Origin of the sequence: Frankia sp. CcI49, assembly GCF_001983215.1 — a bacterium.
GTDB classification, from domain to species: Bacteria; Actinomycetota; Actinomycetes; order Frankiales; family Frankiaceae; genus Parafrankia; species Parafrankia irregularis.
The window spans coordinates 173014-288356 of record NZ_MOWP01000015.1; the positions used below are offsets into that span (position 1 = coordinate 173014).

87 protein-coding genes (1 of these 87 running past the window's edge) are annotated in these 115343 nt (G+C 71.4%); 41 read left to right on the forward strand and 46 right to left on the reverse strand.

Annotated features, from left to right (window positions below):
* Both CcI49_RS14115 and CcI49_RS14120 read right to left on the reverse strand, forming a co-directional pair.
* Window positions 1-429 carry the 5' portion of a HAMP domain-containing sensor histidine kinase gene (locus CcI49_RS14115; RefSeq protein WP_241840055.1) on the reverse strand. Its footprint begins 651 nt before the window's first position, so the window shows 429 of its 1080 coding nt (coding positions 1-429); the start codon lies at window positions 427-429; its stop codon lies off the left edge, out of view.
* A 62-nt stretch (window positions 430-491) separates the two neighbouring features.
* Window positions 492-1154 (reverse strand): response regulator transcription factor, encoded by a 663-nt coding sequence (locus CcI49_RS14120; protein WP_076827352.1) that lies wholly within the window; start codon window positions 1152-1154, stop codon window positions 492-494.
* Window positions 1155-1240: 86 nt separating this feature from the next.
* Here CcI49_RS14120 and CcI49_RS14125 point away from each other — a divergent pair, with 86 nt between their 5' ends.
* The 3 genes from CcI49_RS14125 to CcI49_RS14135 are packed head-to-tail and all read left to right on the forward strand — an operon-like array spanning window position 1241 to window position 4505.
* Entirely contained in the window at window positions 1241-2176 is a 936-nt protein-coding gene (locus CcI49_RS14125; protein WP_054569438.1) for an ATP-binding cassette domain-containing protein, read from the forward strand.
* Entirely contained in the window at window positions 2173-3792 is a 1620-nt protein-coding gene (locus tag CcI49_RS14130) for a hypothetical protein (protein WP_076827048.1), read from the forward strand. Before CcI49_RS14125 ends, CcI49_RS14130 begins: the two co-directional genes overlap by 4 nt.
* The gene (locus CcI49_RS14135) at window positions 3789-4505 is read left to right on the forward strand and encodes an ABC transporter permease (protein WP_076827354.1); all 717 of its coding nucleotides are present in this window, start codon (window positions 3789-3791) and stop codon (window positions 4503-4505) included. Before CcI49_RS14130 ends, CcI49_RS14135 begins: the two co-directional genes overlap by 4 nt.
* Window positions 4506-4556: 51 nt before the next feature.
* Here CcI49_RS14135 and CcI49_RS14140 read toward each other — a convergent pair whose 3' ends face one another.
* From CcI49_RS14140 to CcI49_RS14150, 3 genes are read right to left on the reverse strand one after another with little or no spacing between them, the layout of a single operon-like run.
* Entirely contained in the window at window positions 4557-5384 is an 828-nt protein-coding gene (locus CcI49_RS14140) for a hypothetical protein (protein WP_131831093.1), read from the reverse strand.
* Window positions 5381-6028: a response regulator transcription factor gene (locus CcI49_RS14145; protein ID WP_076827052.1), complete on the reverse strand. Its 648-nt coding sequence runs from the start codon at window positions 6026-6028 to the stop codon at window positions 5381-5383. The genes CcI49_RS14140 and CcI49_RS14145 overlap by 4 nt, the downstream gene beginning before the upstream one ends.
* Complete coding sequence (locus CcI49_RS14150) at window positions 6016-7296, reverse strand: sensor histidine kinase (protein WP_076827054.1); 1281 nt, start codon at window positions 7294-7296, stop codon at window positions 6016-6018. Before CcI49_RS14150 ends, CcI49_RS14145 begins: the two co-directional genes overlap by 13 nt.
* Before the next feature lie 151 nt (window positions 7297-7447).
* Here CcI49_RS14150 and CcI49_RS14155 point away from each other — a divergent pair, with 151 nt between their 5' ends.
* Window positions 7448-8125 (forward strand): uracil-DNA glycosylase, encoded by a 678-nt coding sequence (locus CcI49_RS14155; protein ID WP_054569433.1) that lies wholly within the window; start codon window positions 7448-7450, stop codon window positions 8123-8125.
* Window positions 8126-8212: 87 nt separating this feature from the next.
* On the opposite strand, the gene CcI49_RS14160 is transcribed toward CcI49_RS14155, so the two are convergent.
* Window positions 8213-9541, reverse strand: coding sequence for a GDSL-type esterase/lipase family protein (locus CcI49_RS14160; protein ID WP_235498258.1), 1329 nt, complete (start codon window positions 9539-9541; stop codon window positions 8213-8215).
* A gap of 496 nt (window positions 9542-10037) precedes the next feature.
* Between CcI49_RS14160 and CcI49_RS14165 the strand changes: the two genes are divergently transcribed.
* Together CcI49_RS14165 and CcI49_RS14170 are read left to right on the forward strand one after the other, a co-directional pair.
* Complete coding sequence (locus CcI49_RS14165) at window positions 10038-10472, forward strand: ATP-binding protein (RefSeq protein WP_347280119.1); 435 nt, start codon at window positions 10038-10040, stop codon at window positions 10470-10472.
* Entirely contained in the window at window positions 10469-10804 is a 336-nt protein-coding gene (locus tag CcI49_RS14170) for an STAS domain-containing protein (RefSeq protein ID WP_116437398.1), read from the forward strand. The genes CcI49_RS14165 and CcI49_RS14170 overlap by 4 nt, the downstream gene beginning before the upstream one ends.
* Window positions 10805-10972: 168 nt before the next feature.
* Here CcI49_RS14170 and CcI49_RS14175 read toward each other — a convergent pair whose 3' ends face one another.
* The 9 genes from CcI49_RS14175 to CcI49_RS14215 form a co-directional block, all read right to left on the reverse strand.
* The gene (locus CcI49_RS14175) at window positions 10973-13435 is read right to left on the reverse strand and encodes a polyprenyl synthetase family protein (protein WP_054569431.1); all 2463 of its coding nucleotides are present in this window, start codon (window positions 13433-13435) and stop codon (window positions 10973-10975) included.
* Between the two features lie 96 nt (window positions 13436-13531).
* Complete coding sequence (locus CcI49_RS14180) at window positions 13532-15298, reverse strand: serine/threonine-protein kinase (protein ID WP_054569430.1); 1767 nt, start codon at window positions 15296-15298, stop codon at window positions 13532-13534.
* A 101-nt stretch (window positions 15299-15399) separates the two neighbouring features.
* Window positions 15400-16317: an alcohol dehydrogenase catalytic domain-containing protein gene (locus CcI49_RS14185; protein ID WP_076827056.1), complete on the reverse strand. Its 918-nt coding sequence runs from the start codon at window positions 16315-16317 to the stop codon at window positions 15400-15402.
* A gap of 170 nt (window positions 16318-16487) precedes the next feature.
* Window positions 16488-17792: an amidohydrolase family protein gene (locus CcI49_RS14190; protein WP_054569428.1), complete on the reverse strand. Its 1305-nt coding sequence runs from the start codon at window positions 17790-17792 to the stop codon at window positions 16488-16490.
* Window positions 17789-18118, reverse strand: a complete 330-nt coding sequence (locus tag CcI49_RS14195; protein WP_347280120.1) for a hypothetical protein — start codon at window positions 18116-18118, stop codon at window positions 17789-17791. The genes CcI49_RS14190 and CcI49_RS14195 overlap by 4 nt, the downstream gene beginning before the upstream one ends.
* A gap of 89 nt (window positions 18119-18207) precedes the next feature.
* Window positions 18208-18969 carry an SDR family oxidoreductase gene (locus CcI49_RS14200; protein WP_054569427.1) on the reverse strand — a complete coding sequence of 254 codons (762 nt, stop codon included), beginning with the start codon at window positions 18967-18969 and terminating at the stop codon, window positions 18208-18210.
* Between the two features lie 127 nt (window positions 18970-19096).
* Window positions 19097-20371 carry a cytochrome P450 gene (locus CcI49_RS14205; RefSeq protein WP_083473647.1) on the reverse strand — a complete coding sequence of 425 codons (1275 nt, stop codon included), beginning with the start codon at window positions 20369-20371 and terminating at the stop codon, window positions 19097-19099.
* Window positions 20372-20591: 220 nt separating this feature from the next.
* A complete protein-coding gene (locus CcI49_RS14210; protein WP_076827058.1) occupies window positions 20592-21833 on the reverse strand; it encodes an MFS transporter in 1242 nt (413 codons plus the stop codon).
* Between the two features lie 22 nt (window positions 21834-21855).
* Window positions 21856-22692, reverse strand: a complete 837-nt coding sequence (locus tag CcI49_RS14215) for an alpha/beta hydrolase (RefSeq protein WP_076827060.1) — start codon at window positions 22690-22692, stop codon at window positions 21856-21858.
* A gap of 188 nt (window positions 22693-22880) precedes the next feature.
* On the opposite strand from CcI49_RS14215, the gene CcI49_RS14220 reads away from it, so the two are divergent.
* Entirely contained in the window at window positions 22881-23093 is a 213-nt protein-coding gene (locus CcI49_RS14220; RefSeq protein WP_076827062.1) for a 2TM domain-containing protein, read from the forward strand.
* A 93-nt stretch (window positions 23094-23186) separates the two neighbouring features.
* Here CcI49_RS14220 and CcI49_RS14225 read toward each other — a convergent pair whose 3' ends face one another.
* Window positions 23187-26843 carry a BTAD domain-containing putative transcriptional regulator gene (locus CcI49_RS14225; RefSeq protein WP_076827064.1) on the reverse strand — a complete coding sequence of 1219 codons (3657 nt, stop codon included), beginning with the start codon at window positions 26841-26843 and terminating at the stop codon, window positions 23187-23189.
* A gap of 85 nt (window positions 26844-26928) precedes the next feature.
* The gene (locus CcI49_RS14230) at window positions 26929-29172 is read right to left on the reverse strand and encodes an MMPL family transporter (RefSeq protein WP_076827356.1); all 2244 of its coding nucleotides are present in this window, start codon (window positions 29170-29172) and stop codon (window positions 26929-26931) included.
* Between the two features lie 541 nt (window positions 29173-29713).
* On the opposite strand from CcI49_RS14230, the gene CcI49_RS14235 reads away from it, so the two are divergent.
* Window positions 29714-30412 carry an alpha/beta hydrolase gene (locus CcI49_RS14235; RefSeq protein ID WP_076827066.1) on the forward strand — a complete coding sequence of 233 codons (699 nt, stop codon included), beginning with the start codon at window positions 29714-29716 and terminating at the stop codon, window positions 30410-30412.
* 151 nt (window positions 30413-30563) lie between these two features.
* Here the strand turns inward: CcI49_RS14235 and CcI49_RS14240 are convergent, their stop codons facing one another.
* The gene (locus CcI49_RS14240; RefSeq protein ID WP_198955531.1) at window positions 30564-30875 is read right to left on the reverse strand and encodes an antibiotic biosynthesis monooxygenase; all 312 of its coding nucleotides are present in this window, start codon (window positions 30873-30875) and stop codon (window positions 30564-30566) included.
* A gap of 313 nt (window positions 30876-31188) precedes the next feature.
* On the opposite strand from CcI49_RS14240, the gene CcI49_RS14245 reads away from it, so the two are divergent.
* From CcI49_RS14245 to CcI49_RS14255, 3 genes are read left to right on the forward strand one after another with little or no spacing between them, the layout of a single operon-like run.
* Window positions 31189-32664, forward strand: a complete 1476-nt coding sequence (locus tag CcI49_RS14245; RefSeq protein ID WP_076827068.1) for a serine/threonine protein kinase — start codon at window positions 31189-31191, stop codon at window positions 32662-32664.
* The gene (locus CcI49_RS14250; protein WP_083749506.1) at window positions 32664-35654 is read left to right on the forward strand and encodes an AAA domain-containing protein; all 2991 of its coding nucleotides are present in this window, start codon (window positions 32664-32666) and stop codon (window positions 35652-35654) included. The genes CcI49_RS14245 and CcI49_RS14250 overlap by 1 nt, the downstream gene beginning before the upstream one ends.
* Complete coding sequence (locus tag CcI49_RS14255) at window positions 35651-36931, forward strand: hypothetical protein (protein ID WP_083749507.1); 1281 nt, start codon at window positions 35651-35653, stop codon at window positions 36929-36931. The genes CcI49_RS14250 and CcI49_RS14255 overlap by 4 nt, the downstream gene beginning before the upstream one ends.
* Window positions 36932-36962: 31 nt before the next feature.
* Here CcI49_RS14255 and CcI49_RS14260 read toward each other — a convergent pair whose 3' ends face one another.
* The gene (locus tag CcI49_RS14260; RefSeq protein ID WP_076827070.1) at window positions 36963-37679 is read right to left on the reverse strand and encodes a response regulator transcription factor; all 717 of its coding nucleotides are present in this window, start codon (window positions 37677-37679) and stop codon (window positions 36963-36965) included.
* Window positions 37667-39472, reverse strand: coding sequence for an ATP-binding protein (locus CcI49_RS14265; protein WP_076827072.1), 1806 nt, complete (start codon window positions 39470-39472; stop codon window positions 37667-37669). Before CcI49_RS14265 ends, CcI49_RS14260 begins: the two co-directional genes overlap by 13 nt.
* Before the next feature lie 176 nt (window positions 39473-39648).
* Between CcI49_RS14265 and CcI49_RS14270 the strand changes: the two genes are divergently transcribed.
* Window positions 39649-40188 (forward strand): hypothetical protein, encoded by a 540-nt coding sequence (locus CcI49_RS14270; protein ID WP_054569420.1) that lies wholly within the window; start codon window positions 39649-39651, stop codon window positions 40186-40188.
* Window positions 40189-40315: 127 nt separating this feature from the next.
* Here CcI49_RS14270 and CcI49_RS14275 read toward each other — a convergent pair whose 3' ends face one another.
* From CcI49_RS14275 to CcI49_RS14295, 5 genes are all read right to left on the reverse strand, one after another.
* Window positions 40316-41215, reverse strand: coding sequence for a TetR family transcriptional regulator (locus CcI49_RS14275; protein ID WP_241840056.1), 900 nt, complete (start codon window positions 41213-41215; stop codon window positions 40316-40318).
* Between the two features lie 2 nt (window positions 41216-41217).
* Window positions 41218-41994: an ABC transporter ATP-binding protein gene (locus CcI49_RS14280; RefSeq protein WP_241840081.1), complete on the reverse strand. Its 777-nt coding sequence runs from the start codon at window positions 41992-41994 to the stop codon at window positions 41218-41220.
* A 98-nt stretch (window positions 41995-42092) separates the two neighbouring features.
* A complete protein-coding gene (locus CcI49_RS14285) occupies window positions 42093-43085 on the reverse strand; it encodes an ABC transporter permease (protein WP_076827076.1) in 993 nt (330 codons plus the stop codon).
* Window positions 43082-43948 (reverse strand): TauD/TfdA family dioxygenase, encoded by an 867-nt coding sequence (locus CcI49_RS14290; protein ID WP_054569625.1) that lies wholly within the window; start codon window positions 43946-43948, stop codon window positions 43082-43084. The genes CcI49_RS14285 and CcI49_RS14290 overlap by 4 nt, the downstream gene beginning before the upstream one ends.
* 65 nt (window positions 43949-44013) lie before the next feature.
* Complete coding sequence (locus CcI49_RS14295) at window positions 44014-45018, reverse strand: aliphatic sulfonate ABC transporter substrate-binding protein (protein WP_241840057.1); 1005 nt, start codon at window positions 45016-45018, stop codon at window positions 44014-44016.
* A 484-nt stretch (window positions 45019-45502) separates the two neighbouring features.
* Between CcI49_RS14295 and CcI49_RS14305 the strand changes: the two genes are divergently transcribed.
* Window positions 45503-46249, forward strand: a complete 747-nt coding sequence (locus CcI49_RS14305) for an SDR family oxidoreductase (protein ID WP_076827084.1) — start codon at window positions 45503-45505, stop codon at window positions 46247-46249.
* A gap of 28 nt (window positions 46250-46277) precedes the next feature.
* On the opposite strand, the gene CcI49_RS14310 is transcribed toward CcI49_RS14305, so the two are convergent.
* Together CcI49_RS14310 and CcI49_RS14315 are read right to left on the reverse strand one after the other, a co-directional pair.
* Window positions 46278-47477, reverse strand: a complete 1200-nt coding sequence (locus CcI49_RS14310) for a cytochrome P450 (protein WP_054569414.1) — start codon at window positions 47475-47477, stop codon at window positions 46278-46280.
* A gap of 8 nt (window positions 47478-47485) precedes the next feature.
* A complete protein-coding gene (locus CcI49_RS14315) occupies window positions 47486-48088 on the reverse strand; it encodes a TetR/AcrR family transcriptional regulator (RefSeq protein ID WP_054569413.1) in 603 nt (200 codons plus the stop codon).
* Between the two features lie 50 nt (window positions 48089-48138).
* On the opposite strand from CcI49_RS14315, the gene CcI49_RS14320 reads away from it, so the two are divergent.
* The 7 genes from CcI49_RS14320 (at window position 48139) to CcI49_RS14350 (ending at window position 58497) form a co-directional block, all read left to right on the forward strand.
* Window positions 48139-48888, forward strand: a complete 750-nt coding sequence (locus tag CcI49_RS14320; protein WP_076827086.1) for an SDR family NAD(P)-dependent oxidoreductase — start codon at window positions 48139-48141, stop codon at window positions 48886-48888.
* Window positions 48889-49541: 653 nt separating this feature from the next.
* Entirely contained in the window at window positions 49542-52619 is a 3078-nt protein-coding gene (locus CcI49_RS14325; RefSeq protein WP_158230768.1) for an ATP-binding protein, read from the forward strand.
* A complete protein-coding gene (locus tag CcI49_RS14330; protein WP_076827090.1) occupies window positions 52616-54244 on the forward strand; it encodes a ribonuclease domain-containing protein in 1629 nt (542 codons plus the stop codon). The genes CcI49_RS14325 and CcI49_RS14330 overlap by 4 nt, the downstream gene beginning before the upstream one ends.
* Window positions 54241-54729, forward strand: a complete 489-nt coding sequence (locus CcI49_RS14335) for a barstar family protein (RefSeq protein WP_198955533.1) — start codon at window positions 54241-54243, stop codon at window positions 54727-54729. Before CcI49_RS14330 ends, CcI49_RS14335 begins: the two co-directional genes overlap by 4 nt.
* 161 nt (window positions 54730-54890) lie before the next feature.
* Window positions 54891-55511 carry an NADAR family protein gene (locus CcI49_RS14340; protein ID WP_083749524.1) on the forward strand — a complete coding sequence of 207 codons (621 nt, stop codon included), beginning with the start codon at window positions 54891-54893 and terminating at the stop codon, window positions 55509-55511.
* Window positions 55512-55525: 14 nt separating this feature from the next.
* Window positions 55526-56221, forward strand: coding sequence for an endonuclease V (locus tag CcI49_RS14345; protein ID WP_076827097.1), 696 nt, complete (start codon window positions 55526-55528; stop codon window positions 56219-56221).
* A 332-nt stretch (window positions 56222-56553) separates the two neighbouring features.
* Window positions 56554-58497 carry a hypothetical protein gene (locus CcI49_RS14350; RefSeq protein ID WP_054569408.1) on the forward strand — a complete coding sequence of 648 codons (1944 nt, stop codon included), beginning with the start codon at window positions 56554-56556 and terminating at the stop codon, window positions 58495-58497.
* A gap of 29 nt (window positions 58498-58526) precedes the next feature.
* Here the strand turns inward: CcI49_RS14350 and CcI49_RS40545 are convergent, their stop codons facing one another.
* From CcI49_RS40545 to CcI49_RS44135, 3 genes are all read right to left on the reverse strand, one after another.
* Window positions 58527-58733: a hypothetical protein gene (locus CcI49_RS40545; protein WP_116437400.1), complete on the reverse strand. Its 207-nt coding sequence runs from the start codon at window positions 58731-58733 to the stop codon at window positions 58527-58529.
* A complete protein-coding gene (locus tag CcI49_RS14355; protein WP_076827099.1) occupies window positions 58730-61684 on the reverse strand; it encodes a hypothetical protein in 2955 nt (984 codons plus the stop codon). Before CcI49_RS14355 ends, CcI49_RS40545 begins: the two co-directional genes overlap by 4 nt.
* Before the next feature lie 78 nt (window positions 61685-61762).
* Complete coding sequence (locus CcI49_RS44135) at window positions 61763-63829, reverse strand: tetratricopeptide repeat protein (RefSeq protein ID WP_054569406.1); 2067 nt, start codon at window positions 63827-63829, stop codon at window positions 61763-61765.
* Window positions 63830-64709: 880 nt separating this feature from the next.
* Between CcI49_RS44135 and fxsT (CcI49_RS14365) the strand changes: the two genes are divergently transcribed.
* On the forward strand, window positions 64710-67271 hold the full coding sequence (fxsT, locus tag CcI49_RS14365) for an FxSxx-COOH system tetratricopeptide repeat protein (protein WP_054569405.1): 2562 nt from the start codon (window positions 64710-64712) through the stop codon (window positions 67269-67271).
* 29 nt (window positions 67272-67300) lie between these two features.
* Here fxsT (CcI49_RS14365) and CcI49_RS14370 read toward each other — a convergent pair whose 3' ends face one another.
* From CcI49_RS14370 to fxsA, 3 genes are read right to left on the reverse strand one after another with little or no spacing between them, the layout of a single operon-like run.
* On the reverse strand, window positions 67301-69121 hold the full coding sequence (locus CcI49_RS14370) for an HEXXH motif domain-containing protein (protein WP_076827101.1): 1821 nt from the start codon (window positions 69119-69121) through the stop codon (window positions 67301-67303).
* Entirely contained in the window at window positions 69118-70356 is a 1239-nt protein-coding gene (locus tag CcI49_RS14375) for an FxsB family cyclophane-forming radical SAM/SPASM peptide maturase (RefSeq protein ID WP_076827104.1), read from the reverse strand. Before CcI49_RS14375 ends, CcI49_RS14370 begins: the two co-directional genes overlap by 4 nt.
* A 29-nt stretch (window positions 70357-70385) precedes the next feature.
* Window positions 70386-70556, reverse strand: a complete 171-nt coding sequence (gene fxsA, locus CcI49_RS14380; RefSeq protein WP_063793230.1) for an FxSxx-COOH cyclophane-containing RiPP peptide — start codon at window positions 70554-70556, stop codon at window positions 70386-70388.
* A gap of 471 nt (window positions 70557-71027) precedes the next feature.
* Here fxsA and CcI49_RS14385 point away from each other — a divergent pair, with 471 nt between their 5' ends.
* Window positions 71028-72434: a TIR-like protein FxsC gene (locus CcI49_RS14385; protein ID WP_241840059.1), complete on the forward strand. Its 1407-nt coding sequence runs from the start codon at window positions 71028-71030 to the stop codon at window positions 72432-72434.
* Window positions 72435-72439: 5 nt separating this feature from the next.
* Window positions 72440-76393 carry an FxSxx-COOH system tetratricopeptide repeat protein gene (gene fxsT / locus CcI49_RS14390; protein WP_241840060.1) on the forward strand — a complete coding sequence of 1318 codons (3954 nt, stop codon included), beginning with the start codon at window positions 72440-72442 and terminating at the stop codon, window positions 76391-76393.
* Between the two features lie 77 nt (window positions 76394-76470).
* On the opposite strand, the gene CcI49_RS14395 is transcribed toward fxsT (CcI49_RS14390), so the two are convergent.
* Complete coding sequence (locus CcI49_RS14395) at window positions 76471-76656, reverse strand: hypothetical protein (protein WP_054569401.1); 186 nt, start codon at window positions 76654-76656, stop codon at window positions 76471-76473.
* Window positions 76657-77090: 434 nt separating this feature from the next.
* Here CcI49_RS14395 and CcI49_RS14400 point away from each other — a divergent pair, with 434 nt between their 5' ends.
* Window positions 77091-78593, forward strand: coding sequence for a catalase (locus CcI49_RS14400; RefSeq protein WP_076827368.1), 1503 nt, complete (start codon window positions 77091-77093; stop codon window positions 78591-78593).
* A gap of 123 nt (window positions 78594-78716) precedes the next feature.
* On the opposite strand, the gene CcI49_RS14405 is transcribed toward CcI49_RS14400, so the two are convergent.
* Window positions 78717-79454, reverse strand: a complete 738-nt coding sequence (locus CcI49_RS14405) for an SDR family oxidoreductase (protein ID WP_054569400.1) — start codon at window positions 79452-79454, stop codon at window positions 78717-78719.
* 95 nt (window positions 79455-79549) lie between these two features.
* On the opposite strand from CcI49_RS14405, the gene CcI49_RS14410 reads away from it, so the two are divergent.
* Both CcI49_RS14410 and CcI49_RS14415 read left to right on the forward strand, forming a co-directional pair.
* Complete coding sequence (locus CcI49_RS14410) at window positions 79550-80023, forward strand: MarR family transcriptional regulator (RefSeq protein ID WP_083473637.1); 474 nt, start codon at window positions 79550-79552, stop codon at window positions 80021-80023.
* A gap of 209 nt (window positions 80024-80232) precedes the next feature.
* Window positions 80233-81333 (forward strand): LLM class flavin-dependent oxidoreductase, encoded by a 1101-nt coding sequence (locus CcI49_RS14415; RefSeq protein WP_076827108.1) that lies wholly within the window; start codon window positions 80233-80235, stop codon window positions 81331-81333.
* Here CcI49_RS14415 and CcI49_RS14420 read toward each other — a convergent pair.
* Together CcI49_RS14420 and CcI49_RS14425 are read right to left on the reverse strand one after the other, a co-directional pair.
* Window positions 81330-82244, reverse strand: a complete 915-nt coding sequence (locus CcI49_RS14420) for a glutathione S-transferase C-terminal domain-containing protein (protein ID WP_076827110.1) — start codon at window positions 82242-82244, stop codon at window positions 81330-81332. The two genes, CcI49_RS14415 and CcI49_RS14420, sit on opposite strands and share 4 nt — an antisense overlap.
* A 70-nt stretch (window positions 82245-82314) precedes the next feature.
* Window positions 82315-83088 carry an SDR family oxidoreductase gene (locus CcI49_RS14425; RefSeq protein WP_076827112.1) on the reverse strand — a complete coding sequence of 258 codons (774 nt, stop codon included), beginning with the start codon at window positions 83086-83088 and terminating at the stop codon, window positions 82315-82317.
* 828 nt (window positions 83089-83916) lie between these two features.
* On the opposite strand from CcI49_RS14425, the gene CcI49_RS14430 reads away from it, so the two are divergent.
* The 6 genes from CcI49_RS14430 to CcI49_RS14455 all read left to right on the forward strand — a co-directional run bounded on the left by CcI49_RS14430 (window position 83917) and on the right by CcI49_RS14455 (window position 91591).
* On the forward strand, window positions 83917-85101 hold the full coding sequence (locus CcI49_RS14430) for an LLM class flavin-dependent oxidoreductase (RefSeq protein ID WP_076827114.1): 1185 nt from the start codon (window positions 83917-83919) through the stop codon (window positions 85099-85101).
* On the forward strand, window positions 85098-86471 hold the full coding sequence (locus tag CcI49_RS14435) for an LLM class flavin-dependent oxidoreductase (RefSeq protein ID WP_076827117.1): 1374 nt from the start codon (window positions 85098-85100) through the stop codon (window positions 86469-86471). Before CcI49_RS14430 ends, CcI49_RS14435 begins: the two co-directional genes overlap by 4 nt.
* The gene (locus CcI49_RS14440) at window positions 86468-87841 is read left to right on the forward strand and encodes an LLM class flavin-dependent oxidoreductase (protein ID WP_076827119.1); all 1374 of its coding nucleotides are present in this window, start codon (window positions 86468-86470) and stop codon (window positions 87839-87841) included. Before CcI49_RS14435 ends, CcI49_RS14440 begins: the two co-directional genes overlap by 4 nt.
* A 233-nt stretch (window positions 87842-88074) precedes the next feature.
* Complete coding sequence (locus CcI49_RS14445) at window positions 88075-89211, forward strand: GDSL-type esterase/lipase family protein (RefSeq protein WP_054569392.1); 1137 nt, start codon at window positions 88075-88077, stop codon at window positions 89209-89211.
* Window positions 89212-89442: 231 nt separating this feature from the next.
* A complete protein-coding gene (locus CcI49_RS14450; RefSeq protein ID WP_054569391.1) occupies window positions 89443-90699 on the forward strand; it encodes a hypothetical protein in 1257 nt (418 codons plus the stop codon).
* Window positions 90686-91591, forward strand: coding sequence for a metal-dependent hydrolase (locus tag CcI49_RS14455; RefSeq protein ID WP_054569390.1), 906 nt, complete (start codon window positions 90686-90688; stop codon window positions 91589-91591). Before CcI49_RS14450 ends, CcI49_RS14455 begins: the two co-directional genes overlap by 14 nt.
* Here CcI49_RS14455 and CcI49_RS14460 read toward each other — a convergent pair.
* Window positions 91564-92286, reverse strand: a complete 723-nt coding sequence (locus CcI49_RS14460; protein WP_054569389.1) for a TetR/AcrR family transcriptional regulator — start codon at window positions 92284-92286, stop codon at window positions 91564-91566. The genes CcI49_RS14455 and CcI49_RS14460 overlap by 28 nt on opposite strands.
* Window positions 92287-92550: 264 nt before the next feature.
* On the opposite strand from CcI49_RS14460, the gene CcI49_RS14465 reads away from it, so the two are divergent.
* Complete coding sequence (locus CcI49_RS14465; RefSeq protein WP_076827121.1) at window positions 92551-93699, forward strand: acetyl-CoA C-acyltransferase; 1149 nt, start codon at window positions 92551-92553, stop codon at window positions 93697-93699.
* Window positions 93700-93837: 138 nt separating this feature from the next.
* Window positions 93838-94599 carry a 3-hydroxyacyl-CoA dehydrogenase gene (locus CcI49_RS14470; RefSeq protein ID WP_054569387.1) on the forward strand — a complete coding sequence of 254 codons (762 nt, stop codon included), beginning with the start codon at window positions 93838-93840 and terminating at the stop codon, window positions 94597-94599.
* Between the two features lie 86 nt (window positions 94600-94685).
* Here the strand turns inward: CcI49_RS14470 and CcI49_RS14475 are convergent, their stop codons facing one another.
* Both CcI49_RS14475 and CcI49_RS14480 read right to left on the reverse strand, forming a co-directional pair.
* Entirely contained in the window at window positions 94686-95351 is a 666-nt protein-coding gene (locus tag CcI49_RS14475) for a response regulator transcription factor (RefSeq protein WP_054569386.1), read from the reverse strand.
* Window positions 95348-96808 carry a histidine kinase gene (locus CcI49_RS14480; protein WP_131831094.1) on the reverse strand — a complete coding sequence of 487 codons (1461 nt, stop codon included), beginning with the start codon at window positions 96806-96808 and terminating at the stop codon, window positions 95348-95350. The genes CcI49_RS14475 and CcI49_RS14480 overlap by 4 nt, the downstream gene beginning before the upstream one ends.
* A 165-nt stretch (window positions 96809-96973) precedes the next feature.
* Between CcI49_RS14480 and CcI49_RS14485 the strand changes: the two genes are divergently transcribed.
* From CcI49_RS14485 to CcI49_RS14500, 4 genes are all read left to right on the forward strand, one after another.
* Window positions 96974-99271, forward strand: coding sequence for an MMPL family transporter (locus CcI49_RS14485; protein WP_083749511.1), 2298 nt, complete (start codon window positions 96974-96976; stop codon window positions 99269-99271).
* Between the two features lie 439 nt (window positions 99272-99710).
* The gene (locus tag CcI49_RS14490) at window positions 99711-104117 is read left to right on the forward strand and encodes an alpha-(1->3)-arabinofuranosyltransferase family protein (protein WP_241840061.1); all 4407 of its coding nucleotides are present in this window, start codon (window positions 99711-99713) and stop codon (window positions 104115-104117) included.
* Window positions 104114-105673: a hypothetical protein gene (locus CcI49_RS40550; protein WP_131831095.1), complete on the forward strand. Its 1560-nt coding sequence runs from the start codon at window positions 104114-104116 to the stop codon at window positions 105671-105673. The genes CcI49_RS14490 and CcI49_RS40550 overlap by 4 nt, the downstream gene beginning before the upstream one ends.
* Window positions 105666-107117: an oligosaccharide flippase family protein gene (locus CcI49_RS14500; protein WP_235498250.1), complete on the forward strand. Its 1452-nt coding sequence runs from the start codon at window positions 105666-105668 to the stop codon at window positions 107115-107117. The genes CcI49_RS40550 and CcI49_RS14500 overlap by 8 nt, the downstream gene beginning before the upstream one ends.
* A gap of 46 nt (window positions 107118-107163) precedes the next feature.
* Here CcI49_RS14500 and CcI49_RS14505 read toward each other — a convergent pair whose 3' ends face one another.
* The 6 genes from CcI49_RS14505 to CcI49_RS14530 all read right to left on the reverse strand — a co-directional run bounded on the left by CcI49_RS14505 (window position 107164) and on the right by CcI49_RS14530 (window position 112598).
* Window positions 107164-108279, reverse strand: coding sequence for a VWA domain-containing protein (locus CcI49_RS14505; RefSeq protein ID WP_054569382.1), 1116 nt, complete (start codon window positions 108277-108279; stop codon window positions 107164-107166).
* Entirely contained in the window at window positions 108279-109313 is a 1035-nt protein-coding gene (locus CcI49_RS14510; protein WP_076827371.1) for a VWA domain-containing protein, read from the reverse strand. The genes CcI49_RS14505 and CcI49_RS14510 overlap by 1 nt, the downstream gene beginning before the upstream one ends.
* Window positions 109310-110197, reverse strand: a complete 888-nt coding sequence (locus CcI49_RS14515; protein ID WP_054569380.1) for a DUF58 domain-containing protein — start codon at window positions 110195-110197, stop codon at window positions 109310-109312. The genes CcI49_RS14510 and CcI49_RS14515 overlap by 4 nt, the downstream gene beginning before the upstream one ends.
* Window positions 110197-111213, reverse strand: a complete 1017-nt coding sequence (locus CcI49_RS14520; RefSeq protein ID WP_054569621.1) for a MoxR family ATPase — start codon at window positions 111211-111213, stop codon at window positions 110197-110199. Before CcI49_RS14520 ends, CcI49_RS14515 begins: the two co-directional genes overlap by 1 nt.
* A gap of 104 nt (window positions 111214-111317) precedes the next feature.
* Complete coding sequence (locus CcI49_RS14525) at window positions 111318-112142, reverse strand: trypsin-like peptidase domain-containing protein (RefSeq protein ID WP_054569379.1); 825 nt, start codon at window positions 112140-112142, stop codon at window positions 111318-111320.
* Window positions 112143-112343: 201 nt separating this feature from the next.
* Window positions 112344-112598, reverse strand: a complete 255-nt coding sequence (locus tag CcI49_RS14530; RefSeq protein WP_076827130.1) for a hypothetical protein — start codon at window positions 112596-112598, stop codon at window positions 112344-112346.
* 103 nt (window positions 112599-112701) lie between these two features.
* Between CcI49_RS14530 and CcI49_RS14535 the strand changes: the two genes are divergently transcribed.
* The 3 genes from CcI49_RS14535 to CcI49_RS14545 all read left to right on the forward strand — a co-directional run bounded on the left by CcI49_RS14535 (window position 112702) and on the right by CcI49_RS14545 (window position 114983).
* A complete protein-coding gene (locus CcI49_RS14535; RefSeq protein WP_076827132.1) occupies window positions 112702-112890 on the forward strand; it encodes a hypothetical protein in 189 nt (62 codons plus the stop codon).
* Complete coding sequence (locus CcI49_RS14540; protein WP_054569377.1) at window positions 112880-113545, forward strand: GPP34 family phosphoprotein; 666 nt, start codon at window positions 112880-112882, stop codon at window positions 113543-113545. Before CcI49_RS14535 ends, CcI49_RS14540 begins: the two co-directional genes overlap by 11 nt.
* A gap of 184 nt (window positions 113546-113729) precedes the next feature.
* On the forward strand, window positions 113730-114983 hold the full coding sequence (locus tag CcI49_RS14545; RefSeq protein WP_076827134.1) for a DUF4143 domain-containing protein: 1254 nt from the start codon (window positions 113730-113732) through the stop codon (window positions 114981-114983).
* The last annotated feature ends 360 nt before the right edge of the window (window positions 114984-115343 follow it).

The following is a 115343-nucleotide window of genomic DNA, read 5'->3' on the forward strand; positions in this document are numbered from 1 at the left end:
CGTGCGCAACTCGTGCGACGCGTGGGCGACGAAGCGCCGCTGTGACGCGAACGAGGCCTCCAGGCGTGCGAAGAGGTCGTCGAGGGTCGCGGCGAGCTCCGCGAACTCGTCGGTGCGGCCGGTGGGCCCCAGCCGGCGATGCAGGTTGCTCGCCGAGATGTCCCGTGCGGCCGTGGTGATCGCGCGCAGGGGCCGCAGGAACCGGGCCGACACCAGCCAGCCCACCCCGATGGAGGCCACCGCCAGCACGATCATGATCACCAGCCAGATGAGGAACGGGAACTGCGTCGTCGTGTCCGGCCGGGCCGCGGGCCCGGCCCCGGCCGGCTCACCCGCCGCGGGCGCGGGCACCGACACCCTCGTCCCGACCAGCGCCGCGGTCAGCAACGTCGCCCCGGACACGAAGAAGGGGACGGCGTAGAGCAGCATCAGCTGTGTCCGTAGCCGCTGTGTCCGTATGAACGGTGTCCGCAGCCGCCGGCGCCGGGGCATCAGGGCTCGCCGATCCGGTAGCCGCCCTCGCGCACCGTGTGGACCACCGGCGGATCACCGAGTTTCGCCCGCAGCCGGCGGACCGTCGTCTTCACCGCCGTCGTGAACGGGTCCGCCGCCTCGTCCCACACCCGTTCCAGCAGCTCCTCGGCAGGCACCGGACGTCCCGCCGCGGCGAGCAGGCACTCCAGCAGCGCGAGCTCCTTGGGGCTGAGGTCGAGGCGCCGCCCTGCCCGCGACGCGACCCGCCGGCCCGGGTCGAGGGTCAGATCCCCGTGTTCCAGCACCGGCGGAACCAGGGCGGTCGGCCGGCGGGCCAGCGCGCGGACCCGGGCGACCAGCTCCGCGAAGTCGAACGGCTTCGTCAGGTAGTCGTCCGCACCCAGACCGAGCCCGTCGACCCGGTCCCGGACCGTGCTCGACGCGGTCAGCATGAGGACCCGGCTGGCCGGGCACGTGACGACGATCCGCCGACACACGTCATCGCCGTGCGTACCGGGAAGGTCGCGGTCGAGCACCACCACGTCGTACCGAGTGGACGCGAGGCGCGCCAGCGCGTCGTCGCCGTCGGGCGCGACGTCGACCGCCATCCCCTCACGCCGCAGCCCGCTCTGGACCGCACGGGCCAGGATCTCGAAGTCCTCCACCACCAGGACGCGCATCGCACCACCATCCCAGGCGGGCGGTGTCAGCCCGGTGTCGTCCGACGGCACCGGCCTGACACCGCGGGGTGGTTAGAACTCCCTCTATGATCAACGTGAACGGCCTACGGAAACGGTTCGGTGCCCTCACCGCGCTCGACGGGATGACCTTCACCGTCCCGGCGGGGCAGGTCACCGGCTTCGTCGGGCCCAACGGCGCAGGCAAATCGACCACGATGCGGGTCATCCTCGGCCTCGACACCGCCGACTCCGGCGAGGCCCTCATCGGCGGGCGCCCGTACCGCGAGCTGCGCAACCCGCTGCGGCACGTCGGCGCGCTCCTCGACGCCTCCGCCGTCGGCCCCAGCCGCACCGCTCGCAACCACCTGCTGTGGCTCGCCCACTCCCAGGGGCTCGGCGCGCGCCGCGTCGACGAGGTTCTCCAGGAGGCGGGGCTGACATCCGTCGCCCGTCGCCGGGTCGGCGGATTCTCCCTCGGTATGCGGCAGCGGCTGGGCATCGCCGCCGCGCTGATCGGCGACCCGCCCGCGCTCATGCTCGACGAGCCGTTCAACGGCATGGACCCCGAAGGAATCATCTGGATGCGCCGCTTCACCCGGTCACTCGCCGACGCCGGGCGTGCGGTCCTGGTCTCCAGCCATCTGATGAACGAGCTGGAGGACATCGCCGACCGGGTGGTCGTCGTCGGCCGCGGCAGGGTGTTCGCGGACGCCGGCGTCGCGGAGCTGCTGGCCGCGGTGTCGGACGGCCGGGTCACGGTGCGGACGACCGCGGGCGGCCCGGCGGCTGCGGTCCTGGAGGCGGCGGTCCTGGCGGCGGGCGGCGGCTCCGTCACGCCGGCCGGGGCGGACGCCCTCGTGGTGACCGGTCTGTCGGCCGAGGAGATCGCCGGCCTGCTCGGCCGGCACGGCGTGCCGTTCTCCGAGCTCACCGCCCACCGGGCGACGCTGGAGGACGCCTACCTGAACCTCACCCGGGACGCGGTCGAGTACCGGGCCACCGTGGCGGGGGAGGGTCGGTGAACGGCTTCGCGAACACGCTGCGCGCCGAGTGGACGAAGTTCCGGTCCGTCCGTGGCTGGGTGCTCGCCACCGTCGCCGCCGCCGGGCTCATCGTGGCGCTCGGGGTGATGCCCGGGATGGAGGGGACGTGTGGAAAACACGGCCCCGGCTCCGGGTGCGAGCTTCCGCTGGGTCCCGGTGGTGAGGAGGTGACGGACAGCTTCACGTTCCTTCACCAGGCACTCGCCGGGGACGGCAGCATCACCGTCCGGGTGACCGGCATGACCGGCATCCTCCCCGGTGGCGGCCCGAACGGCCGCGATGACACGGGGGACCCGAACAGCGGGAACGGCGCCGGGGACCCGGACAGCCCCAGCGGCCGAGGCGGCGCGGACGGGCCGAGGCACGGGGTCGCGCCGTGGGCCAAGGCCGGCCTGATCGTCAAGGCGGACACCGGCCAGGGATCGACCTACGTCGCGGTCATGATGACCGGTGCCCACGGCGCCCGGATGCAGTACGACTACACCCACGACCTCGCCGGCGGGCCGGATGCCGCCACCTCTGACCATCCGCGCTGGCTGCGGCTGAGCCGGGCCGGGGACACCGTCACGGGTGCCGAGTCGGCCGACGGCGTCCGGTGGGCCACCATCGGCACCGCCCGGCTGCCCGACCTGCCGGCGACCGCCCAGGTGGGGCTGTTCGTCACGTCGCCGCAGTACACCGAGGCGGTGCACGCGGGGCTGGCGTCCGGTGCCATGGGCGGGCCGAGCCAGGCGACGGGAACCTTCGACCACCTCTCGACCGGGGACGGCTGGACCGGCACCGCCTGGCAGCCGGACGTCATCGGTGYCGCCGGCGACCCTGGTGGCCCCGGTGGCCCCGGCGACGGGCCGACGAGCGGCGCCGAGGGCTTCGAACGCGACGGCGACACCCTGCGCCTGAGAGGCTCCGGCGACATCGCCCCCGCCGTCGCGGGTGCGGCAGGGCTCGGCGTGTCGATCAGCCAGACCCTGGTCGGCACGTTCGTCGGGCTGATCGTGGCGGTTGTCGTTGGCTGCGTCTTCGTCACCGCCGAGTACCGCCGCGGGCTGCTGCGGACGACGTTCCTGGCCAGTCCCGGCCGTGGGCGGGTGCTGGCCGCGAAGGCGGCTGTCGTCAGCGGGGCCATGTTCGTCACGGGCCTCGCCGCCGCCGCGGCCGTCGTCACCCTCGGACAGCGGGTGCTGCGGGGCAACGGCGTGTACGTCCACCCGGTGCCGACGCTGACGGAGCTGCGCGTCGTGGCCGGCACCGCCGCGCTGCTCGCCCTCGCCGCGGTCCTGGCGCTCGGCCTCGGCACGCTGCTGCGGCGCGGAGTCACGGCCATCACGGCGGCGGTGGTCCTCGTCGTGCTGCCGTACCTGCTCGCCGTGACGGTCCTGCCCATCGACGCGGCGCGGTGGCTGCTGCGGGTCACCCCGGCCGCGGGGTTCGCGCTGCAGCAGTCGGCACCCGAGTACCCGCAGGTCGCGAACCTCTACACGCCGGCGGACGGGTACTTCCCACTCGCGCCGTGGGCGGGTCTGGCGGTTCTCGCCGGATGGGCGGCGGTGGCACTCGCCGTGGCCGCGGTCGCGCTGCGCCGGCGGGACGCATGAGGTACGCGCTGCGCGCCGAGTGGACCAAGGCGTGCACATCACCCGGCCTGCCCGCGCTGCTCGTCACGATGGTCGTGAGCATGGTCGCGCTCAGCGCGGCGGTGGCCGCGGCCACCGACCCGCTGCCCGGCACGGACCTGCCGAAGCTGGGCCTCACCGGGGTGCTGCTCGGCCAGGCAGTGGTGGCGGTCTTCGGGGTGCTGGTGATGGGCGACGAGTACGCCACCGGCCTGGTCACGGTGACGTTGACGGCTGTTCCCCGGCGCAGCTGTGTGCTGGCCRCCAAGGCGGTGGTCGTCGCCGGCGTGCTGGCAGCCACGGCGACCATCGCGGTGGCCGGTTGCGTCCTGGCGGCCCGGCTGGCACTGCCCGCGGACGCCGTCGCGGTGCGCCCGGCCGTCGGCTCGGTGCTCTACCTGGTCCTCATCGGCCTGCTGAGCCTCGGCATCGTGACCTGCGTCCGCAGCTCCGCCGCCGGGGTGGGCTCCGTCCTCGCGCTCCTGTACGTGCTGCCGATCGTCACCGCCGCGGTGGCCGACCCGGCCTGGCAACGGCACCTGCGCCAGATCGGCCCGGCGAGCGCCGGGCTCGCGGTGCAGGCGACCGGCGGCGACCTCGACATCGGCCCCTGGACGGGCCTCGGCGTCCTGGCCCTGTGGGCCACCGGCGCACTGCTCGCCGGCGCGGCCCTGCTGGAACGCCGGGACGCCTGACCGCCGGCGGCCCGAGGCTTCTTCGGGTCGCCGGCCATCCCGACCGAGGCGTCAGTCGCGCGCGTCGTCCGGGTAGCGCACGGTCACGCCGCCACCGCTCGAACCGACATCGATCCGGCTCGGGCTGGACGGATCATGGCGAACCTGGCTGGTGCGCACCGATCCACCGCTCGACGAGGCGCGGATGTTGTACGGCTCGCCGGTGTCGGGCACCACCACGGTGACCCCGCCGCCCGACGACCGCACCACCGCGTCGCTCGGGGCCGAGGCGAAGGTGAGGCGCACACCGCCGCCGCTCGACGACACGTCGACCATCTCGGAGCGCAGGCGCTGGCCGGTGATCCCGCCGCCACTGGAGCGTAGGCGCAACGGCCCGCCCACGTCGTCGACCCGCACCCCGCCACCGGACGACGACACGTCGATCGCGCTGTCGATCCCCTCGACACGTACCCCACCACCCGAGCCGCGGACGTGGACCGCGACGTCGGCGGGCACCCGGATCGTGTAGTCGACGCCGCACCACTGGCTGAGGAAAGGGTGACACGAGGCCTGGACCACGAGCTTCTCACCGTCGACCCACGACTCGTTCGTCGGCTTCCGCAGGCCGTAGGTGACCTTCGCCTCGACCACGATCTCGTCGGCGTCGGTTGCCACGATGCGCGTGCTTCCCGCGCCGTTGTGCACGTCGAGCGAGCGGACATCCTGAGTGAACACGCCACGCGTGCTCGAGCGGTCGAAGGCCCACAGCTGCATGTACGAGACGGCGCCGTAGACGAGCGTCGTGACGGCGACGACGCTGCCGAACGCGATCCAGGCCGCGCGTGCACCGGAGCGATGCGGAGGCCGCGGCGCCGGCCCTGGTCGTGTTTCTGTGATCACGGGGCCCCCAGCCACTGGAGTACGGCGAGCACACGGCGATGGTCGTGGTCGGTGGGTGCGAGGTCGAGCTTCGCGAAGATGCCGCGAACGTGCTTCTCGACCGCACCGTCGCTGACGACGAGGTGATGAGCGATGGCGCTGTTGGTGCGGCCCTCGGCCATGAGCTGCAGTACCTCGCGCTCGCGGGCGGTGAGCCGGTCGAGCGGATCGCGGCGGCGGCTGCGCGCCAGGAGCTGCGCGACGACCTCGGGGTCGAGGACCGTGTCGCCGTCACCGACCCGCCGCACCGCTTCGACGAAGTCGCCCACATCGGCCACCCGATCCTTCAGGAGGTAGCCGAGCTTCCCGTTGTCGCCCGTGAGCAGGTCGGTGGCGTAGCGCTCCTCGACATACTGCGACAGGACGAGGATGCCCACGCCGGGCCAGCGGCGACGGACCTCGATCGCGGCGCGAACCCCTTCGTCGGCGAACGTCGGCGGCATGCGCACGTCGACGATGGCCAGATCGGGGGCGTGCCACTCGACCGCCTCGACCAGCTGCGCGGCGTCCCCCACCGCCGCGATCACGTCTTCGCCGGAGTCTGCCAGCAGCCGGATGAGACCGGCGCGCAGCAGCACCGAGTCCTCGGCGATCACGATCCGCATGGCAGCTCGACGAGAACCGAGGTCGGCCCGCCTGGCGGGCTCAGCACCTGCATCCATCCGCCGAGCCCGCGCACCCGTTCGTCGAGGCCCTGCAGGCCGGTTCCCCCGGCCAGGGTGGCGCCACCGCGGCCGTTGTCGCTGATGTCGATCACGAGCAGGTCGCCGCGCCGGGCTATGGAAACCTTCGCCGCCGAGGCCTGCGAGTGTTTCGTGACGTTGGTGAGCGCTTCGGCGACGATGAAGTACGCCGCGCTCTCGACGGTGGAAGGTGGTCGGGGGTCGACCGTGATGTCGAGTTGAACGGGGATCGGGCAGCGCGCCACCACCGCGGACAGTGCCGCGTCGAGGCCGCGGTCCTCGAGGATCGCCGGGTGGAAGCCCCGGACGAGATCACGCAGCTCGGCCAGCGCGGCCTTGGCTTCCTGGTGTGCGTTGGTGACGAGCTGGCGGGCGCGTTCGGGGTCCCGGTCGAACTTCTCCCGGACCATGCCGAGGTCCATCGCCAGCGCGACGAGCCGTTGCTGCGCCCCGTCGTGCAGGTCACGCTCGATGCGTCGCCGTTCGGCCTCGGCGCTGTCAACCGCGGCGGACCGCCCGGCCTCGGCCGAGGTGCGGCTGGCCTCGAGCCGCGTGACCTGCTCGCGCAGCTCGGTTTCGGGCGAGGGACCGAGGAGCGCGCGAACGATCAGACCACTGGCCGTCGTGAGGGCGACGGTTGCCCAGGGCGCGGCGACGAGCAGCCCGACGGCCCCGGTGATGCTGCCGGCGAGCGCACCACTGACGCCGGACAGCTCGAACAGGCCGAACTCGGCGCTGTCACCCGGCAGCGCACCGAGGTAGAGCGGCAGGATCAACAGCGCGAAGGATCCGCTCCACACCGTGGTCAGCACCGCGAACCTGATCACTCCGACTGGCATCAGCAACAGGCAGTAGGCGATCTCGCGCCAGCGGCTGCCGGACCTGGACCGCTGACCGAGGCGACTCAACCAGTTACGACTGGTGAACGGCGCATGCGGTGACGGTAGGTGTATGTCGAGCAGGGCGGAGGCCCGCGACCGCTCCAGTGTCCCGATGATGTTGGCGCTGACGAACAGCAACCAGGCGAACGGCAGCGCTACCGGAAAAATGATCAACAGCGAGGCGGAGACCGCCAGAAGCGTGACCACAAGGACGAACGAGACCGTGCCGATGAACAGGTCGAGCACGCCGTGCACGACGCCGTACCACGTACGCACCGTTCGCCACGGCGAGAGCAGCTTCCTGACCATGTGCTCACCGTAGGGAAAACGCTCACCAGGACGCCATCCCGCCTGCCGCCGTCGTGAGAGTAGGGATTTCCCTACTCGCGGATGCCGGTCCGCCGCGGTCCGCCCCGCCCGGTCCCGTGACGGGAGGCGGTGCGACGTAGGCTGATCAGCCATGTCGGCGCAACCACTGCAGGAACTTGTCGAGCCAGGCTGGGCCCAGGCCCTCGAACCGGTGGCCGACCAGATCGCGGCCATGGGTGACTTCCTACGCGCCGAGATCGCCGCGGGCCGCACCTACCTGCCGGCCGGACCACATGTGCTGCGGGCCTTCCAGCAGCCGTTCGACGAGGTGCGGGTGCTGATCGTCGGCCAGGATCCCTACCCGACACCGGGGATGGCCATCGGCTACAGCTTCGCGGTGTCCCCCGAGGTGCGCAGGCTCCCCGGCAGCCTGCAGAACATCTTCCAGGAGCTGAGCGCGGATCTCGATCTGCCCAGGCCCGCGGGCGGCGACCTGACGCCCTGGACGAGTCAGGGCGTCCTGCTGCTGAACAGGGCGCTGACGACCGCGCCGCGCCAGCCCGGCTCGCACCGGGGCAAGGGCTGGGAGCAGGTCACCGAGCAGGCGATCCGGGCGCTGGCCGGGCGGGGCAAGCCGCTGGTCGCGATCCTGTGGGGTCAGGACGCACGTAGCCTGCGGCCGTTCCTGGACGGTGCGGCGGTGATCGAGTCCACGCACCCGTCGCCCCGCTCGGCGGACCGTGGCTTCTTCGGGTCCCGGCCGTTCAGCCGGGCCAACGACCTGCTGCTCCGGCAGGGCGCGCAGCCCGTCGACTGGCGCCTTCCGTAGTCCTGGTAGCCCTGGCCTGCCTCGGTGGATCCGAGGCAGGCCAGGCCAGGGCGTCAGGTCACGTGCCGGGCCAGGGCGCGTGCCAGATCAGCAGGTGGTCGTGGCGAGCAGGTCGAGCGAGACGGCTTCCGCCATCTTCTGGTAGCCGGCCAGGCTCGGGTGCAGGTTGTCCGGCGAGGCGTAGGCGGGCAGCAGCTGGGACGGCTTCGCCGGGTCGCGCACGGCGGCGTCGAAGTCGACCACGCCGTCCGCCAGGGTCTGGGTCCGGACCCAGGTGTTGATCTGCTGCCGGTAGTTCTCGCTGTTCGGCGCGAGGAACGTGCCGTCGACGATGGCGTTGGCCGCGGGCGTGATCGTGCCCAGCCAGATCTTGAGGCCGGCGGCGTGCGCCTTTGTGATCAGCTCGGTGTAGGCGTCCGTGATCTGCTGTGGGGTGACACCGTTGCCGAGCCCGAGGTCGTTGATGCCCTCCAGGACCAGGACTCCGGCGACACCGGGAATGTCCAGCGCGTCCGCCTGGAAACGGGACAGGCCGCTGGGCCCGGCGAAGGAGATCAGGGTGCCGAGGAGCTGGTTGGAGCCGATTCCGGCGTTGACGACGGAGACGGCCAGGCCGGCCGCGTTCACCCGGCGCTGCAGATAGTCGGGGTAACGGCCGTTCTTGTCGGCCACGCTCTTGTCCGCCGGAATGCTCACCGGGCTTCCGCCGACGAAGCCGTCCGTGATGGAGTCACCGAACGCCACGACCGACCGGGCGCTGGCCTGCACGTCGAGCCCACTGACGTAGAACCAGCTCAGCGTCTTCTCGGTGAAACGCGAGTCGCTGGTCTGGGTGGTGAGGTCACCGACGCCGGCCCTCGTGTAGTAGGAGGTCGCGTTCGCGTTCCAGTGCCGGTTCGGCGGGCTGGTGGTGGCCGGCAGGTACATGCTGATCGTCAGCGGCGCGAACGTCTCGACCGCCAACGCGACCGGGTCACTGACGATCTCCTGGCCGGCGGGCACGGTCACGGAGGCCGAGCCACCGAACGTGACCTCCACCGGAGTCCCGATCGCGGCGCCGCTGCGCTGCCGCGCGGCCGTCACGTGGGCGAAGGTCAACGGGCTGGTGCCGAACCGGTTGCTCAGGTGGATCCGCGCCGATGACCCGCTCAGGTGCGGTGTGATCACCGTCCGCAGGGTCTGCCTGGTCAGCCGCTCGGGAATGATCCCGAGGGACGGGTCGACGAACGACGAGGCGTCGGTGGGGCTGGCGGCCCAGCTGGCCACCCACTGCTCGGCCCCGCAGGTGCCGGTGGGGGCAGCGGAGACCGACGTGGCGCCGGCACCGGGGGCTGCGAGTCCGGTACCTGCCAGTCCGGTACCCGCCACGGCTAATCCGAGGGCCGCCACGACGATGGCGGCCTTTCGTGACCTCATGCGCATGCTCACTGTCTCCTTCTCACGCCTGCCGTCTGATGGTCGAAGGCTGTTTGATGGCCGCGAGTCGTGCCCGGAGCGCAATGGCGAGTGGGCCGAACGACCATGCCAACGGCCGGGGATGTCCCGTTTCGTCATCTCCGTGCCCGGCATGGAAGCTATTACCGCCGAAATTTCCTCGTCAATGCCAGCTACCCGTTGGTGCCTGAATTCTTGCGTGCATGGCGGAGCTTGCCCCATGTCTTCTTCGGTGCGAACGGGCGGTGGCGCGTCCCATCGGGAAGAAAAGTGGGACGTGGGCATCCGGAAAGTCTCACAATTAAATCGAGCCTCGGTCATCTCGATTTCGACCGCGGTCAATATGGAGGGACATCGAGCGACATGGTGGGATAGGGTGGTCCCGGACTTCGAGTGATCACGTTGGATGCCGGTCGTCATGCGCGGTGGCGCATCGGTTACTAGTCTCGCGCCCGTGGGATGGCCGGCGGCGGGTGCGGTGCTGGGCGGGGAGCGCGATGCGCTGCGGCTGCCGTCCGTCCTGGCCAGTGCTGACGTCGCCGAACGATGGGTGTGCCGGCTCGCGGTGGAGTCCGGCCTGGCTGCCGACGACTGCGAGTGGCTGGCGCTGGCGGTGCGCGAGGCCGTGGTCAACGCGGTGATCCACGGGAATCGCCTCGATCCGGACCTGCCGGTTCGTCTGCTCCTCGACCGCGCCGAACGCCAGATCACTGTGACTGTCAGCGACCAGGGCCCGGGTTTCACCCCTCGCGTGGCGAGCGATCGCGAGGTGAACCTCACGCCTTCGGGTCGGGGGCTGATCCTCATCGCCCACGGCGTCGATGCCCTGGATGTCATTCGCCGCGCCGATCCACCGGGATGCGACGTCGTCCTGGTGAAACATCTACCGGAAGGGCAGCCCCGATACCCATGAAGATCAACCGTCGCCAGCAGAACGGCGTCACGATCCTCGACCTGTCCGGAACGATCACTGTCGGGGAGGGGGACATCGAGCTTCGTGAGGCCGTCAACGACGAGATGGAAAACGGCACCCGCAATCTCCTGCTCAACTGCGCCAGCGTGACCACGATCGACAGCGCCGGTGTCGGCGGGCTCGTCAGCTCGTACACCACGGCCCAGAAGCGCGGTGGGAACCTCAAACTGCTCAACCTCTCCCAGCGGGCCAATAATCTTCTGGTCATCACAAAGCTGATGAGCGTGTTCGAAATCCACGACGACGAGAAAGAGGCGGTCGCCAGCTTCTGAGCCTGGTGGGTCTGCTGCCTCGGACTTTGGTTGCCGCAGAGCAAGAGTTGAGGATTTCGGTTGTTCCGACAGCCGAAATCCTCCACTCTCGGTGGTTGTCAAACGGCTCGGCGCCCCTTTTGTCTCTCTTGAGCTGTGTTGCCGGTGCGGCGCGACGGTGCCGGACCGTCAGCGGCGGCGGGTGGCGAAGTGGTGGGCCATGGCCTCGAGCAGGCGGGTGTCGAACCGCAGGTCGGCGCAGGCCCCGACGGCCTCGGCGAGGTGGTGGTGCACGAGCCGTTCCGCCTCCGCCCGGCCGAAGGCGCGCACCGCGTTGACCTTGCCGGTGTCGTGGCCGGTGTCCTTGCCGAGCAGGTCGTCGGTGGCGGTGAGGTCGAGCAGGTCGTCGCGGATCTGGAAGACGATGCCGGCGTGACGGGCGTACCGCTCGACCAGGCTGATCTCCCGATCCGGCCGGCCCAGGAGCATCATCAGCGGGACCAGCGCCGCCTCGATCGACGTCGAGCTCTTCAGCCGGTACATCTCCAGGATGTCCGCGCCGGTGACCGGGCCGTCGTCGGCCCGGCGGGCGAGATGCAGATCCAGGTTCTGGCCGCGGCACAGGCGCTCGGGGCCGAGGGTGGAGCCGGCGTAGGCGACGACCTCGACGACCCGCACCGGCGGGAAGTGCTCGTGCAGGCGGGCGAGCTGACCGAACCCCGAGGAGATCATCGACACGGCGGCGAGCTGCACGCTGCCCTCGTCGAAGACCCGGTGCGCGGTGGGCCGTCCGCGCCGGGTCGTCGCGTCGTCCTGGGCGGGCAGATCGTCGAGCAGGAGGCTGGCGGTGTGGAACAGCTCCGACGCCGCCAGGAGAGGCTCGATGGCGCGGGTCGGCACCCGCAGCCCCTCCGCCAGCATGAGGGTGAGCACAGGGCGCAGCCGCTTGGCGTGCCCGCCGAGTGCGTAGGCCCGGATGGCGTCCAGGTCGTGGGCCGGCGCCTCGGCGGGCTGGTTGGCGCTGTGCACGATGTGGTTGATGTGGCCCAGCCGGTCGGCGGTGAAGGTGCGGACATCGACAGCGCCGGGATCCCGCCGGCTCAGGATCTGCTCGCTGCGCAGCCGCAACCGGGTGTCGCTCGTCTCCAGCGCACGCACGGCGCAGGCCCGCAGCCCGGTCGCGGTGCGCAGGAACCGGGCGATCTCGGCGCTGACGTCATAGCGGCGCAGGAGCCGGGCGGCTCGAGCCGGATCGGCGGCGAAATGCTCGGCGAACTTGCCTGCGCCGAAATGCTCGAGCGCGTCGCAGACCGCCGGGTCGTCCTGGAACACCTCGGCGGCGACATAGGCCCGGTAGGCGAACAGGTCGTACAGCGGATCGGTGTCGGTCACCTCCGGCGGCGCGGTGAACGGGGTCAGCCGGCCGGCCGCCGTGTCCTGTTCGACGTCCCGCAGGTCGTCGCTGAACTGGCTGAGGAACTTCAGGAGCAGGGCCCGGGTGTAGAAACCGTCCGGCAGCTCGCGGCGGCCCAGAATGTTCGCCACGATCCGGCTCATGCCAGCCTTGATGAAGATGTCCGGATACAGGACGCGTATCCCCTGGGCCCGGACGTCGTCCGCCGTGCGGGCGGCGTCGCGGTCTTGGGCCAGATACATGGCCTGGGCGGCCCGGTAGAGATTCCGGTGTCGGTCGAAGGGATAGTGCGTACGCATCAGGTCGTAGAGGCCGCACAGTTCCTCAGCGAGCGGATGGTCGGGCAGGGTGGCGCTGTCGACGTCCTCCCCGGTGGCCAGGGCATGGGTCAGCAACTGGTGGTAGCGCTCGCGGTCGGGCGATGGGAGCCGGTCGTGCGGCACGTCGTGGAACGAGTCGTCGACGATCGCGTACGCCGCACCGTAGGCGTAGCCGGCGGCCAGCAGCCGGGTCAGGTGGGCGACGCGGACGGGCTGGTCCGCGTCCAGGGTGTCGTAGGCGCCGATGGCCAGCACCCCGGCGAGCGTCCGCACCACCTTGCCCATCGCCCCGGCCGCGACGACATCCTCGGGCAGCGCGTGGTGCAGCCGGTTCAGCCGTTCGGTGAGCCAGTCGACCTCCGGGACCCGGTCGAGCTCGGGCAGGTGGCGCACGAGTGACCGGGCCACGCCGTGAACTCCATGCCGCTCGTCGATGTCCGCGACGATGCGGCGCGCGCTGGGCAGGCGGACCTGCGTCCCGTTGACGATGCGCGCCATGACCTCGGGGGAGGGCACCTCGGCGAGGTTGTAGACGGCGAAGTAGTTCACCTCGTGGGTCAGCCGCTCCCGTCCGTCGGCGCGCCGGCGCGCGGACGGCCGCGTCGACCACCATTCCGGCACCAGGGCCTGCGGTGCGCGGGCGAGGTGGTGGTGGCGGCGGTGGCGGTCGGCGACGCGTTCCAGCTCACGGGTGCAGGCGTTCACATGTTCGGCGACCCGGTCCGGGTTGCGATCACGCCAGCGGTAGTAGTCGTCCAGAGTCCGGCGGACCCCGGTGTCCAGCCGCGGCGCCACCAGGTCGTCCGGGCCGAACAGGTACGGCGCGACGATCCCCGGCGACGCCCCGCCCGACCGGGCCGCCGCCGGTTCCGGCCTCGGTCGCGGTGCCGGTTCCGCCTGTTTGTCCACACAGCCCATGCTGGGGACCTCGCCGCCTCCGGTCCCCGGTTTACCGAACCTGGCGGCCGTCACCCGCGGCGACCGTCGCGAAGCCCGGGTTCATGCCGGGCCGGGTCAGCCGGTGAGGACGTAGCCCTGCGCGCCCTCGACGGTCTGGCCTTCGCAGGCGGCGTCCGGGGAGACGAAGTGCTCGCCGGCGGACGTCCGGCAGCGGATGATCACCCTCGTGGCCGGGGTCGCCGGCTGGGCGTTGAGGACCCAGCCGAGGACGCCGACGACCTGCTGTCCCTCGCAGTTCGCGCTGCCCGAGGTGAACGAGTCACTGCCGATCAGGCAGGCGTAGAGCGGGTAGGTGCCAGGCACGTCACCGGACTGGTAGATGGATCCGAGCGTGCTCTCGGCCCAGTAGCCGGCTGGGGCGGGCCCGGTCAGCACGGTGTGATCCGCGCCGTTGTAGTAGCGGACGAGGGCGACCGTCGCCGGGGCCGGAGCCGCGGTGGGAGCGGGGTCGGGCGATGGAACCGTGGTGGCGGTCGGTGCCGCGCCGGCCTGGTCCGTCGCGGTGGCCGATCCGGGGGACTCCGCCGGAGCGATCGCGGTCTCGGTACCTGCCGGCGACGCGGCCGCGTCGGACGTCGTCGCTGTCGGTGGGGTGGCCGTCCCGGGCTGTGGCGGGCTGAGGGCGGCACTCTCCGCCTGCTGGTCCGCGCCGTCGCGGTTCGCGGCGATCGTGCCGGCGGCGATCGCGCCGGCGACGAGTACCGCGGCCAGGGCGGCCCCGGCGGTGATGGCGGGCCGGCGGGCTCGGCGCCGGCCGGCCGGCTGACCGGGATCGACCTGGGTCGGGTCCAGCGGTCCGGCGGCTGGGTCAGCGGCCTCCACACCGGTGCGCGCCATCGCCGGGACGCCATCGGCGGACCAGCGCGGCGGCATGGGCGAGGACGTCCGTACGGGCGCGGGCGGCTGCGGTGGTGGGCCGGGCAGCGGCGATGTGCGGAGCAGCGCGGATGTGGCCGGCGACCAGAGCCGGTCCACGGTGTGCTGGGTGAGGTCCTCCGCCGCCGCGAGGCTGGTGATCTCGGCGCCGAGGATCGCGGTGAGTGCCTCGTCCGCGCTGGGCCGGCGGGACGGATCCTTGTCGAGCGCGCGGGTGAGCAGCCCGAGGAGACGAGTCGGCACACCCGTCAGGTCGGGGGAGTCCCGCAGCATCCTGATGGCCGTCGCGGCGGGTGCCTCGGCGGGGAACGGATGCCGGCCGCGTGCCGCGTAGACCAGGCACATGGCCCAGGCGAAGATGTCCGCCGCGGGCCCGGCCCGCTCGCCCAGCAGCTGCTCGGGAGCCATCCAGGCGACGGTGCCGAGAACCGCACCGGTGCCGGTGTGGGCGGTGCCGTCGAGCGCCCGCGCGATGCCGAAATCGATGATCTTGGGTCCGGTCGGGCCAAGCAGGATGTTCGACGGTTTGAGGTCACGATGCACCAGGCCGGCGGAATGGGCCGAGAGCAGGGCGGCCGCCAGGCCGCTGCCGATGGCGACGAGCCGGGCCTCCGCCAGGCTGCCATGGGCGCCGATCTCGGCGGCGAGGCTCACCCCCGGGACGTACTCCATCGCCAGCCACGGGGACGCGGCATCGACGTCGGCATCCAGGAACTCGGCGACGAACGGGCCGCGCAGCCGGCGGACGGCGGTGACCTCGCGCCGGAACCGCTCGCGGAGCTCGGCGTCGCTGACCAGGTCGGGCCGGATCACCTTGACCGCCGCGGTTCGCCCGCCCGCGTCGCGCCCCAGGTAGACGGTCCCCATGCCGCCGGAGCCGAGCCGTGCCTCGAGCCGGTACCGCCCGACGACAGCTGGGTCGGAAGCGACGAGCGCCGCCAGCATCCGGGCTCCTCACGCGACGGACAATCAGGGCGTCCCGCAGCCTAACCGCCTGATTTCGCCGCGCCCGATGGTGGCGGCCCCCGCACCCGCCGGTGCCGGCCTCAGATGAGGGCGACCAGGCGGCCGGTGACTCTGTTGGCAGCCAGGTCGGCGAGCCCCTGGGGGATGTCGTCGAAGGTGATCTCGGTGAGGGTGGGGTCGAGGTCGCCGGAGGCGACGTACGTGTAGAGCTCGGCGATGTCGGCCTTGGTGCCGCCCCGCGAGGCGATCAGCCGCGCCTTGCGGCCGACCATCACGCCCAGCGGGATCAGTGCCTCGCTGACGCCGAGGCCGACCTGGACGACGGTTCCGTCGAAGCGGACCGCCCGCAGCGCGCCGGCCGTCGTCGAGCCGAAGCCGGCATAGTCGACGACGAGATCGAAGTCCTGGTCCTCCCACTGGGCGACATCGGTGACGAGCTGGGTGACCCCGAGCCGCTCGGCAAGCGGCCAGACATCCCGCTTCGGTTCCGCGACATGGACGTCCATGCCGTTCAGGACGGCGATCCGGGCGGCTATCTGGCCGAGGCCCCCCAGGCCGATCACTCCGACCTTCATACCGGCCTTCGCCTCACCGCGACGCATGAGAGCGTGGTACGACGTCATGCCGGCGTCGGTCATCATGGCGCCGTGGGCCCAGCCGACCTCGTCCGGGATCGCGACGAGGTCGTCCGCTGGCGACACCTGCTTCGTGGCGAAGCCGCCGTCGTAGTGGAAGCCCGGGCACCGGCTGGTGTTCGTCGGGCAGACCGAGGCCCGATCGCCGACCTTCCAGTCGCCCACGTCGGAGCCCACAGCGCTGACGACACCGGCCAGCTCGTGACCGATGATCGTCCCGAGCAGCCAGTCGGCGCCGTGGCTTTCGATCTCCATGACGTCGGAGTGGCAGAGCCCGGATCCCCTCACGTCGAGGACGACCTCATCCGGGCCGGGCTCGGGATCCGCCTTCTCGACCAGTGCCAGTGGCTTGCCGAACTCCACGAGCTGCCATCCCCTCCCGGGCGCCGTATCCTCTCTCGCTCCCTCGTCGGGCGTTCACGCGCGGTCTCGCTGGCCGTTGCCGATGGGCCGAAGGCGACCATCGGCAACGGCCCGACCCACCGCATCCCTCGCTGACCGGTCCGGACTGGGCTTACCCGCTCCGACCGGGTCTACCGGCCCGTGGTGGTTCCGGCGACGGCGGCGCGGGCGCGCTGGCGGAACTGCTCGAGCTTGTCCTGCGGCTGGATGATCTGATGGCTGCGCGGCTGGACGCTGATGTCGTGCCCCTCGGCCGCCCGGCGCAGCGCGCCGACGGTCGCGTCCTCCTTCCTGATATGCGCGAACGGGTCGAACGAGTACCAGCGCATCGCGTTCTCGTACGTCATCCTGTTGATCTCTTCGGCCGGGACGTTCCACTTCTGGAAATCGGCCCACAGCCCCTCGGGGGCGGTCGGCCAGGCCGAGTCGCTGTGCGGGTAGTCGCACTCCCAGGCGATGTTGTCGATGCCGATCTCGTGCCGCAGCCCGACCCCCAGCGAGTCGGCGATGAAGCAGGTCAGGAAATGCTCACGGAAGACCTCCGACGGCTTCTTGCCGCCGAAGTCCTGCATGGTCCAGGTGGCGTGGGTCTCGAACGTCCTGTCGGCCCGCTCCAGGAAGTACGGGATCCAGCCGGTGCCGCCCTCGGACAGTGCGATCCGCAGCCCCGGAAAGTCCTTGAGGACCCGGGACCACAGAAGGTCCGCCGCGGCCGAGACGATGTTCATCGGCTGCAGAGTAATCATGACGTCGGGCGGTGAGTCGACCGCCGGCACGGCGATCCGCCCGGACGAGCCGATGTGGATCGACAGCACCGTGTTCGTGTCGCACAGCGCCTCCCACAGCGGGTTCCAGAACTCGTCGTGAAAGCTCGGCATGCCCATGACGGCGGGGTTCTCGCTGAACGTCAGCGAGTGGACGCCGCGCGCGGCGTTGCGGCGGACCTCGGCCGCGCACAGCTGGGCGTCCCAGATCACCGGGATCGTCATCGGGATGAACCGGCCCGGATAGGCGGCGCACCAGTCCTCGACGTGCCAGTCGTTGTAGGCCCGCACCAGCGCCAGCGAGAAGTCGACGTCCTCGGTGACGAACAGCCGGCCGGCGAAGCCCGGGAACGACGGGAAGTTCATCTGGGCCAGCAGGCCGCCAGCGTTCATGTCCTTCACTCGTTCGTGCACGTCGTAGCAGCCGGGGCGGATTTCGTCGAGGCCCTGCGGCTCGAGGCCGTACTCCTCCTTGGGCCGGCCGGCGATCGCGTTGAGCGCGGCGTTCGGGATCACCGTGTCACGGAACTTCCAGACGTCGGTCCCGTCGTCGCGGTGCACCAGCTGGGGCGCGTCGTCCTCATACTTCTTCGGAAGCCGGCCGACGAACATGTCCGGCGGCTCTATGACGTGGTCGTCGACACTGACCAGAATCATGTCGTCGAGATTCATGGCACTGTCCTCCTCGGCTTCTCGTGTTCGAACGAGACCCGCATGAGCCGCATCTTCGGGGTCGGATTCATCTGCAGGGTCTCGGACATCTTCAGCTCACCGGCGGCCGAGGCGGCCTTCACCCGATCGAGGATCACCTCCGGATCGCCCTCGATCACGTACTGCGCGATGTACGGGCCGTCGTCGCCGACCGGCTCAAGCCGCCGGCCCGAGAGATAGCCCTCGAACGCGACCATCTCCGGGACGTGCACCTCGTCGTACCAGCGGTTGAACTCGGCTAATGTCTCCGGATCCCGGTTCACCGGACTCGACTCCACGTGCAGGATCCAGCGGGGGAGTTGCTCGGTCGCCACGATCTCCTCGTTTCTCGGCTCGGCTGCGGACACGGGTGCGGTTGCAGGCGCGGTCGAATGCGTCAGGTGCGGGGGATCCAGCCGCCGTCGATGTTGAGGGTGTGACCGGTCACCCAGTCGCTGCCGGGGCCGACGAGGTAGAGGAGGCCGGGGACCAGCTCCTCGGGGTCGCCGAACGGGAACGGGATCGACTTCTCGATCACCGCCCGCACTGCCGGCGGTGCGACGATCGCGCCGGCCTCGGTGTTGACGTAGCCCGGCGCGATGGCGTTCACCCGGATGCCGAACGGCGCGAGCTCACGGGCCAACGACAGGGTCATGCTGACCACGCCCAGCTTGGAGATGCCGTAGGCGTTCGCCCCCATGAACGCACCGCCCGACGACTGGTTCACGATCTTCCCGTAGCCCCGTTCCTTCATGTGGGGCAGCACCGCGCGGACGCACAGCAGCGGGCCGGTGAGGTTCACCGCCATCGTGCGCTCCCACAGGTCCAGCGGCATCGTGGTGAGCGTTCCCCGGCCGACGACCTCGGCCATCAGCGCCGCGTTGTTCACCAGGATGTCCACGGACCCGAAGCGCTCCGCCGCCGCGGCCGCCATGGCGTTCACGCTCGCCTCGTCGGCGACGTCGGCCCGCACCGCGAACGCCCGATGCCCGGCCGCGGCCAGTTCCTTCGCGGCCGTCTCGGCGCTGTCGAGATTGATGTCGGCCAGGACCACGGCGGCACCGGCCTCGGCCAGCCCCTTCGCGTAGGCCTTGCCGATACCACCAGCCGCGCCGGTGACGATCGCGACCTTTCCCTGCAATGTGGCGCCCTCTGACATGGTGAATCCTCCTCACAGGCCAGTGGCGGGAGAGTTTCGGACGGCGGCACCGTCTTCAGCGAGCCTTTTCCGTCTCACGTTTGTCGAGCGCTGTGGCCACCCGCCCGGAGTAGACGATGGAAAAGGCTCAGTCGTCGCCCTTTCCCAGCAGCATCGGGAAGGAGCCGATGGACCGGACACCCGGCGTGAAATCGAGTCGGGCTCCCGGCCTGATCCGGTAGTGCGGGATACGTGCATGCCATTCACGGAGCACGACGCGCAGCTCCATGCGGGCCAGATGGGAGCCGAGGCAGCGGTGTACCCCGCCACCGAAGGCGATGTGGCGGTTGGTCGTGCGGTCGAACCGGACCTCGCCGGCGTCGGCGAGCTCCTCCTCGTCGAGATTCGCCGAGCCGAGGTACACGTAGACCTCGTCGCCCCGGTGCACCGGGCAGCCGACGAGATCGGTGTCAGCCATGGCGACCCGGGAGACGAGCATGACCGGGGATTCCCAGCGCAGCAGCTCCTCGACGACCTTGTCGATGTTGCCGGGGTCGGCGACGACCTCGGCGCGGCGCTCGGGGTTCTCCGCGAGGTAGGCCATGAACGTGTCGAGCGACGCGGAGACGGTGTCGAGGCCGGCGGTCAGGAACAGGAAGCAGATGTCGAGGAGCTCCTCGCGGGTCAGCGTCTCCCCGTCGATCTCGGTCGAGATCAGATGGCTCAGGAGGTCGTCCCGGGGTTCCCGCTCCCGCTCGTCGAGCACCTCGTCGTAGTAGGCGTAGATCTCCTGCGCGGTCCTCGCCTTGAGCGCGGCGACGTCCGGATGGTTCACCGGCAGGCCGAGCAGCACGGCCGGGCGGACGATGCCGTCCTTGAGCCGGAGGAACGTCGGGAGGTCGTCGAGCGGCAGCCCCAGCAGGGTGAGGAAGATCTGGGACGGCAGCGGAATCGAGAACTGCCGGGAGAAGTCGATCTCCTCGGCGCCGGCGAAACCGTCGATGAGGTCGTGGACGAGTTTCCGGACCGGCTCCTCCCACCGTTCGATCGCCTGCGGGGTGAAGATCGGATTGATGAGCTTGCGGTACTTGCGCTGCTCAGGCGGGTCGTACTCGATCGGGATGAGTGGCCGCACATTGCCGAGGCGGCCGGCATGCGCCGCGGAGGAGTAGACCTCCGGATACCTGAAAATCTCGTCGACCGCCTGCCGCCCGGAGGCGATGACCGCCGAGCCGAACATGCCGACCGTCCGTCGGGCCCGACCGGCGTCCCGCAGAGCCTGGTACGTCGGCTTCGGATCCCTCGCGACGTCGATGGTCATCAGTTCGACGATGCTTCCGCCACAGGCGCCACCCGAGGCCGCCGCGACGCCGACGGTGCCGCCTTCGACGGACCCACCGTCGCGGGCTAAGTCGTCAACCATTCTCCGCTCCTTGTCCGTCAGACCGATCGGCCTGGTGGGCCTGTGGCCCGGTGGGGCCGAAGAATCCCGGCGGCGTGATGCCGGCCGCCGTCGGACGGAAGAATATAGTTGACCCAGTCGTCTGTCTACGCGGTGGCGGGAGCGCGCGGAAGCGCCCCGGCTGCCGACAGCCGGGGCGCAGGGCGCGCAGGGCGCAGGGGTGAGTGGAGCTGGAGCAGGCTCAGGCGGAACGGGGGACCGGTACCGGCTTCGCCCGAGCGACGGTCGCGGCGTACAGGAACAGCCCGGCCGTGGTGAGCACGAAACCGGCCCAGACCGTGGAGAGGGTTCCCCAGCCGGCGTCGAGGGCTACCGCGCCGCCGATCGCGCCGAGCGAGTTGGCCAGGTTGAGGGCGGCCAGGTTGAGCGCACCCATCAGCGTCGGGGCATCCGGCGCGAAGCTGGTCAGCCGGACCTGGATGGTGGGGATCGCGGCCATCATGGTGGCGCCGACGCCGAACAGGCATGGCAGCAGGACGACCAGGTCGTCGCCGGCCACGCCGATCAGGGTCAGGAAGACCAGGACACCGCCGTAGCCCCAGAGCAGGCCGCGGTTCTCGTAACGGTCCGCGATGCGTCCGCCGAGGTTGTTGCCGACGGCCATGCCGAGACCGAAGATCGCCAGTGCGACCGGGATGAGGGAATCGTCGCGTCGCGCCGCGTCGGTGACGAACGGGCCGATGAACGTGTAGACCGCGAAGATGCTGGAGATACCCAGCGCCGCGACGGTGACCATCAGCCAGACGTTGAGGCGGCGCAGGCCGGCCAGCTCGTCCGCGACGGAGCCGCCGCGCAGGTCGTCCGTGCGGGGCAGCCAGGCGACCAGGGCGGTGCCGGCGAGCAGGCCGACGGCGACCACCGCCCAGTACAGGGCCCGCCAGCCGGCGTGCTGGCCGACGAGGGTGCCCAGCGGCGACCCGGCGATGGTGGCGACGGTGAGCCCGCCCATCACGGTCGCGAACGCTTTGCCGCCGCGGCCCGGGCCGTACACGTAGGCGGCGACGACCGCCCCGGCACCGAAGAACGCACCCTGCACGCTGCCGGCGACGAACCGGAAGAGGACGAGCAGCGCGATGTTCGGTGCGACCGCGGAAAGCCCGTTACCGACCAGGAAAAGCGCGATCAGGCCGAGCAGGAGAGTGCGCCGGTTGGCCCGGGCGGCGAGCAGGGTGATCAGCGGCGAACCGATGATCACCCCGACGGCGTAGGCGGTGATCGCATAGGTCGCGGCCGGAATCGACACGTCCAGGTCGGCGGCGAACAACTGGATGACGCCATTGCTGCCGAACTCGCCGGTGCCGATCGCGAAGGTGCCCAGCGCCAGCGCGAACAATGCCAGCCTCGGATTGCCGACGGATGGGCTCTCGGGGGTGCGCCGATTCTCCTCGGCAGTGCACTGAGCTTCGTAGGCGCGTTGATGCATGGGATCGGGCTCGGCGGGCGCGTCAGCGCGCGGCGGCGCGTCTGATGAGGTCGGCCGTCGCGGCGGGCTGCGCGATCATCGCGACGTGCGAGGCACCGACCTCGACGGTGCGCGCACCGGCCCGCTGGGCCATGAACCGCTGCGCCGCGGCGGGCAGCACCCTGTCGTCGCGGGCGACGAGGTACCAGGAGGGAATGCTCCGCCAGGCCGGGGCGCCGGACGGCTCCTGCAGCGTGCGTAGGTCACCGGGCCGCTGGCCGGCCCACATCAGGTCGGTGGTCGCCTTCGGCACGTCGCCGGCGAACACGTCCCGGAAGACCTCCTTCCTGATGTACCCGTCGACGCCGTCACCGTGGGGACGGAAGTCCAGTGCGGACTCGTCGAGCCGGCTCCCGGGGTACTTCGTCTGCAGGCCCAGCAGCGTCTCGCCCTGGTCGGGGGCGAACGCGGCCACGTAGACCAGCGCTTTCACGTTCGCGTTGCCGGTCGCGGCGTTCGTGGCGAGGATCCCGCCGTAGGAGTGCGCGGCGACGACGAGCGGGCCCCCGAGGGTGGCCAGGATGCTGGCCAGGTAGGCGGAGTCGGTGGCCACGCCGCGCAGCGGGTTCGGCGGGGCGATGACCGGGTAGCCGTCGCGGATCAGCCGGGTGGCGACATCGTTCCAGCCGGAGGCGTCGGCGAACGCGCCGTGTACGAGGACCACGGTGGGCTTCTGCCCGCCGTCGCCGCGGGTGTGGGCCTGCGCGGCGGGCGCTGCGAGTGCCGAGCTGGCAGTGAGGACCGAGCCGGCCGCGAATGCGGAGCCGGTCGCGACAGCGGCCGATCCGGCCAGCAGCGTCCGGCGAGTTGCCGTCGTCAATGAAGATCCTTCAATCTGGAACCGTCGATGTATGTCGATCTCGACCGCGTCCGCTTTGCCTGGTCGCGACCGACGGCCAGCCTAGGGCGGGATACTTGACGGGCACTGAACAGGCTCGGGTGTTTTTTGGCGCGGGTATGAGCGGGGCTGTCAACTTCTCATCAAGTGCATTGACCTAGTCTGCTTCAATGAAGGCGAACAAGAGTGCGGCGGCCGTCAAGTGGGGCCTTTGGAGTCATGTCATCTCCTATGTCGTGGTTGTTCTGGCGCAGGTCGTTCTGTGGGCGCTTCTAACCCCCGACATCTTTTTCYGGCCGCTTTGGTCGATCGTGGCCTGGGGAATCGGGCTGGGATTTCACATCTGGGCCGTGCGCTCTCGGTTGCTGCCTGGCAGGACCTGAGGACCGTGGTCGCCGGAACGACCAAAATCCTCAGATCCTCGGATCCTCAGGCTGCCGCCGCTGCCGAGTAGGACCTGGGGTCCGCGGTGTCGATCAGGTTCCGGCTGGCGTCCGCGGCAGGCCGGCGAGCAGTTCGTCGGCGCGGCGGGCGAACAGGTGGGCCTCGCGTTCGATGGCCAGCGCGCGAGCACGCTCGGCGATGGCCCGGACGTCGGCCGCGGGCTCGTCGCATGCCTGCATCAGCTGTGCTCGCACCAGCAGGATCAGGCTCTCGGGGTAGCGCTGGCCGTAGGCGTCGAGAACCTGCTCGGCCCGGTCGAGGGCGGTGGTGGTCTCGGCCAGCAGCCCGGCCGCCAGCCACATCTCGGCGAGCAGCCCGTACCAGGTGGCCAGGCCCGAGCGCGGAGGGTCGAGCAGCGCCGCGTCGATGATCCGCTGAGCCTCGCGTGCCTCGCTCGCCGCGCTGACCGGGTCATGGCCGGTCACGGCCCGCGCCCAGCAGCGAGCCAGCCGCTGGTAGCTGCCGAGGAAGAGGTAGGAGAACTCCGGGTCCACCGCGATTCCCCGCTCCGCCGCGCGCAGTGCCCAGGGCGGGTCGCCGGCAAGTGCCGCCGCGGTGACGGCGAAGGCGGCCCAGACCGTGATCGCGTAGGGGTCGTCGCCCGCGGCGGACTCCAGTCTGTCGAACAGGTGCCGTGCCTGCTCGACGTCCCCGTGCAGCGCGGTGTTCAGCGCGAACATCACCGGCGAGAGCAGCTGCAGGTCGTGCCGGAGCGGATCCTCCTCGCGCTGGGGCGAAGCGGCGCCGTCGGCGGCGGCGCAACCGGCGGCCGCACCGTCGGCGGCCGCACCGTCGGCGGCCGCACCGTCGGCAGCGGCACCGTCAGTAGCGGCGCCGTCGGACCTGGTCGAGCTGGACTGGCCCAGGTACCGCACCGCCTCGCCGATGTTGCCCACGTCCCACTGGTGGATGCCCCACGCGTGCCGACCGTAGGCGCGGATCACGGGGTCGGCGGACATCTCGCCCTCCTCGAGCAGCTGGCGGGCCAGCCGGCCGCCGCGGTCGAGCTGGATGCCCTGCGAGTTCGCGGCCCATCGGGAGAAGAGGAAGTCGGCCGCCTCCCGCTCCCGGCCGAGCAGGCGTGCCAGGTACTCGGCGCGCTCCAGCAGGTCCGCCGCGGAGCCGACGTACCCGGACTGCATCCCCACCGCCGCGGTGAGCTGCGACAGCGCGGACAGTTCCAGCTCCGCCAGACTCGCCGTCCGCGCCACCCGGGCGGCTGACACCAGCTGTCGCGCCGCGGCGTCGAACGCGGACTTGGCCGCGGCGCGTCGGCCGGCGCGTTCCAGCGCGTCGGCGGTACGCGCCGGGTCGGCGAGCGGGCCGGCGGCCCACAGGTGATGGGCGAGCCGTTCGGCGATGGACTCGCTGTCCGCGCCGGAGCATTCCAGCGCGTCGGCGATGCGCAGGTGCAGCCGGGTGGCGCGCGGCGGGGTCGTCGTCCGGACGACCGACTCGCGGACCAGGTCGTGGGCGAAGCGGTACGAGAACGGGTCCGCGGGCTGGTGTTCGAGCAGGCCGAGTGCCTCCAGGGGTTCGAGCCGGTCGATGCAGGTCTGGACGTCGAGGTCGGCCGCGCGGGTGAGCAGGCCGAGGTCGACGTCCCGCCCGATCAGCGCGGCGAGCTGCAGCAGGTCCCGGGTGTCGGTGTCGAGGCCGGCCATCCGGTCACGGACGATGTCGCGGACACTGGACGGCACGGCGGCCCGGGCCGCGGCCTCCTCGGTGAGATCCCCGCCGTCGGCGAGCAGCCGGGACAGTTCCCGGACGAAGAACGGGTTGCCCGCGGTACGGGTGTGGATGCTGTGGGTGACATCGGTGCCCGGGGTCTGGCCGGTCTCGATCCGGACGAGCTCGGCGACCTCGGCCGGATTGAACGGGCCGAGGCGGATGCGGCGGTGCTGGGGGAGTCGGCTGGCCGCGGCCAGCAACCGGGCCAGCTCGGAGCCGGGTACGGGCGCGCGGTCCCGCAGCGCCCCCAGGATCGCGCTGCCGTGCGGCATCCGGGCGGCGAGGTGGCTGAACATCTGAAGCGAGGCGAGGTCGGCCCACTGCAGGTCGTCGACGACGATCACCACCGGCCGCCGCGCCGCGGCCTGGCTGACGAGCGCGACAGCTCGCTCGAACAGCCGGAACTGGGCGCCGCTGTTGGGCAGCACCACGGTGTCCGACATGGTCGGCGCATCAGGTGGGAACGTTGCATCCGGTGCGAACGGTGCATCAGGTGAGTACGGTGCGTCCGGTGGGAGCGGCACCGCGGGGCTGGCACTGCGGCGTTCCACCAGACGGCCCAGCTCGCTCGCCAGCCATTCGTCCCGCGCCGTGGGGGGCAGCTCGCCGAGCAGTGTGCCGACCGCCTGTACCCACGGCCACATGGAGGGCGTCCCGTCGCCTTCGAGGCAGCGGCCCCAGACGACGAGCGCACCACGCCGACTCGCCTCGGAGCTGCCGTGCTCCAGCAGACAGGTCTTGCCCGCGCCCGGCTCACCTTCGACGAGGACGAGCCCCGCGTCCCCGGTGAACGCCGAGTCGACCGCGTGGCGCAGCACCGTGAGTTCCTCGGCGCGACCGATCAGGCTGTCGGAGGACGGCGTCCCGGGTGCTCCGATGACAGCCGGCCGTGGCTGCTCGACGAATGCCGGCACGGTGCGGCCGACCAGTGCGGGCGGCTCGGCCGATGCCGGCGTCGCCGAATCCGTCGCCGCTTGCGGTGCCGTCGGTGCCGTCGGTGCCGCATCCGCTGCCGATGGATGTGCTGCCGCCGCTCGGCCCGCCCCCGGCCCCGCTGCCCCCGCGGGACCGTCGGTGCCTGCGCCGCTTGCGGTGCCTGCGCTGGTGGCGGTGCCTGCGCTGGTGGCGGTGCCTGCGCTGGTGGCGGTGCCTGCGCTGGTGGCGGCGGCGACCGGCAGCGGCTGGCCCAGGACCTCCAGCTGCGCGGCCCGCAAGGCCGGTCCCGGATCGATGCCGAGATCCTCGGCGAGCCGGGACCGGACCGTCTCGAACACGGACAGTGCCGCCGCCTGCTGGCCGGCGGCAGCCAGCGCACGGATGAGACTCGCCTGGACGGGTTCGTGCAGTGGCGCCATCCCCGCCGCCAGCCGCAGCGGCGGCAGGACCCGCGCGGGCTGGTCGCGGGCCACCGCGAGCTCGGCCGCCGCCACGCACGCGTCGAAGAACTCGCCGTCCAGCGCCGCGAACACGGGCATGGCGCCCGAACCGTGCGCCAGCCCGCCACCCGCGGGGCCGTGCCAGAGCGCCAGCGCCTCCAGGTAGCGGTCGAGCGCCACGTCGTGGTGCTGCTGGGCGAGGCCTGCCCGCGCCGTCTCGACGAGCTCCCGGAACGCGGCGGCGTCCAGGATGCCGGGGCCGGCCGCGAACAGGTAGCCGCCACCGTGGCGCAGCAGGTACGACCCGGCTCCGCGGGTGGGCAGCGCGGGTTCCAGCAGGCGCCGCAGCGTACCGACGTACTTCTGGAGGATGTTCACGGCCGAGGCCGGGATGTCGTCGCCCCAGATCAGGTCGATCAGCTCACTGGTGCTGATCGGCCGGCCGGCGCGGACGAGGAGCAGCGCGAGCAGGTACGCCTGCTGCCGGGGGCCGGCGTCCAGCTCGACGCCACCGCGCCAGATCCGCAGCGGGCCGAGGATCTGAAGACACAGCTGCCCACCGGAGGACGGCCGTACTGCCACGCGGAGTTCCCATTCCCGAAGGGATGAACGCCGCGACCGGCGTCCTCCATGAAATCCTAATATTTTGCGGACGAGGTCCGGGCAATTACGCCACGGCGTCGGATTGCGGGCTGGCCGGCGCGGGATGCGGCTCAGGTAGCGGGGGCTGGCTGTCCGACGCTTCATGGAGGCCGTGCCGGGCGTAGAAACGCCGCAGCGGCGCCGGTGCCCACCAGTTCGTGTTGCCGAGCAGGCGCATGGTGGCCGGTACGAGCAGTGCCCGGACGATCGTCGCGTCCACCACGATGGCGATGATCATCGCCACGCCGATCAGCTTGATGAACGTGATGCCGGAGATCGAGAACAGTCCGATCACGACCAGGATGAGGATCGCGGCACTGGTGATGATCCGCCCGCTGCGCTGCAGCCCGATCGCGACCGCGGTCGTGTTGTCACCGGTGCGGTCATATGCCTCGCGGATCCGGGACATCAGGAACACCTCGTAGTCCGTCGACAGCCCGAACACGATGGCCAGCACGAGAATCGGCTGGGTGGCCTCGAGCGTCCCGGTGGAGGTGAAGTCCAGCAGGCCCGACAGATGGCCGTCCTGGAAGATCAGCACCAGCGCGCCGAACGAGGCGCCGAGCGACAGGACGTTCATCACGATCGCCTTGATCGGCAGAACGACCGAGCCGAACGCGAGGAACAGCAGGACGAACGTCGCGCCGACGATGATCAGTGCCATCCACGGCAGCAGGTGCCCGGTCGTGTGCAGCTGGTCGGCCAGCTCCGCCGTGAAACCGCCCACCAGCACCGAGCCACCGGGCGGCACCGGGACGTCCCGGATGCGGCTCACCAGGTCCCGGGCCTGCGCGGAGATCGGGTCACCCGCGTAGTTCACGGTGACCCGGGCGACTTCACCGGACGTCGCGGTGACCGCGGCCGCGGTGACCCCGTCGACGTCGCTGACCGTGGCGACGTAGCGCTCCAGCGCGGCCTGGTCGGGGGACGTCACGATCGCCTCGATCGGCAGCTGGCTGTTCTGGACGAACTCCCGGTCGGACGTCTCGGAGACCACCCGGCTTTCGGTGCCCGCCGGGAGCACCCGCGGGTCGATGCCGCCGAACTCGACCCGCAGGAACGGCGAGCCGGCCAGCAGCAGGACCGCGAGCACGCCGACCGCGTACAGAACCGGCCGGCGCATGATGCTGTGCGCGAGCCGATACCAGAACCCGTGCTCGACCTCGCCCACCGCGGAAGTCGGCCCCGCGGCGTGGGACGGGCCCTCCGGAGACGGGCCCTCCGTGGGAGACGAGCGTGCCGGGCGCCGTCTGCGCAGCACGGCGAGCGCGTCCACCCGGGAGCCGAGGACGCCGAGCAGCGCCGGCAGCACGGTCAGTGCCCCCAGCATCGCGACCACGACGGCGGCCAGGCCGCCGAACCCCATCGAGCGCAGGAACGACATCGGGAAGATCAGCAGCCCGGCCAGCGACACCGCGACGGTGACGCCGGAGACCGCGACAGTGTGGCCGGCGGTGGCCACAGTACGGACGACCGCGTCCTCGACATTCAGCCCACGGGCGATCTCCTCCCGGAACCGGCTGACCATGAAAAGGCCGTAGTCGATCGCCAGACCCAGCCCGAGAATCGTCACCAGGTTCACGGAGAAGACCGAGACCTCGGTCAGATGGCTCAGCCCGCGCAGTGCGGTGAACGCCCCGAGAATGGCCAGGCCGCCGATCACGAGCGGCAGGCCCGCCGCGACGGCACCGCCGAAGACGACCACCATCAGCACGAGGAGCACCGGAATGGAGAGCATCTCGGCCCGGGCGATGTCCGCCGCCACCCGCTCCCCGATGTCGCGGTTGACCGCCGTGATCCCGCCGAGCTGGGTCTGCAGGCCGGGCGCGGCCAGGTCGTCCTCGATCTCCTCCAGCCGGTCGATGCGCTGCTGCTCGTCGCCGGCCAGCGTCAGGACCGCGTAGGTCGCCCGCCGGTCGTGGCTGACCAGAGCCGGGCTGTGCACGCCCCAGTAGGTGATCGTCCTGGTGACGGCGTCACGGGGGAGCGCGTCCAGCTTCTCGGTCACGGCCTGCTGGTACGCCGGGTCGTCGACCGTCATGCTCGTGCTGCGGTAGAGCACGACGAGGTCGTTGCCGGTCCGCCCGAGTGCGGCCTCGGCGCGTTCGACGGCCCGGGAGCTCTCACTGGCCGGGTCGTCGAAGCCGCTCGTGGTCAGCTCGCCGAACACCTGGGTGCCCCAGACACCGCCGAACACGAAGAATGCCCCGGCCAGGCCGAGCACCCACCACCGGCGACGGAACACCGTCCGCCCCAGCCGCTCGAACATCACTGCTCCCTCGGGCATTCCGCATGGCACATAGCCCATGGCCGATGGCCGGCTACCTGTCGTTTGTGGCTCGTGACCGCGATTGCGGAGCGCGAAAACCCTCGCCCGGTCCTCCCTGGTGCGCCGTTCGGCCACTGACTATTGGCCGTCGGCCGACTCCGGCCGCCGCGGAGCCGTTGGCAGGATGGATCCGCGGCAACGAACCACCACCCGGGTGCGCCCGCTTGCTTCGGGCCACATTAGGGACCCGCTCTTGACGGGAAGTGGACGTCCAGTGGATGAGGTCTTTTCCGTCGCCGACGCGGACTCACGGATCCCTGGCCGTGGCCGGTGAGAGGGGAAAAGGCTCACATGCCGCCGGCGACCGATCCGGCGGATTCCGAACCGGGGAGCGTGCGGTGGCCACGGAGAGCGGACCGCGGCGGCGGCGCCTGGCGTGCGGCGCGAGGCCCGGTCGCGGAAACAGTGGTACTACACACATCGTCAACTAACCGGTGGTGTACTCGGCCCTCACACCACCGATCAGGGGAGCCCGAAGAGCATGCCGCAGCCCACTGTCGTCCTCGTCCACGGTGCGTTCGCCGACGCGTCCAGCTTCGCCCGGGTGATTCCCGAGCTGCTCGCCGACGGCCTGCGTGTGGTGGCACCGGCAGTGYCGAACCGCTCGCTGGTCGGTGACGCCGAGTACGTCGGGTCGGTCCTCGCGGCGATCGACGGCCCCGTGGTCCTCGTCGGCCACTCGTACGGCTGCGCGGTGGCCACCGTGGCCGGGGCGGCCCCGAACGTTCAGGCGCTGGTCTATCTCGCTGGTTTCGTTCCCGCGGAGGGTGAGGACCTCGGCGAGCTCCAGGGCCGGTTCCCCGACTCCGACCTGGGCCCGGCACTGATCGCCACACCGTTCCCAGGCGGTGTCGATCTGACGGTCGACGTCGAGCGGTTCCCGGCGGTCTTCGCGCACGACGTCGACCCGGCCGCCGCCGCGGTGCTCGCCGTCACGCAGCGGCCGCTGTCCGCGGCGGCCTTCGGAGAGAAGGCGCCCGCGGCCGGTTGGCAGACCACCCCGGCGTGGGGGCTCGTCGCCACCGCGGACCACACCATCAACCCGGAGGTACAGCGTTTCGGTTACCAGCGGGCGGGAGCCGACACGATCGAGGCCGACTCCTCGCACCTGGTGATGTTCTCGCATCCGGCCGAGGTGGCCGACCTGATCAGGAAGGCCGTGGCGGCGGTGCCCGCCTGATCCGACGGCGGGTCGCCGCGCCCCGCGCGGCGCGGCGACCCGCCGACCGGACGTGCGTTCCCACCCGGCGTGGCCCCGGCCGGCCAGCTGGCGGCGGGCTGGTCGGGCTGGCCGGGCTGGTGGCTGGCCGGGCTGGTGGCGGTCAGAGCGGTCAGGAGCCGCCCGCGACCGAACGATGGACGACCTCGAACTCCAGCAGGGACGCGCCGGAGGCCACGGGACGGGCACGCTCTCCGGCGTGTGCCTCCATGGCCGGGCCCTTGAGCCACGCCTGGAAGGACTCCTCGCTGTCCCAGTGCGTCACGACGAAGTACCGGTTGTCGCCGGCCACCGGGCGCAGCAGCTCGAACGACTCGAAGCCGGGCTGGCCGTCCACGGCGTGCAGCCGGTTGGCGAACCGCTTCTCCAGCTCGGGGCCGGCGCCCTCGGGAATCTCGATGGCATTGATCTTCACGACGCTCACGCCGTTCAGCGTATGACCAACCGGAGGCCGGGCGGAAGGACAGCAGCCATCCGGGCGGGTGACGAGGGCCGCGTGTGGTCGGAGCAGGGCGGGCGGCGGTTTCCGTGTCGCACGTGCCTTTGTGGCCCCAGGCACACGTCAGGCTGAGCCACTGGCATCTCTTTCAGCGCGCCTGGTCGCAAAGGGGAACGCGGGCGCCTCCGGACTGGGCAGCCCGAACGGTGCGCTGGCGCGTGGTTGATTCCCGCCAGGGGGATGATGTGTACGATTTATCGCGGCATCCTGCTCCCTGGCCCGAGGAGGAGCGACCGGCGTGTCGGGACCGCGTGAGAACCTTGTGGTCAACTTTCGTGCGCATGAGCTGAACACCGGCAGCGCGGCGGGCGCCCGGGCTGACTTCGAGCAGATGGTCGCCCAGCTGGTGGACGTCTTTTACCCCGGTGCCCGGCAGGTGAGTGCCAACCCGGGGGACGGCGGCATCGACGTCTTCCACGGCCGGCTCGACGGCCGGATCATCGTCTGGCAGTCCAAATACTTCATGCCGCAGGTGGTGCGGTCGCATCGCGACCAGATCAGGGAATCATTTGCTTCCGCGCAGAAAAATGCTCGCGCGCACGGCTATGTGATCGACGAGTGGATACTGTGCGTCCCCAGCTCCATGGATCATCCGACTACGCTGTGGTGGGATGGATGGCGCCGCGCGCAGGAGGCCGAGACGTCGACCAGGATCGATATCTGGGACGAGACCGGTCTGCGGAGCAGGCTCGCCCAGCCCGCGGCGGGAGCGGTGCTCGCGGCGTACTACCCGGCGCACACCAGGTCACGCACATCGCCTCCGGGCGCGGAGGCAGGAGAAGGCATCCCGGCTTCCGGCCGCGGGGCTTGCGACGCGCCGGAAGCCCCGCTCGCGACGGGCCCCTTCTCGGCCGACCGGCGCCCACGCGCCGGCGAGACAGCTCGGATCGCCGGATGCGACTGCCTTCTCCAGGGCGACCCGCAGGAGTCGCGGGGCGACGGCTGGGTGCTGCGAACAGGCGCGGCGATGGTGATGTCCGCACGGCCCGGCCCGGCCTGGTTCCGTCAGGTGCTGATCCGCCGGCACGATCCGCAGGCGGACGAGCAGGCCGCGGCGATCGAGACCCAGCTGCGCCTGCTCGACCGGATCGGCGGCCGTAACGGCCTGCCGCGGAAGGCCGCGGGCCGGGTGGGTCCAGGCGAGGCCGCGGTCGTCTCGGCTCGGCCGGCTGGCCGGACCTGGCGGGACGTGTTCGGCCCGGTGGCTCCGGCCCGAGCGCGGCCGCTGGACCGGGTGACCGCCGCCGCGCTTCTCGCTGTCGCCGCGGCGGCGGCGGACGTCCTGACCAGGCTGCACGACACGGGGCACAGCCACCGCGCGCTCACTCCGGACGCGGTGGTGCTCCCCGGCCCCGGGGGTGGCGCCGCGCTGCGTGACCTCGGACTGGCCGCCGTCGCGCGCCAGCCGGATGAGGGCCCTGCCGAGTACCGTTCGCCAGAGCAGGAGCGGCTCGGGCTCCACGGAGCCGAGGTCGGTTTCCGCACCGACGCCTGTCGCCTCGCCGCCATGACGTACCACTGCCTGACCGGACGACCTCCGGCTCTCGGGAGTCCGCTGCCGTTGCGCGCCTTCGGTCTCGACCTGCCGGACGACCTGGAGGAGCTCCTGAGCGCGGCGCTGGATCCGGATCCGGGCCGGCGGCCCGCTCTTCCGGGCCCGTTCGTCACGGCGTTGCGGGCCGGTTCCGACCACCTCGGCCGGGTCGGGCGCTGATGGCGACCGGTGCGGTCACCCTGCCCGGAGGGATCGCCATCGTGCCGAGCGCGCGAATGGTCGAGAAGATGGCGAGCGCGCGGGTCCGGGGCGATGACGACCTCGATCCGGAGGGTTTCGTCGACCAGCTCCGAAGAATGTCCTCCGGCGTACCTGCCCGGTTGGACGCGAAAACCGGGCAGGCCGCAGCCACGCTGCGGCTGTACACCGATACCCATATCGCTCTGCTGCGCCCCACGAACCGCAACGACGGTTATTTTCTGAATCATGTCGGCCGGTGGTCGTTCCAGGACCACCGAAGCCTCGCCCAGGGTTTCCTGAGTGTCCGCTGCCCGCGATGGACCGTTCATTCACAGGTCAGGAACATCCCGGCGGGCAGCAGCAGCCATATCGGGGTGCTGGCCGATGCCTGGACGACGCTTCGGGCGTCCGGCCCGCCGGCCGGCCGGATACCCGGGCGGCACCAGGAATACCTCGACACGGTCGAACGCATAGTCCTGCGGACCAGGGATCTCGAACGGGACCGGCTCGCCGTCACGCCGGTTCTCTACCGCGCCCGCCGGGCGACCCGGGAACAGCGCTTCTCCGCCCGCGGGGTCTACGAGTTCCGGCTGGTCGAGAGATGTCAGATCACCGAAGGGACGCAGGTTCAGGTCAACGGTGACCGAGGCCTGCGCGGTGTGGTTCTGCGGAGCGAGAACCTGGACATGACGATCCGGTTCGACGATGTTTCGGACTTCGCCCGCATCCCGGCACAGGGTGCGCTGACGGTGCTGCCGAGCGACGTCGTCTACCGGGCTCAGCTGGGGGCGGTGGCGGCCCTGCGCGACGGCGAGGCGGTCAGCCCCCGTCTGCTGGCGACGCTGGCCGAGCACCGCATCCAGCGCTCCGCCCCGCCGGACCGGTCGGCGGTCCCGGGCCGTGACCTGGAGCGCAGCCAGCTTGACGCGTTCCAGCGTGCACGGGGCGAGCCCGATCTGCTGCTCGTGCTGGGGCCCCCGGGAACCGGGAAGACCTGGACGATCACCGAGATGGCCATCGCCGAGGCGGCGGCCGGCCGGGCGGGCGAGGGCCGGGCCCGCCGTGTCCTGGTCACGTCACAGAGCAACCGGGCCGTGGACAACGTCCTGCGGGGCCTGGCCGGCCAGCTGCGGTGCGTTCGCGTCGGCAACCCGGAGGCGCTGACCGGGCCGGCGCGCGAACTCACCGCCGAGGTCCAGGTGGAGGCGCTCAAGGATGACGTCCTGCGCAACACCGAGCCGATCACGTCGGCCCTGGCACCGTTCGCCGACGTCGGCGCCACCCAGGACGACGCCGGAGCCCGGCTTGGGCTGCTGGGCGCGCACCTCGCCGAGGCGCGGCAGGCAGACCGGGACGTCCGGGCCCGGGACGCCGAGCTGGACGACATCACCCGGCGGCTTCGGGCGCCGCTCGAACCGGAGATCGCCCAGGCCCAGGCCGAGATCGATCGGCTGGACGTGGCGACGGAGCGGCAGCGGGATCGTCACGCCCGGGCCCGGGACCGGTACGAGAAGGCAGCGGCTCGGCGCGTGCCCAGATGGTGGGCGGGGATCCGGCGTCGCGGCCTCGACCGGCGCGACCGGGCGGTGCGGGCTGCCGCCGACCGGGTCGACGCCGCGGAGCAGGAACTCGCCACGGCTCGGGCGTGGCATGGCGGCCTGCTGGAACAGGTCGCACTGCTCGTGACCCAGGACAGCGTCGGCGGGCGGCTCCTGGCGGAACGGGAGCACGCGTGGGGCCGCCGTGAACGGGCGCTCACCCACACCGCGCGGACCGCGGAGCCGCTGTACGCCGAGCTTGAGCTGGCCGGGTGCGGCCTCACCCGTCCGGACGGTGAGACCGACGACGTCGCGGGGTGGGAGCAGCGGGAGCGGAAGCTGCTCGACGCGGTCGGTCTCGCCCGCACCCGTGCGTCCCTGCTGGACGACTGGCGTGGCCGGATCCCCAGCGCGGACGAGGAGCTCAAGCACGAACTGGTCGGCTACGCCGATGTCATCGCCGCGACCTGTATCGGGGTCTCGACGAAGAAGCTGCTCAGTGGGCTGGACTTCGATCTCGCCATCGTCGACGAGGCGGGCCAGATCGCCCTGCCCGACCTGCTGGTGCCGCTCGTCCGGGCCCGCCGCGCGGTGCTCGTCGGCGATCACAAACAGCTGCCGCCCTATCTGGACAACGACGTCGCCCAGTGGTCGCGGGAGCTCGTCCCGGGAACGGAGATCTCCGCCTCGGCCGTGGCCGAGACCCGGGACATCGTCGGGCGCAGCGAGTTCGAGCGGCTCTTCGAGCGGATCGGGGCGGAACACGGGGTGACGTTGACGACGCAGCGCCGAATGCCCGAAACGGTCGCGACGTTCATCTCGAACGCCTTCTACGGCGGGGTGCTCGCCACGGTCCATCCCGGCTCCGGGCCCGACCCGCTGTTCACCAGCCCGCTGGCGTTCGTCGACACCTCCGATCAGCCGCCGGCACGGCGCGCCGAAAGCCGTGCCGGCGCGAACGGGGGAATCAGCAACCGGCTGGAGGCGGACCTCATCGCGGCGCTGCTCGCCAGCTACGGCGGCCACCATCGTGACTGGGCGGTGATCGTCCCCTATCGGGAGCAGGTCCAGCTCCTGCGGCAGACGCTCGTCCGCCGGCTGGGTGGCCCCGTGAGCGTCGAGGACAACATCGGCACGGTGGACGCCTTCCAGGGCAACGAACGCGACCTGATCATCTATGGCTTCACGCGAAGCAACCGCAACGGCACGGTCGGATTCCTCAGCGAGCTACGCCGCCTCAACGTCGCGATGACCCGTACTCGCAGGCAGCTCGTGCTCGTCGGCGATCTCGAAACCCTCGGGAGATCTCAGGACGATGGCTTCCGTGCCCTCATCGGCGAGCTGCGGGTCACCCTGTCGAGGGTGGGCGACCTGCGTGGTTCCCGGGAGATCGAGATGTGGCTGCATGACGCCGCCGGGCGCACGCGGTGAGCCGCCCGTCCACCGGTGCGTCGGCCCGCACACCCGGCGCCCGCACCCCCGGCGCGGGCCGAGCCGGCCTGGGTGGAGCCGGCCTGGGCGGAGCCGGCCTGGGCGGAGCCGGTGAGTGGCTGGTGTTCCCCGACTACCGGGCCCTCGAGCTGGTCATGGCGATGCCGGAGATCCGCCCGCTGCGTGTCTTCTCGGTGCGCTGGCCGCTGTGGCAGGTCGAGGCACAGGCGACCTTCGAGGACAGCCAGCCCTTCGACGTCGTCGACCACTTTCTGCTGCGAGGCATCGTCGACGGCCTGCTGCGCACGACGGACGAGCTTGCCCGTTTCTTCGGGCTGTCCCGGTCGCTCGTGACCCGAGGGGTCGAACATCTCGTTCACATCGGCCATCTCGTGGCGGACGGCCCGGAGCCGGGTGTTCTGCGGCCCACGGAGCTGGGCAGCGCCTCGGTCCGGGACGGGGTGCGCTACGTCCTGAAGGAGAGCCGTCAGCTGCTGATGTTCGACGCCTTCACCCATCGCCCGTTCCCGCGGGTCCACTACGACTCGGCGGTGCGCGTCGTCACGGACGCGGAACCGAAGGCGGGAGACCGGCGTGCCTGGTTCAGGCCGCTGACCTCCGTACGCCCGTTCGAGTTCGACGCGGTGTGGGCGTTGGGGTCACGGCYGGACCGGGAGCGGTTCAACGTGCCGAGCAGGTTGCGGAACCTGCATCCGGTCGGCGCCGCGGCGGCCTGGCTGCCGGCCCACCTCGTCCTCGTGGAAGGTGGCGCGGTGCTGGCCTTCACCCAGGCGGCCCAGGAGCGCGACCGGTTCGTCGAGGAGCTGTGTGGCCAGACGCCCCAGGTCGTGCACACCCTCCTGGGCGAGAGTGGCGTCGACGCACGCCAGACCTGGGTGGAATGGCTACGGGCCCACGGTCTGGGGCAGGGCGTACTGGCCGAACTGCCGAACGGCGTCTGGCGGGCGACGCTCCCAGCCCACATGTTCGGCCGGCCGCCCCTGCAGCCTCTGCACCGGCTCGGCTCCTTCCAGGTGAAGGACACCCGTTTCCTGCAGCTGTGGTGCGACGACGAGCAGACGCGGGCTGACGCGGTGCGCCGCCGTGCCCTGGCGATCGCCCGCCGGTACGGGATCACCCGCACGGAGTTCGACGACTCGGTCGCCGCCGTGGCGAACCTGCTGGAGGTACTGGTTCCCACCTTCGACGAGCTGCTCGAACATGCCGCGGAGTCGGGCGCCACCGCACAGCTGCGGTCATTGGAGGCCCTGCGGTAGACGCGTCGGCGCCCGCCGGGCGGCCGGCAGGTCAGACCGTTGTCGGTGGCGGGACCCGGTGGCCCGGGCCTGGTCGGGCCTCGGTGGTGGCGTTGCGCAGGTAGGTCAGCACGGCGAGAACACGCAGGTTGAGATGACCCGGGTCGTCCGCGCCGCGCAGCTGCAGCTTCGCGGTGATCGCCGAGAGGTGCTTCTCCACGGTGGCGACGCTGCATCCGAGGGCGGCGGCGACGCCACGGTTCGCTCGCCCTTCGGCGACGAGGGACAGGACCCGCTGCTCGTGGGGGGTGAGCCGGTCGAGAGGGTTGTCGCTGCGGCGGCGGTCCAGCAGCCGGCGGACCACCGCGGGATCGATGACGATGCCACCCTGATGTACCTGCTCCAGGGCGTCGACCAGGCCTGAGAGCGTCGCGACCCGGGCTTTCAGGAGATAGCCGATCGCCTGGGTGTCGTCCTGCAGGCCCAGCAGGCGTTCGGCGTAGACCGCCTCGGCGTGTTCGGACAGGACAAGCAGGCCGATGCCCGGATGCGCGGCGCGGATCTGCTCCGCGGCACGGATTCCCTCGTCGGTGAGCGTGGGCGGCAGGTGGATGTCGAGCACCACCACGTCCGGCCGGTGCCGGTCGACGGTCTGGAGAACCTCGGGCAGGCTGCCCGCGAGACCGACGACGTCGACTCCGCGTTGCCGCAGGGCCGTGCTGAGGGTGTCGAGAAGCAGCCCGTTGTCCTCGGCGATCACGACGCGCACGGTTTCTCCAATGGGTACGGCTTTTCCGGGGGGTACGGCTTTTCGAGGGGGAGTCGAACGCGCACCCGGGTGCCTGCTCCGGCCGGGCTGTCCATCTGGACGTCCCCGTCGACGGTCGCCACCCGATCCTGCAGATTGCGCAGACCTGAGCCGCCCCCGGGACGGGCGCCGCCGCGGCCGTCGTCCGCGATGATCAGGCACAGGGATCCGTCCAGGCCGTCCACGGTGACCTGGACCTCCGCGTGCGTGGCCTGCGCGTGCTTCCCAACGTTCGTCAGCGCCTCGGCGATGACGAAGTACGCGTTGACCTCGATGTTGCGGTTCCACCGGTCGGGGGGGATCCGCGCGGTGACGGGCAGCGGTGCCTGGTCGACCAGCGCCTCCACGGCAGCGGCGAGCCCGCGCTCGACGAGGATGCTCGGGTAGATGCCCTGCGCGAGGTCACGTAGCTGGGTGACCGCGGTCGAGGTCTGCCGGTGTGCCCTGGTCACCAGTTCGGTGGCCAGGCTCGTCGCCGGGCAGCGGGTGTCCGCCCTGGACAGCGCGTGGTGGGCGCTGTCGAGCAGGACGAGCCCGGCGAGCAACTGCTGTTGCGCACCGTCATGGAGGTCACGTTGTATTCGGCGGCGTTCGTCGAACGCCGCCTGCGAGAGCCGCCGGCGAGAAGCGCGGATCTGCGTGATCTGTGCCTGCACACTGGCATGCAGGCGGGCGTTGTCCAGCGCCAGGCCGGCGGCGGCCAGGACGGCGTCGAGCAGCGGCCGTTGCCGGGCGAGCGCGGGATCGTGCGTGAGGATGGCCAGGTCCTGGCCGCGCCGGTGCACGACGGTGCGGTGCCGATGCCCGTCGGTGGAGACGCAGGTGGGCGGCGGGAGCGGCCGGCCGGTGATGTCCACCCAGCCGGGTGCGTCCGGGAGCCGGTAGGCGACTTCGAGTGTGGGGTCGCCGAGAACGTCGGCCATGGCGTCCCGCAGCCGGCGCGGGTCCGGATCCCGCTCCAGCTCGACGATGAGGCGGGCGACGCGGCCACGTGCCACCAGCACTCGCCCGAGGCCGACCAGCGCCGCCGCCGGCAGTGTGGCAGCGGCGAGGGCGGCCACGCCGACAAGACCGAGCCGCAGTTCGGGTGAGCCGTCGACCAGGCTGGTGATGCCGCTGCCGACAGCGAAGGCCGTGCCCAGCAGCAGCACGATCCACAGCGCGGCGGTCATCCGGCGCAGCGGCCTGCTGGCGCGGGCCCACCGCACGGCGAGCCGCGCCGCGACCGCCGATGCCAGGACGCAGTAGGTCAGGCTCGACGCCCGTGCGAGCGGTGAGTTGCGCGGTCCGTCCTCCAGCCAGGGCCTGCCGGCGTGGTCGACCAGGTAGCACGCGACCTGGGTGCCCACGCAGGCGGCGTAGGAGAGGCCGACGAGGATCCGGTCGAGGCGGCCATGGAGCTGGCCGGTCGGCAGCGCGAGCGCCAGATGGGCGATCAGCCCCGCGTAGAGGTAGGCGAGACAGGCACCTACCGCCAACACGGCCGGGTTCTCGCTGTAGGTGAGGTCCCCGAGGAACATGCTGAGGCCGCTGGCGACCAGGAGCCGGGCGACTGCCGGCGTGACGGTGGGCCTGCGGGCGAGCAGGCCGGCCAACAGCAGTGAGAGGCCGCCGGCGCGCAGCGGCAGGCTGGTCACCCCGGGGGAGCCGGACAGCGCGAGCATGGTCGCGAGCAGCAGCGCGGCGCCGAGCGGGGCGACAGCCCGGCGCCACCGTGCCCGGACGGGACCCGGCCGTGGCATCAGCTCGCTCATCGGCGGCTCCGCGCCCAGAACTGGGCCGATCCCGGAGCACGCCGTCATCCTGCCACCCCTACGACCGCCTAGAAGGTTCCCCTCCCGAGAGGGCCCGGAGATCCGGGATGTTGCCCAGTGTGATCGATCGCAGACTTGCTGTCGTCGGTTGATCGCAGTCAAGGAGAGGACATCTTATGATCTTGATCAGGGCTTCCCGGCTCCGCCGGTGCGTGCTGGCCGCCGTCGGTGTGCCGCTGCTGGCGGCGGCTCTCACGTTCGCGGGCTCGTCACCCGCGCTCGCCAGGCCGATCGGCGAATGCACACCGCTGCAATCGTTCCAGGCGGACCTCGGCTCGGGTGAGGACGACCTCCGCGGCAACTCCGAGGTGATCATCTCCCTGGTCACGAGGTCCCGTGGCGGTGTCGACCTCGCGCACATCACCGGCGGTGTCCCCAGCTACGAGCACCGCCTGATCACGCTCGACTACGGCAGCCCGACGATCCCCGTCGACTCCTGCGACGTCGCCGGCGTCACCGTGCGCATGATCTCTCACAACGGCGTTTTCGAGACCACCGACAACTGGGATCTCGACCGGTTCACCCTGAAGGGATTCGACGGCCCATCGTTCTGGGGGTTCCCGCTCGGCAGAACAGGCCTGTCGATCTCGGATCAGTCGTTCCCCCTGCTGCACCGGTTCACCGGGCATGATCCCCTCTGGCAGTTCCTCGACTAGGAACCCGACTCAATCCATGCACCCGACCGAGTTCCCAGGCTCGGCCCCGGACCACGGCCGGGCAGGTGGGGGCTCCGCCCCGCTCCCGCAGCCGCCGCGAGGATTCGGTGGCCCGACAACGGAGACGTCACGGGTGGTCGGGTGCGGTCCGGGTGGTGGTGGCGGTGGTGGATGCGGGTGCGATGAGGGCCGCCGCTGCCATGTCGAACAGGTCGGCGACGTAGATCTCGTAGGAGACGTCGGCACCGGTGCCCGGGTACGGATTCTCCGGTCCTTCCGGGATCTCGGCGACCTCCGTGCTCTCCGCGGGGAGCTGGCCGTACTCGGCGAGAGCGGTGAGGCACAGGCGGACGAGGTGGGACAGCCGTAGCGGTCGCAGCGGTTCGGGAACCCCCGACAGCAGCCCCAGAATCGTCAGGGACACCTCGTGCCCGACCGCTCCCGCCGGCCTGCCGCCGGCCCACCACGGGTGGACTCGCGGCGGATGAGCACTGAACCGGCTGAGGAAACCGACGTACCAGCTGTCCGGCCGGCGCGCCTCCTCGGCGAGCGGGCGCATCAGGACGTCGAAAAGCTCCCGGACGATCAGCTCCCCGGCAGCCAGCTCCCCGGCAGTCGGCCCGTCCGCGGTCGGCTCCCCGGCGGCCTGGTTCCGGCCGCGGGACCGGGCCGCGGCCAGCAGCTCGGCTCGGCGCCGGTCGAGCGGCGGCACGCGGTAGGCGACGATCGCGGCGAGCAGGCCCCGCTCACCGCCGAAGTGGTACTGCACGGCGTTGTTGTTGCCGTTGCCGGCGGCCCGGCAGATGTGCCGCAGCGACACCGCCTCCAGTCCCTGCTCCGCGTAGAGCCGCTCCGCCGCCAGCAGGAGCCGCAGCCGTGCGTCCTCGGCCCGCGGCGCGGYGGCGGCCGTCCGGGGCCCGGCCTCCACCGAGGGCGGTGACAGGGGGAGCGAGGTCGGTGGTGAGGGGACCGCCGTCGGCCCTGCCGGCGTGGCCGGGGGCAGAGCCGACGGCGATGTCGGCGGCACGGCTACCGGCCTTCGACCCGCTCGGCGTCGCCCTGCTCAGAGCCGTCCTGCTGCTCCGCGTCGACCTGCTGCTCCGCGTCGCCCTGCTCGGCCTCGTCGTCGGCGACACCGAGCTCGGCCAGCAGGCGGGCCCGCAGGGCGGCGAACTCGGGGTTGGCGCGGGTGCGCACGTCCCCGAGCCGGACCGGTTCGTCCAGCGACAGGCGGCCGTCGGTGAGGACGGCGACCCGGTCGGCGAGCAGGATCGCCTCGTCGACGTCGTGCGTCACCAGGAGCACGGCCGGCCGGTGGCGCCGGCACAGGTCGCGCAACAGGCTGTGCATCCGGATGCGGGTGAGCGCGTCGAGCGCGCCGAACGGCTCGTCGAGCAGCAGCAGGCCGGGGGAGCGGACCAGGGCCCGGGCCAGCGCCGCCCGCTGGGCCTCGCCGCCGGACAGCGTCGCCGGCCAGGCCCGCTCCTTGCCGCCGAGGCCGACCTCGGCCAGCGCCGCGGTGGCCTGGGCGCGTGCGTCACGGGCCCGCAGCCCCAGGACCACGTTGTCCAGCACCCGGGCCCACGGCAACAGCCGCGGGTCCTGGAAGACGACGGCGCCCCGCTCGGGGACGGTCGCCTGCCCGGTGGCGTCCGTGTCGAGACCGGCGAGGATGCGCAGCAGGGTGCTCTTGCCCGAGCCGGACCGGCCGAGCAGCGCGACGAACTCACCCGCCGCGATGTCCAGATCGACGCCGGCCAGCACCTGCCTGCCGGCGAACTCGCGCCGCACCCCGCGGACCCACACCGCGGGCTCGGACGTACCGCCGGCCGCCTGCGACCAGGAGCGCGGCGTGACGTCGGTGAGAGCAGGGCCGGCGTCGGGGGTCGCAACTGCTGTGGTGGTCACGTCGCCTCCAGACCGCGGCGCCAGGCCAGCGCGCGGCGTTCGAGCAGCCGGACAAGGGCGTCGGAGAGCAGGCCGAGGACGCCGTAGACCGCGAGACCGACGACGATGACGTCGGTCTGGCCGAACGTGCGCGCCTGGTCCATGAGGTAGCCGATCCCGCTGGAGGCGTTGATCTGCTCGCTCACCACGAGGATGAGCCAGGAGATCGTGAACGCGAACCGCAGGCCGACGAGGAACCCGGGCAGCGCGCCGGGCAGGACCACCCGGCGGATCAGTCCGAGGCGGCCGAGCCGGACGGTGCGGGCCAGCTCCACGAACCGGCTGTCCACGCCGCGGATCGCCGCGAAGGTGTTGATGTACACCGGGAACGCGGTGCCGAGCGCGACCAGGAACACCTTCACCTGCTCGCCGATGCCGAACCAGACGATCGCCAGCGGCACCAGGCCGAGGATGGGAACCGCCCGCAGGATCTGCACGGGTGCGTCCACCAGGTCCTCGCCGAGCTGGAACAGCCCGGACACCAGGGCGAGCACCACGGCGAAACCCACCCCGAGCGCGAGCCCGAGCGCGACCCGGCGCAGGGAGATCACCAGGTTCTCGCCCAGGGTGCCGTCCGCCGCCAGGTCGTAGCCGGTGTGCAGCACCGTCCACGGCCCGGCGAGGATGTCGGCCTGGATCAGGCCGGTCGACGAGCCGATCTGCCAGAAGGCGACCAGGAGCACCGGCCCGAGCATCCGGCGCAGCCATTTCGGTACCGGCCTGCGGCGGGCGCGGTCCGGGTCGGCGAGCGCGAGCGCGACCCGGCCCGGCCCCGCCGCACCGGGAGCCGGAGCGGCGACGACCACCCCGGACGTCGCCACAGCGTCACCGGCTCCGCCGGCTGTGGCTCCGCCGGCTGTGGCCCGGCCGGTCCCTGTCCCGGCGGCCTCGGTCCCGGTCCCGGCCTCGGCGTTGCCGCCGCGGCCACCGAGGACGAGCGAGGTGCTCACGCGAAGGACTCGCCTTCGCGCGACTCGGACGGGCTGCCGTCCACACCGACCGGGACGTCGCCGGCGATCGTGATCCGGTGCATCACCCGGTCGAAGCCGAGGTGGCCGTAGTCGGTCGGGACCAGGTGGGCGGTGGCACGGTTGTCCCAGAAGGCGATGCTGTCGGGCTGCCACCGGAACCGGACGGTGAACGCCGGTGTCGCCAGGTGGCTGAACAGAAGGTCGAGGACCCGCTGGCTTTCGGTGTTGGAAAGCTCGACGATCCGCTGGGTGAAGTTCGGGCTGACGAAAAGGACCCGCTCGCCGGTCTCCGGATGAACGCGCACCACCGGGTGCACCGTCTCGTAGGACGTCCTGGTGAACATTTTCTGCAGTTTGCTGCCGTCACCACGCTCCAGAATGATCTGGTTGACGTGCACCGCGTGCAGACCGTCGATGAGGTCCCGGATCGGCTTCGACAGCGTCTCGTAGGCGACGGCCAGGTTCGTCCACTGTGTGTCGCCACCGTAGGGCGGGATGACCACGCCGCGCAGGATGGAGCCCATCGGCGGGTTGTGCACGAACGTCACGTCGGTGTGCCACAGGCTGCGGACCTGGTATTCGGACGAGACGTCCGCGTAGGCCCGGGAGTCCAGCGGGAAGACCTCCGGGTGGCCTTCGAGTGTCGGCAGGGTCGGGTGCCCCGGGGTGACCTGGCCGAAGAGCCGGCCGAAGGCGATCTGCTGGGCGGGGGTGATGTGCTGGTCGCGGAAGAACACCACCTTCCACTTCAGCAGGGCGGCCCGGACCTCGGCGACGACCTGGGGCTCGATCGGCCCGGTCAGGTCGATTCCGAAGATCTCGGCGCCGATGTAGCCGGACATCGGCCGGATGTCCAGGCCGACCTCCGACCGGGATTCGTCCACGTTCGCGGTTTCGCTGATGATGGTCACTTCTGGGCCTCCTTGACCGCCGAGTTGTAACGGGCGTCGAAAACCTTCGAGATGTCGACCTTCTTGGGCAGGACGCCGCTGCTGTAGAAGAGGTCGGCGAGCTTCTGCGCGCCGCCGATGCTGGTTGCGTCGATCGGGACGAAGGTCGAGGGAACACCCGTTCCCACCAGCACCTTCGCCGTGCTGACCGGTACCTTCAGCTGCTCCACGTAGTACTTGTCGATGTATTCCTCGGTGTGGCTGTCACGCCAGTCGACGGCCTTCACCCAGCGCTGGATGAAATCACCGAGCGCGGCCTGTTTCGCCGGGTCGGACAGCACCTTGCGGGTGGTGATCAGGTACTGCACCATCGGCGAGGCGTCGGCGCCGTCGATCTTGTGCGCGGTCGGGTTGGCCTGCAGGTAGGCCGTGGAGAGCGGCTCGACCGTCACGCCGGCGTCGGCATCGCCGCGGGCCAGCGCGGCCGAGATGTCGGTGATCGCCAGATTGACGATGCTGACGTCCTTCTGCTCCAGGCCCACGGAGTCCAGCGACCGCAGCAGGTAGGCCTGCAGGATTGTCCCGGTGGTGATCGCGACCTTCTTGCCCTTCAGGTCCGCGACCGAGCGGATGGGGCTGCCGGGCTTGGTCGTGAGGGCCAGCTGCCCGGGCGGGTTGTTCCAGGCGGCGATCACCGCGAGGTCCTGCCCGGAGGCCGCGGCGATCACCGGCGGCGTGTCGGCGACGACGCCGATGTCCACCGCGCTCGCCCGGAAGGCCTCCAGCAGCAGCGGTCCGGAGGCGAACGTCGACCAGTCGACCTTGTACGGCGTGCCGGTGCTCTGCCCGGCCAGGTCGAGGGTGGCCTTGAGCTGGTTCTGGTCGCCGACGCGCAGCGTGGTGTCGGCCGGGATCGTGGTCGGGTAGCTGGTCACGGCCGTCGTCGGTGCGCCCGCCGAGCTGGCTGAGTCGGCGTCCGAGCCGCAGGCGGCCAGCGCGAGGACGGCGAACAAGGTGGACATCACTGTCAGAACCGCAGCGCGGCGTGGCCGGCCTCGGCCAGCCCGGAGGGCAGGCGGGAACACGGGACTCCTCGTGAACGTGGATGGCCGCGCGCGGCGCCCTGCGCGACGGAGAAGGGAGAAGGGCGGGGAGTGGCGGCCCCGAGGGGGCCGGGCTGGCGCCGTGACCTGCTCACTGAAGCATTTAAGTCAGCTGTTTGTCAACTTAGTTGGTGGAAAAGCTGTACTTGGCGAGCGGTCCGCGTCCGCGTCAGACTCCGCCGGTCGCCGGTCGCCGGTCGCCGGTCGCCGGTCGCCGGTCGCCGGTCGCCGGTCGCCGGTCGCCGGTCGCCGGTCGCCGGTCGCCGGTCGCCGGTCGAGCGGTGAGCGGTGAGCGGTGAGCGTGTCCGCGGTCTGTCGGTCGCCGTCGACGGGTAGGCCTGTCGTGGCGGGTGCCGGCCGCGCTGCGGCCGGACGTCGTCCGACGACCAGGGAGGCACGGGAGATGAAGATCGCTGTCATCGGCGGCACCGGGCTCATCGGTTCCCAGGTGGTCCGGATGCTGACGGCGGGTGGGCACGATGTGAGGCCGCTCTCGCGCTCCACCGGCGTGGATCTGACTACTGGGCAGGGCCTGCCCGAGGCGTTGGAAGGCGCCGACGTCGCGGTGAACCTGACCAACTCGCCGACGTTCGACGATGCCTCGCCCGCGTTCTTCCGGCGGACGATGGACACCATGCTGACGGCCGCCGAGGCGGGCGGCGTCGGCCACGCGGCCATCCTGTCGATCGTCGGCGTCGACCAGGTGCCGGAGGTGGCCCACTACCGCGCGAAGGTGCTACAGGAGGACATCCTCAAGGCGGGGCCCGTCCCGTACTCCATCGTCCGCGCCACGCAGTTCTTCGAGTTCGTCGACACGGTGCTGTCCTGGACCGCGGACGAAAGCGTCGTGCGGCTGCCGGCCACGCCCGTGCAGCCCATCGCCGCGGCGGACGTCGCCGATGCGGTGGCCGACGTCTGTGTCGGCGCTCCGTTGCGGGGCACTCGGGACATCGCCGGCCCCGAGGTCTACGCGCTTGACGAGCTCGGCCGGATCACCCTGGCGGCGCACGGTGACCACCGCGCGGTCATCACCGATGACCGCGCGGGCCTGTTCTCCGCGGTGCCGGGGGACGCCCTCATCGCTGGGGAGGGTGCCGTCCTCGCGAAGACCACCTACCGCGAGTGGCTTGAGCACCGAGCCGGGTGCTGAGTCCGGTGCTGAGCCCGGTGTGCAGCCCCTACTTCCGCAGGACGATCGGAAGCTTCTCCCAGCCGCGCACCGTCGAGGTGCTCGCGAGCCTGGCGCCGTCCCAGTCGACGTCCCACCCCTTCGGGAAACGCTTCACCAGCTCCTCGAGAACGATGCGTCCCTCCATGCGGGCGAGATTCGCGCCGAGGCAGTAGTGCAGGCCGTAGCCGAAGCTGCGCTGCTGCGTGACGTCACGGTGGATGTCGAGGTCGTCGGCGTTGTCGAACTTGGTCTCGTCGCGCCCGGCGGATCCGACGATGAACAGGGCGGTGCTTCCTTCGGGAATGGTCTGGCCGTGGAACTCCACGTCCTTCGTCACGTACCGCCCCACGGCGTGGCCGACCGGCTCCAGGCGGAGGACCTCCTCCACCGCCTTGCCGGCCAGCGACGGGTCGGCGACGACCTCCTGGTACTGGGCGTGGTTCCTCTCCTCGCCGAAGATCTTGCCGATCCATCCCATGAGCTGGCCGGTGGTCTCGTTCCCCGCACCGGCGATGACGGCGCAGTAGACCAGGATCTCGTCGCGGGTGAGCTTTCGGGTGGTGCCGTCGTGGTCCTCGAACTCCACGTTGAGGAGTTTGGTCATGATGTCGTCGGCGGGGTTGGCGATGCGCCAGTCGATGTAGCTTTCGAAGATGTCGGTGGAGATCTGCGACGCCTCCGCGTCCAGCTTGCCGCCCTCCTCGGTCTTGAGGTGGGCGACGGTCTGGTCACGGACCGACTGCTGCATCTCCTCGGGAATCCCGACGAGCATGCCGATGACGCGCATCGGCACCTTGTCCGAGAGAATGTCGATGACATCGAAGCCGTCGCCGCCCTGCACCGGGTCGAGCCGGCCGGCGACATATTCACGGATCTTCGGTTCCAGGGCCTTGACGGCGCCCGGCGAGAACAGGCGTGAGACCAGGCGGCGGTGGATGCCGTGGCTCGGCGGGTCCTCGAAGATCACACTGCCCGGGGGCATCTCGATGCCGGACTTGATGAACTCGTAGATGTTGCCGCGGGCGTTGCTGAAATGCTCGACGTCAGGCAGGCCGCGGTCGACGTCGTCCCAACGCGCGAAGGCGTAGAAGTCGTGCTCCTCGTTGTAGTAGACCGGGGCCTCGTTACGCAGGCGCTGGTAGACGGGGTACGGGTCCACCCAGATGTCGTGGCGGAACGGGTCCCAGTAGAGGTCGGTGGCGGTCATGCGTCGTCTCATTCCTTTACCGGGGTGGTGTTGGCGGCGAGCCAGTTCTCGATCCAGGCGCGGGTCTCGTCGTGCCCGTCGGTCAGACCGATCAGACGGTCGTGCGCCTCGAGCTGCGCCAGGCCGGTGGTGAGCAGGAGGATGACCACCGGCGGTATGTGGTCGGCAGCGAGCGACTCGTGGGCGAGGGCGGCGCGTGCGAACTCGAGCTGGGCGGCGCGGAAACGTCGCGCGTAGGTCGCGATCTCGAGTCGCAGCGCGGGGTGACGCTGGGCCAGAGCGACGAACTCCACCATGACTCTGCTGGCACCGGCGTCGGAGTTGACCTTCCAGAACCTGCGTAGCGATGCCTCGCCGTCAGTGATTTCGGCCAGGCGTGCGAGGTTTTCCTCGGCCCCGCGCCGGAACGCCTCGATGAAGAGATCCTCCATCGACGCGAAGTAGTAGTGGACGAGCTGGTACTTGACGCCGGCGACCTCTCCGATGCGCCGTGTCGTGATGCTGCCATACCCCTCTCGGGCCAGGAGCTGGATCGTGGCATCGACAATCCGGTCACGTGTCTCGTGTGCGCGGGAGCCCCGCGCCCGGATCTCTTGCCCCGCCCCGCTCATGGACGTACTTTTACACGCGTCAAAACTCGGTGTCCAGTAGGGAGAAACGCATGGCTCGGGTCGCAGTCGTCACAGGCGCCGCCGAGGGCATCGGCGCTGGGATCGCCACCCGGCTGGTGGCGGACGGTCACCAGGTCGCGATGCTCGACTGGCAGGGGGACAAGGTCGAGAAGCTCGCCGCCGAGCTCACCGCGGCCGGTGGCGCCGCCCTCCCGCTTACCGTCGACGTCTCCGACCGTGCCTCGATCGAGGCCGCCTACGCGACGGTCAGGGAGAGGTTCGGGCCGATCCACATCGTCGTCGCGAACGCCGGCATCTCGAACATGGTCCCGTTCGTGCAGCTCGACCAGCAGACCTGGGACAGGATGATCGCGGTGAACCTCACCGGCGCCTTCCACACGATCCAGGCCGCGGTGACGGACATGATCGACGCGAAGTACGGCCGGGTCGTCACGATCTCGTCCTCGAGCGCGCAGTCGGGCGCGCCGGCGATGGCCCACTACGTCTCGAGCAAGGGTGGGGTCATCGGCCTCACCAAGGCGCTGGCCCGGGAGCTCGCCGAGCACCGCATCACCGTCAACACGATTCCGCCGACGCTTGTCGACACCCCGATGTCGCACCGCGAGGCGGGTCAGGCCGGCGGCGCGGAACAGTTCCTCGCGGCGGTCAGCAACATGGTCCCGCTCGGCCGGGCCGGCACGCCCGCCGACATCGCCGGCGCCGTCTCGTTCCTCGTCTCCGACGACGCGGCCTACATCACCGGCCAGATCATCGGCGTCAACGGTGGCATGTACATCTAGGCGCAGCCTCAGCACCTCTGGCGATCACTCGCCTCCCGGGGTCGAGTCCGTCCAGAGAACCGAGGATCTGGATTGTTCTGGAGCGTGTAGCAGGCTAATGCGGGCAATTGCGGCACGGAGTCGCTTGACAATCCGCAAGAAGGGAGGATTCTGGTTGCTGTAGCAGCCAGAATCCTCACTTCTTGCTCGGCGACAACCGTCGCGGTGGCGGCGACGCCGGCGGCGGCGGAGGGAGATATGGTGCCGCAGCCTGGCAGCCTGTGACCAGGTCCAGCCCGATTTCCCGGGATCACTCTGTGGAACAATCTGGATGCATCGGCCGTTGTCTCCCGTGCTTGCCAGAGTCCACGGTGACGATGCAGGTCGGGCTGCAGATGAGGCGCCACGGTGGCGCCTCGGGCGCGAGGCCAGGATTGCGGGGGCATCGTGGTCGTCGAGAAGGTGCGCTGGTCGCGCCGCGGTAGGAGCCACTGTGGGAAGGGCGGCCGGGCATGTCCGGCCGGCTGATTCCGGGTCGGGCGGGGGGCCGGCCCAGCGCCGGTGGCGTTCTCGGCGGCGTCCGGGCCTACCGCCTGGTCTCCGCACCTCGGCCGCCTGAGGATCCGCAGGTTCGCGATCCGGCCCCCGCGCAGCTTTTCGCCGCGGTGACCTCCATGCACGCCACATTCCAGAGCCTGACCACGTCCGGGGCCGACGCCGTCGACGTCGACGCCGTCGCCATCGACGGCCCCGATGACCCCGCCGGCCTGGACGAGTTCGCCGGTTCCGATGAGTTCGGTGCCGGTGCCGGTGCCGGTGCAGGTATGCCGGGGGCGCGCAGCCCGCTGTTCTTCGCCGCGTGGTTACGCCTGCCGGAGAAGCCGACGGAACCGATGGTGCGCACGGCGCAGGCCGCCAGGCCTGGTCAGGAACGGTTCGTCTTTCTGCTGGGAGGCCGGCCGTTCCTGCCGGGAGCGGCACCCGGCCCGGCCCGGGTGGACGGCACCCGCGGGCTGCTCTTCCCGCCGGGCGCGAGCGGCGTCGAGGCCACCGGCGGCGAGGTCGACCGGCTGTTCGCCGAGTTCCCGGTGTGGCTGCCCTGCCTGGGGGCACCCGACGCCCTCTGGTCACTGCCCGACGAGGAGATCTGGCAGCATCGCCGCGGCTCGTTCGACGAACATGCCGCACATCTCGCCCACCCGTTCGCCTGGATGGTGCTCGCGCGGCCACGGCCCGCCGACCTCGTCCAGGCGGACAAGGACCGGCTCGAGATCGGCATCCCCATGCTGCGCGAGGCGGCGCAGGGCTCCCGGTGGGCGGAGCTGGAACGCGCCGAGGCCCGCTACCGCGAGCTCGCCCGCTACGGCGGTGCGGGGATGTGGGACGTCCGGGTGCTGGTCGGGTCCGACACGGCCGCGGGTGCGGGGGCCGCCGCGTCACTGTTGTGCGGTGCCGCGGAGCTCGGTGGCCTGCCGTACACCCTGGTGCCCTCGGGCCGTCCCGGCAGCCTGGCCGAGGCCGCCGCCGAGCCACCGGGGCATGACATACCGCCGTACGCCGCACAGGGCGGCTGGCAGCCCGGCCCGCCGGACCCGTTCGACCTTGCGGACATCTTCGTCCCCACCGCACCGTTCGCCGCCTCCAGCGAGCTGCTCGCCGCGCTCGCCCGCCCGCCGGCCCGCGAGCTCCCGGGCGTCCGGCTGCTCACACCGCACCGGTTCGACGTCACCCGCGACCGCACCGACGACGACGGCTTCCCGATCGGCACGGTCCTCGACCCGGCCTACGCCGACGCCGGCACGTTCGTCGTGACCCGCCCGACGCTGAACCGGCATGCCTTCCTCTGTGGCGCGACGGGCTCGGGCAAGTCCCAGACCGCCCGCACGCTGCTGACCGAGCTGTCCGCTCCCGAGCGGCCCGGCGACCGGGTGCCGTGGCTGGTCATCGAGCCGGCGAAGGCCGAATACGCGCGGATGGCCGGCCGGATCCGCGCCGACGACACGGTGACCGTCCTGCGCCCCGGGGTGCCGGACGATCCGCCGGGCTGCCTGAACCCGCTTGAACCCGAGCCCGGCTACCCGCTGCAGAGCCACGCCGACCTGGTCCGTGAGCTGTTCCTGGCCGCGTTCAACGCCGACAACCCGGTGCCGCAGATCCTTTCGATCGCCCTCGCCGAGGTCTACGCGAACACCGGCTGGGACATGGTCACCGGCGAGCCGCGCCCCGGGCGGCGCCCGAAGCTGTTCGTCGACGAGGTGCCCCGCGACGTCCGTGCCCGCTACCCGACCCTCGGTGAGCTGCGGGTCGTCGCGCAGCGGGTCGTCGACGACATCGGCTACGGCCGGGAGGTCCGCGACAACGTCCGCGGCCTGGTCGACGTGCGCCTGCGGGGGCTGCGTGAGGGCACGCCGGGCCGATTCTTCGAAGGCGGGCATCCCCTGGACGTCGGTGCGCTGCTGCGCGGCAACGTCGTGCTGGAGCTGGACCGCGTCACCAGCGACCAGGACAAGGCGTTCCTCATGGGCGTCGTCCTGATCCGCATCGTCGAGTATCTGCGGACGAACCCGCCGGCGCCGGGCGACGACCGGCTCCGGCACGTCCTGGTGATCGAGGAGGCGCACCGGCTGCTGCGCCGCGACGCCGACGGCCCGGCCGGCAACGCGGTCGAGCTGTTCGCCGGCCTGCTCGCCGAGATCCGCGCCTACGGCGAAGGCGTCGTGGTCGTCGAGCAGATCCCCTCGAAGATCATTCCGGACGTCCTGAAGAACACGGCGCTGAAGGTGATGCACCGGCTGCCTGCCGCCGACGACCGGGCCAGCGTCGGGGCGACCATGAACCTGCGCGAGGAACAGTCCGAGCATGTGGTCGCGCTGCCGCCCGGCCAGGCGGCGGTCGCCCTGGACGGCATGGACCGGCCGCTGCTGGTGCGGATGGGCCACGGGGAGCGGTCGGAGTCCACCGAACGGGCGAGCCACCTGCCACCGCTGCGGGCGGCACGCAGCGACCTGTGCCCACCGGACTGCCGGACGGCCCCCTGCACACTGCGCGCGATGAACGAGGCCCGGCACGACTCGACGTCCCCGCTGCTCGTCCTGTGGGTGGAGGCGGTCGTCGCCGCGACCGTCGCCGGGGTGCATCCGGTCGACCCGGCCCCGGCACTGTCGGAGTGGCTGCTGCGGCTGCCGCCGCGCCAGCGTGACTGCGCGTTGGCCCATGCGGTCGAACGGGCCGTCGACGCCCGCCGCCCGCTGCTGCGCCGCTGGCTCGACCCCGCCGACCTCGCCGACCACATCCTGGCCGACCTCACCGCCCGGCTGGGCCTGCGCCCACCCCCCACCGAGGACCATCGCCGCTTCCAGGCTGGCGTCTACCGGTGGCACGACGTCCGAGGCCATCTGGACGCCGCCGTCGCACAGGCCGAGCCTGGATCCCCCGGGGGCCCGCATCCACACACCGAGCGGTGGGCTCGGCGTGGGCTGATCCTCGACGGCGCGGACGTCGTCGAACAGATGCGTGTCTTCCGGGAGCATCCGGCGAATGCCACCGGCAGCCACCGGGTGGCGGTCGGTGATCCCGACGCGAGCGGGCTCACGGCGGCGCAGGTCGAGGTGGCCGGCGCGGCCGGCAGGCTGTACCTGCGCCGGGCCTTCGCCCGCGCCTGCGTCGGCAAGCTCGACCCGATCGTCCGGCTCTTCGAGAAACCGCCGGCTGGCCGCGGGCGAAAGAGCCCGCAGGCGGAGGCGGTGACATGAGTGTCGAAGGCGTCGGTGACCTGGCTGGCCTCGGTGACTCGGCGGGCCTCGTCGAGGAAGGGTGGGCTGGTCCGGAGGGCGATTTCGGCACCGACGAGGATTCCGTCGGGCCGGAGGAGAGCGATTCGCAGGCGCTTGCCGACCTGCTCGCCGGGGATTCCCGCGACCTGAACGTTCCGCCGGAGGACACCGAGTCCCCGGCAGCTGGGACCGACGCGGGCACCACCGAGGCATTCATCGACGCTCAGCCCACCGAGGCATCGCAGCTCACCGAGACGCGGCAGCCCACCGAGACGCCGCAGCGGACGGAGACGCGGCACCTCACCGAAGGACCGCCCACCGGGGTGCACGGCGGCGAGACGGAGGCCACCGACACACCGCAGGACGGCGAGTACGACGAATCCGTCGATGGTGAGGCCGACAGCTCTGTCGTCATGAGCGACTCCGAGGCGTTGGCCGAGTCGATCGCCGGCGATGCGCGCGGATTCCTCGACGACCCGGACGACCCGGGAGCGGATGGCCCGGGAGCGGATGGCCCGATCTCCGCTGATACCGCCACCGCCACCTCCACCGGCGTCGGCGAGATCGACGACGTGGCGACGCCCGAGAGTGATTCCGACGACGCCCCGGTACCTGAGGCAACCCAGACCGAGGAACCCGCCGAGCCGACCGACGGACCCACCGAAACGCGCACCGGCGAGACCCTCGACAACGCAGCCGACAACCAAGCCGCCATGAGCGACTCCGAGGCGCTGGCCGAGTCGATCGCCGGCGATGCACGCGCATTCCTCGACAGCCCGGACGACCCGGGAGCGGATGGTCCGATGCGCACGGAGACTCCCACAGGTGAAGGCGACCCCGTCGGTGACGGTGGGGTCGGGGACGAGTCGACATCCGATGGTGATGCGAGCGACGTCTCAACGCAGGAGCGGGCACTGCCCGAACGACCCGCCGAAACACGCACCGGCGATTTCGGTGACGGTCAGCCTGACGGTGCCGCTGTGATGAGCGACTCTGCATCGCCGGCGGAGGGGAACGCCGGTGATGCGCGTGGGTTGCCTGAAAGCCCCGACGGTCGGATGACCGACGGTCCGGCGGACGGAGACACTCCCACCGCTCAGAGCACGGGTGATCAAGAGATCCGCCCTGGATTGACCGACGACCTCGGCCGGCAGACCGACACTTCCGAGGCGCCGGCCGAGCCGTCCACCACTCAGGACACGGCTGATGCTCTCGACCACACCCCGGGAGCCGCCGACCAGGACAGTCATGACGCCCCCACCACCACGGACACAGAGGGCGACGGTGGGGACATCCCCTGGGGCGGGGCGCCTGACGTCACCGGGCCGGCCGGCGACGTGGCGGGTGTCAAGCGGGAGGCGGTTCCCAGGAAGCCGCGCTCCGGCCTGCAGCCCGGTGAGTACTCCGGTGGTACCGAGTACAAGAACAGGTCCGAGCCGCGACTTCCCAGGACGACCGAGGACGGTACACCCATCGCTTACACCGAGTACGACCGCGACCCATACGACGGTGTGCAGCGTAACGACCGAAGATTCGTCGTCGGAGACGATGGGTCGCACTACCGCACCGACGACCACTACCAGAGCTGGAAGAGGTTCCGTTGACACAGAACCCCATAGAAATGATCGCAGGCGGCGTGTTTGGTGGTGTTTATGCGGTACCAGTCGATGGACTGGCGGCCGCTGGCCGGCTGGTTGCCGAGCTCTACCACAAACTGGATCTCGCCGCAGCCCCGCCGCGGGTGCGGACACTGCACGTGCGCGGTTCCCGCTGCCGTACCTCAGCTGGTCTCTTCGATGAACTCGCCGCCGTCCTCCAGTTCCCCGCCTACTTCGGCGGAAACTGGGATGCCCTGCACGACAGCCTGTACGACTTCCAGGTGCCGGCTGACGCCGTCATCCTGGTTTTTTCCGATTTCTCCCAGGTGTTGTCCCAGGCCAAGCAGGAGGAGCTCGGCTGGCTCGTCGAAGAGCTGACCGAGCTGTGTGGCAGTGCTCATACACCAGCGCAGGGTGAGCGGACTGTGACAGCTCTTCTCACCGACCAAGCAGAGGCACTGCCCGCCTTCTCGGGCCTGCTGGCGGTCTGAGCTGTCCACGCCGGAACCCGTACGTTCCGGGCCTGCTGTCGTTCCGGGAGCTGCCGCGGATGCTCCGTCGGTAGTCGTGTGCGCCCCTCGAACCCGACGGATCGGCCCATCCCGGTAGGTTTCCGCTCGGTTGGTTGGAACGGGAGAGTAGCGCCATGTCGATGTCGGAGATTTCATCTGCAGTCGAGCCGAGAAATCGTCCTCGGTCGGTGGCCGAACTGGTGGCGGCCGAGGTGGCTGGTGTGCCACTGGCGTTCCGATACTTCTGGGGGCATCGGCGACCGGCGGGCGGTGGGATCGGGCCGGGTTGTCTGAGCCAGTGGTGGGCGGTCGAGTTCACCGTGGAGGGCCGCCGGTACGCCAGCGCCGAGCATTTCATGATGGAACGCAAGGCCAGACTGTTCGGGGACGACGAGACGGCGGAGGAGATCCTGGCCGTGCCGGACCCGGGGCGGGCGAAGGCTCTCGGCCGTCGTGTCCGCGGATATGACGATGCCCGTTGGGAGCGGCACCGCCACGACGTCGTCGTCGCCGGCAACACGGCCAAGTTCGGCCAGCACGACGACCTTCGCGGGTACCTCCTGAGTACCGGGTCCGACATCCTCGTCGAGGCCAGCCCGCTTGACGCGATCTGGGGTATCGGCCTGGCCGCCTCCGATGAGCGGGCCGGTCGCCCGGCGCAGTGGCCCGGCCTGAACCTGCTCGGCTTCGCACTGATGGACGTCCGCGCCGCCCTCGCGAACACGGGCCGGCCAGCCGTCACCCGRCAGCCCGGGCGCTGAGGGAGGCCGGGCCGGTGAGCTCCCGCCACGCGCTGGTCGAGACGGTCGAGGACGCCGAGGCACTGCAGGCCGAGCTGCGGCGGCTGGTGGAGGCCGACGTGCCCGGGCCGGAGCGGGTCGCGACGGTGGCCGGGTTCGACGTCGCGTACGACACCGACACGGATCTGCTCGCGGGAGCGGTGGTGGTCCTCGCCGCGCCGCGCTGGGAGCTGATCGCCTCGGCGACGGCAGCGGGCCGGGTGACGTTTCCCTACGTTCCGGGGCTGCTGTCGTTCCGGGAGCTGCCGCCGTTGCTCGAGGCGTGGGAGGCGGTCCTGCCTCAGCTGGCGGCGCCGCCGGACCTGCTGGTGTGTGACGGGCATGGCATCGCGCACCCGCGGCGGTTCGGTCTGGCCTGCCATCTCGGCGTGACCGTGGGTCTGCCGACGATCGGCGTGGCGAAGACCCCGTTCGTGGGCGAGCACTCCGCCCCCGGGCCGCGCCGGGGCGAACGGGCGCCGATCATCCTTGACGGCGAGGCAGTGGGCGCCGCGCTGCGGACACAGGACGGTGTGCGGGAGGTGTACCTCTCGGTCGGTCATCGGACCAACCTCGACTCCGCCTGCCGGTGGGTGCTCGACCTGTGCCCCCGCTACCGGCTGCCGGAAACGACCCGTGCGGCGGACCAGCTCAGCCGCACGGCACTCGCCGAAGCCCGCATCACGGTCTGATCAGCCCGGCCCAGCTCGGCCCAGCCTGGCTCGGCCCAGCCCAGCCCAGCCGGCCGGCCTGAGACCGTCAGGCGGATGGTGCTGCCCGGGGGGACTGTCAGCGCGAGAGTCTGCGACGCCTTTTCTGGAACGGGGTAGTCACGCGCATCCTCGACGTTGAAAAGATATTGCTTGCCGTCAAATATTTCGCGGGGGCGGGGATGTGTTTCGCGGATTGATCGTGGCGTGGCCGCATGGCAGGAAATTGTCGGGATGTTTTCTCTTGCGTCGGCCAGAATGTCAATGATACCCAGAAGGCAGCCGGGAATGAATCCTGTCATCGGAGGTGGCGCGTGACGGCGCTCGTACCTGGCAAGGCCGGCGAACTCGCGCAGATGCGGCGGCGCGAGCTGGCCCAGCGGCTGCTGACGCAGAGCGTGGACAGGTTCCAGTGGGGATGGGAGTTCGTCCCCGCCGAGCGGCCGGCGCCGGATCCGCTCGGCCGGCCGGTGCTGGCGCCCGAGCATTTCGGGGGCGCGGCAGACGCGGCGGCGCTGGGCGCGACGGCCAGGGCGTGCGCGGTCGGCGGTGTCGTCCTGGGCGGCGCGCTGGGTGTCCTCGGCCTGGCGACGGGGGCGTCGCTGGCCGTCCCGGCGTTCGCCACGGCCGGTGTGGCCGTCGCCGGTGGTGGGCTGACGTCGATGTACGCGCGCTGGCGTGAAGGCGTCGGGCGCGAGCGGGAAGCCGCGTGGATGGACGCGCACGACCAGCAGCGCCACGGCGGCTCCGCCGAGGCCGAATCCCGGGATCAGTGGCGCCCGGTGCAGGGACCTCCCGATGCGACCCGGGTGGATGTCGTCTGCGGCACCTGGGATGGCTGGGCGGCGATGATCGCGACAACCGCGGGTTCGCTGATGCGCGCTGACCGCAGCGTGGTCGTGCTCGACCTCACCAGTCACGAGGTCGCCGAGGATCTGATCCAGCTGGTGTACAGCACCGGGCAACCGGTGCCGTACGGCCGGTTCCCGACCGACCTCAGCCTGGTCGACCTGTTCCAGGAGCTCAGCCCGGAGGCTGTCGGCCGGGTGATCGCCGACGCGTTCGCCGTGCTGCCGGGTCGCAGCGGCGCCGCCGAGATCCGCCGGCGCGACGAGGCGATCGTGCGGACCGTCGCCCGCCTCATCGAACCGCCCTGGACGTTCCGCCGGCTCGCCGCGGGCGTGCGGGTGCTGCAGCGGCTCAGCGAGACGAGTGCCGGCAGCGGCCAGGCCGGCGGTGTGCTGAGCCTGCGCGAGCAGAAGGACCTCATGAAGGTGAGCCACGAGTTCGGCCGGACGCCGCAGGAGAGCACCGAGCTGACCTATCTCGTCGACACCTTCGAGATGCTGGCCGGCAACGACGATCGGCGGCACGTCGACCGCGCGGCACCCGACGACGCGGCACCCGAGGAGGCAGTGCCGGACGGCACGGCGCCGGACGGTGCCGACGAGTCCGTCGCGAGCCCGGGTCGCGGGCTGTGGCGGCCCGGGCTGACGGTGCTCGCCGCTCCCACCTTCAACAATGATCAGGGTGCTTCGGCGCGCATCCTGCTGTACCGCTTCATGGAGGATCTGCGCCACGGCGAGCCGCACCGCAGTGATGACCTGATCGTCGTCGCCGGTGTCGACCGGCTGGGCCGGGACGTGCTCGACGAGTTCAGCCAGCATGCCCGCAATGCCCGGGTCCGGACGATGTTCCTGCACCAGCATGTCCCGGCGCGCGAGGACGCGCAGCGGATGCTGAACACGTCGGGCAGCGTCACGCTGCTGATGCGCACCCACAACGCCCTCGAGGCGCAGGCCGCGGTGGAGCTGGTCGGTGCCGAGTACCGCTTCGTGCTCAGCCAGGAGACGCAGAGCACCAGCGAGTCCCTCGGCTGGAGCCGCGACGAGACCACCGGCGCCGCCACCAGCACCTCGACGGACAGTTCGCACGGCTGGAACATCCAGGTAGGGGTGCGGCGGGGTGAGCGCCTGCCGGTGTTCAACCGCAGCCGGAACGGGTCGCGGGGCACGGCCCGGACCGTCCAGTGGTCACGCTCGCGCGGCCAGTCGGGGTCGACGGAGAAGGCCACCTCGTCGGCCACGAGCCGGGTGTTCGAGCCGGCGGTGGAGCCGGTCGAGGTCGAGACCCTGCCGGAGACCGCGTTCATCGTCCTCAACAAGGTCCACTTCCGGCAGCCGGTGCTGGGCGACTGCGACCCGGGACTCTGCCAGCATCCACTGGCCACCGTTGCCCTGCGCAAGGCCACGGGCTAGCGCGACCCGCCGGCCGCCTGGTGGACCACTCACCCGAGGACGAGGAGGGCCACCAGGCCGCAGGGCACCGCGATCAGGGCGAACACCGCCACGACGTGGAGGCCCAGCAGCACCCTGCGCTGCCGGCGCACATGCGCCGGAACCGGTTCGCCGGCAGGCGCGGGCGCCGGGGCGGGGGCAGGAGCGGGACCGGGACCGGGTTGAGCGGCGGGCGCCGCGCGGCGGAACGTCCTCATCGTTCAAGACCCGCGTAGTGCGCCCGGTGCGTCGGATCCCGCAGCGCGGGATGCCGGCTGGACTGTCGCGCCTTCTGCTGCCGGATGATCAGGCGCCGGAACCCGCGTGCGCTCGCGCCCAGCATCCACAGCACCGGTTCGGCCGCGGCGATGCGTTCGGCCGGGTTCACCGTCCCGTTCCGGCCGCGTAGACAGTCCGCGGCGCTCAGCGCCCAGTAGCGGGTCTCGGTGAACTCCTTCGACGGTTCCTGGCCGAGCTCCGGCAGCCGTGCGGGCTGGTTGAGCCAGTAGCGCACGAGGCCGTCCTGCTGCTCCGGGGTGAGCTCTGGCAGGCGTAGGACCGATGGGAGCCCGCGCAGCCAGTCGGTCTTGCTGACCACCACGGCGAGCCGCAGGGCGAGGCGGCCACCCCGCCGAGGCAGCGACCGGTCCGCGTGCAGCACCCGGATCAGCCGCCGCATCGTGTCGTAGGTCGGCTCGGCCGCGGGGTGGGCCGCCGCGTTCGCCGCCGCCTGCTGTTTCGGGGTGAGCTGGTCGAGCAGCGCCGGCTGCGCCGACGGGTCGACGACGAGCAGCGCGTTGTGGGTCCGCTCCAGGTAACGGTGCGTGGTGCGCAGGGTCTGCTGGTCGGTGTAGAGGTCGCCGTCCGGGTCGAAGAAGAACACGATGCGCCGGGGCCCGCGGGGAATGCCGACGGTGACGACGAGCGCCCGGGGATTCGGGGTGGCGGTCGACTCCAGCCACCCGCCGTCCGCGACCATCTGCATGCTGCGCCGGTACCAGGTCTCGTCCGGCCGGAACGCGAACGACAAGGTGAGATCGCGCTGGTATGCGAGGTCCTGCAGGCCGGCCAGGGCGGCGACCAGCATGGTGGTCTTGCCGGACGCAGGTGGGCCGATCAGCGCGATGTGGACGATCGGCAGGTGCCCGACCCCGTCGGGCAGCCGGCCTTCGCACGAGCCGCAGTAGCTGGCGAGGCGGCCGCGCCGGCCGGGCGCCCAGGTCCGCAGCCGCGTCCCGCAGGCGCACACCCGGTACAGCAGGCCGCCGCGGCCCGGCCGCAGGTCGTCGTGCCGGCGGCGGCAGTGCGTGTTGGGGCACTCGTAGAACGGCCGGCCCAGTGGGCGGGCGCAGTCCGGGTACGGGCAGTCGGCCCCCAGCTCGCCGAGGCGGCGGAACATCGCCAGGGTCGGCCTGGCCGGGCGTGTCTCGCGGAGCAGCCAACGCGCCGCCTCCGCGAACCGTAACGCCGCACCCGCCAACCGCAGCACCGCGATCGTGGTGATGACAAGCGTTCTGTGCACGGCGAACGCCGTCCGGGCGAGCCCCCCGGCCACGGCGACGCCGATCGCCGTCCCCGCCCTCCACATGCGCCAGCAGCGCCGCGCCGACGCGCTCTGCCCCAGGAACGGGCCGGGCCAGCGGGCCGGACCGGCCGCGGCGAACTCCGGTCCGGCGGTGCGCAGCGCCTCGGCCAGGGCATCCCCGATCGCGCCGAGGTCGACGATCGCCTGGCCGGCCGGGGTGAAGTACCCGGGGTAGGCGGCCTCGTCGCCGGCCGGGCGCAGCACCGGCGGACCGGCGGCCAGCGTGCGGGCCGGCAGTGCGAGCAACCGTGCGCCGAGCTGACCGAACGCGATCGCCGCACCGGCGCCGAACAGCGCCGCCCCGCGTGCGTATCCACCGGGCCGCAGAGCCTTCACCACAGCTCTGCGTCGCACCCGTCCCCAGCCCTCGGCACCCGGCGGCAGGGGTGCCGGCACCGGGCCCGCGGCCGGGGACCGCGCGCTGCCGGGCGCCGGATCACCGGGCGGTGACGCCAGCGGCACGCCGGCGCCCGCAGCCACGGCGGCGAGGCGCTGGGCGGCGTCGGCGTCGGCGAACGACGCGCTGGCAGCCGCGAGCACATCGGGTCTCCCAGCGGCCCACACCCGCGCGGCAACCTCCCCCCAGGACACGTCCGCCCAGTGCTCGTCCGGCCACTGCTCGTCCGCCCGGTGCTCGTCCGCCCGGGCGCCGTCGGTACCGGCCGGAGCACCGACGTCCCGCGGCGCGGTGCCGCCGCCGGTGCTGCCGCCGCCGGCTCCGGGCTCAGGGCCGGTCCCGCCGTGCAGGCGATGAGTCTCGAACCGGACGCCGAACGGGATGGCCGCGGGGTCGAGGCCGGCGCCCACCGGCACGCCCACCAGCACGTGGCGGGACTGCTCCGGATGCCCCACCGGGACACTGAAGGTCATCGCCAGGGCCGATGCCCGCGGCAGCGAGCCGGTGACCAGCCGGATCGTTCGCACCGTGGCCGCCGGCCCCTGCTCCACCAGGACGATCCGCACGGCACCGCCGCCGCGCGTGGCGCCGCGCACACTCGCCAGGAGGGCTGCCAGCCGACCGTCGCCGTACAGTTCCTGCGCCCGGGCGATCGCTTCGTGCCAGGGCATCGGCGAGTCGACCACGAGACGCTCGACAGCTGGAAGATCACCGTCGGCTGGCCGGTCGGCCCAGCCCGGCCACCACCACAGGTCGGCGGGAAGCAGGCCGCCGAGATCACGGTCCGGCTCGGTGAGCAGCAACGCGTGCTGAAAGACGTTTCCCGGGCGGCCGGCGAAGTCGACGCCGGTGCCGACGGTCCGGCAGATCACCGCGGCACCGTCCGCCAGCAGCGAGTAGCTCAGGCTCAGCCCGGCCCCGCGCTGCCCGGCGGAGGCCCAGGGCCCCTGCGCTGAACCGGCCTCGGATCCGGGTAAGGGTCCGAAGCCGGACTCGCCGCCGCGCCGCTGCGGTCCGCTGGGCTGCTGCGGTCCGGTGCGGCGCGCGTCCACGGCGAGCTCGGACGTCAGCAGACCGACGATCTGCTGACGTCTCCCGTCGCCGAGCCCCGGCGTGTACGCGGTGACCTGCCAGCCGGGCCGGTCCGGTGCCGCCGCCGACGTGCGATGAAGCTGGTGGATGGTCAACGGACGTCTGCCTCCGCACCCCGTGGCTGCCCTCCGTGCTCAGCATGGCAGACCTCAATGCCCTGGGGCGCAGTACTTTCAGGCCATCGCGCCGGACCGCCGCAGCAGACGCAGGACCTGGGACTGCTGGTGGGGCAGCAGCGCGGGTTCGGCCGCGTCCAGGGCACGCCGCAGCAGGCCGTCAGCTCCTTCGTCGTCGCCGCGTGCGCGGATGACCTCGGCCGCGTGCCACAGCACCGGGCCGCTGTCCGGTGCCTCGCGCAGCGCCACGGAGGACTCGTTCGCGGCCTCGGCCACCTGCCCTCGCCGCGCCAGGGCCACCGCCCGGGCCGCGCGCATCGACGGCTGGGCCACGACCTGCGCCGCCGACCGGGCGAGACGCTCGAAGTCCTGCATCGCGGCGGCGTCGTCACCCAGCTCCACCCGCAGGCGCGCCCGCCCGGCCAGCGCGGCCCCGGAGTCCGGCGCGAACGTCAGGACGGCCGAGAAGATGGCCGCCGCCGCCCACGGCTGGCCTGTGCGCCACAGCGCGTGCGCGAGCGCGGCCTGCACCTCGGCGTCACCCGGCAGCCGTTCGCTGGCGGCCTGGAGGTCCTCGATCGCCCGGGTGGTCTGGCCGGACTCGAGCAGCACCCGGCCCAGGGCGGCGAGCATCCGCCCGGCGGACTCGGTGTCCGACAGCGACTCGTAGATCTCCGCGGCCTCCCGGTAGCAGGCCTCGGCGTCCTGCCAGCGCCCCTGCATCTCGCACATCTGCGCGCGCAGCGTCTGCGCGCCGGCCCGGGTGAGGGAGCGCCCCGGGTCGCGGCGCAGGGCCTCCTCCACGTGGGTGCGGGCCGTCGGCAGGTCGTGGTCCGCGAAGCTCACCTGGGCCGCGCGAAGATGGTCGTCCGCATTCGCCTCGGCGGCGGTTCCGCTGACGGCCCATTCGGGGAAGCCACGCTGGAGCGGCTCGATGAGCCGGTCGTCGAAGAGCTCGAAACGACGCGAGCCCGACCGGTGCTCGCAGCGCAGGACGTAGCGTGCCGTCAGCGACTCCAACACGGCGGTCGGCAGACCGGCCGTGGTGGTGAGCCCCTCGTCCGCGACACCGCGCCGACCGCGTTCGGTCACGAACGTACGGGTGAGCCAGGCCCGCAGCTCACCCTCGTCGAGATCGTGCTCGCGTGCCACCGTGACCAGCACCAGGGTCAGGTACTCGGCCAGCACCGCGGTGACGTTCCCGGCCGGGCCGAGACGGGACGTGATGACGGCATCCGCGCCGGGACGGGCCCGCCACATCGCGGTCGCCACCAGCTGCAGGAACACCGGCTGGACGGCGTCCGCCACCAGCAGCGACTCGGCGCCGGTCGCGTCGACGAACCGGCTGGTGGCCAGGTCGTCCACACAGGCCTCGGCCGCGCCGGAGGCGAAGTGCGTACCGGTCGCACGCAGTGGCTCGACGAGTGCGGCCTGGGCGGAGCGTGGCTCCAGCGCGGCGACGGGCACCTCGGCGACCGACGGGGTGGCGGGGCCGCCGCCGGAGCCGGCCAGCAGAAGCCGCAGGTAGGGCTCGAGCGCGGCACGGTGATCGGAACGGACCACCAGCAGGATACGCAGCGTCGGCAGCGCGGTCGCCGCCTGCGCGAGCAGGTCGAAACACTGCTCCCGTAGCTGGTCCAGTTGGGCCGATCGGGCCGCGAAAAGCTCCTCGACCTGGTCGATCGCCACCAGGATCGGCCGGGTCGGGCTGTGCGGCCGGCGCCGGGCGGGGTGGTCACGGATCGCGTCGAGCAGCGTCGGCGTGTCGGCCGGGTAGGACCAGCACCGCAGGAGGGCCTGAACGAACGGATTGCCTGTACCGAAGGAGGCCTGGGTGCCCGCGGGCCCATCCTCCTCCTTGGAGGACTGCCCGGCGGCCGGCCCCGAGAGCCGTGCCACCGGCAGGACGTCGGCGTCCGTCGACGGTGCGCTCGGCAGCACGCCCGCCCGCAGCAGCGAGGTCTTACCCACACCGGTCAGCCCGTGCGCGACCACCACACGGCAGCGCAGCCACTCGGCCAGCAGCGCGTGGGCGGCGGCATCCCGGCCGAAGAACAGCTCGGCGTTCTCCTCGGTGAACGGGCGGAGGCCGACGTACGGGCTGGTCGCCTCGGCCTCGATCACCGTTCTGCTCCGCCCAGGGCCGGGCGCGTCGAGAGCGGACCCGTCCGCACCGGGGGGGCCGAGATGTCGAGTAGTGATTTGGTGTCCCTGGTTGGGAGTTCGTCGAAAATTACTGGACGGTATGCCTTCAACGGAACCGGAAGCCTTTCGGCGTTGACGCGACCGGGCCCGAGAATCGTATCCGCCGGCCATGGCCCCACCTCCGGTGGCACACGGTTCTGGACCGCCCAAGATTTTCCGTCAGATTTTACGGCCAATGCGGGCCGACCGCGGCAAAGTAACAGGAATTTTGCGAGACCGGTGCTCTTCGTGTGGCCGCCTCGCCGGCGGAGGGTGGTGGGGCGCCGGCGATGGCTCCGTGGGCATGCCTGCCCGTGCGGGGCTCCGGTCGGTGCCGGGGCGCACTGCCCGGCCGGCAGGCGAGGTGCGCGGTGCACGAGAGTGGTATCCGCGGTGTCCGTGGCGCGACGCGCGGGCGGGGTGGGTGCCGACTCCACGGTCGAAATCGCGAAACTGCAGGTCACGAGTTATGGGCGGGTTGGTTGGCGGATGTGTCGGCGGGCTGGCCGCGGAACCTGCTTCAGAAAACGCCGACAATACAGGGGCATCCCGGTGCAGGTTCGCGGCGCCCTCGCGAGAGTGGGTGCCACAACTCGTGTCACAATCCGGACTTGTGTCGTCCTCGCTCGCCCGAGTCCGCGCGAGTGGCTAACGTGCAATGGCAAGTGTGTCGACGCGAGTGTTACGATCAGTGGAACGGTATGATTACGCGGCGCGCCGACGACGCGTGCACTCCGCGCCGTCGGACGCTGCACTACCGTCGGTTGGTCCGTGCCGTCGCGCCGATGTCCGTACTTGACGAGCGGCGGGGGTTGTTATCGTGGCTTCGGTGGTGGAGTTCGATCCGGTGAGCGGCCCGGGTCGGGGGGTTCCGACGATCTGGGGTGGAGTGCCCCAACGGAACAAGAACTTCACCGGGCGGGAAAGCCAACTGACCGAACTGCGTCGTCGGATCGCCTCCGACGAGGGCGAGGTCACGGCGGTCCTCCCGCATGCCCTGCAGGGGCTGGGCGGTGTCGGGAAGACGCACCTCGCCATCGAGTACGCGTACCGCTATCAGGCGCATTATGACCTGATCTGGTGGATTCCCGCGGACCAGCCGGTCCTGGTCCGATCCACGCTGGCGTCACTGGCGCCGCGGCTGGGCCTRTCGGAGGGCGGCCTGCTGCGGATCGACGACTCGGTGGCCGCCGTCCTCGAGGCGCTGCGCCGTGGGACGCCCTACCGCCGCTGGTTGTTGATCTTCGACAACGCCGACCAGCCTGAGCTGATTCGCGGCCTGATGCCGCACGGTCCGGGCCATGTCCTGGTCACCTCGCGCAACCGTCGGTGGCAGAGCATCGTCGACACGATCGAGGTGGATGTCTTCGACCGGCGGGAGAGCCTGGAGTTCCTGCACCGCCGCGTGCCGGGTATCGCCAAGGTCGACGCCAACAGCCTGGCCGAGGCGCTGGGGGACCTTCCGCTGGCGCTCGAGCAGGCCGGAGCGCTGCAGTTCGAAACCGGTATGGACGTGCGTGAGTACCTTCAGCTGCTGAAGGACGCCTCCAGCAAGCTACTCGCCGAAAACCCGCCCGCCGACTACTCCCGGCCGGTGGCAGCCGCGTGGAGTCTTTCCGTGGCACAGCTGCGGGAGCAGGCTCCTTTTGCGCTCGAGCTGCTCCGCCGATGTGCATTCTTCGGCCCGGAGCCGATCTCGCTGGAAATGTTGGACCGCGGAAAGTACACCCTGGACTCGGATTTCGGTCTGTCCATGCAGGACCGGCTTATGGTGAGCCGCGCGATGCGGGAGCTCGGCCGCTACGCGCTCGCCCGGATCGACAACAGCCGCAAGACGGTGCAGGTACACCGGCTGGTCCAGATGCTCATTCGGGACGAGCTGCTGCCCGAGGAACAGGAACGGATGCGGGACGAGGTCCACGCCCTGCTCGTCGCCGCGGACCCGGGGGATTCCGAGACGCAGAACCGGGCCGGCTTCGAGAACCTTCTCCCGCACATCGTGCCGTCCGGTGTGTACGCGTCCACAGCGGTCCGGGCGCGTCAGCTCATCGAACACCTCATCGGCTATCTGTACAACGCCGGTGACCTCACGACGGCGTTGAGCGAGGCGGACCGCGCCCTGGACCGTTGGCGGGCGGATTCCGGTGATCGTGACCCGGATGTTCTCGTCCTCCAGGGAATCAAGGCGAACGTCCTCTGGGCCCTGGGCAGGTACCGGGAGGCCTATGAGCTCCGGCGCGGCACCCTCGACGCGATCACGGAGGTCCTCGGTGCGGACCACGAGGAAACCCTCATCATTCTGAACGGCCACGGCGCGGACCTGCGGGCCCGCGGTGAATTCCGGGCCGCGCTCGAGCTGGACGAGGACGCGCTGCCCCGCCATGAGCGGGTCTTCGGCCGGGACAACGCTCAGACCCATCACGTCGTGAACAATCTCGCGCTCGACTGCAGCCTCAACAGCGCTTATAAGCGGGCATTCGAGCTCGACCAGGACAACCTCACCAACCGGCGGGACATGTGGGGCGGTGACATCAATCCCTGGGTCGCCGCCTCGCTCGCCGCCGTCGCCCGCGACCAGCGGCAGGAGGGTCACTACCTGAAGGCGCGGGAGTCGGCCGAGTACGCCTACCGGGTGTTCGAGGAACTCGTGAACAGGCGGGAGCTCGCGGTCGACCACCCCTTCGTGCTCGCGCAGGCCAAGGATCTCTCGGTGGCCCGGCGCAAGGCCGGGTTCTTCCGCGAGGCGCTGGAGCTCGCCGAGCAGGTGTACGAGCGCTACACGTCGAGCCGCCAGTTCGGCAACGAGCACCCCGACGCCCTGGCCGCCGCGATCAACCTGGGTAACGCCCAGCGGGTGGCCGGCGATCCGAACGAGGCCGCGGAGCGCATCGAGAAGACCGTGAACCGGTACCGGGACATCTTCGGGGCTGACCATCCATACACCTACGGCTGCCACCTGAACCTGGCGCTGGTCCATCGCCAGCTCGGCCGGGTCGACGAGGCGGAGCGCCTGCTGAAGGACGCRCTGGCGGGGCTCGAGGGCAGGGTCGGCGCCGACCACCACTTCACCCTCACCTGCCTGGCGAACCTGGCGACCGCCAGGTCCGCGCAGGGGCTGGTGGCGGAGGCGTTGGAGATCGGTGAGAAGGCGCTCGCCCGCTTCGGTGAGCTCCTTGGCCCCGATCACCCGCATGCGCTGGTGTGCGCGACGAACGTGGCCCTGGACCTCTCCCAGACCGCCGGTCGGGAGGAGGAAGGCCGCAGGCTCGCGACGGAGACCTCGCAGCGTTATCGCCGGGTGCTCGGTCCGGACCATCCCGATGTGCAGGCAGGCGAGCGGGGCGAGCGCCTCGACTTCGACTTCGAGCCGCCGCCGCTGTAGGAACGTCGCGGTAGGGCATCGCCGCGCTGTCAGCGGGTGGTCTGCGACATCCAGGCTGCGAGTGCGTCGGGGTCGACCTGGTCGCTGCTGAGTTCCTGTACCTGCCGGCGCAGGTGCAGGACCACCTCGGGGCGTGCGGTCAGGACGTCGGCCCCGGGCTCGCCGCTGCCGCGTCGGCAGAGGACGAGCCCGGCCCAGGCGTCGAGCCGGTCGGGCTCGCGGGCCAGTTCCTCCTTGTAGCCGTCGGCCGCGGACCTGACGTCGCCGAAGGCGAGAGCCTGGTCCGCGGCCGTCACGGAGCCGTCGAGGACATGGGGAACGCCCTGCCGAGCGGCCTCGAAACGCTTCGGGTCCGTCAGACGCAGCAGGGTGAGGGCGAGCCGCTGGTTGTACACGAGCCCGCGGTGGCCTGGAAGGGGGCGGGAGCCCGCCTCGCCCGGTGGTGCGATGTCCTTGTCCATCCAGGCCCGCGCCAGCGCGGTGATCCACGTTGGCGCGGGTTGCAGGTTCCGTAGCCGCCAGGTGATCCAGGCATCGGCCGTGGTCAGCTCCGCCAGCGCCTGGGGGCCGGTGGGGACGGCGGCCTGCCGATGCCGTGCGACGACGCTGCGCATGCCGTCGAGGAAGCGCAGGCCCAGCGGAGTCATCGCGCCCGAGAGCCGCAGCGTGCTCAGCGCCCGCCACACCTCCTCTCGCCACCGGGCGAACTCAAAATGCGCGTACTCGCCGCCGTCCTGGTGAAGCCGCCGGAAATCCCAGAACGTGGTCAGGCCGAGGTAGGCGTAGGCACCCTGAAGAAGGCCGGCGACCGGCCGCGGGTCGCTGCGCCACGGAGCGTAGTAAAGACGGTCGTGAGCGGTATCGGTCAACGCAACGAGGTCGATCAGCGCGGAGAGCTTCGTGTGCTGGAACTCGTGCACCAGGCCGGCCGCGAAGGAGACGCCGTCCTTGGGAAGGGTCAGCGCCACGGCGCCGAACGCCTCCCCGGACGATGCGCTCAGCTCCGCCGCCCGCTCCGTCGAACGCAGTGGGTAGACYCAGCCCAGCCCGGCCGCCACCGCTGCGGCTGCCGAAAGATCGTAATGGCAGAGAATGCGCCAGCCCTCGTCGAGGCGGTGCTGCCAGGTATCGATCTCCTCATCCGCGACGCCGGGTGACATCGGGAGATCCAGCAGCGTGCGCGCGGGATCCGTGTCGTCCAGCGCAAGCTCGATCTCCTGGCCCCACCTCGAACTCGACAGGGTGCGCAGTGGGAGCCATTGACGCGCCAGGTCTCCTCGCCCGAAGCCGGCAGCCGCGATCACATTCACTCGCAGGGTCGTCTGCGGGTCGGCGGCGGCGTGAACTGTCACTGCTCCGCCCTGGACTCGAGCGACGGCCCACCCTGGGTTTCCGGTCCGGATACGGCCCAGCGAAGGCACGACGAGGTCGCCACCCCGCAGGAAAACCCTGATCTCCGCGTCCAGGCCGGTCCGCAGGGCGGCCGCGACCGCGAAGGCCGCGAGCATGTTCAGATCCTCCGCGAGTGGCACAGCCGGCCTGACGGTGCCGCGGATCCGGCGCATGCAGTGCATCGCCCACAGGCCGAGCCCAGGCGTGAGCAGGAGGCTCTCGACCGGGCCGGGATCCTGACGTTGGGCGGTGGACAACACGCGGAAGGCCTCGGCGAGCCCGCTGCGGGCGAAGTCGTCCGGAGCCTGCTGCGCGGCGTCCTCCAGCACCGCGCGCAGCGCGAGCAGCCGCTTGCTGAGCTGGGTTCGCCGGAGATAGCGGACGAGATCAGCGTGGCCGCCACCGGAGGCCAGTTCATCGAAATCGGCCAGTGCGAGCCGATGAAAGCCCACGTTCACTTCGAGCGCCGCACCTTGTCGATATCCGGTTGGATCCGCCGGTGGATCCGGTTTATCAGAGCAAGCAGATCCGGACAGTACACGGATCGGTTCTGGAAGCCGCTGCCGGCCCGGTAACGATGGGGGTAGTACCCGCCACCGCAGACCCGATGAACCGGGCAGGCGGCACAGTCGGCACCGAGCGCCGCGGCACCGATCTGACGGGCCAGGATGCCGGGATGGTGGAACGCCTCGTCGAAGTCGTCCCGCAGGACGGTGAGCCCGGTGGCCGCTGCCCCGGGGTAGGCCGACTTGAGCGCGTCGACCTGTTCGACCGTGCCATCCGTCTCGATGACGAGAACACTCGACGGGGAAAGCCCCACCGTCTCCACCTGGCTGTCTCCACCGAGAAGAAGAACGATGATCTCCAGGAACAGGCGGATGTCGGTCTCGTCCTCGGGCGCGGAGTACCAGCGCTCGAAGAGGGCGCCGAGCCAGTCGCCGTAGGGCGCCAGCCTTTCGTCCTCATCCCGGCCGGGCGGTCGGGATGTCCAGTTCCCGTGGGGAAGGAGGAAGTCCATCGCCGGAGGTTGCCAGGCCAGCAGGTTCTCGTAGACCGTGACCGGATCACTGTGCAGGTCCACCACGCACAGCAGGCCTGACAGCAGTGGCCGGAACCGTTCGGAGGTGAGCAGGCGCAGACCTGCCTCGACGCTGGCGTGGCTCCCACCGCCGTCGTGACGGACCCGCCGCCGGTCATTGTCTGCCGGGCCGCCGTCCACGCTCACGCCGATCTTCATCTCGACGTCCGCGCACAGCTCCAGGAAGGCAGGTGTCAGAAGTGTGCCGTTTGTCTGAACCGTGAGCTCGACGGCCGTGTCGGGGGCGACCGCGGAACGGATCTGCCGGGCCACGTGATCGAGGAAGGCGGCGCCCGCCAGCAGGGGCTCACCGCCATGGAGGATTACCTCCACCCGGGTGAGCTGGTGGCGTGCCGCGTGCGCCGCGATCCTGCCGGCCGTGGCCGCCACGACCTCCCGGCTCATCGTCACCGGCTGCCGACGCCAGCTCTGGTCCGCCAGGTGATACACGTAGCAGTAGGTGCAGGAGAGATTGCACCTGCTGTTCACCTTGAGGACGAACTGGCGAAAGGGCACCGGCTGCCATCCTCGGCCGGTCAGCCGTGTGAGCGTGAGCTCGTCGCCCGGCCATTCGCCCGCGCGCCCGCCGACACCCTGGGCGGAGGTGGTATTCAATTCGCTTGCACCATCCGGTCTGGCGAGGATCAGGCAGAGGATGTAAACCCGGCCGTGGCCGAACCCAGCCTCGTGGCCTCCCGTGCCAGCCGGTGCCGCACCTGCCGCAGGATCCTGTTCTCGTGGCCGGCCAGCTCGTCGAGGTAGCAACCTCCGACATCAGGCAGGAGCGTCTCGATCTCGGGCGACGATCGGTCCATCTGGTACCGCCTCCTCCACCTTGGATCCTCCAATCTAGTCGGTTAGGGCGGCAGGCGCCGCTACCGCGCATGAATCCGTCGTCACCGCGCCGTACCCGCAGCTTGTGGGCTGGCGGCGATCCCATCGTTTGCTGGTTTTGTCTGCCTCTTCGCTGTATTTGCGTCCGCCGGGCTCGAGCCAGCCGTTTCTTGCGAACTCCGGGGGCGCGCCAACATCCTCCGCACGTGTGCGGAGGACGTCGTAGAATCTGTTGCCACCCCCCTCGGGGCGGTCAACTCGGCTCAGGCAGACCGATCTGGGCCTGTGTACGCAGTGCGGTGGCCCGACACCGCGGGAGAGGGGCCAATCGATGCCGGGCAAGAGCGTCGGTCGGCAGGGCGTCCTGCATGCACCCGGAGCGGCACCAATGCCCGTGCGGCCTGGTCACCCGGGCAGCCACGACGGGCCGGGAAACACTGGTGCCCGCAGGAGTGCCTGAGGAGGAGGAACCCGAGGCCTGGCCGCTTTACTTCTTCCTCAGCTATGCGCGGGCGGACGGCGGCGACGGGCCCTATCTCGAGCGGTTCCACCAGGATCTCAGGGCCGAGGTGCGCCTTCGGGTCGGGGCCTCGGACGCCAGCACGGTGGGGTTCTTCGACCGGCGTTCCATCGAGCCGGGCCAGGACTGGTCGGCGGAGCTCGGTGCGGCTCTCGCGCGATGCCGCACCTTCGTCGCGATGTGTTCTCCGACGTTCTTCGCGAGTGTGTACTGCGGCCGTGAATGGACGGTGTTCGACGGGCGCCTTCGCGCCGCGGCTGCTGGTGGGCAGGGCAGCCCCGCCGTACTGCTACCGGTCATCTGGACGCCCTTGCGTGATCCGCCCAAAGTGTTCCTCCGGTTGCAGTATGATCACCAGGAGTTGGGAACGACGTACGCGCAGAGGGGTCTTCGGTACCTTCTGCAGCTGGATCGCAACCATGACATGTACCAGGAGTTCCTGGTGGCGCTGGCTACCCGAATCGTCCGGCTCGCCCACGAGTCACCGTTACCCCCGCATCCGGAAGCCATCGACTTCGACCAGGTTCCCAACATGTTCCAGGTCCGGGCTCTGGCGGGCGACGGCGGGGCACCTTCCGGGGCATCGAAGGAGATTGGGCCATCGGGGTCGCCGGGATCCGCTGAGCCGCAGCAGCCTCCAGCCGATCCGGAGCCGAAGCGGGAGCTGACGCCGGATCCGCACCAGGAGCCGCACCGACATCGGCACCGGCAGCCGCAATCGCGTCCGGAGACGCAGGGGGGTGGCCCCAGCCGCGTCACCTTCGTTCTGGCCTCCACCTCGCGCGACGAGATCGCCGTGCTGCGGGAGCACCTGGACTTCTACGGAAGTGATTTCGACGAATGGACGCCCTACCGCCCGCTGCACGACGACCGGGTGTGTGTGCTGGCTCAGATGGTCGCCGCGCGGCAGGGGATGACCTCGGCGGTGACCCGGTTGGACGACGGCGTGGCGGATCTGCTGGAGCGCTCCACGGCCCGCAACGAGATCGTGATTCTACTGGTCGACATGTGGGCGGCCAAGCTTGACGAAATCCGCCTTGCGCTGACCAAATACGACCGGCGCAACGAGCCGACGTCGGGCGTGCTGGTCCCCTTTAATCCCGACGATCTCGAGACGCATGAGAACCTTCAGCACCTGAAGGAGACGCTGGCGAGCGCGCTTCGGAACAACGTGATGCGGCGGGACAGGTTGTTTCGCGAGGAGATTCGTTCCCGGGAGGAGTTCGATCGGGCCCTGATCCAGATCATCGTCGACTCCCAGGCACGGATCTTCGAGCACAGGCGGATCTTCAGAGCGCCGAAGACCGCACGTGGCCTACCGCGTCTGGCCGGGCCGTGATGAGGGTGTCCGAAGAGGGGGTCTCCGAAGAACAGGTGCCCGCGGAGGCGTCCGGTACGGTCGTCACCTTCTACTCGTACAAGGGAGGTACGGGGCGCTCCATGGCTCTTGCCAACACCGCCTGGCTGTTGGCAAGCAGCGGATCCCGCGTCCTCGTCGTGGACTGGGATCTCGAAGCACCTGGGCTGCACCGCTACTTCCATCCGTTTCTGCATGATCCCGATCTTCGTTCCACCCGCGGCGTCATGGACATGATCTGGGATTTCGCGATCGCGGTCATGTCACCGCAGGGGCCGGGAGAGGAGGAATGGTTCGCGAGGTCCACCGAGGTCATGCAGTATGCGGTGTCGCTGACCTGGCCCTTCGCCTCGGGCGGAACCATCGACTTCGTCTGTTCGGGCCGCCACGATGCCGCCTACGCGCAGCGGGTCAACACCTTCGACTGGAACACCTTCTACGAGCAGCAGGGAGGGGGTGATTTCATTGACGCGCTGCGGGCCGACATGCGCTCGTCCTACGACTGGATTCTCATCGACAGCAGGACGGGTCTGAGCGACACCGCGGGAATCTGCACGGTGCAGCTACCCGACGTCGTGGTGAACTGTTTCACCCTGAGTAGCCAGAGCATCGATGGTGCCGTATCGGTCGCGCGTTCCATCGACGCGCAGGGGGACGGCCGGACCATCCGCCTGCTCCCGGTTCTCATGCGGGCGGACGACGGTGAGCAGCGCCGGCTGGAGCTGGGGCGTGACGTGGCGCGGGCCGCGTTCAACTCCTTTCTCCGGGATATGGACGACCTGGAGAAGGAACGGTACTGGGGTGACGTGGAAGTGCCATACAAGCCGTATTACGCCTATGAGGAGATACTGGCCGTCTTCGGTGACCGGCCCCGTCAGGAGGGCACCCTGCTCGCCGCCTACGAGCGGCTGACCTCGCATCTCACCCACGGGGTGGTGAGCGAACTGCCCCCGCAGGACGAGTTGCGGCGACGCGAGACTCTGGAGGTCTTCGAGCGCGCCCGGGTGACGATTCCCACCGAGGTTGTGCTCAGTTACTCGTCCGCCGACCGTCCGTGGGCGGACTGGGCCGCTGCCGAGCTCGAGGAGGCGGGCTTCCGCGTCATCGCGGATCCGATCGACTCGACCACCAAGGTCACCGGCGGCCCGCTGGAGGGGGCGGTCGGGCGCCGCCGCCTGGTGGCGATCTTCTCCCGGACCTATCTGCAGCTGCCCGCGGCGCTCGAGCGGTGGCGGCGCATGGTCGTGCTCGATCCCGACGGTGCACAGCGCCTGCTCGTACCGGTGCGGGTTGAGGAGATCCGGCTGTCGCCGGAGATCGCGGGCCGGGATGTGGCTGACCTCGTCGGCCTCGACGGCGCACGCGCGCGCCGAGCGCTTGCGGCGGCGGCGGGCAAGCCGTCGCAACCGGCACCGGCGACCACCCTGACGTCCAGGTTCGGGGAGGAGGTCCGCTTTCCCGGGGCGCCGCCGCGCGTCTGGGAGGGAGTGCCGGTGCGTAACCCGGCCTTTGTCGGCCGCGAGGAACTGCTCGCGAGCCTGCGTGACAGTTTCCTCGGTCTGGACGGGCCGCCGGTGCACTGCCAGGTGCTGCAGGGGCTCGGCGGAGTCGGAAAGACCCAGCTGGCGGCCGAGTACGTCTTCCGGTTCGGTGCCAGCTACGACCTCGTCTACTGGTTCGGGTGTGACCAGATGGCGCTCGTCCGCACTGGGCTGAACCGCCTGGCCGTCGATCTGGGCCTGACCGCTCGGAACGGTCGGGAGGGCGGCGCGGATGTCGTCGACGCGCTTCGCCGCGGAGTGCCCTACCGGCGGTGGCTGTTGGTCTTCGACAACGCCGAGGTCCCGGGCGAGATCCTTCCGCTGATTCCGCCCGGGCCCGGCCATGTGATCGTCACCTCGCGCAGCCGCGACTGGGGCCAGCAGTCTCTGCTGGAGATAGACCTGTTCAGCCGTCGGGAAAGCATCGGCCTGCTGCTGCTGCGTGCTCCCGGGCTGACGGAGGAGACCGCGACTCGGCTCGCCGAAGCGCTGGGAGACCTGCCGTTGGCTCTTGATCACGCTGGGGCGTGGCATTCCAGGACCGGCATGCCGGCTGAGCGGTACCTGCAGCTCCTTGAGGACAGCCCTGGGCCGTTGCTGTTGGACGAGGGGGCCCCTGTCTATCCGCCGCGGGTCTTCCGCACGTGGTTGCTGTCGATGCAGGGCCTGCGTGACCGGGCACCCGCGGCGGCGCGGCTGGCACAGCTCTGCGCCTTCTTCGGCCCCGAACCGATCAGCCTCGATCTTTTCGCAAGCGTCGGGCTCGCGGTTCTGGCGGATGCCGACGACCAGCGCTTCCGTGACGACATCATGCTGGGGGAGGCCGTCCGGCAGCTGGTCGACCACGCGCTTGCGAGGCTCGATCCGCAGCGGCGGACCCTGGTGATGCACCGCCTCGTTCAGACGGTCATCCGGGAGGATCTCGCATCCGAGCAACGAACGCTGACCCGTGCACGGGTACATGCGCTCCTCGGCGCAGCGGATCCCGGTAACGCCGACGACCCGGCCAACTGGCCGCGTTATGACCAGATCAGGCCGCATCTGGAGCCTTCGGGTCTGATCTCGTCCCGGGACGAGACCGCGGCCCGAGTGGTCCGCAACCAGGTCCGCTATCTCTACATGCAGCGCGACCACGGCGGTTGCCGTGATCTGGCGCAGCGGACTCTGGAGGTCTGGCGAGGCCAGTTCGGTGCGGACGACGCGCGCACGCTGGAGCTCTGCCTGGACCTGGCGGACAGCTACCGCGCGCTCGGCGAGGCCGAGCAGGCCCACGAGCTGGACCGGCGGGCGCGCGACAGCCTGGACCGTCGCTTCGGCCCGAGCGACCCGCTGGCACTGCGTGCTGCCATGGCGCTGGGCGGCGACCTGCGGGGAACAGGTAACTACCAGGAAGCCCGCGAACTCGACGAGGCCACGTATCACCGCTATCACCAGATCTCGGGCCTCGACAGCAGGGAGAAGATCAAGTCGGCGAACAACCTTGCCGTCTCCCTGCGTTTCGTAGGCGATTTCAAACATGCGCTTGTGACGGGGAAGGAGGCCTACGACAGACAGCGCAGGATGTACGGCGACGACGACATCCTGACGCTGCAGTATGCAGACAGCTATGCCCGTGATCTGCGGGAGCTCGGCCGGTACCGGGAATCAGCCGAGCTGCTGGAACAAACCTTGGGGAACAGCCGTCGCGTCCTCGGCGAAGACCACCCGGACACGCTGCGAACCATGGCCAACCACGCGGTCTCGCTGCGCTGGGTGGGGCAGCTAGGGCGTTCCCTGAGCCTCGCAGGGGAAGCTTTCGGGAAACTTCTGCAGTATGTCGGGGAGAACCAGCCGATCACGCTGGCGTCCGCGGTGGGGCTGGTGAACTCCCGATGCCTCGCGGGAGCGGCTGCGCAGGCCCGTGAGCTGGCGTCGGACACCGTTCGGCGCGCGGACGACAGGCTCGGGGTGCGCGACCTGTCCGCTCTCGCGGCTGCCAACGGCCTCGTCATCGCGACCCGGTTGTGTGGGGAGCCACGCTCCGCGCTCGACCTGGCGAACCAGACGAGGCAACGGATTCGCGAATCACTGGCGGAGAACCATCCGTTCGCGGTCGCATGCTCGGTGAATCTGGCGAACTGCCTGTTCGACCTCGGCCAGTTCGCCGCGGCGCGACAGATCGACGAGGAAGCGGTGCGGCAGCTCGGCGCCCGGCTGGGCGATGAGGCCCCGGCAGCCCTGCTGGTGTCCATCAACCTCGCTGCGGATCATCAGGCGCTGGGTGACGAGGCCGGTGCCCGCGCGCTGCGCTCGGCGGTCCTCACCGAACTCGCGACGAACTTCGAGGAAGACGACTCTCTGCTGGCAAGCCTGCGATCGAACGGTCGTGCCGACCTCTGCATCGACCCGCCGCCGCCCTGACGGCCCTGGGAGCCTGCCCGGCATCGCAGACTGCCCGTCAGCCGCACCCGCCCGACAGCTTCACCTGCCCGACGGCTTCACGCGCTCGACGCGAAGCCGGCTACTGCGCCGTCCGGGTTCAGCGCCGCGGTGCGGAGCCGGCTCAACCCGCGGGCCAGGATGGCGTTGCCGACGGCGTCGCCCGGGGCGGCCTCCAGGGAGGCGAGATCGAGATCGGTGAGGTCCGGCAACGTCGACTCGATCTCGAACGCTGCGTCGCCCATGGCCTGCTCGCTTCCATCCGTCCCGGCTTGGTGTGACAGGTGTACGCGCCGGGACCGTGGTRCCCCCGCACGTCATGTGCAGCCTACGGCCGCCCTCCGGTCGGCCCGTCGCCTGCCCGTTGATTCACCCGCGGCGGCCTGGTGTCGCGGGCCGGCGGGTGGTCGCGGATGGCGGTGTTCGCCGGTCGCGGCGATGGATCAGCGCGGTGGTGTGTGTGACGGCGGTGGGCGGGTAGGCGCAGGGAGCGGTGCGATCCGCGGTTCCTGGCGGTCTGCTCCGCGGCTCGGTCCGCTCCGAGGCTGGTGATGGGCTGCGGGGCGACTGATCGGCTGCGGGGCGGCAGCGCGGAGCCGAGTCGGGCGGGCGGCGAATCGACCCGATCAATGCAGATGTCAGCTGGATGAGCAGATGTCAGCTGGATGAGGAGTGCGTGGTGACAACACAGAAGCGTCGTCCTACGACCACCGACGCGGGGATACCTGTCGCCAGCGACGAGCATTCGCTGAGCGTGGGGGCGGACGGTCCACTGCTGCTCCAGGATCATTACCTGATCGAGCAGATGGCGAACTTCAACCGGGAGCGCATCCCGGAGCGGCAGCCGCATGCGAAGGGGGGTGGGGCGTTCGGGGTGTTCGAGGTCACGCAGGACGTCAGCGCCTTCACCCGGGCGGCGGTCTTCCAGCCCGGGACGAAGACGGACGTGCTGATCCGGTTCTCCACGGTGGCGGGGGAACGGGGCAGCCCGGACACCTGGCGTGACCCGCGTGGGTTCGCGGTGAAGTTCTACACCTCGGAAGGAAACCTGGACATCGTCGGGAACAACACGCCGGTGTTCTTCGTCCGGGATCCGATGAAGTTCCAGCACTTCATCCGGTCGCAGAAGCGCCGCCTGGACAACAACCTGCGCGACCATGACATGCAGTGGGATTTCTGGACCCTTTCGCCGGAGTCCGCCCACCAGGTGACCTGGCTGATGGGGGACCGCGGCATCCCACGGACCTGGCGGCACATGAACGGCTACTCCAGCCACACCTACATGTGGATCAACGCGGCCGGTGAGCGGTTCTGGGTGAAGTACCACTTCAAGACCGACCAGGGAATCGACTTCCTCGTCCAGGAGGACGCCGACAGGCTGGCCGCGGCCGACGCCGACTACCACCAGCGTGACCTGTACGAGCACATCCGGGACGGGGATTTCCCGAGCTGGACGCTCAAAATGCAGGTCATGCCGTTCGACGAGGCGAAGTCCTATCGGTTCAACCCGTTCGACCTGACCAAGGTGTGGCCGCACAAGGACTACCCGCTGCAGGAGGTCGGCCGCCTCACGCTGAACCGCAACGTGACCGACTACCACACCGAGATGGAACAGGCGGCGTTCGAGCCGAACAATCTCGTCGCCGGTACCGGCCTGTCGCCGGACAAGATGCTGCTGGCCCGCGGGTTCAGCTACGCCGACGCTCACCGTGCCCGGCTCGGAGTGAACTACAAGCAGATTCCGGTGAACACGCCGAAGGTGCCCGTCCACAGCTATGCCAAGGACGGGGCGATGCGTGTCCAGAACGCCTCCGACCCGGTCTACGCGCCGAACTCCTACGGCGGCCCGGTGGCCCAGCCGGAGCTGACCGACGACGGCGGCCACTGGTTCGCCGACGGCGAGATGGTCCGTACCGCCTACACCCTGCGCCGTGACGACGACGACTGGGGCCAGGCCGGCACCATGGTCCGTGAGGTTCTCGACGACGCGGCCCGGGCGCGGCTCGTCGACAACATCGTCGGCCACCTCCTCGACGGCGTCAGCGAGCCGGTGCTGGTGCGCGCGTTCGACTACTGGCGCAACGTCGACAGGACTCTCGGCGATCGGGTCGAGGAGGGTGTGCGCGCGAAGCAGAAGGCGGTGAAGCGGCCGAGCCCGGCGCCTTCGGGCGCCCAGGCGTAGGACCCCTGGAAATCCGCCGAGCCCGGGGCCCTGTGCGTTTCCGCCCTGACGGGGGGATTCTCACCCGGTCCCGGGCGCGGCCCTTCGCGGGTGATCAGCTCGTTGCTCAGAGCGCGCTGTTGCTCAGAACGCGCCGCCGCTCGCGGCAATGGACTGGCCGGTGACCCAGCGGCCGCCGGGGGAGGCGAGGAAGGCCACGATCTCGGCGATGTCGTCGGGCGTGCCGAGCCGGCCCAGCGGTACCTCGGAGGCGATTCGTTCCAGCATGGCCGCGGGAACGTTTGCGAGCAGCGCGTCGGTACGAGTCCCGCCGGGGAGCACGCTGTTCACGGTGATCTGCCGCGGTCCGAGCTCCTTCGCCAGGACCCGCACCAGATGCTCTACCGCGGCTTTGCTCGCGCCGTAGACGCCGGTGCCGGTTCGATGTGTTTTCGTGACCCCGGAGGAGATCACGACGACCCGGCCGTTGTCGCGCACCCGGTTGGCCGCCTCCCGCAGGAGGAAGAAGGTGGCTCGGGTGTTGAGGGCGAAGGTCTCCTCGAAATCGTCGTCCGTCGTGGCCGCGATGGGCGCGAACCGGGCCACTCCGGCGTTGCTGACCACGGTGTCCAGCCGGCCGAACCGCTGCTCGGCGCTCTCGAACAGCGCGCATGCCTGCGCATGGTCGGTGACATCGCCGCGCATCGCCACGGCGACACCGCCGGCGCGGCTGATGGCTTCGACCGTCTCGGTGGCCGCGTCACCGTTCAGGTGGTAGTTGACGACGACGGCGCTGCCGGCCGCGGCGAGGCGCTCGGCGATCGCCCGCCCGATTCCCCGCGAGCCGCCGGTTACCAGCGCCACCCTGCGTTCCGATTCCATCGGCTGCTCCAGCATTTATGATGAGTACGTCGATAGTCGAGATGCTCAACTAAAATAGTAGAGGATCTGGACCATCTGTCGCGTACCCTCGCCGCATGACATCTGCCGGGCAGCCGGATGGCCTCGCCGCCAGCCTGCTTGAGCTGCATCGGGAGATGCGGGTGATCCTCGGATCCGTCGCGCGCGGTGCCGGGCTCACCGTCCAACAGGTCGAGATGCTGTGCCTGCTCCAGCGGCGTGAGCCTTCGTTCGGCGAGCTCGCCGAACTGCTCGGCTGCGACAAGACCAACATCACCGGCATGGCGGACAGGCTGGTCCGTCGCGGCCTCGTCATCCGGCAGGCCGACTCCGAGGACCGGCGTGTCACCCGTCTGCGGCTCACCGACGATGGTCGGGCCTACGGGCTCAAGCTGCGTGCCGCGGTCACCGGTGCGGTCGGCGAGCGGTGGAGTGCCGTGCCGGCCCCGGCTCGTGACGCGCTGGTCGGGCTGCTCGTGGCCCCTGGCGGCCCGCTGTCCGGTGGCCAGGTGAGTCAGTCGGGACAGTCGGGGCCGCGCGCCACGATCTGATCCGCATCATCTCCGTCCGAGGTAACTGTGTGCCGCCCGGTGGCTCACGCATCTTCTTCATTTCTTCTATCGAGATTGACGAGAATTGCGACCGTGCCTACGGTTGACCAGCAGCCGTCGCCCGCGGACGTGAGCGATCCGCCGCCGCCCCCGACGGGGAGGAGAACCGCGTGCCCGCAACGTGTCGCGTCGCGAGCCGGAACGATGCCATGTACCCGGAACCCACTTCGGAGCGGCCGGGCGGGCTTGCGTCGCTGGCGTTCCTGACCCCGGGGAACTACCAGGACGACGACCCGTACTCCGGTCTCGAGGCGACCCTGCAACTGTTCGAGCTCGGGGAGCGGCTCGGCTTCGACGGCGCCTGGATCCGTCAGCGGCACCTGGAGCACGGTGTGTCGTCGGCCGCGGCCTTCCTCGCCGCGGCGACCCAGCGCACCACGCGGATCGAGCTCGGCACCGCGGTGATCCCGATCGGCTACGAGAGCCCGTTCCGGCTCGCGGAGGACCTCGCGACCGTTGACGTGCTGTCCCGCGGTCGGCTGCAGCCCGGGTTCAGTGCCGGGACTCCGCCGCACGCCGAGCTGCTGGGCGATCTGGTCTTCGACGGCGACTGGCGAAGCCACGACCTGTCCTACGGCCGGATCAACCGGCTCGTCGAGGCGCTGCGTGGGGGTTATCTCGGTGACGAGGAAACCGTCATCCACTCACCGGGCAACGTGCAGCGGCCACGCCAGCAGCCGCACGCCGCGGGGCTGGCCGACCGGGTCTGGTACGGCGGTGGCAGTCTGCGGTCGGCCCGGTGGGCGGGTGAGCACAGGCTGAACCTGCTGACGGGCAACGTCATCGACGGGTTCGTCGCCGACGGTGAGGCTACGGACGACGTCGTCGCCGCGCAGCTCGCGCTGCTGGACGTCTACCGGAAGGCGGCGGGCCCCGGCGGCCCGGCCAGGATCGCCCTGGGCCGGGTCATCGTCCCGACCGACAGTGCCGACGGGGCGACCCGTGCGCGCTACCGCGACTATGCCACGAGCCGTCACGAGCGCACACTGCGTGCCCACGGCCCACGCCGGACGCTGTTCGCTCCCGATCTCATCGGTCCCGCCGAGGAGATCGTCGCCCGGTTGCAGGCTGACGCGGCGGTGGCGGCCGTACGCGAGCTGCGCGTCGAGCTGCCCTACGAGTTCGACCGAGCCGAGTACGAGCAGATCCTGCACGACGTCGTCCACCTCGTCGCGCCGGCGCTTGGCTGGCAGCCCGCCACGGAGCGCACCACGTGCCCGGCGCCCGACCCCCGGCGCCCGGCCGGCTAGGCGCCGCGCGTCGGTGTCACCTCCCAGCCGGGCAGCAGTGCGGACGGATCCGTGAACGTGGTGAAGTCGGTCGTGGCGCGGAACGCGGGCAGCCGGTAGAGGGCGCGAGCGTACGACCACAGCCGCGGGAAGTCCGACAGCGGCGGCAGGACCGCCAGATCGCCGGTGCGGCCCCGGTAGCGCACCAGTGACACCCACAGCCGCACGTCGGCCTCCGTCAGCTGCCCGCCGGCCAGGTAATCGGTGTCGGCGAGCCGCTCCTCGAGCTGTGCGAACGCGCTGAGCAGCGTGGCGCGGATGGCGGTGTCCCGAGCGGCCCGGTGCACGCCGTGGTTCACCTGCGGGCCGATCCAGGAGTCGAGCTCGGCGATCTCGGCGCGCAGGTGCTCGGGGTAGGTGTCGGTGCCGTTCGACCAGGCGCCGAACTGGGTCGCGAGGTCGAGCCCGAGCGTGACGAAGTCGTTCGAGACGACCCGGCCGGTCTGGCGGTCCCACAGGGTGGGCACGGAGACGTGGCCGTCGAAGCCCGGCTCGGTCGCCTCGTAGGCGTCGCGCAGCAGCGTGAAGCCGTTCACCGGGTCCGGGCCGTAGGCCTCCCGGAACRCCCAGCCCCGGGCGTCGCGGGTGCCGTCGACGTAGGAGACGCTGATGACGTCCTCGAGCCCGTGCAGGGCACGCTGCAGGAGGACCCGGTGCGCCCAGGGGCAGAACCAGCCGGAGTAGAGGTGGTAGCGGCCGGGTTCGGCCCGGTAGCCGCTGGAGCCGTCCGCGGTGATCCGCCCGGTGAACCGGTAGAGCGGGCGGGTGTCGGCGGGGTCGCGCCTGATCGTGTACTCGCCGTGAGCCGCCACGTCGGTGGGCGTGGCGAACGCCGGCCCGGTGGGCTGGGTGGTGTCCGTGGGCTGGAGCATGAGGGTCCTCTTCCTCCTCCGGTCCGGCTTCTGCGGGCAGTGCGTGGCGGATGTGCGGTCGGGTGGGCGGTCAGTAGTGGATCGGGCCGGGGGTGCCTCCGCCGGCGGCGATCGACTCTCCCGTGACGGCCGCGGCGACCGGCGAGACCAGGAACGTGACGACGGCCGCCACCTCGTCGGCCGTCACAATGCGGCCGATGGCGACGCGGTCACCGAAGGCGGCGTACTGCTCCTCGTCCAGGGAGATCGTGCCGCCGTGCTGGTCCGTCCTGGTGAACCCGGGGTGCACGGCGTTGACGGTGATGCCGCGCGGCCCGAGCTCGTCGGCGAGGGTCTTCGTCAGCGCGACGATGCCGGCGTTGCGGATCGAGCCGCCGACGATGCCGACCTGGCGGGCGGCGAGGCCGCCGATGTTGACGATCCGGCCCCAGCCCTGCTCCACCAGGTGCGGGATGACCTCCTGCGCGGCGCGCAGGTAGCCGAGCACCTTGACGTTGAAGTCGTCGGCGGCGTCCGCCGTGGCCAGCGCCCGGACGTCGCCCGGGGTGCCCGACCCGCCGACCCGGGCCGCGTTGTTCACCAGGATGTCGACGCCGCCGAGCTCGCTGACGGTGCGGGCGACCAGCTCCCGCACGGACTCGTCGCTGCCGGTGTCGGCGACGACGGGCACAACCACACCGCCGCCGGCGGCGAGCTCGGTGGCGGTCACCTTGAGCCGCTCCTCGTCGCGGGCGGCGATCACCACCTGGACGCCCTCGGCGACCAGCGCGGCCGCGATGGCACGCCCGATCCCGCGGCTCCCGCCGGGCACGATCGCGCGGCGTCCGTCAAGGCCTAGATCCATTGTCCGCTCACCTTCGATAGATGTACCCGGCGCGCGGTCGCGCCCACGATGACGAAGAAAGAGAAGCGCGAAACAGCTGTGGTTCGCCGCGAACTCCGCATTGAGCCTTTTCCTTCGTCGACTCGGAGCCGTGGCATCCCTGGCCGTGCGTTGTACAGCGTGAGACGGAAAAGGCTCACTGGCGCGGGAGAAACGACGGAAGGAGCGTCCGTTCGCCGCTGGCCGGCCGGGTCGGTGCCGTTGTCCCAGCTTCCGTTGCCTTCGGTGCCCCGGCTACCGAGGTCGGCTACCGACGCCGGCCGCCATGGCGGCCGGCGTCCGGTCTCAGGTCGACCCCGCGGCCATGGACAGTGGAATCACCATCGGAACTGGTCCCGGGCCTGGTGGCCGGCGGCCGGCGGCCGCGGCAGGGGGCGGCGGTCGGTCTCATGGCGCCAGCATAGTTCATTATCTCGATCGGTCTAGTCGTGATGTGTCAGCGCTGTCGTCGCGGTGTGTCGAAGCCTCCGGCGGGCCGGCGGGGATCGCCGTCGCCGCGAGCCGGACGGTCACAATTGAGAAACATTTCAGCAGTATTTTCTCGGGGAATTTTCGGATCGGTTGACGCGGGTTGTTTTGCGGTGCGACGCTTGCAGTCGGACCCAGCCGAGAAAACCCGCGCCACGGGAGGTCCGTGAATTCGGCGTGGCCCGGTCGCGTGATGGTGCCGTCCGCGGTGCACGCCCGCTTCGGTCGACATTCGTTTCCGGTTGCCGCGTGCCACCGGCGATGCCACCGCCCGGCGGCCGACGCGGCGGCCGGCCGGGCGCCCGAGGAGAGCGACCCGCCATGCCCCTGCATCTGCACTGGTACCTGCCGACGAGAGGCGATGACCGGGTCATCGTCAGCTCGAACGGCGAGGCGGACTTCGGCGCGGACGGAGCGCGCAACCCGCGGTTCCGTCCGCCGACGATCGAGTATCTCGGTCAGATCGCCCGCGCCGCCGAACAGCTCGGGTACGAGGCCCTGCTCACCCCGACCGGGCTGTGGTGCGAGGACGCCTGGATCATCACCGCCGCACTCACCCAGGTCACCAGCCGGCTGCGGTTCCTCGTCGCCTTCCGGCCGGGGCTGATCTCGCCGACGCTCGCCGCGCACCAGGCGGCCACCTTCCAGCGGATCTCCGGCGGCCGGCTGCTGCTCAACGTCGTCACCGGCGGCGACTCGGCCGAGCAGCGCCGCCTCGGCGACCATCTCGACCACGACCAGCGCTACGCCAGGACGGACGAGTTCCTCACCGTGCTGCGCGGTGTCGCGGGCGCGAAACCGGCCTTCAGCTTCGCCGGYGAGCATTACGACATCCAGGAGGCGACCGTCAACGTCGCACCCTGGGGGCGACCGCCGATCTTCTTCGGTGGAGCGAGCCCCGCCGCCGAACGGGTGGCCGCCCGGCGGGCCGACGTCTACCTGGCCTGGGGCGAGACCCCGGCGCAGATCACGGAGCGGCTCGACCGGATGCGCTCGCTGGCCGCGGCGGCGGGCCGGGCGGACGAGCTGAGCTTCGGTATCCGCTTCCACGTCATCAGCCGGGACACCGCCGCTCAGGCGTGGGCCGAGGCCGACCGGCTGCTCGCCGGCCTCGACGACGCGCGGATCGCCGCGCACCAGGCCGTCTTCGCCGCGAGCGAGTCGGTCGGCCAGCGCCGGATGGCCGCCCTGCACGGCGGCGACCGCACGAGCCTGGAGGTGTACCCGAACGTCTGGGCCGGCTACGGGCTTGTGCGCGGCGGGGCGGGCACGGCGATCGTCGGCAGTCACGAGCAGGTGGCCGAGCGGATCGAGGAGTACCACGCGCTCGGCCTCGACCACTTCATCCTCTCCGGCCAGCCGCACCTGGAGGAGGCCTACCAGCTGGCCGAAGGCGCCGCGGCGCTGCTGCGCGCCCGTGGCCTGCTGGCGGCACCCCACGATCGGGCCGGCGGCGTGCCCGGCGGTGTCCCCGGCGGCGAAGCGCTGGCGGGAGCGGTCCGGTGACCGTCGGGCAGGGGCGGACCGCGGGGGAGCGGCAGCGGCGGCTGACGTTCGGGGCGCTGCTGCACGGATCCGGTGGCCACGTCGCGGGCTGGCGGCATCCGTTGTCGCCGCCGGGCGGGCAGCTGGACCTGGGCCACCACATCCGGGTCGCCCGCATCCTGGAGCGCGGCACCTTCGACGGGCTCTTCCTCGCGGACGTCGTCGCGATCTGGGGCCATGACCTGGATTCACTGCGCCGCACCGCGCGGGCCGACCACTTCGAGCCGCTCACCCTGCTCGCCGCGCTGTCGACGGTGACCGAACGGATCGGCCTCGTCGCCACGGCGACGACCACCTACAACGAGCCCTTCCACGTGGCCCGCAAGTTCGCCTCGCTCGACCACATCAGCGGCGGCCGGGCCGGCTGGAACGTGGTGACGTCGGTCGTCCCGCTGGAGGCGGGCAACTTCGGCCGGGACACCCACCTTGACCACACGCTCCGCTACCGGCGGGCCGAGGAGTTCGTCGACGTCGTCCGCGCACTGTGGGACAGCTTCGCCGACGGCTCGGTGGTCCGCGACCGCGCCGCGGGCCGCTACTACGACCCGGCCGGGCTGCGCCCGCCGCATCATGCGGGGGAGCATTTCACCGTCCGCGGGCCGCTGAACATCTCGCGGCCGCCGCAGGGCCACCCGGTGATCTTCCAGGCCGGCTCGTCGGAGACCGGCCGGGACTTCGCCGCCCGCCACGGCGAGGTGATCTTCACGGCGCAGGTGACGCTGGAGGGTGCCCAGGCGTTCTACGCCGACGTCAAGGCGCGGGCGGCCGCGCACGGCCGTGACCCCGACGGGGTGCTGGTGTGGCCGGTGCTCGCGCCCTACGTCGCGAGTACCGAGGCCGAGGCCCGGGCCCGGCTCGACGAGCTGCAGGAGCTGGTGCACGACGACGTCGCGCGCCGGCTGGTGCAGGACAACATCGGTGACATCGATCTGTCGGCGTATCCGCTGGACGGGCCCGTCCCGGAGGTCGGTGTCACGAACCGCAGCCGGAGCCGGCAGGACCTGCTGCTGGACCTCGCGCGCCGGGAACGGCTGACGATCCGGCAGCTCGCGCTGCGCTTCGCCGCGGTCTCGTCGGTGGTGGGCACCCCGGAGGCGGTCGCCGACCACATCGAGCGCTGGTTCCGGGCCAGGGCCGCCGACGGCTTCAACATCAGCTTCCCCTACCTGCCCGGACCGGCCGAGGACTTCGTCGACCAGGTCATTCCCGAGCTGCGTCGCCGCGGCCTGTTCCGCGCCGAGTACGAGCAGACCACGCTGCGCGGGCACCTGGGCCTGGGACGTCCCACCGGCCGACCGACGCCCGTCCCGGCCGAGGCGACCACACGATGACCGCGCAGCCGGGGCCGCGACCGCGGCCGGTGCCGGGGCCCGCGCGCCGCCGGGAGCTGCACCTGAACGCCTTCCTCAAACCGCCGGGCGAGTTCCTCGCCGCCTGGCGGCACCCGAACACGGCCGCGGACGCGGGTGTCAACATCCGGCATGTGATCGAGCTGGCCCGCACCGCCGAACGGGCCCGGTTCGACGCCGTCTTCTTCGCGGACCTCGTCGGGGTGCCCTTCGCCGATCAGGAGGTGCTGAGCCGGGTCTCCGTCGTCAACGACTCCTTCGAGCCGACGACCCTCATCGCCGCCCTGGCCACGGCGACCAGCCGGATCGGGCTGATCGCGACCGCGTCCACCACCTACAACGAGCCCTACCACCTGGCCCGGACGTTCGCCTCCCTCGACCACATCAGCGGTGGCCGGGTCGGCTGGAACCTGGTGACGTCCCTCAGCGACGCCGAGGCGCGCAACTTCGGCCTCGACCGGCACGTCGACCACGAGCTGCGGTACGAGCGCGCCGCCGAGTTCTTCGACGTGGTGACGGGGCTGTGGGACAGCTTCGACGACGACGCGTTCCATCACGATCAGACGTCGGGCATCTACTTCGACGAGACGAAGCTGCACCGGCTCGACCACCGCGGAAAGCACTTCGCGGTCACCGGGCCGCTCAACATCCCGCGCCCACCGCAGGGCCGCCCGGTGATCGTGCAGGCCGGTTCCTCCGACAGCGGCCGGGCGCTGGCCGCCTCGGTGGCCGACGTCGTGTTCACCCAGCATGCCGACCTGGCCGGCGCGCAGGCGTTCTATGCCGATCTGAAGGCCGCCACGCGAGCGGCCGGGCGCGATCCGGACGACGTCGTCGTCCTGCCGGGCCTCTCAACGATCGTGGGCCGCACCCTCGGCGAGGCGGAGGACAAGCTCGACCGGCTGACGTCCCTGCTGGACCCGCGGGTCGCGCTCGCGGACCTCGCCTACTGGCTGGGCGGCGTCGACCTGGCGGCCCACCCGCTGGACGGCCCGCTGCCGGACCTGCCGCCGTCGAACCAGAGCCAGTCGGCGCAGCGGGCCATCGTCGAACGCGCCCGGGCCGGCGGCCTGACCATCCGCCAGCTCGCCCAGCAACGTGCCCGCGACATCAGGACCGTGGTGGGGACACCGGAGTCGATCGCCGACCACATCCAGGAATGCTTCGAGGGCCGCGGCGCCGACGGCTTCAACGTCATCTTCCCGTATCTGCCGGACACGCTCGACGACTTCGCCACCCTGGTGATTCCCGAGCTGCGCCGCCGCGGCCTGTTCCGCACCGACTACGCCGGGCGCACCCTGCGCGAGCACCTCGGCCTGCCCCGCCCCCCGAGCCGCTGGGCGGCGCCCTGAACGACCCGGAGCTCGCTACCGCGAAACGCGCGCCCGGGCTTCGCTCCGCTGCGCTGTCCGGTTTCCGGAAAGCGTAGATGGTCAGGCCGAGCCCCGTGATTGCGTATACCGGTGGCCGCGTCCCGACGGAGGTCGACGCGCCTGACGGGCATGCCTGACGCTAGGGTGCAGCATTGATCCCTATTTGACGGGATTGGGATCGGGACTGTGGACGGGAAGGCGGCAGGGTGCGTATGGGCAGGTTCCGCCGTGTTCTCGAACCAGGCCCCGATGCGCGGGTGGGCCGGCGCGCCCGCCTGGCGGTGGCCGCACTCGGCGCGGTGATCGTGCTGGGCGGCGGTATCGGGCTGGCGGTTTCCCTGACCGGCGCCGAAAGCAGCGCCCAGTCAGCGGCGAAAACCAGGGTACTGATTCTCGGCGATTCGGTCACCCTGCAGACCGCTGGGGACTACACATGGCGTTACCGGCTGGCCGAGCACCTGAACCTCAGCGCGCCCGGCGCCGTCGACTTCGTCGGTGACCGTATCGACGTCTGGGACAACACCGCCGACAAGGCGGGTTCGAACGACTACGTCGACGCCTGGTTCGACCGGGATCATCACGCGGTCTGGGGTGACGCCACGCGGACCGAGCGCGACGCCGTCGAGGGCCTGCTGCGCGCGACCCCCGCCGACGTGATGGTCGTGGCGCTCGGCGCGAACGACCTCACCTATCTGTCGACCCCGCAGCAGGCCGCCGACGACATGCTGGCGCTGATCAACAACGCGCGCCGGGTGAACTCCGACATCGACGTCGTCGTCGCCCAGGTCCTCGACCGCTCCGACTATGTCGGCGGGCGGGACCTGCAGCCGCAGGCCACCGCCTACAACACCGTGCTCGACCAGCAGGTCGGCAACTGGCAGACCCCGACGTCGAGCGTCGTGGTCGCCCGCACCTACCAGGACTGGGACCCCTACCGGGACACCTGGGACGGCTCTCACCCCAACCCCGCCGGCGAGTACGTGATCGCCCGCGGGGTCGCCAACGCCCTGGCGCAGCTCGGGATCGGCGCGACCTTCGGCCCGCTGTACGGTGACCTGCCCTGGCCCGGCACCGGCCGCGCCGTCACCGTCGACGGGCAGCCCGGCCAGTTCGCGCTGACCTGGGCGGCGACCCCCGGCGCGACCGCCTACCTCGTCGAGCGGCGAGTCCTCTCGCGCGGCGAGCAGGAGTTCCAACGCCAGCCCGGCAGCCTGCCCGCGAAGCCCGGGACGAACACGTGGACGACCGACACCCTGCCGGCGGGCACAATCGCCGAATACCGGATCGTCCCGGTCAAGGGCACCATGACCGGTCAGCCCGGCCCGCCTGGCCGCGCCACCACCCGCTGACCCCTTCGAGGCGCCTTCCGGCCTGAGGCGCCTCCCGGACGGCTCGGCGCAGACTCGCCAGGAGGTCGCCACCGACCTCTTGACCATACACATGTCTAACTATGTATGGTGCGGCGGCCCAGCTGGGTTCAACCGTCGGTACCCGACGGAGTTCAGGAGCGGTCATGCCGGTGTCAGCGACATTCATCAGTGGGCCATCAAGAAGGTGGTCCTCCTTTTTAGGGGCAGCGCATGAGCGCCCCCTGTAGTGCCGCCTTCCGCTCGCTGGCGGAAAAGCTCGGCGGTATTTCCTGCGACCCCGACCCGGTGGTGAGCCTGCGGTCACCCGCTGATCTGGTGAACTGGACCCTGCCGGTCATCGAGATACTCATGATCGGCGGTGCGGTGCTCGCGCTCGCGCACGCCGTGCGGCTTCGCCGCCGCACCGGAAACCCGGCATATCTGGCGCTGTGGTTCGCCCCGATCGTCTACGCGCTGGTCATCGAGCCGCCGCTGTACTTCCCCGAACAGTTCGGCATCGACGATCGCATCGACCTGATCTTCGTGCACAACGTGTTCACCGTGCAGTTCATGTTCGACCGGCTGCCGCTCTACATTCTCGCGGTGTATGTCGCGGTTCCCTACCTGGCCTGCGCGCTCGTCGACCGGATCGGCGTTTTCGACCGGCGGGGGCGGCTGGTCGGCGCGATCTGCGTCGGGTTCGTCCACCAGTGCTTCTACGAGATCTTCGACCACATCGGGCCGCAGCTGCGCTGGTGGGCCTGGAATCCGCAGGCAGCCACCAACGAGCCGGCTCTCGGGTCGGTGCCGCTGTCGAGCACGGTGATCTTCGGTCTGGTGGGGCCCGCGATCCTCGCCTTCTGCTGGCGGGCGCTGATCGCCGAGCCGGCCGGACGTCGCACGCTCGCCACCCCTGGCCTGGTCGGGCGGGTGGTCGCGGTCGGTGTGCTCACCCCGGTGCTGCTGCCTGTCGCCGGTGCGCCGCTGGGCTATCTGACGACCGCGCAGAATCCCAACCATGCGCTGATGGCGGCCGTGTTCGGCGTGATGCTCGCCGCCGCCGCGGCCGTCGCGCTGCCGGCGCTGGCCCAGAGCCGGCTGCGCCCGTCACCCGCGGCTCGCGCGGGTGACGCGGCTTCCGCGGCGCCCGAGGTTCCGGCGGCGCCTGAGATTCCCGAGGCTTCCGCGGCCCCGGCGGATCGTCTCGTGAGCGGCTACGCCGTGCTGTACGGAACGATCTACCTGGCTGTGCTCGCCGTGCTGTGGCTGACCGCGCTGCCGGATCTGCTCTCCGCCCACGAGGGCGTGACCGATGACGGCACCCCGATCGGCAACCCGTACTACGCGCTGGGCTGCACCGCGGTGTGCGTCTGGGTGGTCGCGCTGGCCGCCCGGAACACCCTCGCCGCGACGCCGGCGCCCATCACCGGAAATGTTCATGAGCTTCGCGAGGAAGAGCAGGAGGCGGCCGGAAATGGTCGATCTTGAAGTCCGTCGGATTCCGTTCGCGTTCGACGAGTCCGTTCCCTTCCACTGGCAGCCGTCCGCGCCCGACGTGGCGGTCATGCTCAACGCGATCGGTGTGCTGGCGGTCGCGTTCGAGAAGCACATCGTCGCCTCCACCCGAATCGCCATTCCGCTCATCAAGGACAAGGCGGTCGCCGCCGAGGCGGAGGCGTTCCTGCGCCAGGAGGCCCAGCACGCGAACAGCCATCGCAAGCACCTGGCCGCGCTCACCCTGAGCCATCCGGGCCTGCAGGGCGTGGTCGACAAGGCGGTCGAACGGTTCGACGCGCTCTCCTTCACCTCCCTGCAGTACCAGCTCGCCTACACCGCCGCTCTCGAGGCGACGTTCACACCGACGTTCAAGCTCTTCCTCGACCACGAGTCCGAGCTTTTCCGGCCCGGCGACGAACGGGTGGCCTCACTGTTCCTCTGGCATTTCGTGGAGGAGGTCGAGCACCGCAGCTCCGCGCTGGAGATCTACGACGCCGTGGTCGGCAAGCCGTGGTACCGGACGATGGTCGCGCCGAAGGTGTTCCGGCACGTCTTCCAGACCTACTTCCAGATCATCGAGGGCTTCGTCGAATGCGTGCCGGGTGTGCGCGAGGCGATGACTCCGCCGGTCGAGAAGAAAGAAGGAGGCCGGGTCGCGCAGCTGCTGGGCAAGGCCCTGGGCGGCGGGCGCCGGTCGTCGCTCTACGACGTCGCCTCGGCCCGCGAGCTGCTCACGACGATCTACCGCCTCGGGCTTTCCCAGGCACCGTGGCACAGCCCCGCCGGGGAGCCGCTGCCCGCCTTCGCGGGCCGTTGGCTGGACGCCTACAAGGCCGGCCGGGACGTCCAGCTCTGCTATTCGGTGGCGGGCGTTTCCGCCTGACGGTCGCGGGCGCCGCCGCGGGCGCCGACGGGGTCGAGGACCTCGTCGTTGTCGAGGACCTCGTCGTGGTCATGAAGCATGACCATGACGAGGTCCTTCCACATGGCCAGGTGCGGGTCGTGGATCGGGTCCCGCTGGTCGAACGTGTAGGTGAGGGCCAGGCCCCGCATGCTGCTGACCAGTAGCTCCCGCACCTGGGGATAGCGCGGGTGGCCGGTGTAGTCCGGCCCGAACATGGCGTCGACCCCGTCGCGCACGATCGCGCCGAGGTGCCGTTCGACCGGCCGCAGCGCCACCGCGATCTCGTCGTGGGTCCGCGCCGCCGTCCACAGCTCGAGGGCGGCCCACCAGTGCGGTTCGTGGAAGGTCGTCCACAGCAGCTCGACCATGCGGGTCAGCCGCTGCGGGCCGGCGGGGTGGGTGCGGGCGATCTGTTCGGCCGTGGCCGCGGTGCTGGCGATCCGCCGCCGGGCCAGATGCTCGGACGCGGCGACCAGCAGCGCGTCGCGGGACGGGAAGTGGTGGAGCAGCCCACCGCGTGAGATGCCCGCCCTCGCCTGGATGCGGGGCGTGGTCGCGCTGGCGTAGCCGCCCTCGATCAGGCAGTCGACCGCGGCGTCCAGGATCCGGTTGCGGCTGTCCTCGCGCTGCTCGTCGCGACGGGCGCGGTAGCTCAGCTCTGCCTCGCTGGTCAACGGTCCTCCCGTGCGGCGGCGTGCGTTCGTCGCGCCCGCTCTCCCGAGCATGCCATTCATCGTCTTCCGCCCTCCGAGGGCGTCAACGCATCGGGAGCCGTCCGCCGGGCCGCGTCCGCGTCCGGAGTCGACCGTCGTGGTCACCGTCAGGCTTGACTGTGACGCCGCCTCACCGTCAGCATTGACGGTGACGGTCGCGCGGCCAGTTCCGCCGACCCCCACCGCCACTCGTCGGCGGATCAACCCTCGACCGAGGAGCAGCACATGCCGGATGCCGTGATCGTGGAGGCCGTACGTACACCCGTCGGGAAGCGCAACGGCGGGCTCGCCGGTGTGCATCCGACGGACCTGTCCGCGCACGTGCTGCGCTCGCTGGCCGCCCGGGCCGGGATCGACCCGGTGGTCATCGACGACGTGATCTGGGGCTGTGTGTCCCAGGTCGGTGAGCAGACCCTGGACATCGCCCGCAACGCCCCGCTCGCCGCCGGCTGGCCCGAGTCGGTCACCGGCGTGACGGTGGACCGGCAGTGCGGCTCGTCCCAGCAGGCCGTCCACTTCGCCGCCGCCGGGCTGATCGCCGGCCACTACGACATCGTCGTGGCCGGCGGTGTCGAGTCGATGAGCCGGGTCCCGATGGGCAGCTCGTCGCTGGGCCAGGATCCGCTGGGCCCCGACTTCCACGCCCGCTACGGCCCGGACTCCCCGAACCAGGGGATCGGCGCCGAGATGATCGCGCAGCGGTGGGGCCTGAGCCGCACCCAGCTCGACGAGTTCTCCCTCGCCTCGCATGAGAAGGCGGCCGCCGCCCAGGACGAGGGCCGGTTCGACGCGCAGATCGCCCCGGTCACCCTCCCCGACGGCACCGTGATCAGCCGCGACGAGGGCATCCGCCGCGGCGGCACGCTGGAGACGCTGGGCGGCCTCAAGGCCGTGTTCAGGCCGGAAGGCGGTGTCGTCACCGCGGGGAACAGCTCGCAGATCTCCGACGGGTCGGCGGCGCTGCTGATGACCACCAGCGAGACGGCCCGTGAGCTGGGCCTGACCCCGATCGTGCGGGTACACACCGCGGTGCTCGCCGGCGCCGACCCGGTGATCATGCTGACCGCGCCGATCCCAGCTACTCAGAAGGCGCTGCGCCGTTCCGGGCTGCGGCTGGACGAGATCGGTGCATTCGAGGTCAACGAGGCGTTCGCGCCGGTGCCGCTGGCCTGGCTGGCCGACCTCGGCGCCGACGCGAAGGCGCTCAACCCGAACGGCGGCGCGATCGCGCTCGGCCACCCGCTGGGCGGCTCCGGTGCCCGGCTCACCACCACCCTGGTGCACCACATGCGGGACAACGGGATCCGCTACGGGCTGCAGACCATGTGCGAGGGCGGCGGCCAGGCCAACGCCACCATCTTCGAGCTGCTCTGAGCCGCTTGAGCCGCTTGAGCCGCGCTGAGCTGAGCCCCTTGAGCTGCGCTGAGCGCATCGAGCCGTTCCGGGCGTCTCGTCCGTCCGGCTGTACCGAAACAGCAACGTCGTGAAGTCAGAGTCTGAAGGGAACAGCAGTTGAACATCACCGACTCGGTCGCGCTGGTCACCGGCGGAGCCTCCGGTCTTGGGCTGGCGACGACGGAGAAGCTGCTGGAGGCCGGCGCCTCCGTAGTGATCATCGACCTGCCGAGCTCCGACGGCGCCGCGGTCGCGGACAAGCTGGGCGAGCGGGTGCGRTTCGCTCCCGGTGACGTCCGCAGCGAGGCGGACGTCACCGCCGCACTGGACGTCGCGGCCGAGCTCGGCACCCTGCGGGTCGCGGTCAACTGCGCCGGCACCGGCAACGGCATCAAGACCGTGGGCAAGGACGGCCCGTTCCCGCTCGACCAGTTCCAGCGGATCATCGACATCAACCTGGTCGGCACCTTCAACGTGGTCCGCCTCGCGGCGGCGCGGATGGCCGCTGCCGAGCCGCTCGGCGAGGAGCGCGGCGTCATCGTGAACACCGCCTCGGTGGCGGCGTTCGAGGGCCAGATCGGGCAGGCCGCCTACTCGGCGTCGAAGAGCGGCGTGGCCGGGATGACCCTGCCGATCGCCCGCGACCTGGCCAACCTGAAGATCCGGGTCATGACGATCGCCCCGGGCCTCTACGACACCCCGCTGCTCGCCACCCTGCCCGAGGAGGCCCGTGCCTCCCTGGGCCGCCAGGTGCCGCACCCGTCGCGGCTGGGGAACCCGGTGGAGTTCGGCGCGCTGGTCGCCCACATCGTGTCCAACCCGATGCTCAATGGCGAGGTGATCCGCCTCGACGGCGCCATCCGGATGGCGCCCCGGTAAGCCACCACCGTCACGGCGGCAACCCGGTGACGGCGGCAAGCGGCAGTCCTGCGGCTGCCTGGGCCCGGGATCTTGGAGCGTGAGCGTCAGCTGGTGGGATCGATGAGGCGGGCCTGGTAGGCCATGACGACGAGCTGGGCGCGGTCGCGGGCGCCGAGCTTGGTCATCGCCCGGTTGACGTGGGTCTTGGCCGTCGCGGGGGAGAGGAAGAGCCGTTCGGCGATCTCGTCGTTGGTCAGGCCTTCGGCGACGAGCCGCACGACCTCGGTCTCCCGGTTGGTCAGCCCGTCCAGCGTGCCCAGCGCGGGAGTGCTGGTCTGGCGGGGCCGGGCGATGTAGTCGGCGATGAGCTGGCGGGTGGCCAGCGGTGAGAGCAGCGCGTCGCCGTGCGCCACCACGCGCAGCGCGCTGACCAGCTCCTCGGGTTCGATGCCCTTGCCGAGGAAGCCGCTGGCGCCGGCGCGCAGCGCCTCGAAGACGTACTCGTCCACCTCGAAGGTGGTCAGGACCAGGATGCGGGTGCCGGCCAGCCGCGGGTCGGCGGTGATCGCTCGGGTGGCGGCGATGCCGTCCAGCTCGGGCATCCGGATGTCCATGAGCACGACGTCGGGCACGAGCTCGGTCGCCAGGCGGATGGCCTCCGCGCCGTCGGCGGCTTCACCTGCCACCTCCATGTCGGGGGCGGCGTCGATGAACACCCGGAAGCCGGCCCGCACCAGCGGCTGGTCGTCCGCGAGCAGCACCCTGATCAACGTTCGGCTCCCGCGGCTCTGACGGCGTCTGTGGTCCTGCTTGCGTCTGTGGTCCGGACGGCTTCGGCGGCTCTGACAGCTTCCGGCGCCACGACAACAGTGGACTCCACCACGGTGCGGCGGGGCTGGCGGGGGTCGTGCTCGTCGAGCGGAGGCGGAACGGGCAGCCGCGCGAGAACCGTGAACGCCCCGTCCGGGGTGTGGCCGGCGCGCAGCCGCCCGCCGAGCGCCGCCGCCCGCTCTCGCATCCCGGTGATCCCGTGGCCGGCGGTGGGGCCGGCCTCGACGATGTCACGCTCGATCGACCCGAAGTCCGCGAGGCGGTACGCGATCTGCCCGGCTCCAGCCCCACCCTCGGCTCCAGCACCAGCACCAGCACCAGCACCAGCGGCTCCAGCGCCAGCAGCTCCAGCCCAGGAGGCGGCGTTCGCTCCGCCGCTGCGGATCTGGATGCCGAGCTCGTGCTGCCCGTAGGCGAGGCAGAGGGTGGTCGGGGCGCCGCGGGCGTGCTTGTAGGCGTTGGTCAGGGATTCCTGGACGATCCGGTAGGCGGCCAGGTCGATGAGCACCGGCAGCTCCCGGGGCTGGCCGTCCCGGTGGAGCTCGAGCGGCAGGCCGGCGGCGGCGAAGCCGGCGGTCAGATCGTCGAGGTGCTCCAGCCCCCGCACCGGGCCGGACAGGCTCGGCTCGTCCGGGTCGCGCAGCACCCGGACGAGGGAGTTCAGTTCGTCGAGCACGGTGCGCCCGGCCTGGCGGACGTGRCCGAGCGACTCCTCGGCCTTGTCGGGGTCGAGGCGCAGCACGTGGGCGGCGACGGCGGACTGCACGTTGATGAGCACGACATGGTGGCCGACGACGTCATGCAGCTCGCGGGCGATGCGCAGCCGCTCCTCGGCGACCTGCCGGCGGGCCTCCTGCTCGCGCCCCAGCTCGGCCCGGATGGCGCGTTCCTCCACGGCCGCGATGTAGTCGCGCCGGCCGCGCACCGAGTACCCGGCGACCGTGGACAGGCCGATCCAGGTCCACAGCGGGGCGATCTCGCTGACGTCCGGCCGGTGTAGCAGGTTCACCAGTGACAGGGCCAGACCCACGGAGAGGGCGCAGTACCAGGCCGCCGCCCCCGGACGGCGGGAGGCGAGTGCGTACAGGGCGGCGCCGACCGCGAGCGTCGGCCCCGGGGTGTGCTGGTCGGTCACCGAGCCGACGACCACCAGTGCCAGGACGACCGCCACCACGCCCACCGGCCAGCGGCGGCGGGCGAGCAGCGCCACGGCGGCGAGCGCGCTCAGCAGGAGCGAGAGCGCGGTGAACTCGCCTGCCTCGTCGTCCTGGGCGGTGAGGGTGACCAGCATCCCCAGGCCGAAGACGACCAGCGAGACCAGGAGGTCGAGGGCGGCGGGAYGGGTACGGAAAAAGCCCCGCACCGCCAGCCATCCCGGCGAGAGTCCGTCAGACACCTTCTCAACTGTAGCCGGGCGCGGCCAGGTGTCGACCCACGGTGATGGTACCCCGGTGTACCGCGGCCGTGGTACACGGGCGGCTCCCGGCGCCGCGGCTGCGGTAGCGCGAAGTGTCCACGCTGGCTGGATGTGCTCACCGCCCGTCGCGACAAGGCTTGGGGCATGGCATTCCACCTACAACGCCTCGGGCGTTTCGCCTTCCGCCGCCGCGGACTGGTCATCGCCCTGTGGATCGGGGTGCTGGCACTGAGCGGCATCGGCGCGGCGACCCTGTCGGGCCCGACGTCGAACTCGTTCACCCTGCCGGGTACCGAATCCCAGCGGGCGGTGGACCTGCTGAAGGACCGGTTCCCAGCCATGCAGGCGGATGGAGCGGTCGCCCGGATCGTCCTCGCGGCACCCGACGGGCAGAAGCTCACCGACCCCGCCTGGCGGGCCGCCGTCGCCGACGTCGTCGACGACTTCACCGGCGGGGCCGACGTCGCCACGGTCACCGACCCGTACAGCAACCAGCTCTCGCAGGATGCCACGGTCGGCTACGCGCAGGTCAGCTACACCGTGGCTTCGGCTGACCTGTCCGACGAGGCGAAGGACACCCTCGAACACGCGATCGGCACCGGCCGGGACGCGGGCCTGACGGTGGAGGCCGGCGGTGACGCCGCCGAGGAGGCCTCGCACAGCGGCGCGACCGAGCTGATCGGGCTGGCCGTCGCCGCCGTCGTCCTGGTCATCACGCTGGGCTCGCTGGTCGCCGCGGGCCTGCCGCTGCTCGTCGCGATCGTCAGCGTCGGTATCGCGATGACCGCGATCACCGCCGCGACCGGCTTCATGGAGCTGTCGTCGAACACCTCGACGCTCGCCGTGATGCTCGGCCTCGCCGTCGCGATCGACTACTCGCTGTTCATCATCTCCCGCTACCGCCAGGAGCTGGGCCGCGGTCTCGACCGTGAGCATGCCGCCGGCCGGGCCATCGGCACCGCCGGGTCGGCTGTCGTGTTCGCCGGGCTGACCGTGGCGATCGCGCTGGTCGGGCTCGCCGTCGTCAACATCCCGTTCCTGACCGAGATGGGCATCGCGGCCAGCGTCGCCGTCCTGCTCGCGGTCGCCGTCGCGCTGACCCTGGTGCCCGCAATGCTCGGCGTGGCCGGGCGACGGGTCCGGCCCCGCGCCGAGGCCGCCGCCCAGCACCGGCCGACCGACACCACCCGCAGCCGCCGCTGGGCGTCCTGGGTCACGCGCCATCCCGCCGCCGTCCTCGTCGGCACCGCCATCGGCCTCGGCGTCGTGGCCATCCCGGCGCTCGACCTGCGCCTCGCGCTGCCCGACGAGGGCACCTCGGCGCCCGACACCTCGGCCCGCAAGGCCTACGATCTCCTGTCCGCCGACTTCGGCGCCGGCTTCAACGGCCCTCTCACGATCACCATCGACACCCGGCCCGGCGGCGGCGACTCCGCTGGTGGTGCCGCCGCTGGTGCCGCCGCCGCACCGGCAGCGGACCCGGCCGCGACCGCGGCTGCCGTCGCGAACAGCATCGCCGGGCTCGACGACGTCGCCAAGGTCACCCCGGCGACCGTCAACCCGGCCGGTGACACGGCGGTGTTCAGCGTCATCCCGAACTCCGGCCCGGCGGCCGAGGAGACGTCCGACCTGGTCCGTGCCATCCGTGACCTGCCGCAGCCGGCCGGCGCCGAGGTCGCGGTCACCGGTTCCACCGCGCTGGCGGTCGACATCACCGACAGCCTCTCCGACGCGCTGGTGCCGTACCTGATCGTCGTCGTCGGCCTGGCGATCATCCTGCTCTGCCTGGTCTTCCGCTCGATCCTGGTCCCGCTCACGGCGGTCGGCGGATTCCTGCTCACGGTCGTCGCCACCCTCGGCGCCACCGTCGCGGTCTTCCAGTGGGGCTGGCTGGACGGCCTGATCGGCATCGAGGGCCAGACCGGGCCGATCATGAGCCTGCTCCCGCTGCTGGTCGTCGGCCTGGTGTTCGGCCTCGCCATGGACTACCAGGTCTTCCTGGTCACCGGCATGCGTGAGCAGTACGTCCACGGCGCGCACCCGACCAGCGCGGTCATCAACGGCTTCGACCACGGAGCCAGGGTCGTCATCGCCGCGGCCATCATCATGATCAGTGTCTTCGCCGGGTTCATCCTCACCCCGGAGGCGCTGATCAAGCAGATGGGCCTCGCGCTCGCCTTCGGGGTCGCGGTGGACGCCTTCCTCGTCCGCATGACGATCATCCCGGCGGTGATGGCCCTGCTCGGCCGCTCCGCCTGGTGGCTGCCGCGCCGGCTCGACCGCGTCCTGCCCAACGTCGACGTCGAAGGCGCCAGCCTCGACGGGGCGCCGCAGCTGCCCGGGCCGCGCGAGGGCACGGATGCGCCCGCCGACTCCACGCGGGAACGGGACGTGCTCGTGACCGCGGCGCCGTCGGCGCCCAGCCGGCGCCCCGAGCCCTGACCCCGGCCTCACCTCGCGGGCCCGCGCCGCGTGTAACCGTACTTCTCCCTCCCTGGCGCCGATGTCCCCGGTCGTGCCGCGGCACGACCGGGGACATCGGCGTGTGCACGGGTTTCCGACCGGCGCCGCCAAAGTGGAGGGCTCACTGCTCAGGGTGTGTATCGCCCGGGTGTGGCCTCGCTTTTCTTGCTCTTGGTAAGCAATAAATCGCCGCTGGTGTCAGATCGAAGCGGAGGGTTTTCGTCCGTAAATGTTCGCAGACATCGAATGTTCGGTATAGCCAGCTTTGCGGCGTTCTGCCATAGTGGCTGCGACATTGGGTGGTCGAGTCTGCTTCGAGGGCAGGCGGCCGGCGGTCCACTGTCCCCGACGGCTGAGCTGACGCGGAAGAGGCGTTTGCGAATGGATATAGTATCCGATTTACCTGAGGCGATCTCCGGTGCCGGCTAAGCCACCGTCGGTGGCGCCACCGACGACGCCACCGTTCGCGGCCACCGGGCGATCCGCGGTGCGGCTCCCCGAGCGTTCCGCCGAATCCTCCGCCGAGCGATCAGCCGAACGATTAGCGGGGCCATCGGCTGGCCGATCCGCCGGCCCGCCGGCCGAGCCGGCGCTCGACGTCCACCCCGCCAGCGCGGCGCGTACGTCCCGCTGGCATCTGCTGTGGATCGCACTCGGATACATCACCCTGTTCGTGCTCCAGGCGCCGGGCAACCTCACCGCCGACACGAAGCTCGCCGTCGCGGTCAACCCGCAGCTGTACCTGTCGGACGCCACGCATCTGTGGAACTCGACCTCGGACTTCGGGTTCGTCCCGAACCAGGTCTCCGGCTACCTCTTCCCGATGGGGACGTTCTTCCTCTCCGGCCATCTGCTCGGCCTGCCGCCGTGGCTCACCCAGCGGCTCTGGATGGCCCTGCTGCTCACGGTCGCCACCTGGGGCGTCGTGCGCCTCGCCGACACCCTGCGGATCGGCCGGCCGGCGAGCCGGGTACTCGGCGGTCTCGGCTACACGCTCTCCCCGATGTTCCTGGGCAAGATCGGGGCGAGCTCGGTCGCGATGACCGGTGCGGCGATGCTGCCGTGGATCGTCCTACCGCTGGTGCGTGCCCTGCGGCCGGACGGTGCGGGCGGGGACGACACCGGACTCGCCGGGCCCCAGGCGCCGCCGGAACCCGCCACCGGTGGGCGGCGGCGGGGGCAGTGGAACCGGGGGCAGTGGAACCGGGGGCAGTCACAGCGGCGGAACCGACAGCCATCGGTGGCCGGCAGGCCCGTCTCGGCCGAGACCAGGCTCGCCCCGCGCCGCGCGGCCGCGTTGTCGGGCCTGGCGGTCCTGTGCATCGGCGGCGTCAACGCGAGCGTGGTGGCCGGCGTGCTGCTGTGCCCGGCGGTGTTGCTGGCCTTCGCGGGCGGCAGCCGGCGGGTGTGGGCGCTGCGGGCCTGGTGGTGCGTCGCGGTCGTGCTCGCGACGGCCTGGTGGGCGATCGGCCTGGTGGCGATGGGCAGGTTCGGGATGGACTTCATCCCGTTCACCGAGTCCGTCGCCGTCACGACGTCGACCGCCTCGGTGCCCGAGACGTTGCGCACCGCCACCGACTGGATGGCGTACCTGCGCCTGCCGACCGCCTGGCTACCGGCCGCGACCGCGCTCGTCAGCTCGCGGTACGCGATCGCCGGCTCCTACGTGATCGCGGCGCTGTCGATGTGGGGCCTCGCGCGCCGTGATCTGCCGGCGCGCAGGTTCCTGCTGGTCACGTTCGGCATCGGCACGGTGGCGATCACCGCCGGGTACTCGGGTGCCCTGGGCGGCCCGGTCTCCACCCATGTGCATGCCCTGCTCGAGGGTCCGCTGAGTCCGCTACGCAACGTGTTCAAGTTCATGTCGGTGACGCACCTGCCGATGGCTCTCGGGCTGACCCATGCGCTCGGGATCGTCGTGGGCCGCCTCGCACGCAGGGCCGGGAACACCGGCACCGCGCTGACCGGCACCGGGCCGACCGGGGTCACGGCGCTGGAGCCGATGGAGCACACGGTGCAGCTGCGGCGGCCGACCGCCGCCGACGGCCTGCCCCCGGCAGCGCGTGCGCGGCGGCACCGGCGGGGCGACGACCGGCGGGGTGACGACAAGTGGGCTCACGGCCGGGGCGACTGGCGACGGGTGACCGCGCGCGGCGTCGTGGTCCTGTCCGTCGTCGCGCTGATCGCCGGGATGCTTCCCGTTCTCGAGGGCAAGGTCCTGCAGCCCGGCGCGTTCGAGGAGGTCCCCGGGTACTGGACGGAGGCCGTCGACTGGCTGGAGGCGAACCCCGACGGCGGGCGCACCCTGCTGCTGCCGGGCACACCGTTCGCCGAATACGACTGGGGGCGTCCGCTCGACGAGCCGATGCGGTGGCTCACCACGACGCCGTGGGCCGAGCGCAGCCTCATCCCGCTCGGCAGCGTCGGTAACACCCGCTGGCTGGACGGCGTCGAGAACGCCCTGTCCGACGACGGCACCGGCCTCGCCGCCGCGCTCGTTCGCGCCGGCGTGGGGCAGGTCCTGATCCGCAACAACCTGGACGACGACGACTGGGACATCCCGCCGTCCACGGACGAGGTCCACCGGGCGCTGGAACGCAGCGGCCTGCAGCGTGTCGCGACCTTCGGGCCCCAGGTCCCGGGTCGGCTGTCCTCACGGGAACGGGCGCTGCCGAAGAACCGGCAGCGCACCCCCGACCCCGCGCCCGCGCTGGAGGTGTGGACGGTGCCCGGCGGTGCCCGGACGGTCGAGGCGTACCCGGCCGCGAACGCTCTGGTGGTGTCCGGCGGCCCCGAGGCGACGGTGCAGCTCGCCGCGCACGGCCTGCTCCCCACCGACCGCGCCGCGGTCCTCGCCCAGGATCTCGGTGATCCCGCCGACGTCACGGCGAACAGGGGCACGGTCGCCGCGTTGGCGGATGTCACCTCGCCGAGCGACGTCCTGACCCCGACGACCGGGCTCGCCGTCACCGACACGTTCGGCCGGCGCGACTACAGCTTCGGTGTCGTCCACAGCTCCGCCTCCTATCTCCTCGGCCCGACGGAGGACGCCGCGGGCAGAGGCGAGCTGTCGAAGGAGTGGACGGACCGGCCGGCCGCCGGTCACCAGACGACGTCCGCCTATGCCGGCGGGAAGTCGGTGACGGCGTCGTCGTACGGCTTCCTGCTGCGGGCCGCGCCCGAGTTCGGGCCGGCGAGCGCCGTCGACGGCTTGGCGTACACCTCGTGGATGGCCCGCCCCGACCCGGCCACCGGCTCGGAGGGCGCCTGGCTCAGGGCCGACGTCGGCACGCCGGTGACCGTGCCCTACCTGGAGATCAGGCTTCTCGTCGACATCGCCAAGCGGCCGGTGCCGCGGGTGATCAGGGTGACCACGGCGGGCGGCTCGGTCGACACTCCGGTGGCCGCGACCGAGGACGCGCAGCGGCTGACGGTGCCCGCGGGGGAGAGCTCCTGGTACCAGGTCACGCTCGTCGACGTCGTCGGCGGTGACCAGGAGCGGATGGGCGCCGGGATCGCCGAGCTGACGGTGCCCGGGCAGACCTTCGAGCGCTACGCCCAGGTGCCGTCCGACGCGACCGGGCTCTTCACGGGGGCGGCCACCGGACCGGTGCTGTTCGCCTTCGACCGGGAACGGGCGGACATCACCCAGCCGTTCAGCGCCTCGGAAGAACTCGCGATCTCACGCAGGTTCGACACGCCGCGCCCGATGCGGTTCACCCTCACGGCCACCGCGACGGCCGTGCCGCCCAAGGAGGGGACGCCACGGGTAGCCGAAGCGCCCGCAGTCCTCGACTGTGTGCGGGGACCCACGATCGTCATCGACGGCACCTCCTACCGGATGCGGGTCGAGGGAAGCACCACCGACTTCGCCTCCGGGCAACCGATGCGCGCGACCCTGTGCACACCGGACGGCACGGTCGCGCTGGCCGCGGGGACGCACCAGCTGACTGTCGTGCGGGACGAATCCGCGCTGCTCGTCGACACGATCTCGCTGGTCGGCGCCACCGCGCAGACCGGCACCTCCGCGCAGACCGGCACCTCCGCGCAGACCGGCACCGTCGCTCAGTCCGGCGCCTCTGCTCAAACGGGCGCCTCCGCGCAGACTGCCGTCGCCGAGGAGGCGGCTGCGCCGCGGCAGACCACCGTCGGGGAATGGACGGCGGAGCGGCGAACGGTCGAGATCGCTGCGGGGGCGCGGGCGTTCCTCGCCGTGCACGAGAACGCGAGCCGCTCCTGGACGGCGACCCTCAACGGTGAGCCGCTGACACCGGTGCGCCTGGACGGCTGGCAGCAGGGCTGGATCGTGCCGGCGGGTGCCAGCGGCACGGTGGAGATCGAGAACAGGCCCGGCCTTCGCTATCGGACCGGCCTCGCCGTCGGACTCGTGCTGGCACTGCTGCTGGTGGCACTGGTGCTGGTGCCCGGCCGCATCCGGCTACGCCGATCGTCGGACCCGGATGACTACCCCCGGTTCCCGGACCCGCGGCGGTCGACGTTGCTGCGGGCGGGCGCCAGGCTGCCCCGGTGGTGGGTCACGACAACCGCGGCCACGCTCGCCGTGCTGCTGGTGGCCGGTCCGGTCGCCCTCGCGGTACCGCTGTGTGCCGTCGCGGCGAAACGATGGCCCCACGCGCTGCCATGGGTCGCCGCGGCCGGAGTGGTCGCCGCCGGCGTCGTCATGCTCGTCACCCCGGACGTGGCACCCAGGACAGGCGAAGGCGCGTTCAGCGGATGGGCGCAGGCGGCCGGTGCCATCGCCTTCGCGGCGACCGTGGCCGCGCTTTCGATTCCTCGGCGGAGCCGGCGGGGGGCCGGACGGTGACCGGCCGAGCTACGGCCCGGGGGGTCGCCCACCGCCCGCTCAGCCTGCCAGAGCAGGTGCTGCTGGCGTCGGAGCAGAGCGAGATGCCGATCATCATCGCGCTGTTCGGCCGGACCGACGGGCATGTCGACGCCGGTTGCCTGGCGGCGGCGACGCTGCCGGTGTTCGCACGGCACCCGGCGGCCAGGTCCGAGCTGCCCGGCCGATCAGGGGGTGGTGGCTGGCGCATCCTCCCCGATCCGCGCCGCGCGTCGGTGGCCGAGGCCGCCGTCGCCAGTCCGCGCCACGCCTGGTACGCCCTGCGCCAGCACATGCTGGCGGGAATCGACCTGGGCCGCGCGCCGCTGGTGCGGCTGCTGGTGGTGCACCATCCGGACGGCGACTGGATCGGCATCGTCGGGCACCACCTGGCGATAGACGGCCGCGGCCTGCTCGTCCTGCTGACCGAGACCATGGCGGCCTACCAGCCGCCGCCGGCCCGCGCACTGGTCCGGGCCGACACATCCAACGCGTTCCATGGCGGTGCGGGGCGCGTGCCGGGACCAGGTGGCGCGCCGCGATCAGGCGGCGTGCCGCGAACGGGAGGCGTGCCGCGAACGGGAGGCGCGGCCCCGCCGGACGGCCCGGCCGTCGGCCCGTGCCGGGCGGCCCGAACGGGAACCGTCCGATGGCCGGCTCACGACTCACGCTTCCTCCGCCCGGCGGGGGCATCGGACATCGGCGGATTCGCGTTCGTGCCCCAGGTGATCCCCGCGCCGCGCGCGGCGAGACTGCCGGACGGACGACGGCCCACCGTCAACGACGTGCTGGTCGCCGCGGCCCACCTCGCCGCCGACCGCTGGAACGCCAGCCGCGGGCGGGCCAGCGGAACCCTGCGGGTCCGGGTCCCGGTCCGGGCGGCGGCATCCGGTGACCTGGACGGTCTGTCCTCCGGATTCGCCATCATCGCGAGCAGCCCGGTCGAACGCGATGTGCCGTCGCGGCTGCTCGGGACCGTCGTCGACGGGACGGCGGCCGCGAAGGCGACGTCGTCAGGCACGCCGGGCCCGGCCGCGCCGGCAGGGCCGGCCGCACCGGCCGCACCGGCAGGGCCGCGCCGTCCGGCAGCGGCGCGAGGGCTGGGGGTGGCGCGAGAGCTGGCTCAGCGGTGCCTGACCGCGATGCCGGGGCGGCTGCGAACGGGATTGCTGCGGTTCGCCGTCGCGTTGGCGCGGCCCGCGCTCATGCCGACTGTCGCGGTGAGCAACATCGGCCATGTGTCGACCAGCCTCACGGTCGGCCCGGGCGGCCCGCGGCTGCTGGACCTGCACCTCACCGCCCCGGCGAGGATGCCGCAGGGTCTTGCCATCCATGTCGTCCGGATGGCCGGACAGGTGCATCTGACGTTCTGCTACGCCCGTGGGCTGTTCAGCCATGACTCGGCTCGCGAGTTCGTCGGCCTGTTCCGCATCGCCGTGGCCGAGCTCGCGGATTCGGCTGATTCGGCTGATCCGGCTGATCCCGCCGATGCGGCGGATCCGGCCCCGGCAGCTGTGACGGCTGATGCCGGTGGGTGACGTGCCGCGCGGTGGGGTGCTGGCCACGGTGATCAGGCGGGATGTCGTCACCGAGATGCTGCGCGGGCCGATGCTGCTGGCAGCGGCCGGGATCGTCGCCAACGCCCTCAACCTCGTCATGAACCTGACGCTGGCGAGGATCATGGATCCGTCCGGATACGGCGCCGTCGTCGTCCAGACGAACGTCTACATGGTTCTCGCCGTGGTCGGCACCGCCGTGCTGAGCGCCGTCGTGCACCGCGACCTGGTCCAGACCGACGGCACCCGGCACGAGCGCAGGCAGTGGATCCGGCGGCTGCGTGCCATGACGTTCCTCGCCGCGCTGGTGGCCGCGCTGGCGTCGCTCGCGCTGTGCAGACCGGTCGCGGCCCTGCTGGCCTACCCGCATCCGATCGCGATCGCGGAGGCGGCGAGCGCCGCGGCCCTGTGGGTGGGCGTGTGCATCGAGCGCGGGCTGCTCCAGGCCAGGCGCAACTATCCCGGCCTCGCCCGGAACGTGATCTTCGAGACGGTTCTGCGGGTGACCTGCATCGTCGCCGCGGCCCAGACCGGGCTCGGGGTGAACGGCGCCGGCCTCGGTCTGCTGGTCGGCGCCGTGGTCGGTGCCGCGGCCGCCCGCCGGACGGTGGCCCGCACGCCCCGGGACGTCCCGCCGCTCCCGCCGCTCCCGCCGGCCGACCATCCGCCCGCCGCGGCGACGGCGTCCCCGGCACCGCGGCGGCGGACCCGGGACGCGCTGATCGCGGACACCTCCGTGGCGCTGGCGACCCTGGTGCCGCTCGCCCTGCTGCAGAACATCGACGTCGTGGTCGTCGGCTGGCTCAACCCGGACGCGGTGGGCGGCTACGCGGCGATCTCCACCGCCTGCAAGGTGCCGGTGTTCCTCGGGCTGGCGGTGGCGAGCTACCTGCTCGCGGAGGCGGCCAGGCGGCACCGGGAGGGCCGGCCCGCGCACCGGGCACTGGCGATGGCGATGGCTGTCGTCGTCACGCCGGGACTGGGACTGGCCGCCGTCGGCGCGGTCGCGGGCCGTCAGTTCATGTCGGTGCTCTTCGGGCCGGATCTGGCGGTGGCCGCGCCGTCGTTGTGGGTGCTCGCCGTCGCGACCACCTTCCTTTCGGTCACTCTGCTGTTCGCGACATACCTGTTGGGAGCCGGCAACCGGAAGATCGTCTGGGTGCTCGCGGTGTGTACCCCGCTGGCCGCGGCATCCCTCGTTCTGGCCGGCGGGGACATCATGAAAACGGCCGTGGCACTGCTCGGATGCCAGGCGTTGACCGCGGCCGCGGCCGGCGCGCTGGTGTTCCGGCGGCGCGGCGCACGGCCGGCAGCCCGTCCAGTGCCCGTGCCCGGCATGATGCCCGCACCGGATCCGTCCAGGCAGGCCACCAGACATGCGGCCGCTACCTTCGGCGACGATGCGAACGCCGGCCTGGCCAGGTGATTGAGCATCGCCGATTTCTTGTCGTGCCGACGCGGACAGTTCCCCGTCATGTCACCGTGCCCGGGCGAGGCGGCTGGGGGCGGCGCAGGCGGTTCCACCACAGGGAGAGGGCGAGGGCCGCGGCGACGAGGAGGCCACCGATGCCGGCGAACCAGGAGGCGATGTCGCGGTGCTCGTGCGTCACGGTGATGGTGCGGGGCAGGTCGGTAAGGGCGTCCTGCAGCTCGTTCGCGTTCTGCGCGCGGTAGTAGGTGCCGCCGGTGGTGCTCGCGACCTGCTTCAGCGCGTCCTCGTCGATGGCCCGCGGGTCGCGTTCGCCGTTGCGGCCGCCGCCGAAGCCACCACCTCCGCCACCGAAGCCGCCGCCCCCGCCGAACCCGCCGCCGAATCCGAAGGCGTCGTCCCCGATCTGCGAGCTGTCGCAGACCATCGGCGCCGGTGTCGTCGTCCCGAAGCCGATCGTGTAGACCCGCAGGCGGCGGGCGGCGGCTTCCCCCGCGGCGGTCTGCGGGTCGACGCCCACGGTGTTGGCGCCGTCGGTGAGTACCACGATGACGTCCGCCGCGTACTCCCCGCCGACGCCGCCGGCCGGGACGTCCGCCCCGGTCGGGGGGACCGACGGGTCGACCTCGGCGATGGCGTCGATGGAGGTGAGGATTCCCTGGCCGATGGCGGTGCCGCGGGACGTCGTCAGGCTCTTCAGCGCGTCCAGCAGCTTGTCGGTGTCGTCGGTCGGCGGGACGAGCAGGCCGGCGGTGCCGGCGAAGGTGACCAGGCCGATGCGGGAGCCGCCCGGCTGGGCCCGGATGAAGTCGGTGGCCGCCTTCTCGGCGGCGGTGAGGCGGTTCGGGGACACGTCGGTGGAGCACATCGAGCCCGAGACGTCCAGCGCTAGCAGGATCGTCGTCGAGTTCGCCGCGATCGGGACGCTCGCCTGCGGGCGGGCGGCGCCGACGCCGAGCGTGGCCAGCCCGAGCACGAACAGGGCGACGGGGATGTGCCGCTGCCACCGTTTCCGGCCGGGCAGCGCCACCCGCAGCAGCGCGACGGACGTCACCCGGATGGCGGCCCGCCGCCGGCGGCGCCGGGCCAGCCAGGTGACGGCGGTCAGCAGCGGGACGACGAGCAGCGTCGCCAGCGCCCAGGGCCAGGTGAGGGACATCAGGCGACCCTTCCCGTGCGCAGGATCGTGGGGACCGCGCCGGCTGCCAGCAGCAGGACCGCGAAGGCGGTGAACGCCCCGGCCAGCGGCAGGTCCTCGTGCTGGGTGGTCCGCCGCAGGTCGATGGCCGAGGCGACGCCGTCCAGCTCGGAGGCCTGCGAGGCCGGGTGGTAGGAGCCGCCGGTCGTCTGGGCGATGGCCTTCAGCGTGTCCTCGTCCAGCGCGGTGTGCAGCCGGTAGCCGTCCACCTCGACGGTCGCGCCGGCGGTGGTGCCGACACCGACCGTCTCGACGTGCACCCCGGCGGCCTGGGCGGCCTCGGCGGCGGCCTCGGTCGCCCCCGCCGCGTCGGCGCCACCACCACCGGTGCTGCCGCCACTGCTACTGCCGCCGCTGCCGCCGGTGCCCGTGTTGGCACCGGTGCCGCCGTCCTCGCCGTCGGAGAACAGCACGATGGTCGCCGAGCTCCAGTACCCCAGGTCCGGCGCGGAGCCGTCCGCGCCGAGCCGGACCGTGCGGCCCGTGATCGCCGACAGCGAGGTGAGGATCGCCTCCGCCAGCGAGGTGCCGCCGGTGACCTTCAGCCGGTCGATCGCCTCCTCGGCGGCGGCGTGGTCGGCGCTGGGCTGATGGGTGGTGAGCGCGCCGTCCTGGAACGCGACCACGCCCACGTCGACGCTGTCGGGCTGGGCGGCGACGAACGCGGCCGCCGCCTTCTTCGCCGCGTCCAGCCGGGTGGGCGTCACGTCGGTCGCGCCCATGCTGTTCGAGACGTCCACGGCGACGATCACCGTGCCCGCGGCGCGGGAGACGGGAACGGAGGCCGCCGGCCCCGCCGCCGCGAACGTGAGCACCGCGATTCCCGCGAGGCTGAGCCAGATCCCGAGCTGCGGCCCGCGGCGGCCCGCGGCGACGTCCACACCTGCCGCGGCGAGAGCGGTCCGACGCCGCCGCGCCGTCATCGTCGCGGCGACGGCGAGCGCGGCCACGACCAGCACGCCCGGAACGAGCAGCCAGGGGGCGGTGAGGCTCATGTGCGCCGCCACCGGGTGCTGGCGGCGACCCCGGCGAGGGCGGGGAGCAGGTCGCGGTCGGTGTCGATCCGGTGCAGCGGGACCCCGGCGCGGCGCATGCGGCCGGCCAGGTCCGCCTCACGTTCGGCCACCGCGTCGCGCAGCCGGGCGCGCAGCAGCGGGTCACCGGAGTCGACGAGCAGCTGCTCGCCGGTCTCGGCGTCCTCGACCAGGACGATTCCCACCTCCGGCAGGGCGTCGTCGGCGGCGTCCACGACGCGCAGGGCCACGACCTCGTGGCGGTGTGCCAGCCGCAGCAGCGGCCGATCCCAGCCGGCGGTGCCGATGAAGTCGGAGATGACGATGATCAGCGACCGGCGCCGGGCCAGGCGGGCCGCGGTGCCCAGCATCGCGGCGACGTCGGTGGTGCCCGCCTTCGGTGGTGCTGTGGCGGTGCGGGCCAGCTCGTGGCCGATGCGCAGCACCTGGCCACGGCCGGTGCCCGGTGGCACCACCCGGGTCGCGGCGCCGTCGTGGAGGACCGCGCCGACCCGGTTCCCGCCGCGCCCGAACAGCCGCGCCAGCACCAGCGCCAGCTCGGCCAGGACGTCGTGCTTCCCGCGGCCGGGGGCGCCGACGGTCATCGACGCCGTCCGGTCGAGCACGAGCCACAGGGTCAGCTCGCGGTCCTCGGTGAACTGGCGTACCTGCGGCTCGTTCAGCCGGGCGGTCGCGTTCCAGTCGATGCGGCGGGCGTCGTCGGTCTCGACATAGCCGCGCAGGCCGGCGAAGTCGAGGCCGGACCCGCGGTACGGCGTGCGGTAGGCGCCCAGCACCCGCCCGTCGAGACGGCGGACCACCTGCCATTCCAGCCGCAGCAGCAGCCGGTCGGGTGCGCCCGCCATCAGCGGGCCCGCAGCGGGACCTCGGGCATCGGCACGGCCCGCAGCACGCCGGCGATGACGGTGTCGGGGGCGACGTCGTCGGCCAGCGCCTCGTATGACAGCACGAGGCGGTGGCGCAGCACGTCGGGGACGAGCGCGTACAGGTCCTGCGGGACGGCGTAGTCCCGGCCGCGCAGGTAGGCCAGCGCCCGGGCGCCCAGCACAAGGGCGATCGACGCACGCGGGCTGGCGCCGTGGGTGACGTAGCGGTCCAGGTTGCCCAGCCCCACCGTGCTCAGCGAGCGGGTGGCGACGACGAGCCGCACCGCGTAGTCGACGATGGCCGGGTCGACGTACACGTCCTGGACCTGCGCCCGCATCCGCACCAGGTCCTCGGGGGTGAGGATCCGCTGGGTCGGCAAGGGGGGCCGCAGGGCCCGGTCGACGATGGCGTGCTCCTCCACCGGCGCCGGGTAGTGCACCAGGACCTTCATCATGAAGCGGTCGACCTGGGCCTCCGGCAGCGGATAGGTCCCCTCGGACTCGATCGGGTTCTGCGTCGCCAGGACCAGGAACGGGTCGGGGACGGGGTAGGTCTCGCGCCCGATCGTCACCTGGCGCTCCTGCATCACCTCCAGCAGCGCGCTCTGCACCTTCGCCGGGGCCCGGTTGATCTCGTCGGCGAGCAGCAGGTTGGTGAAGACCGGGCCGAGCGTCGTCTCGAACTCCCCGGTGTGCTGGCGGTAGACCCGGGTGCCGACCAGGTCGGCGGGCAGCAGGTCCGGGGTGAACTGGATCCGCTGGAACTGCCCGCCGACCGCGCTGGCCAGCGACTTCACCGCCAGCGTCTTCGCCAGCCCCGGTACGCCCTCGACCAGCAGATGGCCGCCGGCGAGCAGTCCGATCGCCATCCGCTCCAGCAGCACGTCCTGCCCGACGATCGTGCGTTTCACCTCGAACAGCACCTGCTCGAGCGGGCTGGCCGCGCCGCGGGAGGGGGCGGGTGCCGGGGTGGGCACGGGCACGGGTGCGGCCATGGGGGTGCCGCTGCCGGTGCCCCCGCCGGCCGTTCCAGCGGGCCTGCTGACGTCGGCGTCCTGTGTCATGGTCTCTGTCGATACCTTTCGTGACCTTGGTGACGTCAGATCCGCGGCCCGCGGCCGCCACCGGGCCCGGAGCCGCCACCGCCGCTGCTCAGGGCGCTGGAGATGGGCACGGCGAAACCGATGCCGGCGAACGCCTCGTCCTTGCCGGGGTCGGCGATGGAGACGACGATCCCGACGACCAGGCCGTCGGCGTCGAGCAGCGGGCCCCCGGAGCTGCCGGCGTTCACCGCGGCGTCGAACTGGATCAGCCCGGACAGCTCGCCGCTCTCCGTGGCCGTCGAGGGCGCGGTGCGATCCAGGCCCGACACGACGCCGGAGGAGACGCTGAACGTCAGCCCGAGCGGGTTGCCCAGCGCGATCACCTCGCCGCCGACCTCGACGCGGCTGCCGAGCGTGGCCGGCACGACCGGCTGCGGCAGTGTCGCCGGTGTGAGCATCGCGGTGTCGGTCTCCGGGTCGGTCGAGGCGACCGTGGCGGTGGACCGGGTCCCGTCGGAGAAGGTGAGGCTGATCGCGCCGCCGTCGGCGACGACGTGGCTGGCGGTGAGGACGCTGCCGTCGCCCGCCACGATCACCCCGGAGCCGACCGTCCCGTGCTCTGTCCGCACCACCACCACGGACGGCACGACCCGCTGGTAGACGTCCGCCACGCTGGGGGACGGGCTCGCGCTGGGGCTCGCCGACGGCGTCGGGACGGTGCCTGCCCGTGCCTGCGGGCTCCCGCCGGGCCGGGACGCGAGCACGGCGACCACCACGGCGAGCGTGACGATCGTGACGGCGGAGGCGATCAGCAGGGTGTGTATGCCGCGTAACCCGAAGGCGCGCCCGGCGGCCGCTCGGGGCTCGGGCCCGGACGTCATGGTCCTTACGCTAAGGCCCATTGCTGAGCAGCACCTGAACAACTGCTGTGTATCGGGCGGACCGCTCAGGAGGCGAGACGCGCCTGTCCGGCCCGGTCACCGCCAGGCCCCGTGCCTTCGCCTCGGCGACACCCGCCACCCCAGGCCACCTCGGGTGAGCTCAACGAGAGCCCGCGGGACGTCACCGCCATCCCGGCCGGCCTACGGTTCGACGAACGGTGAGCACGGCGCTTCCTGGGATCCGTAGGCCTCGCGGAAACGCGCATGCAGCCAGGTCGGATTGTTGATCTGGTCCCAGTCGCCGAAAGTGTGAGCCTGCGTGGCGAAGGCGATCCCGTCATGGGCCCCCCGCACGGCCCACGGCGCGAATGCGCCCCGGCCTTCAGCGGTCCAGGCGGCCAGGCGCTGACGGGTCACGGCATCCGGCAGGCCGTACTCGCTGCCCCGGGAAAGCATGGAGCATTCCCGGAAACCGCCGTGCCAGGTGTGATAAGGGCTCTGATTGAACCGAGTGCGGCCCGCGGCTTCTCGCGTCCATCCACGGCGGCGAGCCCGGCTCATGACCGCTCCCAGCAGCATCCACGCCGCTGCGGCGATGATCGTCCTGGTGGCCGCCGTCGACGGCTTCGGCACCGGCATGAACATCCGGGAGGTGCTCGGCACGCAGGCCTGGCCGTGTGCCGGGGCTGTCGCCTGCGGTACTGGCCGCGTGGGCGTGGCGTTGTATTCACATTCGTGTGAATCCTGACCTGCCCACCTCGCTGCCTGCGAAGCTTTATCTCCTGGCCTACAACCTGGAGAAGGACCAGATGTACGCCAACCGGCGCCTCGGCCGGGCCCTGCGGGCTGCGGCGCTGGTCGAACTGGAGACGGACGGATGGCTCACCGACGACGGTGGGCTGGTCCGGGTGGCCGCGGACCTGCCGCCCGGGCGAGGGGAGCCGACGCCGCGGGGCGGGGCCGGGCGCGCCGATCCGCTCGTCGCCGCGGTCTACCGCCAGATCAGCGAGGCTCCCGCCCCGCGAGCCTGGGTGGACTGGATCGACCACGACCACCGCTGCGCAGTGGTCGAGACCCGTGACGACCTGGAGTCGGCGGGCTGGCTGCGGGTGGCCCGGGGGCGGGTGCTCTCCGTGATCCCGACGTCCGCGGTCGTGCTCCTCGACCGGCCTCGGGTGCGGGAGCTGAACCGCGCCGCCGGTCCGGTGCTGCGCGGTGAGGTCACCTCGCAGGCCGCCCCGGCGGACCTGGTCGCGCTGGTGGCGCTGGCGGCGGCCGCCGATGTGATCACACTGGTGAACGTCAGCCAACGCAGGGCGTTCGCCGACCGGATCGCCACGCTCACCGTCCTGGCCGGCCCCGCGGCGGCCGCGCTCGCCGGCCGACGTCCCGCGCGGGGGTGAGGATCCCCGGACGGGACGTCGGCCCGGCTCGGTCGCATCCGTCGCCGGGTGCACTGGTCGAGGCCAAGCACCAACTTCGGTGCCGATGCCCTGGTGCTCAGCCTGCGCAATGCCCCGCAAAACGTGTACTCGAAGGCCCGCAGAACTTGTACTACAGGCCCCGCAAAACATGTAGTGTTGCTGTATGCCCATGTCAGGGTACGTTCCGCGGATCGCCGACGGTCCGCTGGCGAACCTGCTCACCGAGCTGCCTGCGGTCATGGTCACGGGCCCGCGTGCGGCGGGGAAGACGACCTCGGCCAGGCGGATCGCCGGCGACGTTCTGCGGCTCGACGACCCCGCGGTCGCCGCGGCGGTCGCGGCGAATCCGGATGCGGCCCTGCGCCGGGTGAGCGAGCCGGTCCTCCTCGACGAGTGGCAGGAGGTGCCGGAGGTCCTGGGCGCGGTCAAGCGTGCGGTCGATGAAGATCCCAGACCTGGCCGGTTCCTCCTCACGGGCAGCGTCGAGGCGGAATTCACCACCCGCCAGTGGCCCGGCACGGGGCGGGTCGTCCGGCTGGTGCTGCACGGCCTGACCGAGCGGGAGATCGCCGGTGCGGTCGACCAGCCGAGCCTGCTCGAACTGCTCCTCACCGGCGATCTCTCCCGCCTGAGCGTCTCCGGTCCGCCGCCGAGCCTGGACGACTATGTGGACCTGGCGCTGCGCAGCGGCTTTCCCCAGGCCGCCCTGCACCTGAGCGCGCGTGGGCGGCTCGCCTGGCTGGACGCCTATGTCGACCATGTCGTCACCCGCGATGTGGCCGCCGCGGGGGAGCAGCGCGACCCCGTCCGGCTGCGCCGCTATCTCGAGGTGCTGGGGCTTTCGACGGCCGGGCTTCCCGCCGACGGCACGCTCTGCCAGGCCGCCGAGATCAACCAGCGGACGGCGGACGCCTACGACCGGATCCTGGGCGCGCTGTACCTGCTCGACCTCGTTCCCGCCTGGTCGACGAACCGTCTGCACAGGCTGACCAAACGGGCGAAGCGGTATCTGACCGATCCCGCCCTCGCGCTCGCCGCAGCCCGGGTGGATGAGCAGAGCGTCCTGCGTGACGGGGATCTGCTCGGCCGGATCCTCGACACCTTCGTCGTGGCTCAGCTGCGACCGGAGGTCACGCTGCTGCACCCGCGTGCCCGGCTGCACCACATCCGCTCCCGCGACGGGCAGGAGGTCGACATCGTCATCGACCTCGGCCGGGGCCAGGTGATCGCGATCGAGATCAAGGCATCCTCGGCGCCGTCGGCCCGGGACGCCCGTCATCTCGCCTGGCTACGCGATCAGCTCGGTGCGGACTTCCGCGCGGGAGTCGTGTTCCACACCGGTCCGCTTCCCTTCGACCTCGGCGACCGGATCTGGGCCCTGCCCATCAGCGCCCTGTGGGCCGCCCGCTTCAGTTAGCCGACCGGAACGCGTGGGCTCCGGAGGCATGGTGGTGGCTCGCCCGCACCGCCCGGGCTGGGCCCCGCCACCCGAAGCCGAACTACAGCTGGTTCACGCACAGCAGCACCTCCGGTGATCTGGCGTCGTCCTCTCGGACGAATCTGATCTCCGTGCTGAACAGTCCACATCCATTTTTGGGGAGGTTTGCCAAATTCGAATCGAATCGGCTCACGACCCGGGATTTGTCGGCGGCGGAAGAGCAACCGACGGGGCGGTGCGGGTGCCCAGGCTCGTTCAGTCCTCGAAGCGGGCGAGTGCGATGTGCGGCTGGCACGCCGAAGCCCCGCGTTCGCTGTGGTGCGGCGAATACGGGGCACG

Coding starts and splice junctions, on each gene's coding strand:
- CcI49_RS14525 (WP_054569379.1), bottom strand. CDS start 112,142: ATGACGTCCGGGCCCGAGCCCCGAGCGGCCGCCGGGCGCGCCTTCGGG.
- CcI49_RS14305 (WP_076827084.1), top strand. CDS start 45,503: ATGAAGATCGCTGTCATCGGCGGCACCGGGCTCATCGGTTCCCAGGTG.
- CcI49_RS40545 (WP_116437400.1), bottom strand. CDS start 58,733: ATGAGGACGTTCCGCCGCGCGGCGCCCGCCGCTCAACCCGGTCCCGGT.
- CcI49_RS14320 (WP_076827086.1), top strand. CDS start 48,139: ATGGCTCGGGTCGCAGTCGTCACAGGCGCCGCCGAGGGCATCGGCGCT.
- CcI49_RS14445 (WP_054569392.1), top strand. CDS start 88,075: ATGGGCAGGTTCCGCCGTGTTCTCGAACCAGGCCCCGATGCGCGGGTG.
- CcI49_RS14160 (WP_235498258.1), bottom strand. CDS start 9,541: ATGAGGTCACGAAAGGCCGCCATCGTCGTGGCGGCCCTCGGATTAGCC.
- CcI49_RS14145 (WP_076827052.1), bottom strand. CDS start 6,028: ATGCGGATCGTGATCGCCGAGGACTCGGTGCTGCTGCGCGCCGGTCTC.
- CcI49_RS14315 (WP_054569413.1), bottom strand. CDS start 48,088: ATGAGCGGGGCGGGGCAAGAGATCCGGGCGCGGGGCTCCCGCGCACAC.
- CcI49_RS14250 (WP_083749506.1), top strand. CDS start 32,664: ATGGCGACCGGTGCGGTCACCCTGCCCGGAGGGATCGCCATCGTGCCG.
- CcI49_RS14425 (WP_076827112.1), bottom strand. CDS start 83,088: ATGGATCTAGGCCTTGACGGACGCCGCGCGATCGTGCCCGGCGGGAGC.
- CcI49_RS14180 (WP_054569430.1), bottom strand. CDS start 15,298: ATGCTGGCGGCGCTCGTCGCTTCCGACCCAGCTGTCGTCGGGCGGTAC.
- CcI49_RS14265 (WP_076827072.1), bottom strand. CDS start 39,472: ATGAGCGAGCTGATGCCACGGCCGGGTCCCGTCCGGGCACGGTGGCGC.
- CcI49_RS14290 (WP_054569625.1), bottom strand. CDS start 43,948: ATGTCCGGCTACATCGGCGCCGAGATCTTCGGAATCGACCTGACCGGG.
- CcI49_RS14155 (WP_054569433.1), top strand. CDS start 7,448: ATGTCGGCGCAACCACTGCAGGAACTTGTCGAGCCAGGCTGGGCCCAG.
- CcI49_RS14395 (WP_054569401.1), bottom strand. CDS start 76,656: ATGGGCGACGCAGCGTTCGAGATCGAGTCGACGTTGCCGGACCTCACC.
- CcI49_RS14515 (WP_054569380.1), bottom strand. CDS start 110,197: ATGGCGGGCGCACCCGACCGGCTGCTGCTGCGGCTGGAATGGCAGGTG.
- CcI49_RS14210 (WP_076827058.1), bottom strand. CDS start 21,833: ATGCATCAACGCGCCTACGAAGCTCAGTGCACTGCCGAGGAGAATCGG.
- CcI49_RS14535 (WP_076827132.1), top strand. CDS start 112,702: ATGACCGCTCCCAGCAGCATCCACGCCGCTGCGGCGATGATCGTCCTG.
- CcI49_RS14125 (WP_054569438.1), top strand. CDS start 1,241: ATGATCAACGTGAACGGCCTACGGAAACGGTTCGGTGCCCTCACCGCG.
- CcI49_RS14510 (WP_076827371.1), bottom strand. CDS start 109,313: ATGAGCCTCACCGCCCCCTGGCTGCTCGTTCCGGGCGTGCTGGTCGTG.
- CcI49_RS14450 (WP_054569391.1), top strand. CDS start 89,443: ATGAGCGCCCCCTGTAGTGCCGCCTTCCGCTCGCTGGCGGAAAAGCTC.
- CcI49_RS14465 (WP_076827121.1), top strand. CDS start 92,551: ATGCCGGATGCCGTGATCGTGGAGGCCGTACGTACACCCGTCGGGAAG.
- CcI49_RS14230 (WP_076827356.1), bottom strand. CDS start 29,172: ATGTTCGAGCGGCTGGGGCGGACGGTGTTCCGTCGCCGGTGGTGGGTG.
- CcI49_RS14170 (WP_116437398.1), top strand. CDS start 10,469: ATGAAGATCAACCGTCGCCAGCAGAACGGCGTCACGATCCTCGACCTG.
- CcI49_RS14325 (WP_158230768.1), top strand. CDS start 49,542: ATGCACGCCACATTCCAGAGCCTGACCACGTCCGGGGCCGACGCCGTC.
- CcI49_RS14545 (WP_076827134.1), top strand. CDS start 113,730: ATGCCCATGTCAGGGTACGTTCCGCGGATCGCCGACGGTCCGCTGGCG.
- CcI49_RS14530 (WP_076827130.1), bottom strand. CDS start 112,598: ATGCTTTCCCGGGGCAGCGAGTACGGCCTGCCGGATGCCGTGACCCGT.
- CcI49_RS14200 (WP_054569427.1), bottom strand. CDS start 18,969: ATGTCAGAGGGCGCCACATTGCAGGGAAAGGTCGCGATCGTCACCGGC.
- CcI49_RS14405 (WP_054569400.1), bottom strand. CDS start 79,454: ATGGAATCGGAACGCAGGGTGGCGCTGGTAACCGGCGGCTCGCGGGGA.
- CcI49_RS14415 (WP_076827108.1), top strand. CDS start 80,233: ATGTACCCGGAACCCACTTCGGAGCGGCCGGGCGGGCTTGCGTCGCTG.
- CcI49_RS14175 (WP_054569431.1), bottom strand. CDS start 13,435: ATGGGCTGTGTGGACAAACAGGCGGAACCGGCACCGCGACCGAGGCCG.
- CcI49_RS14150 (WP_076827054.1), bottom strand. CDS start 7,296: ATGGTCAGGAAGCTGCTCTCGCCGTGGCGAACGGTGCGTACGTGGTAC.
- CcI49_RS14485 (WP_083749511.1), top strand. CDS start 96,974: ATGGCATTCCACCTACAACGCCTCGGGCGTTTCGCCTTCCGCCGCCGC.
- CcI49_RS14410 (WP_083473637.1), top strand. CDS start 79,550: ATGACATCTGCCGGGCAGCCGGATGGCCTCGCCGCCAGCCTGCTTGAG.
- CcI49_RS14190 (WP_054569428.1), bottom strand. CDS start 17,792: ATGAATCTCGACGACATGATTCTGGTCAGTGTCGACGACCACGTCATA.
- CcI49_RS14520 (WP_054569621.1), bottom strand. CDS start 111,213: ATGGCCGCACCCGTGCCCGTGCCCACCCCGGCACCCGCCCCCTCCCGC.
- fxsA (WP_063793230.1), bottom strand. CDS start 70,556: ATGGACCGATCGTCGCCCGAGATCGAGACGCTCCTGCCTGATGTCGGA.
- CcI49_RS14120 (WP_076827352.1), bottom strand. CDS start 1,154: ATGCGCGTCCTGGTGGTGGAGGACTTCGAGATCCTGGCCCGTGCGGTC.
- CcI49_RS14505 (WP_054569382.1), bottom strand. CDS start 108,279: ATGTCCCTCACCTGGCCCTGGGCGCTGGCGACGCTGCTCGTCGTCCCG.
- CcI49_RS14455 (WP_054569390.1), top strand. CDS start 90,686: ATGGTCGATCTTGAAGTCCGTCGGATTCCGTTCGCGTTCGACGAGTCC.
- CcI49_RS14295 (WP_241840057.1), bottom strand. CDS start 45,018: ATGTCCACCTTGTTCGCCGTCCTCGCGCTGGCCGCCTGCGGCTCGGAC.
- CcI49_RS14270 (WP_054569420.1), top strand. CDS start 39,649: ATGATCTTGATCAGGGCTTCCCGGCTCCGCCGGTGCGTGCTGGCCGCC.
- CcI49_RS14205 (WP_083473647.1), bottom strand. CDS start 20,371: ATGGTTGACGACTTAGCCCGCGACGGTGGGTCCGTCGAAGGCGGCACC.
- CcI49_RS14310 (WP_054569414.1), bottom strand. CDS start 47,477: ATGACCGCCACCGACCTCTACTGGGACCCGTTCCGCCACGACATCTGG.
- CcI49_RS14330 (WP_076827090.1), top strand. CDS start 52,616: ATGAGTGTCGAAGGCGTCGGTGACCTGGCTGGCCTCGGTGACTCGGCG.
- CcI49_RS14440 (WP_076827119.1), top strand. CDS start 86,468: ATGACCGCGCAGCCGGGGCCGCGACCGCGGCCGGTGCCGGGGCCCGCG.